The 81590-nt window shown below is 62.0% G+C and carries 80 protein-coding genes and 1 pseudogene; 52 read left to right on the top strand and 29 right to left on the bottom strand.

All coding sequences use genetic code 11. From position 1 onward, the window contains the following. Window positions 1-217 precede the first annotated feature (217 nt). The 15 genes and pseudogenes from QZ190_RS12055 to QZ190_RS11985 all read left to right on the top strand — a co-directional run bounded on the left by QZ190_RS12055 (window position 218) and on the right by QZ190_RS11985 (window position 18321). Window positions 218-1204, top strand: a complete 987-nt coding sequence (locus QZ190_RS12055; protein ID WP_291916610.1) for a malate dehydrogenase — start codon at window positions 218-220, stop codon at window positions 1202-1204. Window positions 1205-1314: 110 nt separating this feature from the next. After that, on the top strand, window positions 1315-2244 hold the full coding sequence (locus QZ190_RS12050) for an aldolase/citrate lyase family protein (protein WP_291921357.1): 930 nt from the start codon (window positions 1315-1317) through the stop codon (window positions 2242-2244). Between the two features lie 26 nt (window positions 2245-2270). Next, window positions 2271-3128, top strand: a complete 858-nt coding sequence (locus QZ190_RS12045) for a hypothetical protein (protein ID WP_291916606.1) — start codon at window positions 2271-2273, stop codon at window positions 3126-3128. 24 nt (window positions 3129-3152) lie between these two features. Further along, complete coding sequence (acnB, locus tag QZ190_RS12040; protein WP_291916603.1) at window positions 3153-5744, top strand: bifunctional aconitate hydratase 2/2-methylisocitrate dehydratase; 2592 nt, start codon at window positions 3153-3155, stop codon at window positions 5742-5744. 1066 nt (window positions 5745-6810) lie between these two features. Further along, window positions 6811-8334 (top strand): BRCT domain-containing protein, encoded by a 1524-nt coding sequence (locus tag QZ190_RS12035; RefSeq protein WP_291916602.1) that lies wholly within the window; start codon window positions 6811-6813, stop codon window positions 8332-8334. A gap of 14 nt (window positions 8335-8348) precedes the next feature. Continuing rightward, window positions 8349-8975, top strand: a complete 627-nt coding sequence (locus QZ190_RS12030; protein ID WP_291916601.1) for a BRCT domain-containing protein — start codon at window positions 8349-8351, stop codon at window positions 8973-8975. 101 nt (window positions 8976-9076) lie between these two features. Beyond that, complete coding sequence (locus tag QZ190_RS12025; RefSeq protein ID WP_291916598.1) at window positions 9077-10096, top strand: hypothetical protein; 1020 nt, start codon at window positions 9077-9079, stop codon at window positions 10094-10096. Window positions 10097-10205: 109 nt separating this feature from the next. Then, window positions 10206-11273, top strand: a pseudogene (locus QZ190_RS12020) (aconitase family protein); the annotation flags it as partial. 583 nt (window positions 11274-11856) lie between these two features. Then, a complete protein-coding gene (locus tag QZ190_RS12015; RefSeq protein ID WP_291916596.1) occupies window positions 11857-12531 on the top strand; it encodes a hypothetical protein in 675 nt (224 codons plus the stop codon). A gap of 243 nt (window positions 12532-12774) precedes the next feature. Continuing rightward, window positions 12775-13686, top strand: coding sequence for an MBL fold metallo-hydrolase (locus QZ190_RS12010; protein WP_367114242.1), 912 nt, complete (start codon window positions 12775-12777; stop codon window positions 13684-13686). 165 nt (window positions 13687-13851) lie between these two features. Continuing rightward, window positions 13852-14847: an aldo/keto reductase gene (locus tag QZ190_RS12005; RefSeq protein WP_291916592.1), complete on the top strand. Its 996-nt coding sequence runs from the start codon at window positions 13852-13854 to the stop codon at window positions 14845-14847. Between the two features lie 114 nt (window positions 14848-14961). After that, complete coding sequence (locus QZ190_RS12000) at window positions 14962-15225, top strand: type II toxin-antitoxin system prevent-host-death family antitoxin (RefSeq protein WP_291916590.1); 264 nt, start codon at window positions 14962-14964, stop codon at window positions 15223-15225. A gap of 45 nt (window positions 15226-15270) precedes the next feature. Beyond that, entirely contained in the window at window positions 15271-15678 is a 408-nt protein-coding gene (locus QZ190_RS11995; RefSeq protein ID WP_291916588.1) for a PIN domain-containing protein, read from the top strand. A gap of 61 nt (window positions 15679-15739) precedes the next feature. Then, entirely contained in the window at window positions 15740-16939 is a 1200-nt protein-coding gene (locus QZ190_RS11990; protein WP_291916585.1) for an FAD-dependent monooxygenase, read from the top strand. A 152-nt stretch (window positions 16940-17091) separates the two neighbouring features. Continuing rightward, on the top strand, window positions 17092-18321 hold the full coding sequence (locus QZ190_RS11985) for a lytic murein transglycosylase (protein ID WP_291916583.1): 1230 nt from the start codon (window positions 17092-17094) through the stop codon (window positions 18319-18321). Between the two features lie 18 nt (window positions 18322-18339). On the opposite strand, the gene QZ190_RS11980 is transcribed toward QZ190_RS11985, so the two are convergent. From QZ190_RS11980 to QZ190_RS11945, 8 genes are all read right to left on the bottom strand, one after another. Continuing rightward, window positions 18340-20613: a xanthine dehydrogenase family protein molybdopterin-binding subunit gene (locus tag QZ190_RS11980; RefSeq protein ID WP_291916581.1), complete on the bottom strand. Its 2274-nt coding sequence runs from the start codon at window positions 20611-20613 to the stop codon at window positions 18340-18342. Then, window positions 20610-21077: a (2Fe-2S)-binding protein gene (locus tag QZ190_RS11975; protein WP_291916579.1), complete on the bottom strand. Its 468-nt coding sequence runs from the start codon at window positions 21075-21077 to the stop codon at window positions 20610-20612. Before QZ190_RS11975 ends, QZ190_RS11980 begins: the two co-directional genes overlap by 4 nt. A gap of 87 nt (window positions 21078-21164) precedes the next feature. Further along, on the bottom strand, window positions 21165-22082 hold the full coding sequence (kynA, locus tag QZ190_RS11970) for a tryptophan 2,3-dioxygenase (protein WP_291916577.1): 918 nt from the start codon (window positions 22080-22082) through the stop codon (window positions 21165-21167). Between the two features lie 10 nt (window positions 22083-22092). Then, window positions 22093-23376 (bottom strand): kynureninase, encoded by a 1284-nt coding sequence (kynU, locus tag QZ190_RS11965; protein ID WP_291916575.1) that lies wholly within the window; start codon window positions 23374-23376, stop codon window positions 22093-22095. Between the two features lie 25 nt (window positions 23377-23401). Then, a complete protein-coding gene (gene kynB / locus QZ190_RS11960; RefSeq protein WP_291916572.1) occupies window positions 23402-24028 on the bottom strand; it encodes an arylformamidase in 627 nt (208 codons plus the stop codon). A 68-nt stretch (window positions 24029-24096) separates the two neighbouring features. After that, complete coding sequence (locus QZ190_RS11955; RefSeq protein ID WP_291916570.1) at window positions 24097-24405, bottom strand: YkgJ family cysteine cluster protein; 309 nt, start codon at window positions 24403-24405, stop codon at window positions 24097-24099. A gap of 2 nt (window positions 24406-24407) precedes the next feature. Then, the gene (gene argF / locus QZ190_RS11950) at window positions 24408-25376 is read right to left on the bottom strand and encodes an ornithine carbamoyltransferase (RefSeq protein WP_291916567.1); all 969 of its coding nucleotides are present in this window, start codon (window positions 25374-25376) and stop codon (window positions 24408-24410) included. Beyond that, window positions 25373-26575 carry an aspartate aminotransferase family protein gene (locus tag QZ190_RS11945; protein ID WP_291916565.1) on the bottom strand — a complete coding sequence of 401 codons (1203 nt, stop codon included), beginning with the start codon at window positions 26573-26575 and terminating at the stop codon, window positions 25373-25375. Before QZ190_RS11945 ends, argF begins: the two co-directional genes overlap by 4 nt. Window positions 26576-26786: 211 nt before the next feature. Between QZ190_RS11945 and QZ190_RS11940 the strand changes: the two genes are divergently transcribed. Further along, window positions 26787-27107 carry a DUF3579 domain-containing protein gene (locus tag QZ190_RS11940; protein WP_291916564.1) on the top strand — a complete coding sequence of 107 codons (321 nt, stop codon included), beginning with the start codon at window positions 26787-26789 and terminating at the stop codon, window positions 27105-27107. A gap of 372 nt (window positions 27108-27479) precedes the next feature. Here the strand turns inward: QZ190_RS11940 and rpsT are convergent, their stop codons facing one another. Further along, entirely contained in the window at window positions 27480-27782 is a 303-nt protein-coding gene (gene rpsT, locus QZ190_RS11935; RefSeq protein ID WP_019430397.1) for a 30S ribosomal protein S20, read from the bottom strand. A gap of 173 nt (window positions 27783-27955) precedes the next feature. On the opposite strand from rpsT, the gene murJ reads away from it, so the two are divergent. Together murJ and QZ190_RS11925 are read left to right on the top strand one after the other, a co-directional pair. Next, window positions 27956-29521 carry a murein biosynthesis integral membrane protein MurJ gene (murJ, locus tag QZ190_RS11930; RefSeq protein ID WP_291916561.1) on the top strand — a complete coding sequence of 522 codons (1566 nt, stop codon included), beginning with the start codon at window positions 27956-27958 and terminating at the stop codon, window positions 29519-29521. A 10-nt stretch (window positions 29522-29531) separates the two neighbouring features. Next, entirely contained in the window at window positions 29532-30392 is an 861-nt protein-coding gene (locus tag QZ190_RS11925) for a tetratricopeptide repeat protein (protein WP_291916559.1), read from the top strand. A gap of 85 nt (window positions 30393-30477) precedes the next feature. On the opposite strand, the gene purM is transcribed toward QZ190_RS11925, so the two are convergent. Beyond that, window positions 30478-31530: a phosphoribosylformylglycinamidine cyclo-ligase gene (gene purM / locus QZ190_RS11920; protein WP_291916557.1), complete on the bottom strand. Its 1053-nt coding sequence runs from the start codon at window positions 31528-31530 to the stop codon at window positions 30478-30480. A 130-nt stretch (window positions 31531-31660) separates the two neighbouring features. Between purM and QZ190_RS11915 the strand changes: the two genes are divergently transcribed. The 8 genes from QZ190_RS11915 to QZ190_RS11880 all read left to right on the top strand — a co-directional run bounded on the left by QZ190_RS11915 (window position 31661) and on the right by QZ190_RS11880 (window position 38321). Continuing rightward, window positions 31661-32776: an AI-2E family transporter gene (locus QZ190_RS11915; RefSeq protein ID WP_291916555.1), complete on the top strand. Its 1116-nt coding sequence runs from the start codon at window positions 31661-31663 to the stop codon at window positions 32774-32776. Further along, entirely contained in the window at window positions 32773-33459 is a 687-nt protein-coding gene (gene hda, locus QZ190_RS11910) for a DnaA regulatory inactivator Hda (protein WP_291916553.1), read from the top strand. The genes QZ190_RS11915 and hda overlap by 4 nt, the downstream gene beginning before the upstream one ends. Next, entirely contained in the window at window positions 33456-34124 is a 669-nt protein-coding gene (locus tag QZ190_RS11905; protein WP_291916551.1) for an HAD family phosphatase, read from the top strand. Before hda ends, QZ190_RS11905 begins: the two co-directional genes overlap by 4 nt. Continuing rightward, window positions 34121-35674: a polynucleotide adenylyltransferase PcnB gene (pcnB, locus tag QZ190_RS11900; RefSeq protein WP_291916548.1), complete on the top strand. Its 1554-nt coding sequence runs from the start codon at window positions 34121-34123 to the stop codon at window positions 35672-35674. The genes QZ190_RS11905 and pcnB overlap by 4 nt, the downstream gene beginning before the upstream one ends. 29 nt (window positions 35675-35703) lie before the next feature. Then, window positions 35704-36177, top strand: a complete 474-nt coding sequence (gene folK, locus QZ190_RS11895) for a 2-amino-4-hydroxy-6-hydroxymethyldihydropteridine diphosphokinase (RefSeq protein WP_291916618.1) — start codon at window positions 35704-35706, stop codon at window positions 36175-36177. Window positions 36178-36179: 2 nt separating this feature from the next. Then, complete coding sequence (locus QZ190_RS11890) at window positions 36180-36542, top strand: DMT family protein (protein WP_291916547.1); 363 nt, start codon at window positions 36180-36182, stop codon at window positions 36540-36542. Between the two features lie 96 nt (window positions 36543-36638). Further along, window positions 36639-37286, top strand: coding sequence for a DUF47 domain-containing protein (locus tag QZ190_RS11885; protein WP_291916545.1), 648 nt, complete (start codon window positions 36639-36641; stop codon window positions 37284-37286). A 21-nt stretch (window positions 37287-37307) separates the two neighbouring features. Continuing rightward, window positions 37308-38321, top strand: a complete 1014-nt coding sequence (locus QZ190_RS11880; RefSeq protein ID WP_291916542.1) for an inorganic phosphate transporter — start codon at window positions 37308-37310, stop codon at window positions 38319-38321. 81 nt (window positions 38322-38402) lie between these two features. On the opposite strand, the gene QZ190_RS11875 is transcribed toward QZ190_RS11880, so the two are convergent. Then, the gene (locus tag QZ190_RS11875; RefSeq protein ID WP_291916540.1) at window positions 38403-38849 is read right to left on the bottom strand and encodes a hypothetical protein; all 447 of its coding nucleotides are present in this window, start codon (window positions 38847-38849) and stop codon (window positions 38403-38405) included. 235 nt (window positions 38850-39084) lie between these two features. Between QZ190_RS11875 and rpsP the strand changes: the two genes are divergently transcribed. The 4 genes from rpsP to rplS all read left to right on the top strand — a co-directional run bounded on the left by rpsP (window position 39085) and on the right by rplS (window position 41290). After that, complete coding sequence (rpsP, locus tag QZ190_RS11870; protein ID WP_090045429.1) at window positions 39085-39336, top strand: 30S ribosomal protein S16; 252 nt, start codon at window positions 39085-39087, stop codon at window positions 39334-39336. A gap of 16 nt (window positions 39337-39352) precedes the next feature. Beyond that, window positions 39353-39964: a ribosome maturation factor RimM gene (rimM, locus tag QZ190_RS11865; protein ID WP_291916536.1), complete on the top strand. Its 612-nt coding sequence runs from the start codon at window positions 39353-39355 to the stop codon at window positions 39962-39964. 28 nt (window positions 39965-39992) lie between these two features. Beyond that, window positions 39993-40790 (top strand): tRNA (guanosine(37)-N1)-methyltransferase TrmD, encoded by a 798-nt coding sequence (trmD, locus tag QZ190_RS11860; protein ID WP_291916534.1) that lies wholly within the window; start codon window positions 39993-39995, stop codon window positions 40788-40790. 116 nt (window positions 40791-40906) lie between these two features. Then, window positions 40907-41290, top strand: a complete 384-nt coding sequence (rplS, locus tag QZ190_RS11855; RefSeq protein ID WP_291916532.1) for a 50S ribosomal protein L19 — start codon at window positions 40907-40909, stop codon at window positions 41288-41290. Window positions 41291-41471: 181 nt separating this feature from the next. Here the strand turns inward: rplS and QZ190_RS11850 are convergent, their stop codons facing one another. Both QZ190_RS11850 and orn read right to left on the bottom strand, forming a co-directional pair. Beyond that, window positions 41472-43562, bottom strand: a complete 2091-nt coding sequence (locus QZ190_RS11850; protein ID WP_291916530.1) for a DEAD/DEAH box helicase — start codon at window positions 43560-43562, stop codon at window positions 41472-41474. 259 nt (window positions 43563-43821) lie between these two features. Further along, window positions 43822-44412: an oligoribonuclease gene (gene orn / locus QZ190_RS11845; RefSeq protein WP_291916528.1), complete on the bottom strand. Its 591-nt coding sequence runs from the start codon at window positions 44410-44412 to the stop codon at window positions 43822-43824. Window positions 44413-44519: 107 nt separating this feature from the next. Here orn and QZ190_RS11840 point away from each other — a divergent pair, with 107 nt between their 5' ends. The 3 genes from QZ190_RS11840 to rsgA are packed head-to-tail and all read left to right on the top strand — an operon-like array spanning window position 44520 to window position 47098. Further along, complete coding sequence (locus QZ190_RS11840; RefSeq protein WP_291916526.1) at window positions 44520-45779, top strand: M48 family metallopeptidase; 1260 nt, start codon at window positions 44520-44522, stop codon at window positions 45777-45779. After that, a complete protein-coding gene (locus QZ190_RS11835; RefSeq protein WP_291916524.1) occupies window positions 45776-46087 on the top strand; it encodes a 4a-hydroxytetrahydrobiopterin dehydratase in 312 nt (103 codons plus the stop codon). The genes QZ190_RS11840 and QZ190_RS11835 overlap by 4 nt, the downstream gene beginning before the upstream one ends. 6 nt (window positions 46088-46093) lie before the next feature. Further along, the gene (rsgA, locus tag QZ190_RS11830) at window positions 46094-47098 is read left to right on the top strand and encodes a ribosome small subunit-dependent GTPase A (RefSeq protein ID WP_291916522.1); all 1005 of its coding nucleotides are present in this window, start codon (window positions 46094-46096) and stop codon (window positions 47096-47098) included. 14 nt (window positions 47099-47112) lie between these two features. On the opposite strand, the gene QZ190_RS11825 is transcribed toward rsgA, so the two are convergent. Both QZ190_RS11825 and QZ190_RS11820 read right to left on the bottom strand, forming a co-directional pair. Then, window positions 47113-48078 (bottom strand): CobD/CbiB family protein, encoded by a 966-nt coding sequence (locus QZ190_RS11825; protein WP_291916520.1) that lies wholly within the window; start codon window positions 48076-48078, stop codon window positions 47113-47115. Window positions 48079-48085: 7 nt separating this feature from the next. Further along, the gene (locus QZ190_RS11820) at window positions 48086-48751 is read right to left on the bottom strand and encodes a CoA pyrophosphatase (protein WP_291916518.1); all 666 of its coding nucleotides are present in this window, start codon (window positions 48749-48751) and stop codon (window positions 48086-48088) included. 206 nt (window positions 48752-48957) lie between these two features. On the opposite strand from QZ190_RS11820, the gene QZ190_RS11815 reads away from it, so the two are divergent. Next, complete coding sequence (locus QZ190_RS11815) at window positions 48958-49854, top strand: hypothetical protein (RefSeq protein WP_291916516.1); 897 nt, start codon at window positions 48958-48960, stop codon at window positions 49852-49854. Between the two features lie 349 nt (window positions 49855-50203). Continuing rightward, window positions 50204-50452, top strand: coding sequence for a hypothetical protein (locus QZ190_RS11810; protein WP_291916514.1), 249 nt, complete (start codon window positions 50204-50206; stop codon window positions 50450-50452). 164 nt (window positions 50453-50616) lie between these two features. Here the strand turns inward: QZ190_RS11810 and QZ190_RS11805 are convergent, their stop codons facing one another. The 5 genes from QZ190_RS11805 to QZ190_RS11785 all read right to left on the bottom strand — a co-directional run bounded on the left by QZ190_RS11805 (window position 50617) and on the right by QZ190_RS11785 (window position 57094). Further along, the gene (locus QZ190_RS11805; protein WP_291916512.1) at window positions 50617-51627 is read right to left on the bottom strand and encodes a class 1 fructose-bisphosphatase; all 1011 of its coding nucleotides are present in this window, start codon (window positions 51625-51627) and stop codon (window positions 50617-50619) included. Between the two features lie 18 nt (window positions 51628-51645). After that, complete coding sequence (pepN, locus tag QZ190_RS11800) at window positions 51646-54369, bottom strand: aminopeptidase N (RefSeq protein WP_291916510.1); 2724 nt, start codon at window positions 54367-54369, stop codon at window positions 51646-51648. 33 nt (window positions 54370-54402) lie between these two features. Beyond that, window positions 54403-55507 (bottom strand): peptide chain release factor 2 gene (gene prfB, locus QZ190_RS11795; RefSeq protein WP_291916509.1). Its coding sequence is split into 2 segments (ribosomal slippage): window positions 54403-55425 and window positions 55427-55507, totalling 1104 coding nucleotides; the frame shifts between segments, so codons are not numbered across the junction. An 82-nt stretch (window positions 55508-55589) separates the two neighbouring features. Beyond that, window positions 55590-56135, bottom strand: coding sequence for a hypothetical protein (locus QZ190_RS11790; protein WP_291916507.1), 546 nt, complete (start codon window positions 56133-56135; stop codon window positions 55590-55592). Between the two features lie 44 nt (window positions 56136-56179). Further along, entirely contained in the window at window positions 56180-57094 is a 915-nt protein-coding gene (locus QZ190_RS11785; RefSeq protein ID WP_291916505.1) for an alpha/beta hydrolase, read from the bottom strand. Between the two features lie 25 nt (window positions 57095-57119). Here QZ190_RS11785 and QZ190_RS11780 point away from each other — a divergent pair, with 25 nt between their 5' ends. From QZ190_RS11780 to QZ190_RS11760, 5 genes are all read left to right on the top strand, one after another. Further along, window positions 57120-58901, top strand: coding sequence for an acyl-CoA synthetase (locus QZ190_RS11780; protein WP_291916504.1), 1782 nt, complete (start codon window positions 57120-57122; stop codon window positions 58899-58901). A gap of 79 nt (window positions 58902-58980) precedes the next feature. Beyond that, on the top strand, window positions 58981-60042 hold the full coding sequence (locus QZ190_RS11775; protein ID WP_291916502.1) for an aldo/keto reductase: 1062 nt from the start codon (window positions 58981-58983) through the stop codon (window positions 60040-60042). A gap of 22 nt (window positions 60043-60064) precedes the next feature. Continuing rightward, the gene (locus QZ190_RS11770; protein ID WP_291916501.1) at window positions 60065-60556 is read left to right on the top strand and encodes an aminoacyl-tRNA deacylase; all 492 of its coding nucleotides are present in this window, start codon (window positions 60065-60067) and stop codon (window positions 60554-60556) included. 28 nt (window positions 60557-60584) lie between these two features. Continuing rightward, window positions 60585-61214 (top strand): glycerol-3-phosphate 1-O-acyltransferase PlsY, encoded by a 630-nt coding sequence (plsY, locus tag QZ190_RS11765; RefSeq protein WP_291916498.1) that lies wholly within the window; start codon window positions 60585-60587, stop codon window positions 61212-61214. Beyond that, complete coding sequence (locus QZ190_RS11760; RefSeq protein WP_291916496.1) at window positions 61211-61570, top strand: RidA family protein; 360 nt, start codon at window positions 61211-61213, stop codon at window positions 61568-61570. The genes plsY and QZ190_RS11760 overlap by 4 nt, the downstream gene beginning before the upstream one ends. Window positions 61571-61652: 82 nt before the next feature. Here the strand turns inward: QZ190_RS11760 and bktB are convergent, their stop codons facing one another. From bktB to QZ190_RS11740, 4 genes are all read right to left on the bottom strand, one after another. After that, window positions 61653-62837 (bottom strand): beta-ketothiolase BktB, encoded by a 1185-nt coding sequence (gene bktB, locus QZ190_RS11755; RefSeq protein ID WP_291916494.1) that lies wholly within the window; start codon window positions 62835-62837, stop codon window positions 61653-61655. Between the two features lie 123 nt (window positions 62838-62960). Next, window positions 62961-63716 carry an SDR family NAD(P)-dependent oxidoreductase gene (locus QZ190_RS11750; RefSeq protein WP_291916492.1) on the bottom strand — a complete coding sequence of 252 codons (756 nt, stop codon included), beginning with the start codon at window positions 63714-63716 and terminating at the stop codon, window positions 62961-62963. A 66-nt stretch (window positions 63717-63782) separates the two neighbouring features. Beyond that, a complete protein-coding gene (locus tag QZ190_RS11745; protein ID WP_291916491.1) occupies window positions 63783-65117 on the bottom strand; it encodes a cytochrome c in 1335 nt (444 codons plus the stop codon). Then, on the bottom strand, window positions 65114-65815 hold the full coding sequence (locus tag QZ190_RS11740; RefSeq protein ID WP_291916616.1) for a c-type cytochrome: 702 nt from the start codon (window positions 65813-65815) through the stop codon (window positions 65114-65116). The genes QZ190_RS11745 and QZ190_RS11740 overlap by 4 nt, the downstream gene beginning before the upstream one ends. A gap of 301 nt (window positions 65816-66116) precedes the next feature. Between QZ190_RS11740 and QZ190_RS11735 the strand changes: the two genes are divergently transcribed. Together QZ190_RS11735 and QZ190_RS11730 are read left to right on the top strand one after the other, a co-directional pair. Next, the gene (locus QZ190_RS11735; protein ID WP_291916489.1) at window positions 66117-66635 is read left to right on the top strand and encodes a GNAT family N-acetyltransferase; all 519 of its coding nucleotides are present in this window, start codon (window positions 66117-66119) and stop codon (window positions 66633-66635) included. Window positions 66636-66663: 28 nt separating this feature from the next. After that, entirely contained in the window at window positions 66664-67653 is a 990-nt protein-coding gene (locus tag QZ190_RS11730) for a tRNA-dihydrouridine synthase (protein ID WP_291916487.1), read from the top strand. On the opposite strand, the gene QZ190_RS11725 is transcribed toward QZ190_RS11730, so the two are convergent. Beyond that, window positions 67650-67943 carry a hypothetical protein gene (locus QZ190_RS11725; RefSeq protein ID WP_291916485.1) on the bottom strand — a complete coding sequence of 98 codons (294 nt, stop codon included), beginning with the start codon at window positions 67941-67943 and terminating at the stop codon, window positions 67650-67652. The genes QZ190_RS11730 and QZ190_RS11725 overlap by 4 nt on opposite strands. Before the next feature lie 79 nt (window positions 67944-68022). Here QZ190_RS11725 and QZ190_RS11720 point away from each other — a divergent pair, with 79 nt between their 5' ends. Then, window positions 68023-68742, top strand: a complete 720-nt coding sequence (locus tag QZ190_RS11720; RefSeq protein ID WP_291916614.1) for a 16S rRNA pseudouridine(516) synthase — start codon at window positions 68023-68025, stop codon at window positions 68740-68742. 23 nt (window positions 68743-68765) lie between these two features. Here QZ190_RS11720 and QZ190_RS11715 read toward each other — a convergent pair whose 3' ends face one another. After that, window positions 68766-69593, bottom strand: coding sequence for an alpha/beta hydrolase (locus QZ190_RS11715; RefSeq protein WP_291916483.1), 828 nt, complete (start codon window positions 69591-69593; stop codon window positions 68766-68768). A gap of 123 nt (window positions 69594-69716) precedes the next feature. Here QZ190_RS11715 and QZ190_RS11710 point away from each other — a divergent pair, with 123 nt between their 5' ends. From QZ190_RS11710 to ntrC, 9 genes are all read left to right on the top strand, one after another. Continuing rightward, the gene (locus QZ190_RS11710; protein WP_291916482.1) at window positions 69717-70637 is read left to right on the top strand and encodes a YncE family protein; all 921 of its coding nucleotides are present in this window, start codon (window positions 69717-69719) and stop codon (window positions 70635-70637) included. Beyond that, window positions 70621-71514 (top strand): polysaccharide deacetylase family protein, encoded by an 894-nt coding sequence (locus QZ190_RS11705; RefSeq protein WP_291916480.1) that lies wholly within the window; start codon window positions 70621-70623, stop codon window positions 71512-71514. The genes QZ190_RS11710 and QZ190_RS11705 overlap by 17 nt, the downstream gene beginning before the upstream one ends. 6 nt (window positions 71515-71520) lie before the next feature. Beyond that, the gene (locus QZ190_RS11700; RefSeq protein ID WP_291916478.1) at window positions 71521-72483 is read left to right on the top strand and encodes a sterol desaturase family protein; all 963 of its coding nucleotides are present in this window, start codon (window positions 71521-71523) and stop codon (window positions 72481-72483) included. Window positions 72484-72511: 28 nt separating this feature from the next. Beyond that, window positions 72512-73441 carry an EI24 domain-containing protein gene (locus QZ190_RS11695; RefSeq protein WP_291916476.1) on the top strand — a complete coding sequence of 310 codons (930 nt, stop codon included), beginning with the start codon at window positions 72512-72514 and terminating at the stop codon, window positions 73439-73441. A 52-nt stretch (window positions 73442-73493) separates the two neighbouring features. Next, window positions 73494-74309 carry a molybdopterin-binding protein gene (locus QZ190_RS11690; RefSeq protein ID WP_291916474.1) on the top strand — a complete coding sequence of 272 codons (816 nt, stop codon included), beginning with the start codon at window positions 73494-73496 and terminating at the stop codon, window positions 74307-74309. Between the two features lie 283 nt (window positions 74310-74592). Next, on the top strand, window positions 74593-76008 hold the full coding sequence (glnA, locus tag QZ190_RS11685; protein ID WP_291916472.1) for a type I glutamate--ammonia ligase: 1416 nt from the start codon (window positions 74593-74595) through the stop codon (window positions 76006-76008). A gap of 5 nt (window positions 76009-76013) precedes the next feature. Next, entirely contained in the window at window positions 76014-76631 is a 618-nt protein-coding gene (locus tag QZ190_RS11680; protein WP_291916470.1) for a hypothetical protein, read from the top strand. Beyond that, window positions 76628-77689 (top strand): nitrogen regulation protein NR(II), encoded by a 1062-nt coding sequence (gene glnL, locus QZ190_RS11675; RefSeq protein ID WP_291916468.1) that lies wholly within the window; start codon window positions 76628-76630, stop codon window positions 77687-77689. The genes QZ190_RS11680 and glnL overlap by 4 nt, the downstream gene beginning before the upstream one ends. Before the next feature lie 34 nt (window positions 77690-77723). Beyond that, window positions 77724-79301: a nitrogen regulation protein NR(I) gene (gene ntrC / locus QZ190_RS11670; RefSeq protein ID WP_291916612.1), complete on the top strand. Its 1578-nt coding sequence runs from the start codon at window positions 77724-77726 to the stop codon at window positions 79299-79301. A gap of 18 nt (window positions 79302-79319) precedes the next feature. Here ntrC and QZ190_RS11665 read toward each other — a convergent pair whose 3' ends face one another. The 3 genes from QZ190_RS11665 to QZ190_RS11655 form a co-directional block, all read right to left on the bottom strand. Next, window positions 79320-79610 (bottom strand): 2Fe-2S iron-sulfur cluster-binding protein, encoded by a 291-nt coding sequence (locus tag QZ190_RS11665; RefSeq protein ID WP_291916466.1) that lies wholly within the window; start codon window positions 79608-79610, stop codon window positions 79320-79322. A 48-nt stretch (window positions 79611-79658) separates the two neighbouring features. Then, a complete protein-coding gene (locus tag QZ190_RS11660; RefSeq protein ID WP_291916464.1) occupies window positions 79659-81017 on the bottom strand; it encodes a L,D-transpeptidase family protein in 1359 nt (452 codons plus the stop codon). 44 nt (window positions 81018-81061) lie between these two features. Next, window positions 81062-81590 (bottom strand): nuclear transport factor 2 family protein (locus tag QZ190_RS11655; RefSeq protein ID WP_291916462.1); only part of this gene is annotated, 529 nt, incomplete at its 5' end.

Genomic DNA, 81590 nt, shown 5'->3' with positions numbered 1-81590 from the left:
GGTGCATGGCAGGCGTGTCATCATATCTTATATAAGACATAAGACAAATTGACGAATCAGGGTTTTCGCGGGTACACTCGAAAGCTGTTTGCTTGCACTTGTGGCTTTGTCTGAACAAAGACCGCCAGCGCGGGTCCGGTGCGCCGGACGGCCTTGCCGACATGGATGTTGGCAGCGGACCGCAACGCTTGTTTTCAACACTTCGGAGTTTTCCACCATGAGCAAAAAGCCCGTCCGCGTTGCCGTCACCGGCGCAGCAGGTCAAATCGGTTACGCATTGTTGTTCCGCATCGCCTCCGGCGAAATGCTGGGCAAAGACCAGCCTGTCATCCTGCAATTGCTCGAAGTGCCTGTCGAAGGCCCACAAAAAGCCCTCAAGGGCGTGATGATGGAACTCGAAGACTGCGCATTCCCTCTGTTGGTGGGCATGGAAGCCCATGGCGACCCGATGACCGCCTTCAAGGATGTGGACTACGCTTTGCTGGTGGGTTCGCGCCCACGCGGCCCTGGCATGGAGCGTGCCGAGTTGCTGGCCATCAACGGCGCCATCTTCACCGCACAAGGCAAGGCCCTGAACGCCGTGGCTTCGCGTGACGTGAAAGTGCTGGTCGTGGGCAACCCCGCCAACACCAATGCCTACATCGCCATGAAGGCGGCTCCTGACTTGAAGCCCGGCAACTTCACCGCCATGCTGCGTCTGGACCACAACCGCGCCCTGTCGCAAATCGCTGCCAAGACTGGCAAGGCCGTGGCTGACATCGAAAAACTGTGCGTCTGGGGCAACCACTCGCCCACCATGTACGCCGACTACCGTTTCGCCACGATCAAGGGCGAATCTGTCAAGGCCATGATCAACGACCAGGAATGGAACGCCAACGTGTTCTTGCCCACCGTGGGCAAACGCGGCGCGGCCATCATCGAAGCCCGTGGCCTGTCCTCGGCAGCATCGGCCGCCAACGCCGCCATCGACCACATGCGCGACTGGGCCTTGGGCACCAACGGCAAGTGGGTCACCATGGGTATCCCATCACAAGGCTGGTACGGCATTCCTAAAGACGTCATGTTCGGCTTCCCTGTGACCTGCGAAAACGGCGAGTACAAAGTCGTGGAAGGTCTGGAAATTGACGCCTTCAGCCAAGGCTGCATCGACAAGACGCTCAAAGAGCTGACCGACGAGCAAGCTGGCGTCGCTCACCTGATCTGATTCAGGGCAGAGTTGTCAAAGTGAGTCATCCACGCCACATTTTGCTGGGGGCACAAGCCGGGAGCGTTCAGCTGCCGGTCTGTGACCATTACAGCGGGGTGGAGGCGCGGATGCGCAAGAGCCTGCAGCTGCAGGCCGAGATGACGCAAGAGTTTGGCACCTGCGTTTTTGATGTCACCCTGGACTGTGAAGACGGTGCGCCCGTCGGTGGCGAAGCCGAACACGCGGCGCTGGTGACCGAGCTGGCACTGTCGACCAAAGCCGCTCGCGCCGACGCGCGCATCGCGGTGCGGGTCCACCCGGTGGACCACACCAGTTTTGAAGCCGACATGAGCCACATCGCTGGCCGGGCTGGCCGCGTTTTGACGCACATCATGGTGCCCAAAGTCGAGAGCGTGGCCGATGTGGACCGCGTTCAAGCCGCCTTGATCACGGCAGGCGCCGGCCATTTGCCGGTGCATGTGCTGATCGAGTCGCCCGCTGCCGTGCACCAGGCCTTTGACATCGCCGCACACCCCCGCGTGCAGTCGATCAGCTTTGGCCTGATGGATTTTGTGTCGGCCCATGCGGGTGCCATTCCCGCCGAGGGCATGGGCATTCAGGGGCAATTTACACACCCCTTGGTGATGCGCGCCAAGCTCGAGATTGCCAGCGCCTGCCACGCCCATGGCAAAGTACCCTCGCATTGCGTGGTCACCGAATTCAAGAACACCGACGCCATTCGCTCGGCGGCCCAAAAGGCCGCCCGTGAGCTGGGTTACACCCGCATGTGGAGCATCCACCCCGATCAGATTCGCCCCATCCTGGAGGCCATGGCCCCCAGCGAGCAGCAAATTGACCAGGCCAGCCAAATCATCCTGGCCGCCCAAGCCGCCGACTGGGCACCCATCAGCCACGCTGGTCAATTGCATGACCGGGCCAGTTACCGTTTTTTCTGGCAACTGATCGAGCGCGCGCACCAGACAGGTCGCCATTTACCTTCCCCGATGCAGGCTTTGTTGGATGTGGCCCCCATGAGCGCGCAGCGCAGCCTGTCATGATGCCCGCAGTCTTCAAAGGATTGTCCATGCTCAAGCGCCTTGTTGTTCTGGTCTGCGCCATGCTGCTGCTGCCTGCCTGGGCGCAAAGCCAGGGCCATTCCGGCGCCAAAGCAAAGCCCCCTCAAACGTCTGCGCAGGCCAAGGCCCGTGCGGCCGCCGACCTCACGGCACGCCTGCAGGCCCGCGCCATTGCCGAGGCGCAGGCCCAGTCAGCCGCCTTGGCCCAGCACTCCAGGCCGCCGACCGCACAGCTGCCAGCTGCTGCGGCCTCAGCCAATGTCGTGCCCAGCTTCGTGTCGGCCGCTCAGCCCAGCCATGTACAGGCTCCTGCGCCGATGCAGCCTTTGCCTGCTTGGACTGAGTTGCCGTCCCAGCGCAGCGATGCACCTGCTGCACCGATCTTGGTTGCAGTGCCCGCCATGGCCGACTCCCCCACGGTGTCTGCGGCGCAGCCGCTGACACCTTCAACGACCGGTTTGGCTACGCCTGCATCTGAGGCCCTGAGCGCCTCAGATCCGATGTCGCAAGACCTGGCCATCGCCCAGCAAATTCACCAAGGCCTCATGCCTTGTGAGCTCGGGGCCAGCGTGCGTGTCCAAGCCGATGCAGCGGCACCGGGCTACTTCCATGTGCAGGGCAAAGGCTTCCGTTACCGCATGTACCCCGTGCGCACCAGCACCGGTGCCCTGCGCCTTGAGGACCCCAAAGCCGGTGCCGTGTGGCTGCAGCTGGCCAACAAGTCCATGCTGATGGACCAGAAAAAAGGCCGCCGCGTGGCCGACGACTGTGCACATCCCGAACAAGTGGCTTATGGCCAACAGATGAAAACCAACCCTCCGCCCAGCCTGTTTGACAAAACCGGCATGGGCAGATCCAACGATTGACTTTGACTGACCGGAGAAAAAACCATGTTGAACGCGTACCGTGAACACGCAGCCGAACGCGCTGCCTTGGGCATCCCGCCCTTGCCTCTTGATGCCAAGCAAGTGGCCGATCTGATCGAGCTGATCAAGAACCCGCCCGCTGGCGAAGACGCCTTTTTGATGGACCTGCTCACGCACCGCGTGCCACCCGGCGTGGATGACGCCGCCAAGGTCAAAGCTTCCTTCCTGGCCGCAGTGGCGCACGGCGAACTGAGCGTCGCCCTGGTCTCCAAAGCCAAGGCCACAGAGCTGCTCGGCACCATGGTGGGTGGCTACAACGTGCACCCCCTGATCGAGTTGCTCGACAGCGCCGAAGTGGCTGGTGTGGCCGCCGAGGCCCTGAAGAAAACTTTGTTGATGTTCGACTTCTTCAACGACGTCGCTGAAAAAGCCAAGGCTGGCAACGCCAAGGCCAAAGAAGTCATGCAAAGCTGGGCCGAGGCCGAGTGGTTCACCAGCCGCCCCGAAGTCGAGAAAAAAATCACGGTCACTGTGTTCAAGGTGCCTGGCGAGACCAACACCGACGACCTGTCGCCCGCGCCCGACGCCTGGAGCCGCCCCGACATCCCGTTGCACTACCTGGCCATGCTCAAGAACACCCGCCCTGGCGCGGCGTTCAAGCCCGAAGAAGACGGCAAGCGCGGCCCCATGCAGTTCATCGACGACCTGAAGAAAAAAGGCCATTTGGTGGCCTACGTGGGCGACGTGGTCGGCACCGGCTCCAGCCGCAAGTCGGCCACCAACAGCGTGATCTGGGCCACCGGCCAAGACATCCCGTTTGTGCCCAACAAGCGTTTTGGTGGCGTGACCTTGGGCGGCAAGATCGCCCCCATCTTCTTCAACACCCAAGAAGATTCCGGCGCATTGCCGATCGAAGTGGACGTGTCCCAGCTGGAGATGGGCGACGTCATCGACATCCTGCCCTATGACGGCAAGATCGTGAAAAACGGCGCCACCGTCACCGAGTTCAAACTCAAGAGCGATGTGCTCTTTGACGAAGTGCGCGCCGGCGGCCGCATCAACCTGATCATCGGCCGCAGCCTGACCGCCAAGGCCCGCGAATTCCTGGGCCTGCCTGCGTCCACCGTGTTCCGTTTGCCCTCCGTGCCCGCTTCGACCAAAGCTGGTTTCACGCTGGCGCAGAAGATGGTCGGCCGTGCGGTCGGTTTGCCAGAAGGCCAGGGCGTACGTCCCGGCACTTATTGCGAACCCAAGATGACCACCGTGGGCTCGCAAGACACCACCGGCCCGATGACCCGCGACGAGTTGAAAGACTTGGCCTGCTTGGGCTTCAGCGCCGACATGGTGATGCAGTCCTTCTGCCACACCGCTGCTTACCCCAAGGCCGTGGACGTCAAGACCCACCGCGAACTGCCGGCCTTCATCAGCAACCGCGGCGGCGTGTCCCTGCGCCCCGGTGACGGCGTGATCCACAGCTGGCTCAACCGCCTGTTGTTGCCCGACACCGTCGGTACCGGTGGCGACTCGCACACCCGTTTCCCCATCGGCATTTCCTTCCCCGCAGGCTCTGGCTTGGTGGCCTTTGGTGCCGCCACCGGCGTGATGCCGCTGGACATGCCCGAGTCGGTGTTGGTGCGTTTCAAAGGCGAAATGCAGCCCGGCGTGACCCTGCGCGACTTGGTGCACGCGATCCCGCTGTACGCGATCAAGAAGGGCCTTTTGACTGTGGCCAAGTCCGGCAAGATCAACGAGTTCTCCGGCCGCATCCTGGAAATCGAAGGCCTGCCCAACCTGAAGGTCGAGCAAGCGTTTGAATTGTCTGACGCCTCAGCCGAGCGCTCGGCCGCCGGTTGCACGATCAAGCTCAACAAAGAGCCGGTCGAGGAATACCTGAAGTCCAACATCGTGCTCATGCAAAACATGATCGCCAACGGCTACGAAGACAAGCGCACGCTGCAGCGCCGCATTGAAAAGGTCCAGGCCTGGCTCGACGCGCCCAACCTGCTCGAAGCCGACAAGGACGCTGAGTACGCGCACGTCATCGAGATCGACATGAACGAGATCAAAGAGCCGATCCTGTGCTGCCCCAACGATCCGGACGACGCCAAGTTCTTGTCCGACGTGGCCGGCACCAAGATCGACGAAGCCTTTATCGGTTCGTGCATGACCAACATCGGTCACTTCCGCGCCGCGGCCAAGCTGCTCGGCGGCAGCCGCGACATCCCCGTCAAGCTGTGGGTCGCCCCACCGACCAAGATGGACGAGAGCGAGCTGATCAAAGAAGGCCACTACGCCAACTTCGGCGCCGCCGGTGCCCGCACCGAAATGCCCGGCTGCTCGCTGTGCATGGGCAACCAAGCCCAAGTGCGCGAAGGTGCCACGGTGGTGTCCACCAGCACCCGCAACTTCCCCAACCGCTTGGGCAAGAACACCAACGTGTTCTTGGCCTCGGCCGAGTTGGCAGCGATCGCGTCCAAGCTGGGTCACATCCCGACAGTTGCCGAGTACCACGAAGCCATGGGCATCGTGAACAAGGACGGCGCAGCGATCTACAAGTACCTGAACTTCAACCAGATTGAAGAGTACGTGGAGAACGCCAAGGGTGTGACCGCCTGAGTGGTCACGGCTCCTTGAATGAAAAACGGCCCTTCGGGGCCGTTTTTTTGCGTGGTCCGGCTGGGGAGAGGTTTGCACAAGACCGCGCATTTGTGCTGTATTCATGCTGCGGCTGTCTGTCTGTCTGTCTGTCTGTCTGTCTGGCTGGCTGGCTCGCTCGCACGCACCGTCACCACTTCAACGGTCTGTTGGCACTAAATTCGCCCTTCAGTCCCGCCGTAGCGGCGCAGGCATAGGTCGCAGCGGTGCAATCGGCGCCTGTTAGAACCGAGCCAGCCAACACAGTGTCGGGAAAAGACAACCTCCAACCCATACCAAGCTTGCCCAGCCGGTTTCGCCCAAACACCCGGCGCATTAACTGTGGGCGAAGTTCATCGCCCGCATCTACGAGGTATTCCCGCTACTGTGCTCCCTTTATAGGGGGTAAATACTCATCATCGCCTTCTTCACGCCCGGCGTTGATATCCGGCAAATACTGGAGCACATTGGGGAGGAGGTGGAGCTGCCGCTCATTACCCATGCACGCGGGCCACCGCTGTGGTTCGGCGCTGATGCTCAAGCGGTGAGCGCATGGAGCCATCCCAAGACTGGGGTGAAGTGGCTCAATTGGCACCGGACTTTGAGGTTGATCAGCGCGTTAGTTTTTTTGGGGGGACAACAGCGGTTTGACAACCAGTACGAGGCAGGCTGCTCAGGTTACTGCCCAAAATGGGTCATACCGAAAAATATCTGGCAACTGTCTCGGAGATAGCACCCAAGCAGACCCAATGTTCATGCTTGTGATGCCCGAACCCTGTGCCATCCATGTGCTTATGTTGTTGGATCTCGCATCCGTAAATCGTAATAAAGAAAATATGAAAAAATTTATCAATACCAAGTGGTAAAAAAATTTGTATTATGAGCTATTTGTAAATGAAAATAAGCGTCTTGAATTTGGCCCGAGCACAACGAAAGTCGCTGTGAAAGCCGAAGAGTCAGCACTGCTGCACAACTACAACAACGGAACCGAACTAGGCAAAGCAGCCGCACGAGCTGACTTGTTTTCGGTCGAGAAACAGAAGGCGGCTTGAGCCGTAGCGACGATTTAAAGGTGGGCAGGGAGATGAAAGAAGAAAAACCACAGTGGTCAAACGAGCTGCTGCAGTTTGAGTACTGCAACGCGCGCGGGGAGGTGTCGTTCCGGCACTTGATCGCCTGGTCCGAAGTCGGCCACTACATCAAAGGCAAAGGGTTGGGTGACACCTACCCATTGACCTACCGCAAAGACAGGGTGGTGAGGTACATCGACGCATCTGAGGGCCTGCTTGCCGTGCCTCACGTAAAGCCGCCACCAAGGCCATCGGCCACATCAATCAAAGAAGATCGCCCTCAGATCTTGTTCACCGGCTTTGCGGCCAAGCGAAGGGTAGCACTGGAAGCCATGGCCACTGGCGCGGGCTTGCGGGTTGTGTCCACGGTCACACAGGGCTTGAACTACATCTGCGGTGGACCCAATGCGGGGCCGAAAAAAGTGGAGCAGGCACGGGCGCAAAACTGCTGGGTGTTGGATGAAGGTCAGTATTTGGTTTTTGTGGAAACGGGTGAATTGCTGGATGGGTCTGTGGATTTACCCGTAGACACGCGCCAGCCGCTGGAGTTTGAGTACCGGTTTAAGGAAGGGCAATGCCGCTCTGTGAAATTGGTGGACTGGATTGAGGTTGGCCGCTACGTTGAAGGCAGCGACACGTCCGATGGTTTGTGGAAGTTTTTCAGGATCGATCTCATCGATTTTTATCACCACAATGGTGCCCGTTTGTTGAAGAACCCGATCCAGCCCTCGCCCCCGTCGCCGATGTCACAGCCTTTGTCCACGCTGCAGCTGCGCGTCATTGGCTACAAGACGCTGACCCCTGATCAAAAGGACCCCAAGCAAATTGAATTGGAGGCACTGGCCCAAGCGCACCAGTTTCAGGTGGTTCAGTCGCAGACAAAGAATTTGACGTATCTGGTTTGTGGCCCGGGGCACAGCCCCATGGTTGCCAAGCGTGCGCGTGAGGCGGGGTGTTATTTGCTAACGCCTGACCAGCTGCCAAGCCTTGCTGCAACAGGCGTGTTGCAGGATTCGCAAACGCCACCACGCAGCGAGGGGCTTCATATCGAAAGGTTGGGACTCGAATACGACAGACATTTCGAACCTTGGGCATTTGACATCCAGATACAGCATTGGCCTGCGTTGGGTGTTTCATTGGGCAATTTCATCGAGGCAGGTGGCGCACAAGCCGATGAGGTGGCAAATGGTTCTGAAAGTCAGGCGCAAACCTACCAGGCATGGAGCCGGATTCACCATTGGTATGACTTCCATGTGGGTGATGTTTTCTATTTGAAATCTGACAAGTCCGTGTATCTGCATGTTGCCGATATGAGTGATTCGGAAATTCTGGAAATACATCAGGGCGTGGTGGGTGAAGCTGGATCTCGCCGCGCTTATGCCGCAAAAGATGAACAGTTTGCGTATTGGCTTCGGACAGGCCACAGGCCCGATGCCTTGCAGCCTGTTTATCAGGGCAACAGCAAAGCCGGTTTGTTGGCTTGGCAGTTGGCCAGTTCATAAAAAAGGGGAGATTCATGGAAAGCGAAAATCACGCGCATGTGCAAAGCGCAATGGCCAAGCGTCAACTGGTCAAGTCCACCGAAATGCTGCTGGGCATGGTCACGGCTATGGTGGCCGATGACCACCTGCATGACAAAGAAATCAAGTTGCTTTCCACCTGGTTGAGCGAAAACCAAGAGGTGGCACAGCATTGGCCAAGCAGCGTGATTGCCATGCTGATCCAAGAGGTCTTGTCCGATGGTGTCATCACCGAAGTGGAGCGGACCCATTTGCTGACGGTGCTGAGTGACTTTTCTGTCAATGGCTTCGCGGAGACCGGCTCGGCCAGCGCTGAGGTGTTGAAGTTGCCGATCGATGACGATGCGCCTGTGGCGATCGCAGGCCGCAACGTGTGCCACACTGGCACCTTTGTTTTTGGTACTCGCTCAGCCTGCGAACGACTGACTGAAAAGGCTGGTGGTTTCGCGCAAGACGGGATCACCCGCAAAACCCATGTCCTGGTGGTGGGGTCGTTGGTGACGCGTGATTGGGTGCACACCTCTTTTGGTCGAAAGATTCAAAAGGCTGCTGAGCTCCAACTGGATGGCGTGCCGATTTCGATCATTTCTGAAAACCGTTGGACACAGCTGCTTTCGGCTTGATAAATGACAAGCCCTGCAACCACAACTCAAGGTACGCCCCAGTGTGTTTTGGGGTGATGCAATGAATCGTAAAAATATCTAAAAATCACGTAGATAAACGCATGACCAAACGATCTGAAAATTCGATACCTGCGCAACTCATTTACATCAGGTCTGATGAAGATGCTTGGCGCTATCTGAAGGCTGCAATCAACAATGAAAAATTGCCAGAGCGTGTGCAGCTTATTTTTGATGGGTGGCCCAGTTTTAAGGTAAAAGTCAAAGGTAAAGATTGGAATGGAACAGTGCCCACACGGGTGATGTCACCATTGCTGGATTTGCAGAAAGATTTGCATCGGTTGTTCGCGCAAATCAACTACGGGACCGAAGATTTAAGGAAGATCAACGATCAAGACAAGGACATCTTGGAATTGATCGTCAGCGTCAAAAAGGGCTCATCAGACTATGATGCGCCGATTGACGCTCAATTGACCGAGCTAGGAAAAAGAGCAATCGACAAAATGGACTCAAAACACCTCATGATCACTCTTCTTGGCGCAGCCCTTGTATGGGGTGGTGTCGAGGTAAGTAAGTCATTGATCGCCTCAAAGCAGGCCGAAAAAAATGTTGAGCAAACAATTGAGCTTTCCAAGCAAGAAACCGAAAGGTTGAAAATATTTGCAAAGGCTGTTGAGCAGAGGCCCGTTGTTGGAAGTGTCAGATCAGACTTTGAAGTTACTCAAAATAAGATACTGAAAACCCTCAAGCCTGGTGATGAGATCGGTACTCAAGGTGTTACTCTAAACAGCACACAGGCAGCTGCAATCACACACAACGAGCGATCTGGGTCAAAAGATTTGAATCTTGATGAGGACTTTTATGTGTTGGCCAATGATGCATCTCGTGCGACTGGATTTCGCATCAAGTTACATAGGCTTGCGGATGGGAAGCAATTTCTTGCGGATGTGCCGATTGAATTGAGTCAAGATGAGCAATCCCTGATCCAAGCTGCTGAGTGGAGCAGGAGCAGCAGGCGAGTGAGGCTGCAGATTCAAGCTGTGGAACGTCATGGGCGCATCTCTCAAGCTACTGTTTATGGGGCGCAGCAATCAGATAATAAATTAGCTCAGAAAAAATCATAAAGCTTGAAACATCCTCCCTGCATGGACCGCCCAGGCCATGCCCTCCAGCCCGCACCGGCCGCGCCCGTGCGAGTTCTTTTATTCTTCATCTTCCATCCCGTCGTCGTCCACCGGCTCGGTGTCAAACTCTTCGCCGGTCTCGCTCGGGTTTCCCACCAAGGCGTTCAGCTCGAAGTCTATTTTGTGGTGAACCCTTGGTTTTAAAGGCGAAATGCAGCCCGGCGTGACCCTGCGCGATTTGGTGCACGCTATTCCCTTGTATGCCATCAAGAAGGGCCTGCTCACCGTGGCCAAGTCCGGCAAGATCAACGAGTTCTCCGGCCGCATCCTGGAAATCGAAGGCCTGCCCAACCTGAAGGTCGAGCAAGCGTTTGAATTGTCCGACGCCTCTGCCGAGCGCTCGGCCGCCGGTTGCACGATCAAGCTGAACAAAGAGCCGGTCGAGGAGTACCTGAAGTCCAACATCGTGCTCATGCAAAACATGATCGCCAACGGCTACGAAGACAAGCGCACGCTGCAGCGCCGCATCGAGAAGGTCCAGGCCTGGCTCGACGCGCCCAACCTGCTCGAGGCCGACAAGGACGCCGAGTACGCGCACGTCATCGAGATCGACATGAACGAGATCAAAGAGCCGATCCTGTGCTGCCCCAACGACCCTGACGACGCCAAGTTCTTGTCCGACGTGGCCGGCACCAAGATCGACGAAGCCTTTATCGGTTCGTGCATGACCAACATCGGTCACTTCCGCGCCGCGGCCAAGCTGCTCGGCGGCAGCCGCGACATCCCCGTCAAGCTGTGGGTCGCCCCACCGACCAAGATGGACGAGAGCGAGCTGATCAAAGAAGGCCACTACGCCAACTTCGGCGCCGCCGGTGCCCGCACCGAAATGCCCGGCTGCTCGCTGTGCATGGGCAACCAAGCCCAAGTGCGCGAAGGTGCCACGGTGGTGTCCACCAGCACCCGCAACTTCCCCAACCGCTTGGGCAAGAACACCAACGTGTTCTTGGCCTCGGCCGAGTTGGCAGCGATCGCGTCCAAGCTGGGTCACATCCCGACAGTTGCCGAGTACCACGAAGCCATGGGCATCGTGAACAAGGACGGCGCAGCGATCTACAAGTACCTGAACTTCAACCAGATTGAAGAGTACGTGGAGAACGCCAAGGGTGTGACCGCTTAAGCGATCGTCCCTCCCTGAAAGCACAAACGGCCCTTTGGGGCCGTTTGTGTTGGTGATCACAGAGGATGTGATCGCTGCATCAGTCCCTTATCCACTTGATTTCTCTACCCTCTTGCTGAACCCTTGCAGGGTTTCGACAATCACTGACATCTGTTTGGCCCACTTAGGCTCGCTGTATTTTCTGACCGATTGCCTCACCCTTGAGGGGGCATAAGCACCTCTTGGAGACTTTTCAATGGCTTTTGCTTTTCGCGGCCTCAGGGTTTGCACTTTACTCACCGCCATGGTCTTGATGACCGCGGCGCAAGCTCAATCCGATTGTCGGCCAGCGCCTGCGGGCGTGGCCCAGTTGCTTGAAATTCGACCCGGCTTTCATCGGGTCCGAGGGCCATTGGCCGAATTCGATCCCTGCCACCGTTCTGTTCAATTGTCGATGCCAGGTCTTTTTGCGGACAAGCTGGCCGACAAGCCACCTTTGATGATCATTGCCCACGGGGGTAATGGACCTGGCTCAGCCGAGCTGGAAATGGTTCGCCGGATGAATGCGCGAGGCGTAGCCACCTTGTTATTTGATGCCTATGAGATGAACGGTTTTCAGTACCGTGGCACCTCGTTGTTTTTGACCGGCACCACCAATGAATCGCGCCAGCGCATGATCTTCAAAGCCACCTTGGGTGCTTATGACTGGATTCGACAAAACGCCCGCATTGACACCACACGCCTTTACATTCACGGTTTGTCCAACGGTGGCAGTGTGGCGTTGAACATGGCTGCTGTGGTGGATCCCGCGCATGTCCGCATGGTGTTTTCTGAGGGGGCGCCTTCGGCCGGCATCGGCATGCCTGATCAGATCCGGGTGCCTCTGAAAATGGTGTTCGGCAAGATCGACAACTATGGCGGCAGAACGGCAGACGACTGGATGCACCTGCGCACCGACCCCTGTGTGGTGAACCTGCCCGCCGAGGGCGCGGCGCCAGGCACGGCCCAGCGCTGCAGCCTTCAGGTCAATCCAACGGCGCAGGGACTTTCGCCTTACCAATGGGGAGAACAACTCAAGGCCGAGGGGCAGCCGGTGGAATTTTGGTTTTACGATGAAGCGGCGCACGGGTTGTTGGCGGGACCGATCGATCGAGGGATGCGCACTTACGGTTCCGGGCCCACGGCTTCCCAACGCTTTGGCTGGATTGGTGCGAGTTCCAACGCAGCCAACCGTTTTGTCGCTGACCTGACAAAGGCCATCAAAGCAAGCTACCTGTAAATCTGACGCTGATGGGTGCCGAAAATGCCGTGGTTTGGGGTCGTCTCGACAGTGCTTTCGAAGGGCAGGGCAGACGCAGGAGCTCTTCGTTGATTCATCGGACATGTCCCAGCAGCAACCATGGTCAATGGTCGTCGCTCTGAAGAATGCTCGCACAGAGCGTAAGGTGAAGGTCATTTTTTTGGAGAACCTATGCTCAATCGTCGCCATTTCTTAGGCACAGGCCTTGCCGGTGCAAGCGCCTTGACCTTTTCCTCCGTTTGGTCGCAAAACACCCCCCAGTTCGGCGCGCCCGAATTGCCCTCGGTGGGTTTCAAGCGCATGAAGCTTGGCACGATGGAGGTGATTGCCTTGAACGACGGTGCTGTGCGGCGTCCGCTGGGCCAGGAGTTTGTGCCTGCCGTGCCGCTGGACCAGGTCAAGGCCTTGCTGGCATCACAAAACCTGCCCACCGATTACATCGACGTGCCCTACACCCCGTTTTTGTTGATCAACGGTAACCAGCGCTATTTGTTTGACACCGGATTTGCCGACAACGGCCCACCCACCACGGGTAAGTTGCTGGGTAACCTGGCCGCTGCGGGTTTCAAGCCTGAAGACATCAACAACGTGGTGCTGAGCCACTTTCATGGCGACCACATCAACGGCTTGCGCTTCAAAAACGGCAGCCTGGTCTACCCCAATGCCCGCGTGCATGTGCCGGCCCCCGAGCACGCATTCTGGACAGACGAAGCCCGCATCGCGGCAGCACCAGCAGGCATGCAAGGCGCTTTTGGGGCTGTCAAACGTGCCTTGACGGGTTTGACGGCAGACCAACTGGTCAAGTTCGAACCTGGCAGCAACGTGGCCCCTGGCATCCAGTCGGTCGCCGCCTTTGGTCATACCCCGGGCCACACCTTGTTCACGGTGCGCTCCGAGGGCCAGTCCTTTGCCTACGTGGCCGACATCACCAACGTGCCGTCCCTGTTCGCCCGCAACCCCGACTGGGCGGTGCTCTTTGACATGAACCCCGAAATGGCCCGCCAAAGCCGCCGCAAGATCTTTGACATGCTGGTCAAGGAAAAAATGATGGCCGGTGGTTTCCACTTCCCCTTCCCGGCCTTTGGCACCATCACGCCCTCGGGCAACGGTTACCAGTTTGTGCCCGTGGCCTGATTCACCACATCAGCCGCACGCAACCAAAGCCCGGGTCTGACAGCCCGGGTTTTTTTGTGTCCGTTTTGGACAGTGGTAGGCCGACTGCTTGGCTACCATGTTCGCTGTGCTCAGCGACAGGACCCCAAGGGGGCTTCGCATTCCCAGTTTTTCGGAGACCTCACCATGAAAACCACCACCCTGGGCAAAAGCCCCCTGAAAGTGTCCCGCCTGTGCCTGGGCACCATGATGTTTGGGGACCAAACACCGTTGGAAGATGCGCGAGCCATCGTGGCCGATGCGCAAGAAAAAGGCTGCAACTTCATCGACACTGCTGACGTTTACACGCTCGGGAAATCCGAAGAGATCGTGGGCCAGGTGCTGAAAGGTCAGCGCCACCAATGGGTGTTGGCCAGCAAGGTGGGCAATGCGATGTCAGAAGAGCCCAACCACAAGGGCTATTCGCGCAGCTGGATGCTGCGCGCCTGCGAGGGCAGCTTGCGCCGTCTGGACACCGACCACCTGGACATTTACTACCTGCACCGCGACTACAACGGCATGAACCTCGAAGAGCCCTTGCGTGCCATCGAGGCTTTGCTGCGCGACGGCAAGATCCGCTACTGGGGCATGTCCAATTTCCGGGGCTGGCGCATCGCCGAGATGGTCAACATGGCCCGCCAGATGAACATGCCCGGCCCGGTGGTGTGCCAGCCTTATTACAACCTGCTCAACCGCTTGCCCGAGGTGGAAATTCTGGAGGCCTGCGGGCATTACGGCTTGGGTGTGGTGCCCTACAGCCCCGTTGCACGCGGCGTGCTCACGGGCAAATACGCGCCCGGCCAAACGCCCGCAGAGGGCAGCCGCGCCGCCCGGGGCGACAAGCGCATTCTGGAGACCGAATTCCGTGAAGAGTCGCTGCAGATTGCGCAAACGCTGCGCCAGCATTGCGAGGCCAAAGGCGTGTCGCTGGCGCACTTTGCCACCGCCTGGGTGCTGGCCAATCGCCATGTGAGCGCCGTCATTGCCGGGCCCCGCACGCTGGTGCAGTGGCAAGACTACGCAGGCGCTTTGGAGGTGAGCATCACTGCCGAAGACGAAGCCCTGGTCAACAGCTTGGTGGCCCCCGGGCACCCGTCCACGCCGGGGTACAACGACCCGTCTTACCCCTTGAACGGGCGCTGAAATCCGCGTGTCTGATGTTCACTGTCTATCGAAGTGAGCATCGATCAACAGCGGCGGTGTTGACAAACTCCGTCAAATTTCTGTACAGTCTGTACGGAAATCAAGGAGTTGGCCATGTCAGACACCCCGCAATATGGACTCGAACAAGCCCGGGCGCAGCTGCCGCTCATCGCCTCTGAGGCGGTGGCGGGCTACAGCAGTGTGATCACGCGCCACGGCAAACCGGTGGCGGTGGTGGTGCCGGTGGCGCAGTGGCGTGAGGAACAAGCTCGCTCTTTGCAGCAAGGCGGTGTGCTGGCCTTGCGGGGTTCGGGCCGAGGCCTGTGGCCGGAGGGTGCGGCCTCCGCGGTCGCGCAGCTGCGCGATGAGTGGGCCTGAGCGGTGGTGGCCCGTGGCCGTGTTTCGGCGTCTATCTGGGGCGGTTTGAGCGAAGGCGCCACGGTGCTCGTGGACACCGCCCCCTGGATTTACCTGCTCGAAGACCATGCCGAATTCGCACCCCGTTTTGTGGGCCTGTTCGAAGCCGCAGAGCGCGGCCAGATCCAACTGGCCTTGAGCACTGTGACTTTGGCCGAAGTGTTGACCGGCCCTTTCAAGGCGGGCCAAACGGCCTTGGCCAAACGCTACGAGACGGCGCTGGGCGCTTACCAGGTGGTGCCCTTGTCGGCGGCGGTGGCCAGTTTGGCGGCGCAGTTGCGGGTGCAATACCGCCTCAAATTGCCCGATGCGGTGCAGCTGGCCTCGGCGCTGCAGATCGGCGCGTCGGCCTTGGTCACGCATGACCGGGACTTTTCTGCGGTGCAGGGTTTGCCGGTGCTGATGGGCACTTGAACCCCCTTCATGCCTCGCAGTGGCCAAGATTTGAAATGAGGTCTTCGCGCACAATCCCAGCATGACAAACATGGCGCACAAACAGTTGTTGATCGCAGGCGGCGGCATTGGCGGCCTGGCCGCTGCTGTGGCGTGTGCACAGCGTGGCGTACCGGTGCAGTTGCTCGAGCGCGCAGCGCAGCTCAGCGAGGTGGGGGCTGGCATCCAGATTGGGCCGAATGTGACGCGCATCTTGCAGACCTGGGGTCTGGGTGTGGCGCTGGCGCAGGTGGCGGCTTTCCCCAAGCAGTTGCAAGCGCGCGATGCGCAAACTGGGCAGGTGCTGGGCAACTTGCCTTTGGGCGAGCGGGCGCAGACACGTTACGGCGCGCCTTACGCCACCATCCACCGCGCCGATTTGCAGGGCTTGCTGCAGCGGGCAGCCCAAAGTGCTGGGGTGAACCTGCGGCTGGGGCAGACCGTGCAAGGCTGGCAGGGTAGCGAAGCGGCTTTGCAAGTGAACACGTTGGAAGGCCTGAGCCTTCAGGCCAGCGCCCTGATCGGGGCCGACGGCGTGTGGAGCGCGGTGCGCCAGCAACTGCTGGGCGATGTCCCGGCGCGCTTTACCGGGCACCTGGCTTACCGGGCGCTGGTGGCCCAGGCCGACTTACCCGCGCATTTGCGCAGCGACCAAGTCACCGTGTGGATGGGGCCGCGACTGCATGTGGTGCATTACCCAGTGCGCAGTGGGCAATGGCTCAACCTCGTGGCCATCGTGCACGGTGCCAAACCCGAGCAAGATCAAGACTGGGACCAGGCCGGGCACACCCAGGCGCTGATTCAGGCCATGGGCGCGGTGGGCCGCGATTTGCACGAGCGTTTGGCATCGGTGCCCGCCTGGCGGCAATGGGCGCTGCATGACCGAGCGCCTGTGAGCAGGGCCAGCGACATGGCGCAAGGCCGCGTGGCTTTGCTGGGTGATGCGGCGCACCCCATGCGGCCGTATTTGGCGCAGGGCGCGGGCATGGCCATCGAAGACGCACAAGCCTTGGCGCAGTGCCTGAGTGTGGGCAACGCGACGGTGCCGGAGCAGCTAAAGGCCTATGCCCAAGCACGCTGGGCGCGCAACGCCCGCGTGCAAGCGCGCGCCATCCGCAACGGCCACATCTTCCACGCCATCGGCCCCGTGGCTTGGGGACGAAACCTGTCGATGCGACTGATGGGCGAGCGGGTGATGGATGTGCCTTGGTTGTATGGGAGCGGAGCATCACTCGACCGGTGAATACCGAGCTTTCTGGCCAGCATGTTTGGGGCTGAATTAACGTCATAACCTGCCAGCGCCAAGACTTTGCCGTTTGCCAGATTTCCCCTGTACATTCGCTGGCGCGCATTGAGATGCACTCAGACACATTCAAATTTTCAGGGACTTTTTTCATGACACCACGTCCATCCACCGCATGCACCTCAGCTTGGGTGCGCACCGCCTGCATGAGTACGGTTTTCGCCTCTTTGGGGCTTGCCCAAGCAGCCTGGGCGCAGAACACCGATTTGTCGGCCTGCATGGCCGAGTTGCGCCCGGCTGCGCGCAGCGGCAAAGTGAGCGACGCCACCTGGGCGCGCCACACAGTGGGGCTGCAGGCCGACTTCAGTGTCATTGAAAAACTGAACTTCCAACCCGAATTTCGCACGGCCATTTGGGACTACATGTCGGCCTTGGTGGACGAGGAGCGTGTGTCCGATGGCAAGGCCCGTCTGACTGAACACCGCCAGGCGCTCGAACGGGCCGAGCAACGCTTTGGTGTGGACCCGGCCACGGTGGTCGCGGTTTGGGGCGTAGAAAGCAATTTTGGCCAGACCTTTGGCAAATACCCGCTGGTGCAGGCGCTGGGCACGCTGGCGTGTCACGGGCGGCGGCAAAGTTATTTCCGGGGCGAGTTTTTTGCTGCGCTGCGCATTTTGCAGGCCGGCCACATCGCGCCCGAGCGTTTTGTGGGTTCGTGGGCGGGGGCCTTTGGCCACACCCAGTTCATGCCCAGCACTTTCGAGCGCCTGGCGGTGGACTTTGATGGCGACGGCCGCGCAGACTTGATGGACAGCACCGTGGACGCGCTGGGTTCGACCGCCAACTTTTTGGCCCGTGCGGGTTGGCAAAGTGGCTTGCCTTGGGGCATTGAAGTCAAGCTGCCCGCTGGCATCTCTTTGGCAGGCGAGGGCCGCCGCAGCAAACGCCCGGTGGCCGATTGGGCCGCGCGGGGCGTGCGCCGGGTGGACGGTTCGGCCTTGCCCGCCAATTTGGGCTCGGTCGGTTTGCTGACGCTGGCCGGTGTCAATGGCCCTGCCTTTTTGGTCACGCGCAACTTTGACGCGCTCTACAGTTACAACGCGGCCGAGAGCTATGGCCTGGCCATTGCCCACCTGAGCGATCGCCTGCGCGGCGCTGGCCCCTTCGCCACGCCTTGGCCCACCGATGACGCGGGCCTGTCCCGCGCCGAGCGGCGCGAGTTGCAAGGCCTGCTGGTGATGCGCGGCCACGACATCGGCCCGGTGGATGGCATGTTGGGCGACAAAACGCGCGAAGCGATCCGCGCCGAACAAAAGCGCTTGGGGCTAGAGGTCAATGGCCGAGGCGGCCAGAAAATCCTCAAGGCTTTGCGCGGGGGGTGATTCACTCTGGGGCTGAGTTCACACCTTCAGCGGCAAAGCCCTCTGCCGTTTGCCGGTCAAAGCAAACAGCGCATTGCCCACGGCCGGGGCCAGCGGCGGTACGGCCGGTTCGCCCACGCCCGCCGGGTGGCGGGTGCTGGGCACGATGTGGGTTTCCACAACCGGGGCCTGGCTGAGTGTGACCATGGGGTAGCTCGGAAAATTGCTTTGCTGCACCACGCCGCCCACGATGTCGATTTGGCCGAACAGCGCGGCACTCAACGCGTAGACCACGCTGCTTTGCATTTGCTGGGCCACGGTGTCGGGGTTGACCACGGTGCCGCAGTCGATGGCGCAGACCACCCGGTGCACACGGATCTGGCCTTGCTCGACCGAAACTTCGGCCACTTGCGCCACGATGGAGCCAAAGGATTTGTGCAGCGCGATACCTTGCGCACGACCTGCGGGCAAAGCCTTGCCCCAGCCTGCTTGTTTTGCAGCCAGCTGCAGCACGGCCGCATAACGCGGCGCGTCTTTCAACAGCTTCAGGCGAAAAGCCAGCGGGTCTTGTTTTGTGGCCAAGGCCAGTTCGTCAATGAAGCTTTCCGAGAAAAAAGCGTTGTGCGAATGGCCTACCGAGCGCCAGAAGCCCACGGGCACGCCAGACTTGGTGGCCACATGGCTCATGTGCTGGTTCAAAAAGCCGTAGGGCAGATCGAACAGGCCCTCGGAAGTGGTTTTGTCGGGCATGTCGATGGGACCCGACAAGTGCGGCGCGGCCCGTGCCATCCAGCGCGGGGTGATGGCGTCGCCCGCCGACTTGATGCGCAAGCTGCTGACTTCGCCTTGCGCGTCGATGGACGCCTGGAATTTGGCCAGGTGCATCGGGCGGTAAAAGTCGTGGGTCATGTCTTCTTCGCGCGACCAGACCAGCTGCACGGGCGCGCCCTTGCTGGCCATGGCCACTTGCACGGCCTGCCCGACAAAGTCGACCTCCAGCCTGCGACCAAAGCCGCCGCCGAGCAGCGTCACATGCACGGTGACTTGCTCCTCTTTGACCCCCGCCACTTTGGCGGCCATGGCACGCGCCATTTGTGGCACCTGCGTGGGCACCCAAACTTCGACTTTGCCGTCTTTCACCTGTGCCGTGCAGTTCATCGGCTCCATGGTGGCGTGGGCCAAGTAGGGCGCTTGGAATAGCGCATCGATGCGGCTGGCCGCCGTTTGTTCGGCTTTGAGTGGCAGGCCTTGCTCGTGGAATGTGAAGCCGCTTTCGGTGTTCAGGGCCTTGAGCAGATCGGCCTGGATACGGGTGGTGTCGGCTGCACCTGGTGCACCTGCAGCAGCTGTGGGCCACTGCACCTTCACGGCTTGTGCGCCTTGGCGGGCCTGCCAGGTGTTGCTGGCCACGACGGCCAAACCGCCTGTGCCGCCGCCCCAAGCGTCCAGCGCCACCACCTGGCTCACGCCCGGCAAGGCCAGTGCGGCCTGGGTGTCCATGGTGGCGGATGCGCCACCCAGCACCGGGTTCATGCGCACGGCCGCAAACAGCAGGCCGGGCAAGCGCACGTCCATACCGAATTGCGCTTGGCCCGTGACTTTGGCTGGGATGTCGCTGCGCGCGGCGTTTTGGCCGATCAGCTTCCAGTCCTGACGGGCTTTGGGGGTGATGTTGGCCGGGGTGCTGCCTGCAGCGGCTGCGCCCATTTGGCCGTAGTGCGCCTTTTGGCCCGAGGCGTGTTGCATCACGCCATCGCGCACGGTGATCTCGCTGGCGGGCACTTTCCAGGCGGCGGCAGCGGCTTGCACCAGGCTGGTGCGTGCGGTGGCGGCGGCCATGCGCAGCGGCTCCCACAGGTCGGCCACCGAAGACGATCCGCCTGTGGCGTTGATGCCCAGCTCGCGGGCGATCTTGCCCACCATCCACTCGGCCAGTTTGATCTTGGCGGGTTTTTCGCCTTCGCTGTCCAGCGGGTGAAAGGGGAGGCTGGCCACCAGCATGGCCACGTTGCCGTAAATGCTGTCGGCCCCGGCTTGTTCCAGGCGCACGCGGGCGAGGGGCACGTCCAGCTCTTCGGCCACCAGCATGGCCAGCGCGGTGTGCACGCCTTGGCCCATTTCGCTGCGCGGCATGGCCAGCATCACCGCGCCATCGGCGGCGATCTTGATCCAGCCATTCAGCGCCACATCGCCTTGCGTGGGCAGCATCAATTCGGGTGAACCCAGGCGTGAGCGGGCAGGCATCGCACCCCAGCCCACCACGAGTGCGCCAGTTGCGCCCAAGGCGCTCAAAATCCAGGTGCGGCGTTTCATGCGGCACCGCCTTTCTTCATGGCAGCAGCCGCCCGGTGAATGGCGGCGCGCACGCGCTGGTAAGTGCCGCAGCGGCAAAGGTTGGTCATGGCGGCGTCGATGTCGGCGTCGCTGGGGTTGTGGTTTTTGTCCAGCAGTGCGGCCGCGGCCATCAGCATGCCGCTTTGGCAGTAACCGCATTGCGGCACCTGCTCGGCGATCCACGCGCTTTGCAGGGGGTGGGGCTTTTCTGCCGTGCCCAAGGATTCGATGGTTTTGATTGGTTGGTTCGCCACCGCAGACGCGGGCGTCACGCAAGAGCGCACGGGCTGCCCGTCCACATGCACGGTGCAGGCCCCGCAAGCGGCGATGCCGCAGCCGAATTTGGTGCCCGTGAGATTCAGTTCATCGCGCAGCACCCACAGCAGGGGTGTGCTGGGGTCAGCGGTGGCGGTGCGGCTTTGGCCGTTGATGTTCAGTTGCAAGTCGTATCCTCTGTGATGGAAGCAGGCATGTTAGTGCAATTGAATGCACTTCTTTGTCGCTGGTAGATCTGCGCTGGGTGAGTCACTTCACAGCTGCGTGCGCAGCGTCCAGATTTCCGGAAAGAGCACGGTGTCCAGCATCTTGCGCAAATAGCTCACGCCGCCCGTGCCGCCGGTGCCGCGCTTGAAGCCGATCACGCGCTCCACCGTGGTCACATGCCGAAAGCGCCAGAGGCGAAAAGCGTCTTCCAGATCGGTGAGTTCTTCGCCCAGCTGGTACAGGTCCCAGTGCTGCTGCGGGTTGCGGTAGACCACGAGCCAGGCGTTTTCGACCGCAACGCTTGCCGGGTAGGGCTCTCGCCAGTCGCGTTGGGTGTGGCTGCTCGGCACATCGAGGCCTCGGCGTTGCAGCAGTCGCAGGCATTCGTCGTAGAGCGAGGGCGCTTCGTAAGCGGCCTGCACGGTGGCCGACAGGTCGGGGCGGTGCGCGTGGGGTTGCAGCATGGCCGCGTTTTTGTTGCCCATCGCAAACTCGATGCAGCGGTATTGCCAGCTTTGAAAACCGCTCGACTGCGCCAAGTAGGGGCGGATGGCGCTGTATTCGGGCGGCGTCATGGTGGCCAGCACGTCCCAGGCGTGCACCAGCTGCTCCATGATGCGGCTGACGCGGGCGAGTTTTTTGAAGGCGTCGGGCAACTGGTCTTGCGCAATGCCCGCCATGGCTGCCTGCAGCTCGTGCAGCATCAGCTTCATCCACAGTTCGCTGGTTTGGTGCTGCACGATGAACAGCATCTCGTTGTGGTCGGGCGAGAGCGGTTGTTGCGCGTTGAGGATGGCGTCGAGTTGCAGGTAGTCGCCGTAACTCATGCGGCCGTCAAAGTCGAGCTGCGCTTTTTCATCGTGCACGATGCGCTCGCCTGTGGCATCGCCTGCTGCGGCGCTGGCGCTGGCTGTGGTGGAGGCGGAGGCGGATGCGGAGGCAGAGGAGAAAGGGCAGGAACTCATGGCAGGCCTTTCATGTCACAGCGTTCTTTTGTGCAAAGCGGGCGTCTTGCCACTCGCCACTTTGCATGACCTGGTACAGGTGTTCTGCGGCCTGCCACACGTCGGCATAGCCCACATACAGCGGCGTGAAACCAAAGCGCAAGATGTCAGCATTTACGCCGCCATCGCCCGCCCTGAAGTCACCGATCACACCGCGTGCGATCAGGGCTTGCACGATGGCGTAGGCGCCTTCGGCGCGGGTCAGGCTCACTTGCGAGCCGCGCAGGGCTTCTTCGGCCGGGGTGGCGATGCCAAAACCGTGGCCGTGCAATCGCGTGCGCACCAGTTGCATGAACAGGCCCGTGAGGGCCAGCGATTTTTGGCGCAGCGCGGACATGCCGCCCAGCGCCTCGGCGGCCAAAAAGGCGTCCAGGCCGCAGTCGAGGGCCGTGAGGCTCAAGATGGGTTGGGTGCCGCATTGGTAGCGGGTGATGCCTTGGGCGGGTTGGTAATCCGGTGTGAAAGCAAAGGGCGCAGCATGGCCCCACCAGCCGGCCAGGGGCTGCCAAAAGCGGTCGGTGTGTTCAGGGCGTACCCACACAAAAGCCGGAGCGCCGGGGCCGCCATTGAGGTATTTGTAGCCACAGCCCACCGCAAAGTCGGCCCCTGCGCCGTTCAGGTCAACGGGCACGGCACCTGCGCTGTGCGCCAAGTCCCACACGGTGAGGATGCCCTGCGCATGAGCCTGGGCGGTGACGGCCTGCATGTTGTGCATGGCCCCGGTGCGGTAGTTCACATGGGTGAGCATGAGCACCGCCACATCGGCTTGCAATGCAGCTGCAATTTCGTCGGCTTCGACCAGTTGCAGGGTGTAGCCGCGTTCTTTGCACAAGGCTTCTGCGATGTACAGGTCAGTCGGAAAGTTGCTGCGCTCGCTGACGATTTTGGTTTTGTGCGGGTGGTCGGCTTTGGCGATGTGCAGCGCTGCGGCCAACACTTTGAACAGGTTGATCGAGGTGCTGTCCGCCGCGATCACTTCGCCAGGCTGGGCACCGATGACGCGGGCAATTTTGTCGCCCACGCGTTGGGGCAGGGTGAACCAGCCTGCGGTGTTCCAGCTTTTGATCAGGTCGGTGCCCCATTCGTGCGTCACGGCATGGGCCACGCGGGCTGGGGCGGTTTTGGGCAGCACGCCCAGCGAGTTGCCGTCCAGATAAATCACGCCAGCGGGCAGGTCAAATTGTTCGCGCAACGCGCGCAGCGGGTCTTGCGCGTCCAGCAGTTCGCAGTCTTGCAAGGTGGGGGTGAGGTTCATCATGTTTGGGTCTTTCAAGCAGTGTTCAAAGTTCGCGCAAGACCGCCCGCACGGGGCTGGCGTCGGCGCTCATGAGTTTGAGGGGCAGGGCGATCAGTTCGTAATCGCCTTCGGGAACCTCATCGAGCAGCAGGTTTTCCAGCACGCGCAAGCCGCGTTGGCGGATCACTTGGTGGCTGGGCAACGCTTTGCTGTCTGCTGGGTCGATGCTGGCGCTGTCGGTGCCGATCAACAGCACGCCCAGGTCGGCCAGGTGCTGCACGCAGGCGGGGTCAAAACCGGTGAGCTGGGTGTCGAACTGCGCAAGAGGAAATGCGCGGTAAGTGCGCACCAACACGCGCGCAGGCAGATCGGTCAGGGCATGCTTCAAGTGTGCGAGGGTGATCAAAGGACCTGCATCCAGCGCATGGATGACGCGGCAGCGGCCCAGAAAGGGCAGCAGGTCCAAAGCGCCCACCGCCTCGCCTTGCGGGTCGTAATGCAGCGGGGCATCGGCATGCGCGCCCACATGTGGCGACAGGGTGATGGCGCTCACGTTCACCGGGCAGGTGTCCGACAGCGTGGCAGCCCATTGCTGGCTGTAGGGCGTGTCGCCCGTAAAGACCGGGCTTTGCGCATCAACAGGCGGGGAAATATCCCAAAGTTTTTTCATGGTGAGCGAAGGTAGCACCGCCCCAAAAACCGTGGTGTCGGTTATTTCCAACACCCGGGAAAAAGACTTCAGACGTTCAGCGCAGGCAGGCCGTGGCGTCGCCGCGCTTGCTCGCAGGCGGGGCTGCCTTCTTCAAACTCACGGCAGGGCGATGGCCTCCATTCGTAGATGCCGCAAATCGCTTTTTCGCCGGTTTTGCCATAGAGCGCGGCGCAGCGTGGCGGGCTGTGGTCAGTGCCGCGCATGCGGCAGGTGTGCTCGGTGATCGGCGAAGCCAAGCCCGCAGGCACATCGCCGCCGCCTTCTTCGTATTCATACACGGAAAAATCCACCCGGAAGCTCACGCAGCAAGCGCCGCAGGTGGTGCAGGTGGACATGCTCAGGCTTGGACGCGGCCCAGCAGCAAAAACTCCATGAGCGCCTTTTGCACATGCATGCGGTTTTCGGCTTCGTCCCAGACCACCGATTGTGGGCCGTCGATGACTTCGGCACTGACTTCTTCGCCTCGGTGGGCAGGCAGGCAGTGCATGAACAGGGCGTCGGGCTTGGCCACTCGCATCATGGCTTCGTCCACGCACCAGTCGGCAAAGGCTTTCTTGCGGGCTTCGTTTTCGGCCTCAAAGCCCATGCTGGTCCACACGTCGGTGGTGACCAGGTCAGCGCCTCGGCAGGCGTCTTCGGGGTCTTTGAAGATTTTGTAGCTGTCGGCGCTGCGCAAACCGGCCACGGCCTGGTCCACCTCGTAGCCGCTGGGCGTGCTCAGGTGCACCGTGAAACCCAGCAATTCGGCCGCCTGCAGCCAGGTGTTGGCCATGTTGTTGCCGTCGCCCACCCAAGCCACCACTTTGCCCTTCAGGTAAGACGGGTCCGGTTGGCCTTGGGCGTCCAGGCCCCGGTGCTCCAGCAGGGTGAAGAGGTCGGCCAGAATTTGGCAGGGGTGGAACTCGTTGGTCAGGCCGTTGATGACGGGCACGCGCGAGTGCGAAGCAAAGCGCTCGATCTTGTCTTGGCCGTAGGTGCGGATCATGACGATGTCGGTCATGCGGCTGATCACGCGGGCGCTGTCTTCGATGGGCTCGGAGCGGCCCAGCTGGCTGTCGCCGGTGGTCAGGTGCACCACCGAGCCGCCCAGTTGGTACATGCCCGCCTCAAAGCTCACGCGGGTGCGGGTGCTGGCTTTTTCGAAAATCATGGCCAGCGTGCGGTCGGCCAGCGGGTGGTATTTTTCGTAAGCCTTGAACTTGCGCTTGATCTCGGCCGCGCGTGCAAACACATGTGCGTACTCGTCGGCCGTGAGGTCGGTGAACTGCAGGTAGTGCCGCACGGGCACGTGTGGGGACTGGCTCATGGCGTTTCTGCCAAAAAGGTGGTGATCAGGGGCACCAAAATGGCGACCACTTCGTCGGCTTCGGCCTCGGTCATGATGAGCGGTGGCACCAGGCGGATCACGCTGTCGGCGGTCACGCTCAGCAGCAGACCGGCTTCGGCAGCCCGTGTCCAAATGGCGCCGCAAGGGCGGTCCAGCTCGATGCCCAGCATCAGGCCCTGGCCACGCACTTCTTTCACGCCTTGCACGCCCGCCAAAGCCTTGTCCAGTGCACCGCGCAGATGTGCACCGACTTTGGCCGCGTTGGCCATCAGGCCGTCATTTTCCATGATGCGGATGGTCTCAACCCCGGCGCGCATGGCCAGCGGGTTGCCACCGAAAGTGGTGCCGTGGTTGCCGGGCTGGAAGATGTGGGCGGCCTTGGGGCCAGCCACCACCGCGCCAATCGGCACGCCCGAGCCCAGGCCTTTGGCCAGCGGCATCACGTCGGGCACGATGCCCGCCCACTGGTGGGCAAACCATTTGCCGGTGCGGCCCATGCCGCACTGCACCTCGTCGATCATCATCAGCCAGTCTTTTTGGTTGCACAGGGCGCGCACTTGCTGCAGGTATTCGATGCGCATCGGGTTGATGCCGCCTTCGCCCTGAATGGTTTCCATGAACACCGCCACCACATTGGGGTTGCCTTCGGTGGCTTTTTTCAGGGCTTCGATGTCGTTGACTGGCACACGCACAAAGCCTTCGAGCATGGGGCCAAAGCCTTTTTTCAGCTTCTCGTTGGCGGTGGCGCTCAGGGTGGCGATGCTGCGACCGTGAAAGGCTTTTTCGTAAACCACGATTTCGGGTTTGTCGATGCCCTTATCGTGGCCGTATTTGCGCGCCAGCTTGATGGCCGCCTCGTTGGCTTCCAGGCCCGTGCAGCAGAAAAACACGTTCGTCATGCCCGACAGCTCGACCAGCTTGGCCGCCAGCACTTCCGCGTTGGGCACATGGAAGTAGTTGCAGCTGTGGATCATCTTGGCCAGCTGGTCCTGCAGCGCGGGCACCAGATCGGGGTGGTTGTGGCCCAGGGTGTTCACCGCAATACCGGCCAGCGCGTCCAGGTAGGGCTTGCCATTGACGTCCCAGACTCGGCAACCCTGACCATGGCTGAGTGCGATCGGCAGTCGGCCATAGGTGTTCATGGTGTGCGGTGAGGCGGCTTCAATGAAAGCGGACATGCGAGAACTCCTGAAATAAAAATCGGCCCAACGATGAGGGCCGCTGAAACCAGATTTTAGAGGCAGAAAGGGCAGGGCCTGGCCAGTTCATTCCAGCCTTGTGCCAAGGGGTTTTGAGGAGGCCTCAAGTCTTATATAAGATACAATACTTGGGTAAACCCGTGGGTGGCGATCCCGCCCTGCGGGGCCAACCGATTCACACCTCTATCCGATGGTTTCCAACAACGCCAAAGAAGTTTTCATCCAGGGCATCACCCAGGACGGCAAGCCTTTCAGACCGAGCGACTGGGCCGAACGCCTGGCGGGCGTCATGAGCCCCTTTCGCCCCGGCGGCGCCACCCCTGGCAGCCACCTGAGTTACTCCCCTTGGTGCATTCCCACCACACTGGCTGGGGTCAAGTGCGTGATCGTGAACCACGAACTGCGCGATCACAATGTCATGGCCTGGGATTTCGTGATGAACTTTGCGCGTGACAATGGCTTGCAGGTGGCTGAAGCTTGTTTGTTGCCTGACCCTCCACCCCCAAAGTAAGAAGTAAGAACCAACCGCCCACGGGCGGTTTTTTTTTGATGTCAGCGAGGTTTGATTCGACAGGTGGCAATGAACCCCGCTGAGTTGGGGCCATCGCCGGGTGACGATTTTTAAGAGCGAAGCGAGTCATGAGGAGCCCGGCGATGGCATCAACTCAGCCTGCGCAAAGCTCCAAACAGTTCCATACCCAGTCTCTGCAAGTCCCAATGCAGCCTCGGCAAAGCGCCAACTCGGCCTTCGGCCATCCGACAAAAGGGCATGAAAAAACCGCCAAGGTTTGCACCAGGGCGGTTCAGTGTTCGCGGACAGCGCACCCGTTTCAAACGGCAGCGAGGACAAAACCTCGCCGGGCTGTTGATCTGGTGGAGCGGATCAGGCTGCGGCAAGAGCCAAAGTCTTCACTTTGGCGCTCAGGCGGCTCTTGTCACGAGCAGCCTTGTTCTTGTGGAAGATGCCCTTGTCGGCAATGATGTCCACCACGGTTTGCATCTTGGCAAACAACTCGGTGGCTTTGGTCTTGTCGCCAGCTGCAACGGCTTTTTCGACGTTCTTCACAGCTGTGCGGTATTTGGAGCGCAGCGAAGAGTTCGCGGCGTTGATTTTGACGTCTTGGCGGACGCGTTTACGGCCGGAAGCAAGACGGGGGTTTTTCTTTTTGGGTTTAGCGGATGCCATATATAAGTTCTTTCAGTGTCTGAGGATGATGTCCAGCGAACCCGTCATTCTAGCAGACACTGAAACGGCATCCGGCTCCCTTGGCAGATCGCCAAGGCAGGCCTGCGTCTGAATCCGTCCCGCGGCCATGGCATGGCCAGCCTTCGCGGAAGTGGCCGCTACACTCGCCCACTGTGAGCCTCCTCCGATCTGCTTCTGTTGTGTCCATTTTTACCCTGGCCTCCCGGGTCACGGGTTTGGTGCGCGAGCTGCTCATGGCTTCCATGTTCGGGGCCAGCGCCTTGACCGACGCCTTCAATGTGGCCTTTCGAATTCCCAACCTGTTTCGGCGGCTGTTTGCCGAAGGGGCCTTCAGCCAGGCTTTTGTGCCGGTGCTGGCGGCCACCCGTGCCCAGCATGGCGACGAGGCCACCAAGGAAGTGATTGACAGCGTGGCCACGGCTCTGGCCTGGTCGGTGCTGGCCTTGTCTGTTTTGGGTGTGCTGGCCTCGCCTTGGTTGGTGTGGGCGCTGGCCAGTGGCTTGCAGCAAGACGCCCGGGGTTACGGCGCGGCAGTGAACATGACGCGCTGGATGTTCCCCTACATCGCCTTCATGTCCTTGGTCGCCTTGTCGGCCGGTATTTTGAACACCTGGAAGCGTTTTGCCGTGCCCGCGGCGACGCCCGTGCTGCTGAATGTGAGCGTGATCGCAGCCACTTGGTTTTTATCGCCTTGGCTGGCCAAGCAAGGCGTGGAGGCCATCTATGCCTTGCCGGTGGGTGTGATGGTGGGCGGTGTCTTGCAGTTGGCGGTGCAGATTCCGGCCTTGGCCCGGCTGGGTTTGCTGCCCCGTTTGGGCCTGCGGCCCCGCGCCGTCAAAAAGGCCTGGACCAACCCTGCCACCTTGAACATCCTGCGCCTGATGGGCCCGGCTTTGCTGGGCGTGGGTGTGGCCCAAATTTCCCTGCTCATCAACACCCAGATCGCCTCTCACCTGGCGCCGGGCAGCGTCAGCTGGTTGACCTATGCCGACCGTTTGATGGAGTTCCCGACGGCCATTTTGGGTGTGGCGCTGGGCGTGGTGCTGATGCCGCAGCTGGCGGCGGCCAAAGCCACGGGCGACAGCGAGCGTTATGCCGCCATGCTCGACTGGGGCTTGCGTCTGGTGCTGCTGCTGGCCTTGCCTTGTGCGGCAGCTTTGCTGGTGTTTTCTCAGCCGCTGGTGTCGGTGCTTTACCACTATGGGGCCTTCACCGACCGCGATGTGCAGCAAACCACCTTGGCCCTGACTGGCTACGGCGTGGGCTTGCTGGGCCTGGTCGCCATCAAGGTGCTGGCCCCTGGCTACTACGCCAGCCAAGACATCCGAACCCCGGTGCGCATCGCGGTGGTGGTGCTGGTGCTGACCCAAATTTTCAACGTGCTGTTGGTGCCTTATCTGGCCCACGCCGGGCTGGCGTTGTCCATTGGTTTGGGGGCTTTGGTCAATGCTGTGTGGCTGCTGGTGGGTCTGTTGCGCAGGGGCAGTTACAAGCCACAACCCGGCTGGTGGCGTTTTGGTTTGCAGGTACTGTTGGCCACAAGCTTGTTGACAGGCTTGCTGTGGTTCGCGGCGAACCATTTGCCTTGGGTGGCCATGCGCCAAGAGGCTTGGCTGCGCATCGGCTGGATGGTGGCGGTTTTGGCGGGCTCGGCCTTGCTTTATTTTGGTGTGTTGTGGGCCACGGGTTTGCGGCTCAAGGCCTTCCTCAAGCGTTGAAGGATTTCTCATGGCGCTGACTTTTTCTGCCCCGACCCCTTTGGGCTACTTCGCCAGCCTGGTGCAAAGCGACGAGCACTTCCCTTTGCTGGAGGCGGCCGCCAGTTTGGCGCAGGACGAAGAGCCCAGCATCGACGTGCAGCAGGTGCTGGACGATGTGGAACGCTTGCTCAAACGGGTCACGGCGCGCATGCCCGACGAGGCCGATGACCTGACCCGCCTGGCCATCCTGACGCAGGTCTTCTACAAAGACCTGGGCTTTGGGGTGAACGCCAACGACTATTACGCGCCGGAAAACAGCTACCTCTTCGAGGTGCTGCGCACGCGCCGGGGCATCCCGATTTCGCTGGCGGTGATCTGGCTGGAGCTGGCCCGGGCGCTGGAGTTGAAGGCGCACGGCATTTCTTTCCCTGGCCATTTTTTGGTCAAAGTGGCACTCGAAGGGGGGCTGGTGGTGCTGGACCCGCTCACGGGCGAGTCTTTGGGCCTGGACAGTTTGTCCGAGCGCCTGAGTCCTTACCGTGACCCCGCAGACCAGAGCGCTGCGCCCGATCTCGACGATGGGGAGACCCCGTTGGGCTTGTACTTGCAAGCCTGCCCGCCCCGCGACATGCTGGCCCGCATGCTGCGCAACCTGAAAGAGATTTTCCGTTCCCAGGAAGACTGGCCGCGCATGCTGCAGGTGCTGGACAGGTTGGTGATTTTGCTGCCCGAGGTGTGGTCCGAGCGGCGCGACCGGGGCCTGGTGCATGCCGAGTTGGGGCATGTGCACGAAGCCTTGCAGGACCTGAGGCTGTACCTGGAGGCCGTGCCCGCAGGGCCCGACACCGTGGCCCTGCGCAACCGGGTGAGCGAGCTATCGGCGCTGTGATGGGGTGCTCAGGCAGGCTGCTTGAGGCGTTCTGCCTCAGGCTTGCTGCTTGAGGTCAGCTGATGGAGACTGAGGGCCTGAAAGATCAGGCCACCACCACCTGAGCCCCATCGCCTTGAGGTGCGATGCGGCCGATGGTGTAGACCGACTCGCCCAGCGCGCGCAAGCTTGCAGCGCAGCTTTCGGCCTCGCCCGCGTCCACCACCACCACCATGCCGATGCCGTTGTTGAAGGTGCGGTTCATCTCGATGTCGTCGATGCCCGCGGTGGCTTGCAACCAGGCAAACAGCTCGGTTTGCGGCCAGCTGCCTTTTTCCAGGTGAGCGGCCAAGCCGTCGGGCAGCACGCGGGGAATGTTTTCGAGCAAGCCGCCGCCCGTGATGTGGGCCAGTGCTTTGATGCCGGAGGCTTCTTGCGTGTTCGGGTGTTTGGCCAGTGCGGCCAGCACATTGAGGACATACAAGCGGGTGGGCTCCATCAGCGCTTGCTTGAAGGGTTTGCCGTCGAGCGTGGCGGGGGCGTTGCTACCCGCGCGCTCGATGCACTTGCGCACCAGACTGAAACCGTTGGAGTGCACGCCGCTCGAAGCCAGGCCCAGCACCACGTCCCCGGCTTTCACGTTCTGGCCGGTGAGGATTTTTGATTTTTCGACCGCACCGACCGCAAAACCGGCCAGGTCGTATTCGCCAGCGGGGTACATGCCGGGCATCTCGGCGGTTTCGCCGCCGATCAGGGCGCAGCCCGACAGCTCGCAGCCTTTGGCAATGCCGCCGACCACGGCTGCAGCCGTGTCCACATCGAGCTTGCCGCAAGCAAAGTAGTCGAGGAAAAACAGGGGTTCGGCGCCTTGGACCAACACGTCGTTCACGCTCATGGCCACCAGGTCGATGCCCACAGTGTCGTGCATGTTCCATTCAAAAGCGAGTTTGAGTTTGGTGCCCACGCCGTCGGTGCCGCTGACCAGCACGGGTTCCTTGTAGCGCTTGGGCACTTCAAACAGCGCGCCAAAACCGCCGATGCCGGCCAGCACGCCTTCGCGCATGGTTTTCTTGGCCAGGGGTTTGATGCGCTCGACCAGCGCGTCGCCCGCAACGATGTCGACGCCGGCGTCTTTGTAGGAAAGAGGGGTTTGAGTCATGGTTTTGGCCCGAATGGGGCGTGTGAACAGAAAGGAGGGCCAATAAACGGGCTGGCAGACTAAAATCAGGGCTTATTTTAAGGGTTAGCCCTGAGCGCTCGGGCCAGGCCCTGGCAAAACAAGACACCGCATGCAAGCCCCTCTTCCTTTTTTCATGACCCGACTGGCCGCCTGGCTGGGCGTGGCCTTGGCGGCCGTGCTGGTTTTCTGGCTGCTGGCCCCGGTGCTGGCGCCTTTTGTGATCGCGGCCGTGATGGCCTATGTGTTGCACCCCTTGGTGCTCAAGCTCGAGGGCGTGGCCGGGGGACGTTTGCCGCGCGCTTTGGCCGTGGTGTTGGTGGAGGCGCTGGCCTTGCTGGCCCTGCTGGGTTTGTTTTTGTTGCTGGTGCCGATTTTGGTGCGCGAATGGCCCTTGTTGCAGCAGCAATTGCCTTTGCTGCTTGATCGCCTGGGCGATGCCATCAACCCCTTGTTGGCCCAGTTGGGACTGAATGTCTCGCTGGATCTGGCCGACCTGAAACAACAACTGGTGACTTACCTGAGCGCCAACCGCGAGGATTGGTGGGCCCCACTCATGTCCTCGCTCAAGCTGGGCGGTAGCTTGGCGCTGGCCGTGGCAGGCTATGCGGTGCTGGTGCCCGTGGCCTTGTTTTACATGCTGTACGACTGGACGCGGCTGGTCAACAGCATGCTCGAGTTGGTGCCACCGGCCTGGCGCGGACGATTTGATGACTTCATGCGCGACTGCGACGAGGTGTTGGGTGAGTACCTGCGCGGACAAATGCTGGTGATGCTGGCGCTGGCTGTGTTTTATTCGCTGGGACTGAGTTTGTTCGGTCTGGACCTGGCGCTTCCCATTGGCGTGTTCACCGGGCTGGCAGTCTTTGTGCCTTATCTGGGCTTTGGCCTGGGTTTGGTGCTGGCGCTCTTGGCCGGTTTGTTGCAGTTGGCACCGTCGCAGGCCTTGCTCATGGTGGCCTTGGTCTACGGTCTGGGGCAGTTGATTGAGAGCTTTGTGCTCACGCCTCGCCTGGTGGGCGAGCGCATTGGCTTGCACCCGTTGGCCGTCATTTTGGCCTTGATGGCTTTTGGCCAAGTGCTGGGTTTCGTGGGCGTGTTGATCGCCTTGCCCGCCAGTGCGGTCTTGCTGGTGGGCTTGCGCCGCTTGCGGGCGCAATACCTGCAAAGCGATCTGTACCGCAAAAGCGGCTCGGGTGCGGTGGAACAAGGGCCCGATCAGGCATGAAGCAACTGGCTTTGGACATCGGCCTGGCCTCGACGCCCACGCTGGACAATTTTTTTGCAGGTCCCAACGCGGCCGCCTTGAGCCACCTGCGTTTGTGGACCGCCTCGGCCAGCCGCTCGCCCGTGCCCAGCTATCTGTGGGGCGAGAGCGGCTCGGGCAAAACCCATTTGTTGCATGCGGTGCACCATGCGCTGCAAGAGCAGGGCGCGCAGGTGGGCTGGCTGGACGCCCACAGCATGGACCCGCCTGAGTTTAACGACGATTGGGCCGCCGTGCTGATGGACGATGTGCACCTGTACAACGCCGAGCAGCAGCACACCGCCTTCAACTGGTTTGTCAACGCCTTGACCCCCCGCAGCGGCACACCGCGCTGGGTCCTGGCCGCAGGGGCTTTGCCCCCGGCCGATCTGAAGCTGCGCGACGATTTGCGCAGCCGCCTGGGCTGGGGCCACATCGACGCCCTGCAGGTGCTGGACGAGCCCGAGCGCCGCGCCGTGCTGCGCCAGGAGGCCGATGCCCGGGGCCTGTTTTTGAGCGACGAAGTCATGTCTTACATGCTCAAGCGCTTTTCGCGTGATTTGGGCAGCCTGATGCAGCTGCTCGACCACTTGGACCACTACGCCTTGCAAACGCAGCGCGCCCTGACCATTCCGCTGGTGCGCGCGATGCTGGAGAACGAATGAAACTCGCCCTGTTCGATTTGGACCACACCTTGCTGCCGCTGGACTCTGACCACACCTGGGGTGTGTTCACGACCGAAATGGGCTGGACCGATCCGGCGGTGTTCAGCCAGCGCAACGACGAGTTTTATGCCCATTACCAAGCGGGCACGCTGGACATTCATGACTATGTGCGCTTTGCCACCCGCGCCGCGCGCGAACGCGGCGCGGCCGAGGCGGCCCAGGCGCATGCCCGTTACATGGACGAAGTGATCCGTCCGCGCATCACGCCCGAGGCGCTGGCACTGGTACGATCGCACCAGCACGCGGGGGACACGGTCATGATCGTGACCGCCACCAACGAGTTTGTGACCCGCCCGATTGCCCAGGCCTTTGGTGTCAGCGAGTTGATCGCGGTCGACCTCGAACGCGATGCCAGCGGCTGGATCACCGGCGAGATTCGGGGCACCCCGTCGTTTCGCGAGGGTAAAGTCACGCGGGTCGCGCATTGGTTGGGCCAAAAAGGCCTGGACTGGAGCGATGTGGAGATGACGTTCTATTCGGACTCCATGAACGACTTGCCGCTTTTGGAAAAAGCCCACCATCCGGTGGCAACGAACCCTGACGCTCGGTTGCGTCAACTGGCCACAGAACGTGGCTGGCGCATCCTCGACCTCTTTCAAGAATGATCAAACAATTCATCGACAAGCTGATGGGCAAAACGCCCAAAAGCAGCAAGCCCCACTTTGGCCGCCGCACCGAGGTGCCCGCATCGGTGCACGGCATCGACCCGAGCCTGGTGGACGAGCGCGCCATCAACGTCACGCGCACCCTGCAGCAGGCCGGATTCGAGGCGTATGTGGTGGGTGGTGCGGTGCGCGACCTGTTGCTGGGCCTGCGCCCCAAGGATTTTGATGTGGCCACCAACGCCACGCCTGAGCAGGTCAAGGGCCTGTTTCGCCGCGCTTTCATCATCGGGCGGCGCTTTCGCATCGTGCACGTGGTGTACGGCCGGGGGCGCGACAACGAGGTGATTGAGGTCTCCACCTTCCGGGCGCACCTGGACAACGTGGCCGCAGAGCAGGTCAAAGGCAACGAGCGCACCAGCAAACGCCAGCTTGAAGGCATGCAGCACGCGGTCGACTCATCGGGCCGAGTGCTGCGTGACAACGTCTGGGGCCCTCAAGACGAAGACGCCACGCGCCGCGACTTCACCGTGAACGCCATGTATTACGACCCCGAGTCGCAAATCGTGGTGGACTACCACGGCGGCATTCAGGATGCGAAAAAGCGCGTGCTGCGCATGATTGGTGATCCGGTGGCGCGCTACCGTGAAGACCCGGTGCGCATCATCCGCGCCGTGCGCTTTGCGGCCAAGCTTAGCCCGCTGGGCTTCAAGCTCGAAGCCAAAACCGCCAAACCCCTGACGCAGTCGGCCACTCTGCTGGCCGATGTGCCGCAAAGCCGCTTGTTTGACGAGATGCTCAAGCTGCTGCAGACCGGGCACGCCTTGGCTTCGATTGCGCAGCTGAAAAATCTGGGCTTGGCCACCGGCATTTACCCCTTGCTGGATGTGGTGGTGGAGCGGGCCGACAGCGCTTTTGTGCAAGTGGCCTTGTCCGACACCGACCGCCGCGTGGGTGAGGGCAAGCCCGTGGCCCCCAGTTTCTTGTTGGCCTGTGTGTTGTGGGCCGATGTGCGCGAAGGCTGGGCCAAACGCCTGGCGCGCAAGGAGCACCCGCACCCGGCTTTGCAAGACGCGATCGACGAGGTGTTTGACGCCCGCATTGGCGATGTGTCCGGGCGCGGCAAGCTCGCTGCCGACATGCGCGAGATCTGGATGATGCAGCCGCGCTTTGAAAAGCGGGTGGGCAGCACGCCGTTTGGCCTGGTTGAGCAGCCGCGCTTTCGCGCAGGCTTTGACTTTTTGCGCCTGCGCGCCGACATCGCCGAAGTCGATGAACGCCTGGCCGATTGGTGGCAAGAGTTCAGCATGGCCAGCGATTCAGAGCGCGAAGACCTGGTGCAGGCCGCCAAGGCCGAGCAGCAGGCCTCGCAAGCGGCCAAGCCGCGCGTGCGCCGCGCACCCCGCCCCGAAGGCGCGCCCGCGCCAGCCGAGAGCCGCCCTGCAGCGGAGGCTGAAGGCAGCGACGAGGGTGCGGCCAAAAAACGCCGCCGCCGTCGCCGCAAGCCCGGTGCTGCAGGCGATCAAGCGGGCGACGGCGGCAGCGCCGCTTGAATCTGTGAGCTGAACAGCAAGGGGTGATTTTGCGAGACCCTGTCACCGCTTATGTGGCCTTGGGTGCCAATTTGGGCGATGCCCGTGCGGCTGTGATGCAGGCCTTTGAGGCACTGGCCAGTTGGCCCGGGATTGAAGTCACAGGCCGCTCCGCGCTTTACCGCACTGCGCCCCACGAAGCCCAGGGGCCCGACTTCATCAACGCAGTGGCCCGCATCGACACGCGGTTGACCGCCCCCGATGTGCTGGATGCTTTGCAAGCCATCGAACACCAGGCGGGCCGTTTGCGCCCCTACGTGAATGCACCCCGCAGCCTGGACCTGGACCTGCTGTTTTTTGGGGATGCCTGCATGCACAGCCCCCGCCTGACGCTGCCCCACCCGCGCTGGCGCGAAAGGGCTTTTGTGCTGGTCCCCTTGGCCGATGTGTGGCCGCAGCGTGTGGCCATGGAAGACATGGCCCGTGTGGCCGGCCAGGCCATTGAGCGTGTGTCGGAGGCTTGAACATGACTTCTCTCATCAACTTGCCCATATCCCTGCAGACCATCTTGCTCTTGCTGGCCAGCAACGTGTTCATGACCTTTGCTTGGTATGGCCACCTGCGCAACATGGCCACAGCCCCTTGGTACGCCGCGGCCTTGGTGAGCTGGGGCATTGCCTTGTTCGAATACATGTTCCAGGTGCCGGCCAACCGCATTGGTTACACGCAATTCAGCGTGGCGCAGCTCAAGATCATGCAAGAGGTCATCACCTTGAGTGTTTTTGTACCTTTTGCTTGTTTTTACCTCAAAGAGCCTTTCAAACTGGACTACCTTTGGGCCGCTTTGTGCATGGTGGGTGCGGTTTATTTCATTTTCAGAAGTCCCTGAGTCGCTGGTGCTCAATTCCTGTATTTGGTAGGGTTAAACTCGTCGTTGTCACGCCCTTGTCACATTTGACCTCGTACCGTTATCAGGAGCTTTTCTATGCTGTTTGGCAAATTGCTGCCCAAAGAAGGCAACTTTTTTGAACTCTTCAACCAACACGCGGACCGCATTGTCGAAGCGGCTCGGGCCTTCTCCAATCTGGTGGCCAATTACAACGATGTGCACCTGCGCGAAAAGTACAACCGCGATGTGGACAACGCCGAGCACGCCGCCGACCGCGTGACCCATGAAGTCAACCGTCTCATCCACACCACCTTCATCACCCCCATCGACCGAGAGCAAATCCACGCCCTCATCAACCTGATGGACGACGTGGCCGACCTGATCCAGGACTCGGCCGAAACCATGGCGCTGTACGACGTGCGGCACATGACCGATGAAATCACCCGCCTGACCGATTTGTCGGTCAAGTGCTGCGAGCGCGTGCAGGATGCGGTCAAATTGCTCGCCAAAATTGGCGAGCCCTCTGTGGCCGAAGCCGCGCTGAAGACCTGCGAAGAGATCGATCGCCTGGAGTCCGATGCGGACCGCGTGATGCGCAGCGCCATGAGCAAGTTGTTCCGTGATGAACCCGATGTGCGCGAGATCATCAAGCTCAAGGCCATTTACGAACTGCTGGAGACCATCACCGACAAGTGTGAAGACGTGGCCAACCAGATCGAGGGCATCGTCCTCGAAAACTCCTGATCCGAAGCGGGGATCCTGAACATGGAAACCGTACAAGCCGCCTTGTGGGTGGTGATCTTGCTGGTCGCCCTGGCGCTCATTTTTGACTTCATGAACGGCTTTCACGATGCCGCCAACTCGATCGCGACCGTGGTGTCCACGGGCGTGCTCAAGCCGGGGCAGGCCGTGGTGTTTGCCGCCTTCTTCAACTTCATCGCCATTTTTGTCTTCCACCTGAGCGTGGCTGCCACGGTGGGCAAAGGCATCGTGCAGCCCGGCGTGGTGGATACCCATGTGGTGTTTGGCGCGCTGGTGGGGGCCATCACCTGGAACGTCATCACTTGGTACTACGGCATTCCCAGCAGTTCTTCGCATGCCTTGATTGGTGGCATTGTGGGTGCTGTGATCGCCAAAGCCGGAGCCGGGGCGCTGATTTCATCCGGTGTGCTCAAGACCGTGGCCTTCATCTTCGTGTCACCTTTGCTGGGGTTTTTGCTGGGTTCACTGATGATGGTAGCCGTGGCCCACATTTTTCGTCGGGCTCGACCATCGCGGGTGGACAAGTGGTTCCGCCGACTGCAGCTGGTGTCGGCTGGTGCCTACAGCCTGGGGCACGGCGGCAACGATGCACAAAAAACCATTGGCATCATCTGGTTGCTGCTGATCGCCACAGGTTATGTCAGCACGGCAGAGGCTTCCCCACCGGGATGGGTCATTGTCAGCTGCTATGTGGCCATTGCCTTGGGCACCATGTTTGGCGGCTGGCGCATCGTCAAGACCATGGGTCAGAAAATCACCAAGCTCAAGCCCGTGGGCGGCTTTTGCGCCGAAACGGGAGGGGCCATGACCTTGTTCCTGGCCACCACACTGGGTATTCCGGTGTCGACCACGCACACCATCACCGGGGCCATTGTGGGCGTGGGCTCCACCCAGCGGGCCAGCGCCGTGCGCTGGGGTGTGGCGGGCAACATCGTTTGGGCTTGGGTGCTGACCATTCCCGCCAGCGCCTTTGTGGCGGCCATTGCTTACTGGGTCAGTTTTCAAATTTTCGATTGATGGCCTGACCCGCCGGTTCGCTCCGGTGTCCTTGCTTGACCCAAGGAATGCCGCCCGGCTGCACCAGTCGGGCGGCATTTTTCATTGGCTGATCAGCCGTGCTGCTTCAATCTGGTACTCGAAGTAGCGTTGAAAGCTGAAGACCAGGCTGGACATCATCACCGTGGTGCCGAACAACAAGGCGATGACGATGCCGATGATCGTGCCCCATTGCGTGCGGCCTGCCGGGCTCAAGCTGTCCGCTTGGGGGTTGAAGCGGGCATTCCATTTGTCGATGGGCGTCAAACCGTAGACGATGGCGTTCACAGCGCAGCCCGCGATGGTGAAGCCCAGCAAAGGAATCAACAACCAGCTGAGCGTATCGTCCTGGCCGAATTGCTGCACACGTTCCAGGCCGTAAAAGCCCAGTGCCGTGGGAATGGGCAAAAGCCAGGCCCCCATGTCCGTGAAGCCGTGCAGGTAAAAGCGGTGCAAGCCCATGGGACCACCCCAAAATGCCAACCAGGTGGCGAGTGTTTTGTTTTTCATGGTGCCGATTATTGCGGAGCGCAGTTCGTGTCACAGCCCCAAGGCTTTTGACGCCAACGCTTGACTTCAAACCCAGTGGCCCGTGTGGGGTGTCTATGAGGGGCTGGCCCGTTGTATAATGGTGGGCTTTTCAGTGTGTCACTGGCCGGGTGGCCAGTTGCGTGTCTCAAACGCTGAAAGAAAACGGGCTTCCCAGCATTTGTTCTGGAGAAACCCAACCACCCAAGGATTAATCATGGTTGTTATTCGTCTGAACCGCGGCGGCTCTAAAGCACGTCCTTTCTTCAACATCGTCGTCGCCGACAAGCGCGTGCGTCGCGATGGCCGCTTCCTCGAGCGCATCGGTTTCTACAACCCCACAGCCAAAGGCGGCGAAGAAGGTCTGCGCATTGCGCAAGACCGCCTGACCTACTGGAAGGGCGTTGGCGCACAGGCTTCCCCCACCGTGGAACGCCTGATCCGTCAAGCCGGCAAAGCCGCCGCCTGATCGGTTCGCACAGGTCATGCGCCCGCCTTTGGAAACAGCCGCAATGCCGGCTGACGCCATCGAAATCGGGCGCATCACCGATGCCTGGGGCATCAAAGGCTGGTTCAAGGTCTTGCCCCACAGCGCCTCGCCCGAGGCGCTTTTTTCTGCCAAAAGCTGGTTTTTGTTGCCGCCCGATAGGCCCATGAAACCCCAGCGTGGCCAGGAGGCAGCAGCCTCTGCACACCAGGCCTGGCGAGAGCCCTTGCTGCTCAACGTCCTCGAAGTCAAAGACCATTCCGACACCGTGGTGGCGCGTGCCCAAGGCATTGACGACCGCAACGCGTCCGAGTCCTTGCGCGGTGGCCGAATTTTTGTGTCACGCGCCAGCTTTCCTGCTGCGGCTGACGGCGAGTACTACTGGGTCGACCTGATCGGGCTGCAAGTGGTCAACCGCGAAGGTGTGGACTTGGGTCAGGTGCGTGACCTCATGTCCACCGGCCCGCAAACCGTGTTGGTCATTGAAGCCGCTGCCGAGACGGAAGGCGGCAAACCTGTCGAGCGCATGATCCCGTTTGTGGCGGCCTTCGTCGACGGCGTTGACTTGTCCGCCAAGCGCATCACGGTCGACTGGCAGCCCGACTACTGAGCGGCCTCGGCCGTGGAGGGCCATCGCCATGCGCTTTGACATCATCACCCTGTTTCCCGAGCTGTTTGCGCCGCTGTTGACCAGCGGCATCACGCGCCGTGCCTACGAAAGTGGTTTGGTCGACGTGCGCTTGTGGAATCCACGCGACCACGCCGAAGGCAATTACCGCCGGGTGGACGACCGCTCTTTTGGCGGTGGCCCCGGCATGGTCATGCTGGCCGAGCCCTTGTTCAAGTGCCTGACGGCCATTCGCGCCGATCGGCAAGAAGAAACACCTGCACCCTTGGTGTTGTTTTCCCCGATAGGCCGGGCCCTGAACCACAGCGCGGTGGCCCAATGGTCTGCCAGCGCGGGGGCGGTGCTGCTGTGTGGTCGCTATGAAGGCGTGGACCAGCGTTTCATTGACCAGTATGTGGACCAGCAAATCAGTCTGGGCGACTTTGTGCTGTCGGGCGGTGAAATCGCGGCCATGGCCTTGCTGGATGCGGTGGCCCGCTTGCAGCCGGGTGTGTTGAACGACGAGGGCAGCCACCAGCTCGACAGCTTCAACCCGGCGCTCGATGGTTTGCTGGACAGCCCGCACTACACCCGCCCCGAAGTCTGGCAGGGTCAGGCGGTGCCGCCTGAATTGATGTCGGGTCACCATGCGCACATCGCGCGTTGGCGGCGCGAGCAAAGCCTGCGATTGACGGCATTGCACCGCCCCGAGTTGCTGGAACAAGCCCGCGAGGTCAAGGGGCTCAGCCGCGAGGATGAGGCCTTTCTCAAGCAGGCCAGCGGCAGCGGGTCAACTGCGGGCAAGCCCCAATCTGCAAAAAAGCTATAATCAAAGGCTTTTCGATCCTCTACCCGCCGCGATCTGGTTCAGTCATGTGAATGCATGGCCCTTACAACACAGAACGCCCCTTGTGTAGCGAGGCATGATCGGACGGAGTTCAAAAAATGAATTTGATTCAAACTCTTGAGCAGGAAGAAATTGCCCGTTTGGGTAAAGTGATTCCTGAATTTGCCCCCGGCGACACCGTGATCGTCAGCGTCAACGTGGTGGAAGGTGCGCGCAAGCGTGTCCAAGCCTACGAAGGTGTTGTGATCGCCAAGCGTAACCGTGGTCTGAACAGCGGCTTCACTGTGCGCAAGATCTCCAGTGGCGAAGGTGTGGAGCGTACGTTCCAGACTTACAGCCCCGTGATCGCCAGCATTGAAGTCAAGCGCCGTGGTGATGTTCGCCGCGCCAAGCTGTACTACCTGCGTGACCGCAGCGGCAAGTCGGCACGTATCAAGGAAAAGTTGCCTCAGCGCAAAGCAGCACCTGCTGCCAAAGCGTAAAGCCTTTTCGTTCGTACGAAAAAACCGCCCGGGTTTGCGCCCAGGGCGGTTTTTTTATGGGCGCTTCAAAGCCCTTGTTCATGGGCAAATGCAAGCCACCCGGCCATGAAAAAAGGCCTTGCCGGTGAGGGCAAGACCTTGAAGGGGGTCTTGAAGTCCTGGGCCGAGCCCAGAACAAGGATCAAGCGCGTGTGATTTTCAGCACGCGTGTGCCGCCACGCTTGCCTGCAGGGCCTTCGCCAGCGGCATGGGGCTTGAAGTTGCCAGCACCAAACTGTTTGGGGCCACGGGCAAACTTGTCACCGGCACCGGCTGCGCCGCGTGGGGCAGGGCGGGCAGCGTTGCGGTTGTCACCACCACGGTCTTCCCAGCGGCCGCCTTGACGTGGACCGTCTTGGCGTGCGTCTTGGCGCGGGGCAGGGCGGCTGTCGCCTTTGTCCCAAGGGTGCGCAGGTGCGCCGCGCTGCTCAAAGCGGTCACCGCCGCCACGGTGCTCACCACGGGGGGCGTCAAAACGGCCGCCATCTTTGCGGGCATCGAAGCGGGGTTCGCTGCGCTGCTCAAAGCGGGGCTGCTCGTCGCGGAAGTTGCCACGCGGGGCGCGGTTGTCAAAGCCACCACCGTTGTCGCGGTCACGGTTGCCACCGAAGTCACGGCCACCAGGGGCGGGACGGCCACCACGGAAACCACCGCCAGCGTTGGCGTAATTGCGCTCGCCGCCAAAACGGTCACCGCCACGTCCCATGGGCTTGCGGGCTTCGGGCATGCGCACTTTGGGCTCCAGGCCTGGAATCACTTCGGCCTTGAAAGGCTGGCGAGTGTAGGACTCGATGTCACCAATCTTGCGGCGGTCGCGGATCTCGGCAAAGGTCACGGCCAGGCCATCGCGGCCAGCGCGGCCTGTGCGGCCAATGCGGTGGGTGTAGTCCTCGGCCTTCATCGGCAAGCCGAAGTTGAAGACGTGGGTGATGGTGGGCACGTCGATGCCGCGAGCGGCCACGTCGGTCGCAACCAAAATCTGGACTTGGCCATTGCGCAGCGCCATCAGGCGGCGGTTGCGCATGCCCTGGCTCAGGGCGCCGTGCAGGGCCACAGCCGAGAAGCCGTCTTGCTGCAGGTCAGCGGCCAAGCCGTCGCACTCGATTTGGGTGCTGGAGAACACGATGGCCTGGTCGATCGTGGCGTCACGCAACCAGTGGTCGAGCATCTGGCGCTTGTGTTGGGCGTTGTCGGCCCAGAACAGCACCTGCTTGATGTTGTTGTGCTTTTCCTGGGGGTTGTCGATCTGGATTTTCTGGACCGAAGAACCACCGTCGTGCATCACACGCATGGCCAGTTGCTGAATGCGCGGCGCAAAGGTGGCGCTGAACATCATGGTCTGGCGGCGCTGGCTGGTCATGTCGTTGATGTCGGCCAGGTCGTCCGAGAAGCCCAGGTCGAGCATGCGGTCGGCTTCGTCCACCACCAAAAACTGGACTTGGTCCAGCTTGATTTGCATGGAGCGTTGCAGGTCGAGCAAACGGCCGGGGGTGGCCACAACCAGGTTGGCGTTTTGCAGCTTGGCAATTTGCAGCTGGTAAGGCATGCCGCCGACCACGTTGGCCACGCGCAGGCCGCGTGTGTGCTTGACCAGCTCGATGGCGTCTTGCGCCACCTGTTGGGCCAGTTCACGTGTGGGGCACAGGATCAGGGCACCAGGGGTTGGGGCCTTGAAGTTGCGTGGGTTGGTGGGGTCTTTGCGCTTGGCACGCTTGGGGGCTGGCTCGCCCTTGGCGGCAGCGTCGGCGCAGGCTTGTTCAAACTCGGCGCGTTCAGCGGCTTCTTGTTCGGCCATTTGCTGGATCAGCGTGTGCAACACGGGCAGCAAGAAGGCGGCGGTTTTGCCGCTGCCGGTTTGGCTCGAGACCATCAGGTCGGTGTAGCCATTGGACTTGCCGTCCTTGGAGCCACCGGTTGTGGGCAATGCCAAAGGAATGGCGCGCAATTGCACGGCGGTGGGCTGGGTGTAACCCAGATCGGCCACGGCCTGCACCAGCTCGGGGGCCAGGCCCAGTTCGATGAAGCCATTGGGCACGTCGGCGACGGCTTCCACTTCTTCGGCCGCTTCAGTCGTGACTTCGGCTGCTGGCTCGGGGGTAATTTCGGCCGTTGCGGCGGCCATGATTTCAAGGGCCAAGTTGCTGGCTGCAGGCTGTGCAGTCGACTCGGTGGCCATGGATGTGATTTCGGCAGGCGACAAGTCGCTCTGCACTGCGTTCAAAGTGTCAGTCATGTGTATGTATAAAACTCGCACGGAACAACGACCGTCAACATCAAGAATGTTGCGTAAGGTCTTAGCACCGCAAGGTTGAAAAAACATCAACCATCAAACGGTGCTCGCGAGGGGCGCTGGGCGTGGAGCCTGGCCGCTGTGAGTGACCCTATCGTTGGGTCAAGGCATGAAGGGAGATGTATGAAACGCTGCACCTGTGTGCAGCGAGCCCACGATTATGGCACGGATCAGAAAAAACCGCTAGGGTTTTCCCTGAAAATCACAAACGGATGAAATGTTCGCGGTAATGCGCCAATTCGTCGATGGATTCGTGCACATCGGCCAGAGCCGTGTGCTTTTGCTGCTTCTTGAAGTTGGCGTAGACCTCGGGCTTCCAGCGGCGCGACAGTTCCTTGAGGGTGCTCACGTCCAGGTTGCGGTAGTGGAAAAACGCTTCCAGCTTGGGCATGAACTTGACCAGAAAGCGACGGTCCTGGCTGATGGTGTTGCCGCACAGCGGTGAGCTGTTTTTGGGCAGGTACTTTTTCAGAAAGGCCAGGATTTGTTCTTCGGCATCGGCCTCGCTGGTCGTGGAGGCTTTGACCTTGTCGATCAAGCCGCTTTTGCCATGCGTGCCCTTGTTCCACTTGTCCATTTGGTTGAGCAACTCGTCGCTTTGGTGAATCACCAGCACCGGCCCTTCGATGCGCGGTGTGAGGTGGGGCCCGGTCACGATGACGGCGATCTCCAGCAAGCGTTCTTTTTCCGGGTCCAGGCCCGTCATTTCACAATCGATCCAGACCAGGTTTTGGTCGGATTTGGGCAGCTCTGCGGCTTCAGGGGCGGGGGTGTGTGTGTTCGCATCAGACATACATGGATTGTCGCCGATGCCATGAGCCCCTTGGCCGTGGGCTTGAAGAGTGGCTTGAATCGCGGCGCGCACCACGGCACCCCGGGTGCGGCTTCTACAATGGCGGCATGAATGCATCCTTGACCTTGACCCTGACTCTGGTGGTGGCCTTGCTGGCCCATGTGGCGCTGAAGTTTTGGCTGAACGCCCGCCAGGTGCGGCATGTGGCCCGCCACCGCGGTGCGGTTCCGCAAGCCTATGCCGACACCATGAACTTGGCGGACCACCAAAAAGCGGCCGATTACACCCTGGCCAAAGCGCGACTGTCGCAAATCGACATCGCTCTGGATGCCGCCGTGCTGCTGGGCTGGACCCTGCTGGGCGGGCTCGATGCGCTCAACCAGGTGCTGCTGGGCTGGATGGGACCGGGCATGTCGCAGCAAATTGCGCTGGTGCTGGGCTTCACGCTGGTCGGCGGTCTGATTGGATTGCCCTTGTCGCTCATGCAAACCTTTGGCGTGGAGCAGCGATTTGGTTTCAACAAAATCACGCCGGCCTTGTGGCTCGCTGACACGGCCAAGGGGCTTGTGCTGGGTTTGGTGCTGGGCCTGCCGCTTTTGTGGGTGGTGCTGTGGCTCATGCAAGCCGGGGGCGCGTGGTGGTGGCTTTGGGCCTGGGGGGTGTTGGTGGGCTGGCAGTTGTTCTTGATGGCCATTGCGCCGAACGTGATCATGCCGCTGTTCAACAAATTCACGCCCTTGGAAGACGAGTCGCTCAAGGCCCGCGTGCAGGGCCTGATGCAACGCGCAGGCTTCACCGCCAAAGGTTTTTTTGTGATGGATGGCAGCCGCCGTTCGGCGCATTCCAATGCGTTTTTCACAGGTTTTGGGGCCAGCAAGCGCGTGGTGTTTTTCGACACCTTGCTCAAGCAACTGAGCCCGGCCGAAATGGAAGCGGTGCTGGCCCATGAGCTGGGCCATTTCAAGCACAAACACATCGTCAAGATGATGGTCACCAGCTTTGCCATGACGCTGGCGGGTCTGGCGCTGCTGGGCTGGTTGGCGCAGCAGGTTTGGTTTTACACGGGACTGGGTGTCATGCCCAACTTGTCAGGCAGCAACGATGCGCTGGCGCTGGTTTTGTTCATGCTGGTCACCCCCGTGTTCACTTTGTTCTTTGCGCCCGTGTCGTCCTGGCGCTCGCGCCAGCAAGAGTTCGAGGCCGATGCCTATGCGGTGTCCCAAACCCCGGGCAAGGACTTGTCTTCGGCCCTGCTCAAGCTTTACCAAGACAACGCCTCCACACTCACACCCGACCCTTGGTATGTGAAGTTCTATTACTCGCACCCACCGGCCAGTGAGCGGTTGCTCAGGATGAAAACCGCATGAGCACCCCGGAAGTTCGCGCCCTCAAACCGACTGAGGTGATCATGGCCCTGAGCCAACTTGTCGGCTGGGGTCTGACGGGCGATGGTGAAAATGTCGCGATTGAAAAAACCTTCACTTTCGAGCAGCACGCCCACGCGCTGCTCTTCGTCAACAGCGTGGGCTGGTTGTCTGAAAAGCTCAACCACCACCCCGAGCTGGTGTTGACCTACAAACGTTGTGTGGTGCGCTGGAACACGCACGATGTGCGCGGTTTGAGCCGACTCGATTTTGAGGCAGCCACCCAGACCGACGCTTTGTGTCCGGCATGATGCGGCATGAATAAACCCAAAGCGCGCCCGGCCTTGCCTCAGGCCCACGATCTGGAGCCGGGCTTGGTGGTCGCCACCTATGGCCGACACTGCCTGGTGGAGACGCCCGAAGGCCGACGCCTGATTTGCCACCCCCGGGGTAAGAAAAACCAGGTGGTGGTGGGCGACCAGGTGCTGTGGCAAATCGCGGGCGACGAGGGCAGCATCGAAAAACTGCAAGAGCGCCGCAACCTGTTTTACCGGCAAGACGAAATCCGCACCAAATCCTTTGCCGCCAATCTGGACCGCGTGCTGATCCTGATCGCGGCCGACCCTGAGTATTCAGAAAGCCAACTCTCACGCGCCTTGGTGGCGGCCGAGGCCGAGCGCATCACGCCCATCATTGCGCTCAACAAAAGCGACCTGGCCCAGCCCTTTGCCCAAGCCTGGGAGCGCCTGGCCCCGTACCGCGCCATGGGCTACAGCGTCATGCCCATCAGCCTGAGCCCACGCAGCCCGGTGGCCGACGATGGTGTGGCCGCCTTGTGCAAGCATTTGCAGGGCCTGACCACTTTGGTGCTGGGGCCGTCGGGCAGTGGCAAAAGCACGCTGATCAACCGTTTGGTGCCCGATGCGCAGGTGGAAACCGGTGAAATTTCGCTGGCCCTGAACTCTGGCAAACACACCACAACCAGTACGCGTTGGTACTGGGTGCCCGCGCTCGATGCGTCAACTGAAGTGGGCGCTGAAACGGGCGCAGAAACTGGCGCTGCACGCACCGCCTTGATCGATTCACCCGGCTTTCAGGAGTTTGGCCTGCACCACATCGAGCCCACCCGCCTGGCCGATTGCATGCCTGATTTGCGCAAGCATCTGGGCGGCTGCAAGTTCTACAACTGCACGCATTTGCACGAGCCCGGTTGCGCCGTCTTGGCGCAGGTCGAAACCGAGCAGCACCCCGGCACCATCAGCGTGCGGCGGCACCGCATTTACGCGCAGCTGTTTGAGGAGTTGGGCCAGCAGCGCTGGTGAGCGGCGGGGCGACTTCAGCCCACCAAATTGGCCATGGTCAGCAAGGCCACCAGCACCAGCCACATGATGACGGTGCGCCAGACCAGGCCCACCACTTGGGCGAAGTGCGCCACGCTGGCCACGCGACCGGGTGTGCTGCTGCTGTCAGGCGTCTCCAGTGTGGGCAATCCCTCTGCAGCGGGTTGCAAGGCAGCGCCACCCAAGCGGATGTTGATGGCCCCTGCCGTGGCGGCCAGGATCACGCCATCGTTGTCTTGTGGAAAGTTTTGCGCATGGTGTCGCCAGCCGTCCATGGCATCTTCAAAGCTGCCCACAATGGCAAAGCCCAAGGCCGTCATGCGCGAGGGCAGCCAGTCCAGGGCCTGCCAGGCCCGTGCCGAGACCGAACGCAGCACCTCGCTGGGGAAAGAGCCATCGGCTGACGGCTCCTGCCAGCGCCGTTGCGCCAATTCGGTCAGGCGGTAAATCACCGCGCCCACCGGCCCCAGGCCGATGATGGACAAGGCGGCGTACCAAAAAAACACACCGAACACATGGCGGTGCGCGGCGATCACCGAGTACTCGATCACATGCCGCACAATTTCGCTGCGCGGGATTTGCCCCACCTGCACCTGCTGCCATTGCGCCAGCAACTCGCGGGCTTTGTCTTCGTCGCCGTTTTCCAGGGCTTCGCGGATGCCGGTGAAGTGGTGGCTGAATTGCCGAAAACCCAGCGTCACATACAGCAAGGCCACATTCCACAGCACCGCCACCCACCAGCCCAGCGTCCAATCGAGCAGCCAATGCAAGAGCACGGCCAGCAAGGCGGGGGACAGGACGGTGATGCCCCAAGTCACCCAGGCCTGAGGGCGGGTGCCTGCGTCAAAGGTGCGCACCACCCAGGCGGTCCAGTGCTCGACAGCGGCAAAGACCTGGTTGTCGGTCTTGAGGGGGCGGGCTTGCTCCAGCACCAGGGCCAGCAAGATGGCAAAAAAACTCATGGCATTCTCATGTTGACGGGTTGGCAGCTAGGAAGCGGTAGAAATTGCGCAGCATCCCGGCCGTGGCACCCCAGATGAAATGTTCCACCGCCTGGACTTCGCCATTGGAGGCCCTTCTGCGCTCCTCATACGGCATGGAAAACCATTGTCGCTGAGACCCTTGCCACTCGAAGGCATGCCGCCGGTGGTTGGCCGGGTTCATCAAAAACGACAGGGGCACCTCAAACACATCGGCCACTTCATCGGCATTCAGTCGCAGCTCAAATTCGGGGGTGACCAAGCCAATGACCGGCGTCACCCAAAACGAGGTGCCTGTGATGTAGACCGGCAACTCGCCAATGACCTGCACGTGCCGGGCTGACAAACCCACTTCCTCTTCGGCCTCGCGCAAGGCCGTGGCCTGCATGTTGGCGTCCTCGGGGTCCACCTTGCCGCCGGGGAAGGCGATTTGACCCGAATGGGTCTTCATGTGCGCGGCGCGGCGCGTCAGCAGCACTGTGGGCAATGAGGCTTGTGGCCCGCGCATCACAATGGGCACCAGCACCGCCGCCTGCGCAGGGGGGCGGTCTGAGGTGAAGCTCTCGCGCACCACCTCCGGCTGCCACGCAGGCGGCTGCGCAAACCGGGCTTTCAGGGCGTCGGGCTGTAAACAGGCAGTCGGCACAGCAGGCATGTCGTGGTCGATTTGCCAAACCGGAACTTGCCGCGGATCAAAGAGTGGATTTTTGGACACAGGCGGTATTTATAACCGACAAGGGCTTGTGCGCTGGCGCTGCCCAGTCGGCGGGTGCCCGGGCCCGCAGGGCGTGGCCGTAAAATGGGTGTGTTGCCCTATTTAGCAACGTTACTGGTTTTACACATATGGATACAGGTCATTTCATGAAACGCGAATATTTTTCTCACGACACACGTCCCGAGCGCCGCTTTGGTGAACACCGTGGCGGCACCTGCATGGCCTTGATCGACGGCCGCTTCCTGATCTGGTTGGCCCAGCAAGGCGCGATGGGTGCCACGGGTGAATCGGTCAACCGCCAGGGCTTGCTCAGCTTGCTCTCCCAGGCCTTGTCACACGCCGCGCTGGATGTGGATCTGCGCCGCATCTATTGGTACAGCGACCGCTCCGATGGTCTGGTCATCGACGACCAAATCGTGCGCCTGGTGCAGGCCCACGATGCCGATGGGGGCGCCTCGCTGCTGCGCTCACTGGGCCACGACCTCAAGCAACTGGCCGAGCACCATGCGTGTGACCATGTGCTGGTGGCCAGCGACGACGAGCGCTTTTTGGCCACCATCGACGAGGCCCAACTCAGCGGCCTGAGCGTGCACCTGTTGGCCGACGAGTCGGCGCGCAACATGCCGCAAATGGTGCGCACCGACCCGGGCTGGGCCCGTTTGCTGGCCCAGGCCGACCGCCGTGTGGTGGTCAACTCTCAAGCCCTGGCCGACATGCTGCAAGGCAAGCTGCCCACCGGCATGGGCTTGGCCGTAGAAGATGTGGAAGAGCTGCGCAAGTCGATGCACGAGGTCATCACCGCCTGGTGGGCCGACGAGCCGGAAGATCTGCGCGAAGACCTGCGCGACGCGCTGCAGATCAGCCGTGGCATTCCACAAGAAGTCGACCGCCAGCTCTTGCTGCGCATGCGCCAGCGCCTGGCGCGCGCCCTGAGCCTGCCCGAGAAAAAAATGCTGCGCGAAACCCTGCGCCAGGTGGTGACAGAGCCTGCGGCCCCAGCACTGGCGGTGGGCGATGGTTTGCCCCCCGATCTGGACGATTGATCTGAGTGACGGATGTGGCGGCTTGAGCACGCGGGCTTCAGAGCATGCGGGCCTGTGAGCTTGCGGGCCTTTGAGCATGCAGGCCTGTGCAAGGCCTGCACCCGTTGGTCTCGGGCCCTCTTGGCCGCCTGGTTCATGCTGCAGCCACTCCTTGGAGTGGCTTTTTTTGGGCATTCTCCTGGCCGTCACGCTGTGGGTTGGCGCAGCGTGGGCGCTCTTGATATCCCAATTGCATCTTGCTGATTTTGCAATTTGTTGCAATTAAAGATGATCAAAGTATTAAATGTGACTTCAATGCTGATAAATTTCATTCATGCGATCCAGCATCCATCCACAGGAGCATGAAACCATGACCACCGTAGCCCGTTTGACACCTCTGAACACACGCCACATCAGCGCCCCCGTGCACCAGGACCACTTCACCTTGGCCATGCACCAGGAAGCAGAAAATGCCTTGGCGATGGCGCTGCATTATTTGCGCTCAGGTGGCAGCAACGTGCCCGGTGCCACGCGCAAAGCCGTGCAGGCCCTGGGGGCCTTGAACCGGCTCGAAATGTTGTCTGTGGGCTCGGGTGCTCGCACCACAGGGCGCGCGTAAAAAAGCCCAGAAGCCTGGGCCTCTGGGCTTGAGCCAGCGCGAACAGTCCGGCGCGGTCGAGCGCTGACGCACTTGGATTCGCTGAGCTGGCGGGCCTGACGAGCCTGGCGCGCCTGACGAGCCTGGTGGGCCAAACGGCACCACCCTGCCGCCGGCAGCAGCAATCAGGCTTTGGCTTTGGCGTGGTATTGGGTTACGCGCTCCACTTCGTTTTTGGAGCCCAGCACCACACTCACGCGCTCATGCAGCTGGCTGGGCTGCAGGTCCAAAATACGTTGTTTGCCGTTGGTGGCCGCGCCGCCCGCTTGCTCGATCAGCCAGCTCATGGGGTTGGCCTCGTAGAGCAGGCGCAGTTTGCCGGCCTTGTGGGGCTCGCGCTTGTCCCAGGGGTACATGAACACGCCGCCACGCGTCAGGATGCGGTGCACATCGGCCACCATGGAGGCGATCCAGCGCATGTTGAAGTCCTTGCCGCGCGGGCCTTCCTTGCCCTGCAGGCACTCGTCGATGTAGCGGCGCACGGGCTCGTCCCAGTGGCGCATGTTGCTCATGTTGATGGCGAATTCCTTGGTGTCGGCGGGCACCTGCACGTTTTCTTGTGTCAGCACAAAGGAGCCTTGTTCGCGATCGAGGGTGAACATGGCCACGCCATCGCCCACCGTCAGCACCAAGGTGGTTTGCGGGCCGTACACGCAATAACCGGCGGCCACTTGCTGTTTGCCCGGTTGCAAAAAGTCCTGCTCGGTCACGCCCTGGCTGTCTTCTGATTTTTTCAGCACGCTGAAAATGGTGCCAATGCTGACGTTGACGTCGATGTTGGACGAGCCGTCGAGCGGGTCAAACATGAGCAGGTATTCGCCTTGCGGGTAGCGGTTGGGCACCAGGTAAATGCTGTCCATCTCTTCGGAGGCCATGGCCGCCAGGTGACCGCCCCATTCGTTGGCTTCAAGCAGCACTTCGTTGGCGATGATGTCCAGCTTCTTTTGCACTTCGCCTTGTACGTTCTCGCTGTCGGCACTGCCCAGCACACCGCCCAAAGCGCCTTTGTTCACAGCGTGGCTGATGCTTTTGCAAGCGCGGGCCACGACTTCGAGTAACAAGCGCAAGTCAGCCGGAATGTGGCCTTTGTCGCGTTGCTGCTCCACCAGGTAGCGGGAAAGGGAAATTTTGCTCATGGGATTTCCTTGATCGGTTCAAGCGGCGTTCAGCGCACGGCTGATGACTTCGCGCACATCGTTGCTGAGGTCTGCTTTGGCGGCCACGCGCTCAATGGCGACTTTGGCTGCGCTGCGGTAGGGCTCGGCCAGGCGGCTCCAGCGGTCCATGGCACGGGCCAAGCGTGCGGCCACTTGCGGGTTGATGGCGTCCAGCGCCAGCACCTGCTCGCTCCAGTACACATAACCGGCCGCGTCGGCGCGGTGAAAACCTGCCGGGTTGGCGCTGCAGTAGCTGAAGATCAGGCTGCGGGCGCGGTTGGGGTTGCGCAGGCTGAAGTCGGCGTGTTGCATGAGTTGGCGCACACGCGGCAACACGTCGCCTGCACGGTCGGGTGCACCGGCTTGCAGGGCAAACCATTTGTCGATGACCAAAGCTTCGTGCTGGAACATTTTGTGGAACAAGGCCAAGGCGTCTTGCGCCAGCGCGTGGCCGCTCACCACCAGGGCCGACAAGGCGTTGAAGCGGTCGGTCATGTTGCCCGCGTTTTTGAACTGCTGGACCACGCGGCCTGGCGTGACCGCCTCACCGCTGTGCACGGCAGCCACGCACAGCATGGTCATGGCCAGACCGGCCAGAGCCCGGCGGCCGCTCGATCTGGCGTCGGGCGTGTAGGCACCATTGAGTTTGTGCGCGTCCCAGGCCCATTGCCAGTCGGCTTGCAGGGCGGTGGCCAGTTGCAGGCGCATGGTTTCGCGCAGGGCGTGCACGCGCTGTGGGTCCACCACATCCAGCTGGTCGGCGATGTAGTTTTCAGACGGCAGTGTGAGGGCCAAGTCTTTGAAGGCTGCGTCCAGCGTGGGGTGGCGAAGCACATTGCGCAAAGCGGCCACCAGGGCCTCGGACAGCACGGGCTGGCCCGTCAGGTCCTTGTTTTGCTGGATGGCCTGCAAGGCGCTTTGCAGCATCAGGCGCTGGCCGGCTTCCCATTGGTTGAAGGGGTCGCTGTCGTGGGCCAACAAAATCAGCAAGTCGTCGGCCGACAAACCATCTTCCAGCACCACGGGGGCACTGAAGCCGCGCAGCAGTGAGGGCACGGGTTCGCTGTCGATGTTGACAAAGGTATAGCTGGCGCTGTCTTCGGTCAGTACCAGGGTTTGCTGCATTACCGTGTCGCTGGAACCTGCCAATTGCAAGGGCAGGGCAGTGCCGTCGCGGCTGACCAAGCCTAAAGCGACCGGGATCACAAAAGGCTTTTTGTCGGTCTGGTCCGGTGTCGCGGGGCAGCTTTGGCTGAGGGTCAGGGTGTAGCTGCGTTCGGCAGCGTTGAAGGCACTGCTGGCCTGCAGGCGTGGCGTGCCCGCCTGGCTGTACCAGTGTTTGAAAGCGCTCAGGTTCTGGGCCAATGCCGAGCCAGGGTTGGCATCGGCAATCGCTTGCGCAAAGTCGTCGCAGGTCACGGCCTGGCCGTCATGCCGCTCAAAGTAAAGCTTCATGCCCCGGGCGAAACCATCGCGACCCAGCAAGTCAGCGGGCGTGGCCACCAGGGTCTGCATCATGCGAACAACTTCGGAGCCTTTTTCATAGATGGTGACGGTGTAGAAGTTGTTGATCTCGACGTAGCTGTCGGGGCGCACCGGGTGGGCCATGGGGCCGGCGTCTTCGGCAAACTGCACCGTGCGCAGCACGCGTACGTCTTCGATGCGCTTGACGGCGCGGGCACTGGTCTCGCCCGCCATGTCCTGGCTGAACTCCTGGTCGCGGAAGACCGTGAGGCCTTCTTTGAGCGAGAGCTGGAACCAGTCGCGGCAGGTGATGCGGTTGCCAGTCCAGTTGTGGAAGTACTCGTGACCGACCACGCTTTCGATGCCGCCGAAATCCATGTCGGTGGCGGTGTTCGGGTTGGCCAGCACGTACTTGGTGTTGAAGATGTTCAGGCCCTTGTTTTCCATCGCGCCCATGTTGAAGTCGCTGGTGGCGACGATCATGAAGCGTTCCAGATCGAGCGGAAGGCCAAAGCGTGCTTCGTCCCAGGCCACGCTGGCCATCAGCGAATTCATCGCGTGCTCGGTTTTGTCCAGGTCACCTGGGCGCACGAACACCTGCAGCAAATGGTCGGTGCCGCTGCGGCTGGTGATGCGCTGCTCACGCGCGACCAGCTGACCGGCGACCAGGGCAAACAGGTAGCAGGGCTTTTTATGCGGATCGACCCACTTGGCGAAATGTCTTGGGCCGTTGGGGCCGTCTTCCAGCGTGCCTTGCTCGACCAGGTTGCCGTTGCTCAGCAGCACCGGGTACTTGGCCTTGTCGGCGCGCAGCGTGACGGTGTAGCTGGCCATCACATCGGGGCGGTCCAGGAAGTAGGTGATGCGGCGAAAACCCTCGGCCTCGCATTGCGTAAAAAACGTGCCTTGGCTGACGTACAAGCCCATCAGCTGGGTGTTCTTCTCGGGGTTGCAGGTGGTGAAGATTTCCAGATCGAAGGCGTCTGTGCCTTCGGGCAGATTCTCCAGCACCAACTGGCCACCGTCCATCTTGAACGAGGTGCCACCGCCATTGACCAACACGCGGGCCAAATTCAGGTCTTCGCCGTCCAGACGCAGTGCTTGTGCCGCTACATCCGGATTGCGGCGCAGTCGCATTTTGTTCAGCACGCGGGTTTTGGCTGGGTCCAGGTCAAAGGTCAGATCGACCGTGTCGATCCAGAAAGCCGGGGCGGCATAAGCGGCCCGGTGAATCGCGGTGGGTTGTCCTTCACGCATCACTAACTCCGTTTTGGTTGAGGTCTGAGCAGCTCAGAGGCCTTGTTTCAGTGAGGCTTCGATGAACGCATCGAGGTCGCCATCGAGCACTTTTTGGGTGGCCGAAATTTCGACGTTGGTGCGCAAATCCTTGATGCGGCTGTTGTCCAGCACATAGCTGCGGATCTGGTGACCCCAGCCCACATCGGTCTTGGTGTCTTCCAGCTTTTGCTGCTCTTCCATGCGTTTGCGCATCTCGAAGTCATACAGGCGCGAGCGCAGGCGTTGCCAAGCCACGTCACGGTTGCTGTGTTGGCTGCGGCCGTCCTGGCACTGCACCACGATGCCGGTGGGGATGTGCGTCAGGCGCACGGCCGAGTCGGTTTTGTTGATGTGCTGGCCGCCCGCGCCGCTGGCACGGAAGGTGTCGGTGCGCACGTCCGACGGGTTGATGTTGATCTCGATCGAGTCGTCGATTTCGGGGTACACAAACAACGAAGCGAACGAGGTGTGGCGGCCGCCTGAAGAATCGAAAGGGCTCTTGCGTACCAAACGGTGCACGCCGGTTTCGGTGCGCAGCAAGCCAAAAGCGTACTCGCCCTCGATCTTGATGGTCGCGCCCTTGATGCCCGCGGTGTCGCCCGGGGTTTCGTCCTCCACCGTGGCCTTGAAGCCTTTGCGTTCCGCGTACTTGATGTACTGGCGCAGCAGCATGCTGGCCCAGTCACAGGCCTCGGTGCCGCCTGCGCCTGCCTGGATGTCGACAAAGCAGTTGAGCGGATCGGCCTCGTGGCGGAACATCCGGCGAAACTCCAGGTCTTCGACGAGTTGGGTCAGCTTGGCGGTTTCTGCCTCGATGGTCAGCAAGCCCTCGTCGTCGCCTTCTTCCTTGCTCATCTCGAAGAGCTCGAGGTTGTCGGCCAACTCGCTGGTCAGGTTGGTGATGGTGACCACCACGCCGTCCAGGGCTTTTTTCTCTTTGCCCAGTTCCTGGGCTTTTTTGGGGTCGTTCCAGACCGTGGGATCTTCGAGCGATGCGTTGACGGTTCTCAGCCGTTCAGATTTGGCATCGTAGTCAAAGATACCCCCGTAACTCTTGGGTCCGGGCGCTCAGGTCGGTGAGGGTGGTGCCAATCTGGTTGATGCGTTCTGCGTCCATGGGAAATGCTCCGGTTCGGTAAACCGGACATTTTCTCATGACTTGTCTGTGCTGGAGCCCGAGGGACCCCGGTAGCGGGTACTTAAAAGCGGCGTCCGTACGAGAACATCAGCCCGGCATTGCCCAGGACTTTGAGTTGCACCGAGTCGTGAGGGGTGAGCTGGTAGCCGATGACGGGGATGATGGCGGGCGAAAAACCGTTGTAGTTCAAGGGGACTTTGTCCTCATAAGGCTGAACGTAGCCGTACAAAATGCCAGCCGTGAGCTTGACGAACAGCTGGGGGACGCCCAGCACGCCGTTGAACTGCTGGCCGGCATACACGTAAACCGAAGGCTGCCCGAAGGAGTTGCTGAACAGGCTCACGCCGCACAAGCGGTTACCCGGCAGCTGCTCGTCCACGGACACGAGCACCACATGTTTGTGCTCCGGGCTGCGGCTCCAGTGGTAGGTGTAGGGGGAGAAGCTGATTTCACCCCGGTGTGTCGGCTCGGGTGCGCCTTCGACGGCCAAAAATGAGGGACAGTAGCTTGTGGGCTTTTGCGCCAAGGCGGGCGCACAGGCCAAGCCCAGAAACAAGGCCAGGGCCAGCGCAGGCCCTCGGTGGAGGTGGCGAACAAAAAGCTGCATGGGGAAGGTGTTGATCCAAAAGACCGCAGATTGTAGAGCCCGACTCAGCGCAGGAAGTTTTCCAGCAGGGCAGCCAGCGCTTGCGGCTGGTCGTGCTGCAGCATGTGTCCGGCGTCCTGAATCGTGGCCTTTTCAAGGGTGGGCACGGACTTCAGGCGCTCGTGAAACTCTGCCAATGTGTATTTGCCTTTCCACCACTGGCTGAGCGAGTCGTCCGAAGCTTCCACCACCAGCACCGGAGCACTGATGCGGCGGTACATGGCCAGCGCTTCTTCGACGTGGAACAGATACGGGTTGATGACCTTGTGTGCCGAGTCGCCCAGGATGCGCCACTGCCCATCTGTGCCCGCTTGTGCCCAGTGCTGGGCCAGCCAGTCGGCTTTGTCCTGGCCCAGGCGGGTGTTGGTCTTCATCAGGCGGGCCGCCACGCCTGCGGCGTCGGGGTAGGGCTTGAGCGTGTTGTCGCCCGCGCGTTGCGCTTTGAGCTCGTCGAGCCACTGGGCCATGCGGGTGGGCGCTTGGGCAGGCTGCGTGGCGGCCATGCCAAAGCCTTCGAGGTTGACCAGGCGGCGGATGCGCTCGGGGCGGCTGCCTGCATACATCATGACCACGTTGCCGCCCATGCTGTGGCCGACCAGGTCAATGGCTTGGCCGGGGTAGAGCGCGTCGAGCAGCGCGTCCAGATCGGCCAGGTAATCGGGGAACCAATAGCTGTCGGTAGGTGGGGTCTCGGTCAGGCCGTAGCCGCGCCAGTCCATGGCGATGATGGGGCGTTGGCTGACAAACGCCTCGCTGAAGGCATCCACCATGAACTGGTACGAGGCGGCCACGTCCATCCAGCCGTGGGCCAAAACAAGGGGGGTGACGCCTGGCTGGGCCTGGCCCCATTGGCGGACGTGGTAACGGCAGCCGCGCAGCGGCACCCAGTGGCTTTGTGATTCGCGTTGAACTTGGTACATACTTTCGATCATAAGGAGACACACGATGAGCGTCAGTCGCAACCAGGACCGCCGAACCCCCCAACCTACCCAAGGCACGGCAGACCGCTACCCCGCCATCCACCACGGCTTTGGCTGGAAGGTGCCCAAGCGCTTCAACATGGCGCAGGCTTGCTGCGGCCAGTGGGCTGCGCAGCCCGCCACGGCCCGGCGCGTCGCCATTCGGGAGCATGTGGCGGCTCAGGGCCTAGGCCAGAGCTGGACCTTTGGCCAACTGCAAACTGCGGCCAACCGCTTGAGCCGGGTGCTGCAGGCGCAGGGCGTGCAGCGCGGCGACCGTGTGGCGATTGTGCTGCCCCAGCGTTTTGAAACCGCCGTGGCCTACATGGCGGTGCTGCAAATGGGGGCGGTGGCCATGCCGCTGTCCATGCTGTTTGGGCCGGAGGCGCTGTCCTTTCGCATCAACGACAGCCAGGCCCGTGTGGCGGTGTGCGACGAATCCACCGTGCAGGCCCTGCAACAGGCCCGGCCCGACTGCCCCGGTTTGCAAACTCTGATTGGGGTGGGGCCCGCAGGGGCATCGGCCGACCTGGATTACGCGCAAGCCATGGCCAGCCAGGTCGCATCCTTCAAAGCCGTGAGCACCCTGGCCGAAGACCCGGCGGTGTTGATCTACACCAGCGGCACCACCGGCAACCCCAAGGGCGCGCTCATCCCGCACCGGGCACTGATCGGCAACCTGACGGGCTTTGTGTGCAGCCAGAACTGGTTTGGTTTTGACCCGTTTGACGCCAGCCGCCCGTCCAAAGCCGTGTTCTGGTCGCCCGCCGACTGGGCCTGGACAGGTGGGCTGATGGACGCGTTGCTGCCCAGCCTGTACTTTGGACGGCCCATCGTGGCCTTCAATGGGCGCTTTTCACCCGAAGCGGCGTTTGAGATTTTGCAAAGCCACGGCGTGACGCATACCTTTTTGTTCCCCACCGCGCTCAAAGCCATGATGAAGGCCGTGCCCGATGTGAAGGCCCGTTACAAGCTCAAGCTGCAAGCCATGATGAGCGCGGGCGAGGCGGTGGGTGACGCGGTGTTTGCGTATGTCCAGCAGCAGATGGGCGTGACGGTGAACGAGATGTTCGGCCAGACCGAGATCAACTACGTGGTGGGCAACTGCACCCGCCTGTGGCCCGCCAAGCCCGGCAGCATGGGCAAGGGCTACCCCGGCCATCAGGTCGCGGTCATCGACGAGGCCGGCCAGCTGTGCCCGGCCGGTACACCCGGCGAAGTGGCGGTGAACCGATTCGATGTGCACGGCCAGCCCGATCCGGTGTTCTTTTTGGGCTACTGGAACAACGACAAGGCCACGAAGGCCAAATACACGGGCGACTGGTGCCGCACGGGCGACATGGCGGTGGCGGACGAGGACGGCTACCTTTGGTACCAAGGCCGCACCGACGACATGTTCAAAGCCGCCGGTTACCGCATCGGGCCGGGCGAGATCGAGAACTGCCTGGTCAAGCACCCGGCGGTGCAGAACGCCGCCGTGGTGCCCAAGCCCGACGCAGACCGGGGCGCTGTGGTCAAGGCCTATGTGGTGCTGTCGCCCGACTGGCAGGCCCGCAGGCCCACCGGGCCTGGCCAGGCCAGCTTTGACGACGAGGCACGCCGCGAACTGCAGGCCCATGTGAAGGGTCTGCTGGCCCCCTACGAATACCCCAAAGAGATCGAGTTCATCGACCAGCTGCCCATGACCACCACGGGCAAGGTGCAGAGGCGGGTGCTGCGGCTACAGGAAGAAGCACGCGCGACAGCGCTGCATGCCCAAGCGCGTTGACGCGTGACAAAATCAATCGATGGCCTTGTTTCCCCACCCGGGGCACACCCGCTGGCTTGAATTCAACACAGGACACACCATGAAACTCGTTCAACTCGGTCAATCCGACCTGCAAGTGACCCCGATTTGCCTGGGCACCATGACCTTCGGCCAACAGGTCAACGAAGCCGATTCGCACGCGATTTTGGACCGCTCCCTGGCGTCCGGCATCAACTTCCTCGACACGGCCGAGATGTACGCTGTGCCCGCCACGGCGGACACTTGCGGCCTGACGGAGACCTACATTGGCAACTGGTTCGCCAAGAACCCCGGTGCCCGCGAAAAGCTGGTGCTGGCCACCAAAGTGGCGGGTCCTTCGCGGGGCATGCCCTGGATCCGTGAAGGCTCGGGCATGACCGGCCAAGACATCTTGAACGCCTGCGACGGCAGCCTGCGCCGCCTGCAAACCGATGTGATCGACCTGTACCAGATCCACTGGCCCGAGCGCCATGTGCCGGTGTTTGGCATGAGCTACTTTGACCCCGCCAAAGACAAGTCGGTCACCCCGATCCACGAGCAGCTCGAAGCCCTGGCCAAATTGGTGAAAGCAGGCAAAGTGCGTTACATCGGCCTGTCCAACGAAACGCCTTATGGTGTGCACGAGTTTGTGCGTCTGGCCGAGCAGCATGGCCTGCCGCGTGTGGCCACGATCCAAAACCCTTATTGCCTGGTGAACCGCACCTATGACAACGCGTTGGATGAAACCTGCCACCGCCTGAACGTGTCCTTGCTCGCTTATTCGCCTTTGGCCTTTGGTTTGCTCACGGGCAAGTACGACAACGCCGATTTCACTGGCCCACTGGTGCCCGACGGTGGTCGCATTGCCCGCTACGATTCCATGCGCAAACAGCGTTGGGCCCGCCCTGAGGCCTTGGCCGCTGCCCGCCGCTACAACCAGTTGGCACGCGACAACGGCATGACGCCCACCCAGATGGCGCTGGCGTTTTGCTACCACCGCTGGAGCGTGGCCAGCACCATCATCGGTGTGACCTCGGTGGCGCAGCTCAACGAAGACCTGACCGCCTGGGACACCCAGCTCTCGCCCGAGGTGCTCAAGGCCATTGACGCCATCCGCTGGGACATCCGCGACCCGGCGCTGTGATTTGGCTTGGTGATATCGGGCCATGGCCAAGAAAGACAAAGTCAGTGAAACCCCGGCCACGGCGCTCTTGCGCCAGCAGGGGGTGAGTTTCACCGAGCACCCCTACGAGTACCTGGAGCATGGCGGCGCTCAGCACAGCGCGCAGGTGCTGGGCATGGACCCGTTTGCGGTGGTCAAAACCTTGATCATGCAGGACCAGGACGCCAAGCCGCTGGTGGTGCTGATGCACGGCAACCGCAAGGTGTCGACCAAAAACCTGGCGCGGCAGATCGGCTTGAAGTCGGTCGAGCCCTGCGCCCCCGAGGTGGCCAACCGGCACAGCGGTTACCTGGTGGGGGGCACCTCGCCCTTTGCCACGCGCCGTGTGATGCCGGTCTTCATCGAGGAAACCATCCTGGCTTTGCCGCGCATCTGCATCAACGGCGGCAGGCGCGGTTATCTGGTCGGCATCGACCCGCAGGTGTGTGTGCAACTGCTGCACGCCCAGCCGGTGAACTGCGCGCTGGCAGAATGACGCCCGTACAAGAACAAGGGAGCTTTCGATGGATGTGTTGATTCCGGTGGCCGTGGTGCTGGCCAGTTATGTGTTGGGTTCGCTCAGTTTTGCAGTGATCGTGAGCCGTTTGATGGGCCTGAACGACCCGCGCAGCTACGGCAGCAAAAACCCGGGGGCCACCAATGTGCTGCGCTCGGGCAGCAAAAAGGCGGCGATCCTGACCTTGGTCTTGGACGCCTTCAAAGGCTGGTTGCCGGTGGCCATGGTGCTGTCTTGGGGGCCTCAATACGGTCTGGGTCCGGACATCGCCGCCCTGGCCGGTCTGGCGGCCTTTCTCGGCCACCTGTACCCGGTGTTTTTCGGTTTTGTGGGGGGCAAAGGTGTGGCCACGGCGGTGGGTGTGGTCATTGGCGTGCACGGCACGCTGGCGCTGGCCACGGTGTTGAGCTTTGCCATCGTCTTGTATTTCAGCCGCTACGTGTCCTTGGCCTCCATGGTGGCGGCCGTGTTCGCGCCGGTCTTTTACCTGTTTGGCAACGGTGTGGCTTGGCAGGCCACGGCGCCCGAGGTCTTGAGCCTGTCGGCCATGGCCTTGCTGTTGGTTTGGCGTCACCGTGAAAACATCCACCGTCTCTTGGACGGCACCGAGTCAAAATTTGGAGGGAAAAAACCATGAGCACAGACATCCAGCGGCTGCATGTGGCCGCACGTTTGAGTGAAGCGGCGGTTTTCAATGGCGTGGTCTACCTGGCGGGCATGGTCCCCGAGTGCGAGGCCACCGACATCCGCAGCCAAACGGCCGATGTGTTGCAGCAGATCGAGCTGCGCCTGGCCGAGGCGGGCAGCGACAAAACCCGCATCCTGCGCACCCAGATTTACCTCAAAGACATTGCCGACATCACCGCCATGAACGAGGTGTGGGACGCCTGGGTGGTGGCAGGCAGCGCGCCACCTCGGGCCACTGTGCAGGCGGCGCTGGCCAATCCCGTCTATTTGATCGAGGTGGTGGTCACGGCGGCAGTCAAACCCTGACTGGCCCTGACACAGGAGGCGGGTAGGGACGAAAAAAATGGGCATCTTGTGATGCCCATTTTTCGTTCGGGTCAGCCCCGCATCACATGCGCTCAAAAATCGCCGCGATGCCCTGGCCGCCGCCGATGCACATGGTCACCAGCGCGTAGCGGCCGTTCACACGCTGCAGCTCGTACAGGGCTTTGACCGTGATCAGCGCGCCCGTCGCGCCAATGGGGTGGCCCAGCGAGATGCCCGAGCCGTTGGGGTTGACCTTAGCCGGGTCCAGGCCCAGCTCGCGCGTCACGGCGCAGGCTTGGGCGGCAAAGGCTTCGTTGGCCTCGATCACGTCCAGGTCGTTCACACTCAGGCCGGTTTTCTTGAGCACGGCTTGTGTGGCGCTGATGGGGCCCACGCCCATGATCTTAGGGTCCAGGCCTGTGTGGGCATAACCGACCAAGCGGGCCATGGGCTTGGCACCACGGGCCTTGGCGGCGCCGGCTTCCATCAGCACCACGGCGGCAGCGGCGTCGTTGATGCCCGAGGCGTTGCCCGCGGTCACGGTGCCGTTTTCCTTCACGAACACGGGCTTGAGCTTGGCCATGTCTTCGAGCTTGCAGCCGGGGCGGAAATGCTCGTCGGTGGCGTAGGCCACGTCGCCTTTTTTGCTCTTGAGCATGACCGGCATGATCTGGTCTTTGAAGTAACCGGCGGCGGTGGCGCGCTCGGCGCGGTTGTGGCTTTCCAGCGCCAGGGCGTCCTGCATCTCGCGGGTGATGCCGTATTTGGCGGCCACGTTTTCGGCGGTCACGCCCATGTGGATGTTGTGGAAGGGGTCGTGCAGGGCACCGATCATCATGTCGATCATTTTGGTGTCGCCCATGCGTGCGCCAAAGCGGGTGGCCAGGCTGGCGTAAGGCGCGCGGCTCATGTTTTCTGCACCACCGCCAATGGCGATGTCGCAGTCGCCCAGCAAGATGGACTGGCTGGCGTTCACGATGGCCTGCAGGCCTGAGCCGCACAGGCGGTTCACGTTGTAAGCGGGGGTGGTTTCGCCGCAGCCGCCGTTGATGGCCGCCACACGGGACAAATACATGTCTTTGGGTTCGGTGTTGACCACATGGCCAAACACCACATGGCCGACGTCTTGGCCGTCGGTGCCCGCGCGGGACAGGGCTTCGCGCACGACTTGCGCGGCCAGCTCGGTGGGCGGGATGTCTTTGAGGCTGCCACCAAAGGTACCAATGGCGGTGCGCACACCGCTGACAACAACAACTTCACGGCTCATGGGAGGTCTCCAGATTTAAAAAATTGACAAATGGGCAAGGGGTACAACACCAATCAGTGTCAGGCACCATGGCTACAGCGGCCTGACAAGTTGGCTGGGCGGGTTGGGACGCGCCCGTGGCTTTCAGCCCCGCACGTCGGCCACGGGTTCGCGGCCGAAGTCGGGCCGGGCCAAAAAGCGCAGCACCTGCTCGGCCGCCTGTGCTGGCGAGCTGAGCTGGCCTTGGGCTTTGAGTTGCAAAAACTTCGACTGGTCCGGGAAAGCCTCGCCCGCCGCACCGCGCAGCTGCACCTGCATGTCGGTGTCGATCACGCCGGGCGCGAGCGAGCAGACGCGTGCGCCGTTGGGGTGCAGGGCTTCGTCCAGCGCCAGGCAGCGGGTGAAGTGGTCCATGCCAGCTTTGGCGGCGCAGTAGCCTGCTTGGGAGGCCATGGGGTAGCGCCCCAGGCCCGAAGAAATGTTGAGCACTTTGCGCGGCAAGGGCCAGTGGTCTGTGGCTCCCAAAAACGCCGCACTCAGCGCCATGGGCGCTTCCAGGCCCACACGCAGGGCCAGGGCCAGATCGGCGGGCTGGGACTGGCGCAGCGGCGCGATGGGCGGGATGACGCCCGCGTTGTTGATCAGGCTGGCGCTGGCAAAATCCGCCGGGTTCTGGCTTTGCAGCCACGCGCGCAGGCGCTCGCTGGCGCCTTGGCCATCGGCCAGGTCGTGGGTCCATTGCGTGAGCGGCACGTTGGCTTTTTGGGCGGCCAGGGCCAGGTCGGGGTTGGCGTGGCGCGAGATGCACAGCAGGGCGTTGCCCTTTTGCAGCAGTTGCTCGGCCATGGCCAAGCCCATGCCGCGTGAAGCGCCAGTGAGGATGTACAGGTGTGAGGTCATGAACGCGATGTTAGAGGCTTTGGGCCGATCAGGCGGTGCCGAAGTTGACAAGCCGAGGGCCTGGGTTCAACCGCCTTGCGCTGCCCGGATCCGGTTGACTTGTAGGGGCGTGACCTCGCTGGCTTGATTTCCCCAGCGGGTGCGCAGGTGGGTGAGCACGGCCGCGATGTCGCGGTCTTGCAGGTCCAGCACCGCAGGGGGCATGCCAAAGGGGCGGGGGTGGCCTTGGGTGGCGGGACCGTAGCCGCCGTACAGCACCAGTTGCACCAAGTTGGTGGGGTCGTTCAGCAGCACGGCGCGGTTGCCCGCCAGGGCGGGGTAGGCCACCTCGCCCGAGGCGGTTTTCATGCCTTCGCCTTGCTCCCCATGGCACTGCAGGCATTGGTTTTCATAGACTTTGCCCCCCAAAGTGGCCACTTGCAGGCTGATGCGGGCGGGTTGGGCCTTGGTTCGTGCTGGCTGGGGCGTGCTTTGGGCGCGTGACTGCAGGTAAACGGCCATGGCCTGCAAGTCGGTATCTTTGAGGTGCTGCAGGCTGTGCTGCACCACTTCGCCCATGGGGCCGCTGGTTTGGGCGGTGTTGGACGCGCCCGTGCGCAGCAGGCGCACGATCTCGGGCAGGGACGTGCTGGCCATGCCACTTTCGTTGTCGCGCGTCAGGTCCGGCGCATACCAGTTCACCACGGGCATGAGGCCTCCCGACAAGTCGGACACCGCCCCGCTGGCCCCCAGGGCGTTGCGCGGGCTGTGGCAGGCGGCGCAGTGGCCCAGGCCTTGCACCAGGTAAGCGCCCCGGTTCCATTCGGCGGTTTGAGTTTTGTCGGCCTGAAAAGGACTGGGCTCAAAAAACAGGCTGCGCCACACGGCCAGCGCGGGCTGCGTGCCCACGGGCCAGACCAAGGTGTGGGCCGGCTGGGCCTGCACCACCGGGGGCAGGGTCTTGAGCCAGGCCAGGATGGCGTCGCTGTCCTGGCGCGTGATGACGCTGGTGTGGTTGTACGGGAAAGCCGGGGCCAGCAAGCGCCCGTTGGGGGATCGGCCACGGTGCATGGCTTGCCAGAAGTCTTGCGCCGTCCATCGGCCCAGGCCCGTCTCGGGGTCGGGCGTGAGGTTGCTGCTGTACACGCCGCCAAAGGGGGTGTCGATGCGCCGCCCACCCGCAAAAGGTGTGCCGCCTCGGGTGGTGTGGCAGGCCATACAGTTGCCCGCCAGGGCCAGGTAGCGGCCTTGTTCGATTTGGGCCTCGGTGGCTGGGGCTGTGAGGGCTGTGTTTTGGGGTTGTGGCCCCAGCAGGTCGCCCCAGTTGTCCCACACCACGCCCAGAGCCAGCACCAGCAGGCTGGTCAGCGTGACCCAGCCCAGGCGTTGGACGGGGTGCATCTTGCGCAAAGCGTTGTTCATGGTTGGCCCCCGGACTTGGCTTGGGGCGCAGCCGAAGATGCGGCCGAGGGTTTGGTCGAGAGTTCCGCCGAGAGTTCGGGTGCGCTGCCGCAGCGCAGGGCCTGCGGCAAGGCCGGGCCCGCTGGAGGGCGTTCTGCGGGCCGGGTGTCGGCAGGCAGCGGCTGGCGCGCCAACCAACTGGACACGGCGATCAGGTCTTGCGCGGGCATGCGTTTGACAATTTCGGCCATGCAGTCGGGGGCGTGGGCGCGGCGCTGGGCGGTTTGCCAGGCGCCCAGCTGCGCGTTCAGGTAGTCCAGTGGCAAGCCCAAGAGCCCCGGCACGTTGGGTTGCACGCCCGTCAGGCGCACGCCGTGGCACTGGGTGCAGGCGGGCAGGCCGCGTGTGGCGTCGCCTTGCGTGACCAGTTGCTGGCCTTTGGCCAGGCGCTCGGGCGTGATGGCGTTGTTGGCCGCAGGGGCGGGGTAGGGCAGCTGCAAGTTGGCAAAGTACTGCGCCATCTCGCCCAGGTATTCATCGGTCAAGGGGTCGACCAGGCGGGCCATCAGGTCGTAGTGGCGGCGGCCTTGCGCGAAATTGCGCAGCTGGTTGTGCAGGTAACCCGCCGGTTTGCCCGCCAGACGGGGGTAATAACCATCGGGCCCGGCGCGGCCTTGCTCGCCATGGCAGGCGGTGCAGGCGCGGGTGCGCTCGGCCATGTCGTCGGCAAAACGGGCAGGGGTTTGGGCGCTGAGTGGACCTGCGCCCAAAGCGACTGTGGCCCAAAAAACGCCTTTGAAGAAGCCTTTGAACAGGCCTTTGACAAACCAGGCGCTGGGCTGGCGCAAGCGGGTTGGGGTGGGGTGATCCAGGGCGGCGGCGGGCCTGGGTGCGGAGAAATTCTGACTGCTTTTAAACATCCTCATGCTTTGAAGATAACCGATGCGGCGACAATGTCGGGTTTTGCGCCGAAAGCCCTTTGGCCCCAAGTGCGTTGTTTTCCTCTCATCTGTTCAAGCCATGTCCGATATCCAAGTCCGATTTGCCACCCTCGCTGACGCGCCTGCCGTAGCCTCATTGCATGTGAGCGCCTGCCGCGCCGCCTACGCAGGCCAAGTGCCCGATGCCCATTGGGACGCCACGCCCATGCCCAAACGCGTGTCGTTCTGGAAAGAGGCCATCGAGTACGGCGAGCCGCAAGTCATGGTGGCGGTGGCTGGCCGCGAGATCGTGGGCTTTGTGGGCTTTGACCGCTCGCGCGACCCCAAGAGCAAAAACACCACTGGCGAGATCTGGGCCATCTACGCCGCGCCCGACCGCATTGGCCAGGGCATTGGCCTGGCCTTGTGGGACGCCGCCCGCGAAGGCCTTCAAGACGAGGACTGCACCGACGTGACCGTGTGGCTGCCGCTGCTGCACGAGCGCACCTTGCGTTTTCATGACCTGGCCGGCTTCAAGCGCGAGATGAACACCGCCCGCACCGTGCCCCTGGGCGGTGTGAAGGTCGAAGAAGTGCGCCTCAAGCGCAAGCTCGGCTGAACGGTCAGCCCTACTTATCAGGCCCACCATGCACATCATGCTGGCCCCCATGGAGGGGCTGCTCGACCACACGCTGCGCGATGTGCTCACGCGCGTCGGTGGGGTGCACGAGTGCGTGTCCGAATTCATCCGCGTGACCAACACGGTCTTGCCGCGTCGCGCTTTCATTCGGGTGGCCCCCGAGCTGCTCAACCAAAGCCGCACGAAGGCGGGTGTGCCGGTCAAGGTGCAGCTGCTGGGTTCGGACCCGGTGTGCCTGGCCGACAACGCGGCGGCTTTGGCCGAGCTCCAGCCGCATGGCATTGACCTGAACTTTGGGTGCCCGGCCAAAACCGTGAACCAGCACCGGGGCGGCGCGGTGCTGCTGGACGAGCCCGAACTGGTGGGGCAGATTGTGGCGGCGGTGCGCCGGGCGGTGCCGGCGCACATCCCGGTCTCGGCCAAGATGCGCCTGGGCTACAACGATGACAGCCGCGCCGAGGACTGCGCCCAAGCCATCGAGGCGGCCGGGGCCAGCGAGCTGGTGGTGCACGCGCGCACCAAGGCGCACGGCTACCGCCCGCCCGCTTATTGGGACCGCATTGCCGACTTGCGCCAGCATGTGCGTTTGCCCATCGTGGCCAATGGCGAAATCTGGACGGTGGCCGACGCGCTGCGTTGCCGCGAAGTGACGGGCTGTGACCGCCTGATGATCGGGCGCGGCATGGTCACCGACCCCGGGCTGGCGCTGGCCATTGCGCACCAGCTGGCCACTGGGCAAGGCCGTGCGCCGGGGCAGGGCGTGCCCTGGTCCACCTTGGTGGCTTTGATGCAGGTGTTCTGGTTGGGCGTGAGCGCGCGCGTGGCCACGCGGCACCGGGCCGGGCGGCTCAAGCAGTGGCTCAACTACATGCGCCGGGTCTACCCCGAGGCGCAGCAGGCCTTTGACGATCTGCGTCTGGTGCACGACGCGGCGCACATCGAGCGTTGGCTGGCGCTGCACACTTCTCCAGCGCGGGACCTCGCCCCCGCGCTTTAGGTCTGGGCAGCGCTTGGGCTGGACAGCCGCAGGCGCGCCTTGTCGGCCCACATCTGCAGGCTGGCGAGCAAATCTTTTTGGCTGAACGAGCAGCTTTCTTCGCTGAACAAGACGCTGGCCTCGATGCGGTCGAGCAAAGGGTGCAGCACCTCGTCAAAGCGTGCGGGCAGCGCCAAGGAGGGGGCCAGGGTGCGCCACAGGCGGATCATCTCGCTTTGCGTCAGCTGGCCGTTTTGGCTTTGGGCCAGGGCGGTGTTCATGCGGTCGAGCGTTTCAAGGGCAGCACTCATGGGCCGGGTCTCCTGCAAGCGATTGGGGTCTGTTTCGAGGCGACAATCATGCCCCATGAAAGCCAAACCTCTCAAACCCATGCGCCTGGAAGACATCTTGTTCAGCCAGGGCTTTGGCACCCGCCGCGTGTGCGCAGGCCTGGTCCAGCAAGGCCATGTGCAAGTGCAGGGCCAAACCGTCACCGACGCGGGTGAATTTTTCGACCTGGAGGGCCTGCACTTCACGGTGCAAGGCACCGAGTGGCCCTACTTGGACAAAGCCTACGTGCTGCTGCACAAGCCCGCAGGCACCGAGTGTTCGCAAAAACCCTCGACCTGGCCGAGCATCTACACCTTGCTGCCCGCGCCTTTGCGCCAGCGCCCGAAAAAAGCGGCGGTGCAGGGCGTGCAGGCCGTGGGCCGACTCGACCAGGACACCACCGGCCTTCTGCTGCTGACCGATGACGGCCAGTTCATCCACAAAATGAGCTCGCCCAAACACCATGTTCCCAAAGTCTATGAGGTCACCACCAAGCACCCGATCACGCCCGAGATGGTGCAAAAGCTGCTGAGCGGGGTGGTGCTGGACGACGACCCCCAGCCGGTCAAGGCGGCGGCCTGTGAGGCGGTGAGCGAGCTGCACCTTCGACTCACACTGACCGAGGGCAAATACCACCAGGTCAAGCGCATGGTGGCTGCCGTGGGCAACCGGGTCGAGGCCTTGCACCGCTCACAAATCGGTGGTCTGGTGTTGGGCGATCTGGCCCCCGGTCAGTGGCGCTTTTTGACGCCATCGGATTTGGCGGCGCTCAAGCCCTGAGTTGACGTCTTTCTGTGCGGCCTTCAGGGCCGATGGCTGGCCAGGCTGGCCATGAAGTCGGACACGGCCTGTGCCACGGCTTCAGGCTGGTCGCGGTGCGGAGAATGGCCGCAGGCGGGCAGCGTAACCAAACGGGTGTGGGGCACGGCTTGGGCGATGTCCTCGATCTGGACCAGGCTGCCGTAAGGGTCGTCCACGCCCTGGATGGCCAGCAGCGGTGCCTGGATGTCGGCCAAGTCGGCGCGGATGTCAAAACTGGCAAAAGCCGGACTCAGCCACACCTCGTTCCATTGCCAAAAAGCGCAGTCCACATCGGCGTGGTAGGCGGCCAGTCGCTCGCGCAAGGCCCCTTGCTCAAAGGCCTGGCGGGCTTGTGCAATGGCCTGCAGCGACATGGGCTCCACCATGACGTGCGGGGCCATGACGATGCAGCCGCGCACCTTGAAACGGCTGGCATGGAGCAAGGCGATGGTGCCCCCGTCCGAATGCCCAAGCAGCACGGGCCGCTCGATGCCCAAGGCCTGCAGCAAGGCGGGCAAGACCTCGAAGGCTTCGCGGTGCATGTAGTCGGGCAGCAAACGCCCATGCCGCTGCCCATCCACCTGGCCAGAGGGACCGCGCACATCGGGCACGGGGTCGGACTGGCCATAACCCTGGCGCGAATACACCAGGCCCGCACACCCCAGTTGGGCGCACAAGCGCTCTGGCCAGTCGCGCCACATGCGCACGCTGCCCAGGCCTTCGTGCAAAAAAACAAGGGTCGGGCCATTGGCACCCACGGGCGCGGCGATGCGCAGGGTTTCCAGCCCGATGCCCTGGATGTTTATTTTTTGAACGCGGGGAGTTTGCATCTGAAATCCTGAGGGTGGGCCGATTACACTTAGGCGCGATTTTGAAAGTCCTAAGTGATTCGTTTTTTTCCATTTTCCAAATTTTTAGTTCTGATTTATTTGGTGTTTTTGGCTAATTCAGTGATGGCCAATTCACCAGCGCCCGTTTTTGTGCTCAATTCGCTCGACGGCAACGTGAGTGTGATCGATCCGGTGACCTGGACCGAAAAAAAACGCATCCCGACGGGCAAAGAGCCGCACCATCTTTATTTGACGCCGGATGAAAAATCGCTCATTGTGGCCAACGCCATGAGCGACTCCCTGACCTTCATCGACCCGCGCACCGCGCAAGTGCAGCGCACGGTGACCGGTATTCTGGACCCTTACCACCTGCGTTTTTCGCCGGACATGAAGTGGTTCGTCACGGCCGCCAACCGTTTGAACCATGTGGACATTTACCGCTGGGACGGCCAAAACGTGCATTTGTCCAAACGCATCGCCACCGGCAAAACGCCCAGCCACCTGTGGATCGACAGCCGCAGCCAGACCGTCTGGGTGAGCATGCAAGACAGCAACGAGATCGTCTCGATTGACCTGAGCACCCAAACCCTGACCTCGCGCACATCGGTCGGCTCTGTGCCCGCCGATGTGTACGGCACGCCCGACGACAAGCACCTGTTGGTGGGCTTGACCGGGGGCGATGGGGTCGAGGTGTACGACATCAGCGGCCCCAAGCCCCGTTTGTTCAAGAAGATTCCCACGGGCAAAGGGGCGCATGCCTTTCGGGCTTTGGGTGACAAACGCCATGTGTTTGTGAGCAACCGTGTGGCCAACACCATCAGCCAAATTGACTTCATCGACTGGAAAGTGGTGGCGCAATTGCCGGGTCCTTCAGGCCCGGACTGCCTGGACATCACCGCAGACGGCAAGCTGATCTTGGTGGCCTCGCGTTGGTCGCGCAAACTGAGCGTGGTCGACATCGCCTCGCGCAAGCTGGTCAAGCAAGTGCCGGTGGGCAAGTCGCCCCACGGGGTTTGGACCTTGGACCATGCGCCGCGCAACTGAGGCCTGCCCAAGCCTGCGGCTGGCCGCTGGCTGGTTGGCGCTGTGCGCCTTAGGCCTTGGCACGGCACAGGCGCAAACCCCAGCTCAAACCCCGTTAGAACCTGCCACCTGCACCCGCCCGGTCTACCTGACGTTTGACACCGGCCACATGGGCACGGCCCCGCTGATTGCCGACGTGCTGCAGCGCCACAAGGTGCAGGTGACTTTTTTTGCCGCGCATGAAAAAACCCAGCAAGGCGACGGCTCCTTGGGCGAGCACTGGGCCGCCTGGTGGCGGGCACGGGGGACCGAAGGCCATGCCTTTGCCTCGCACACCTGGGACCACGCTTATTGGCGCGCCGACCTCGATGGCCCGGGTGATGTGCGCTTTCGCATCCGCCCCAGCGCGGGCCAGCAGGCCGGTCAAAACCTGCTGTGGAGTGCCCCACAGTATTGCGACAACCTGCGCCGGGCCGCCAGCCGTTTGCAGGCCCTGACCGGTCAAGCGCCTTTGCCTTTGTTTCGCGCACCCGGCGGCAAAACCTCGGCCCGTTTGCTGGAAACGGCCCGGCAATGCGGCTTTGCGCATGTGGGCTGGGCGGATGCGGGTTTCTTGGGTGACGAGCTGCCCAGCGAGCGCTACAGCAACGCCCATTTGCTGCAAAAAGCCCTGAAAAACATTCGGCCTGGCGACATCCTGATGGCCCACCTGGGCATCTGGTCGCGCCAGGACCCGTGGGCCCCGGCTGTGCTGGAGCCTTTGATCGTGGGCCTCAAGGCCCGGGGTCTGTGCTTTGCCACCTTGCGCGAGCACCCTCAATACCGCGATTGGGTGCGCCAGCAGCCCCTGCAGCTGGCGCCTTCCCCCGCACAATCCATGCCCCAGCCCCGATCCTGACACGCCATGGACAGCCTGATTGACGCTTTTTCTTTTTTGCAGCAAAGCCTGTTCGAGGCGGTGGTCCAGCCCTTGGTGTTTGCCTCGGGGCAGGCCCATTTGCTGGACAAAGCCTACGAAGGCACGGGCTGGCTGGTGGTGGGTTTGCTGCAAATCGCGGTCTTGCTCACGGTGCTCGGCCCGATGCAGCGGCGCTGGCCGGCCGAGCCGCTGCACGACCCCCGCGCCGTGCGGGTGGACGTGGCCTACACCCTGATCCATCGCCTGGGCCTGTTCAAGCTGGCCATGTTTTTCTCCTTTGACTGGCTTTTTGAACAAGCCTGGGGCAGCTTGCGTGGCTTGGGCGCCCCCACCTGGCACCTCGACCAGATCTGGCCCGGTGTCAGCGATGTGGCCTGGGTCAGCTTTTTGATTTACCTGCTGGTGTTTGATTTTGTGAACTACTGGCTGCACCGGGGCCAGCACCAGCTGCCGCGTTGGTGGGCCCTGCACAGCCTGCACCATTCGCAGCGCCAGATGACCATGTGGTCGGACAACCGCAACCACCTGCTCGACGACGTGCTGACCAGCCTGGCCCTGTCGGTGGTGGCGGTGTTGGTCGGGGTGGGGCCGGGGCAGTTTGTGGCCTTGGTGGCGCTGGGCCAGTTGAGCGAGAACTTCCAGCACGCCAACGTGCGCCTCTGGTTTGGCCGCATCGGCGAGCGGCTGTGGGTCAGCCCGCGTTTTCACCGCCTGCACCACAGCATCGGCATCGGCCACGAGACCGAGCGCCAAGGTCAGCGGCGCTTGGGTGGCTGCAACTACGGCGTGCTCTTGCCCTGGTGGGACATGTTGTTTGGCACCGCCGATTTCACGCTGCGTTACGACCCCACGGGCATCCGCGATCAGGTGGAAAAAGGCCGCGATTACGGACAGGGCTTTTGGGCGCAGCAGTGGCTGGGTGTGCTGCGGCTGTTCGGGCGGGCTTGAAGGGTTGGCTTGGGTTAAGCTTTCCCCCATGAAACTCCTGATCGATTCCTTTTGGCGCGCGGCCGTGTATTGCCTGTACCCCCGGGTGATCGGGTTGTCGGTCTTGCCCTTGGTGCTGATCGTGGCGCTGTCCTGGTTGTTGGGCTATCTGTACTGGGACACGGCTGTGACTTTTGTGCGGGGCTGGCTCGATGCCAGCGCCTGGCTGGACACCATTTGGCGCTGGTTTGAGGGCGTGGGCTTGGCCAACCTCAAAACCGTGGTGGCCCCCTTGCTTGTGATTTTTGCGTTCACGCCCTTGGTGGTGGTGGCGTCCTTGCTGGCGGTGTCGTTCATGATGACCCCGTCTCTGACCCGCATGGTGGCCGAGCGGCGTTTTGCCGGTTTGCAGCGCAAGCACGGCGGCAGTTTGCTGTTGAGCCTGTGGTGGACTTTTTTCTCGCTGGTGCTGGCGCTGGGGGCGCTGGTGCTGACTTTGCCCATGTGGCTGGTGCCGCCCCTGGCCCTGGTGCTGCCCGCTTTCATCTGGGGCTGGCTCACTTACCGCGTCATGGCGTTTGACGTGCTGGCCGAATTTGCCAGTGCCGACGAACGCCACACCCTCATGGCCCGCCACCGCATGAGCTTTTTGGCCATGGGCTTGGTCACGGGCCTCATGGGCGCAGCGCCCAGCCTGGTGTGGGCCTCGGGGGCCTTGTTTGCCGCAGCCTTTGTGATTTTGGTGCCCGTGGCCATCTGGATTTACACCCTGGTGTTCGCCTTTTCTTCGTTGTGGTTTGCGCATTTCGGCCTGGCCGCTCTGCAGGCCCTGCGAGGTGAGCCCCGGCAAGCGGCCGTGGACGAGGTCCTGGCCGCAGCGCCTGTTGCCGCTTCGCCGCATGCCGCTGCCCGCCTCGAAGGCGGGCAGCCCGGCACAGACAACGGCATCACCGATGTCGTGCCGCGCCCTAAACTCTGACGCTTGACCCGATACCCGACTGCCCCTTCAACCTGACCCCAAGAGTTCCCCCATGACCCCCACCTTTGGCCTGATCATCATTGGCGACGAAATCATGTCCGGCAAACGCCAGGACAAACACATGCCCAAAGTCATCGAGTTCATGAACACGCGGGGCCTGAGCCTGGGCTGGGCCGAGTACGTGGGCGACTCGCCCGAGCGCATCACCGCCGCCTTGCAGCGGGCCTTTGCTTCGGGCGAGGTGGTGTTCAGCTGCGGCGGCATTGGGGCCACGCCGGACGACCACACCCGCCAATGCGCCGCCAAGGCCCTTGGCGTTCCGCTGGCCTTGCACCCCGAGGCCAAGCGCCTGATTCAGGAGCGCATGCAGGACACGGCCAAAGAGCAAGGCCTGCCCTACGAACCCGAGCGGGCCGACAACCTGCACCGCCTGAACATGGGCACCTTTCCCCAAGGCGCAGCCATCATCCCCAACCCCTACAACAAGATCCCCGGGTTCAGCTGCACCGGCCCTGGCGGTGGCACGGTGCACTTTGTGCCCGGCTTTCCGGTCATGGCCTGGCCCATGATCGAGTCGGTGCTGGACACGCACTACAGCGCCCACTTCCGGCAAGACGCTTATGTCGAAAAGTCGGTGATTGTGTTGGGCGCGATGGAAGCCACCCTGACCCCGTTGATGGAGTCCATCGAAGCCGCGCACCCGGCCGTCAAAGTCTTCAGCCTGCCCAGCGTGGACCACCCGCAGTGGGGGCGCCACATCGAGTTGGGTGTCAAAGGCGAGCCGGCCCACGCCGACCTAGCCTACCAGGCCTTGCGCCAAGGTCTGCAGGCCTTCAGTCTGGAATATGGCCCCGAATTGGTGCGTTGATCCATAATTCACCAAAATAGTGCAAAATTGCACCAAAAAAGTGCATTTTTAGGAGGCTGAACGCGGCACTTGAGGACCAATTTTTGGGCATAGTGCAGGTTTTGGCTGCTGCCGATCGCCTGCTGGAACCCAGACAGGTGCTTTTTTCTTTCAGAAAGCGCCCAAAGCAGCGGGCTCAAGGCACAATTTAGGGCTGTTCAGCTTGGGTGGACTGGGCCAGTTGGCACAGAAACTGCAAGAGTTGTGCGTCAGCTTTTTAACCCATTCCCTTCAGGAGAATTTGATGGCCAAGACCGTCGCAGATGTGATGAACATGGTGAAAGACAACGAAGTCAAGTTTGTTGACTTCCGTTTCACCGATACCCGTGGCAAGTGGCAGCACATCACCGTGCCCGTGTCCCAGTTTGACGAAAGCAAGTTCGAAGACGGTCAAGCCTTCGACGGCTCTTCGATTGCCGGCTGGAAGGGCATCGAAGCCTCCGACATGCTGCTGATCCCCGACGCCAACAGCGCCATCATCGACCCCTTCTTCGAAGAAGTCACCCTGGTCTTGATCTGCGACGTGATCGAGCCCACCGACGGCAAGGCCTACGAGCGTGACCCACGTTCGATCGCCAAGCGCGCCGAGACCTACCTCAAGCAATCGGGCCTGGGCGACACCGCCTACTTCGGCCCCGAGCCAGAATTCTTCTTGTTTGACGAAGTGCGCTGGAGCACCGAGCCGAACAACACCTTCTACGCCATTGACGAAGCCGAAGCCCCCTGGAACAGCGGCACCAAGATCGACGGCGGCAACAAAGGCCACCGCAACCGCGTCAAGGGCGGCTACTTCCCCGTGCCCCCGGTCGACAGCACCCACGACATGCGCAGCGAAATGTCGCTGATCCTCGAAGCCGTGGGCATCCCAGTCGAAGTGCACCACCACGAAGTGGCAGGCGCTGGCCAATGCGAAATCGGCACCAAGTTCTCCACTTTGGTTGAGCGCGCTGACTGGACACTGCTGCAAAAGTACGTGATCCACAACGTGGCCAACGCTTACGGCAAAACCGCCACCTTCATGCCCAAGCCTTACGCGGGCGACAACGGCTCGGGCATGCACGTGCACCAGTCCATCTGGAAAGACGGCAAGAACCTGTTCGCAGGCAACGGCTACGCAGGCTTGTCTGAACTCGCGCTGTACTACATCGGCGGCATCATCAAGCACGCCCGTGCCCTGAACGCGATCACCAACCCCGGCACCAACAGCTACAAGCGTTTGGTCCCGCATTACGAAGCCCCGGTCAAGTTGGCTTACTCGGCCAAGAACCGCTCCGCCTCGATCCGCATCCCCAACGTCGCCAGCGACAAGGCCCGCCGTGTGGAAGCCCGTTTCCCCGATCCATTGATGAACCCCTACCTGGGCTTTGCCGCCCTGTTGATGGCGGGTCTGGACGGTATCGAGAACAAGATCCACCCCGGCGAAGCCGCGACCAAGGACCTGTACCACCTGCCGCCAGAAGAAGACAAGTTGGTCCCCACTGTTTGCTCCAGCCTCGACCAGGCCTTGGACGCACTCAATGCAGACCGCGCCTTCTTGACCAAAGGTGGCGTGTTCACCGACTCGTGGATCGACGCCTACATCGAATTGAAGATGCAGGAAGTCAACCGCAGCCGCGTGGAAGTCTCGCCGGTCGAGTACGACATGTACTACTCGCTCTAAGCACCATGACCACCATTGCACACCCACCTGTGCAATGCCTCAAAAGGACGGCCTCGGCCGTCCTTTTTTTGCTTTTATTCAGTGCAGCCCTGAGTGCGCAGGCGCAGCAAGCCGTTTACCGCTGCGGCCAGGAATACACCAATGCCCCGCGCGATCCCGCTCTGTGCGAGCCACTGGCCCCTCAGGCCATCACCGTGATCAGCGGCACCCGCCCCACGCCTTCGCCTGCTGCCGCTGCCGTGCCCGCCCCCGTGCCCACAGCCGTGCCCAGACGCAGCACCCCAACCGAGCCTGGTGCCGCAGCCCTGGAACTGGCGGGCCAGCCCCGCACCCCGTCAGTGCCTGTCCGCACCCCCGATGTGCAGCAAAGCGAGCGCGATGCGCAAGCGCGCACCATCCTGATGCAAGAGCTGGACAAGGCCCGTGCGCAACTGGCGCAGTTGGTGCAAAGCTACAACCAAGGTGAGCCCGAGAAGTGGGCCGCAGAAACCCGCAACCACCAGAAATACCTGGACCGCGTGGCCGGCATGTTGGCGGCCATCGAGCGCACCGAACGCGACATCGACAGCCTGCAGCGCGAGCTGGCCCGTCGCCCGGTGCAGACCAGCCGCAGCTCGCCATGAACACCCCCCACCGATTCCAGGCCTTTGACCTGCTGGCCACGCCCGTGGCCGTGATGCAGGGCCAAGGCCGTGTGCGCTTTGTCAATGCCGCGCTCGAAGATGCGCTGGGCCTGTCCCGCCGCACGCTCTACGACACGCACTTGCCCGACTATTTTGTGGACCCGCAGCCCCTGATCATGGCCTTGTCCGGTGCGCAGTCCAACGAGTTTGCCGCGCTGCGCTACGAGGCCCAGCTGCGCCGCCTGCACCACGAAGAGCCTTTGCCCGTGCACGTCATCGTGGCGCTGACCGATTTGCCCGACGAGGTGATCGTGGAGCTGCTGCCGGTGGAGCAACAAACCCGGCAAGAGCGCGAGGAGCGCCTGCTCGACCAGGCCCAGGCCAACAAGGAGCTGATCCGCAACCTGGCGCACGAGATCAAGAACCCGCTGGGCGGCATTCGCGGCTCGGCGCAGTTGCTGGAGATGGAACTCGATGACAAGGAGCTGACCGAGTACACACAGGTCATCATCCACGAGGCCGACCGGCTGCAGACCCTGGTGGACCGTTTGCTGGCCCCCCACCGCAGGCCGCATGTGGTGGGCGATGTGAACATCCACGAGGTGTGCGAACGCGTGCGCGCCCTGATCCTGGCCGAGTTTCCACGCGGCTTGAAGGTGGTGCGCGATTACGACATCTCGATCCCCGAGTTTCGTGGCGACCGAGAGCAGCTGATTCAGGCGGTGCTCAACATCGCGCACAACGCGGCGCAAGCCCTGCAAGAGCGCGTGGCGCAAGGCGACGCGCAGATCACGCTCAAGACCCGGATCTTGAGGCAAGTCACCTTTGGCAAGCAGCGTTATCGCCTGGCATTGGAATTGCATGTGATGGACAACGGGCCTGGTGTTCCAGACTCGATCAAGGACCGCATTTTCTTCCCGTTGATCTCGGGGCGCGAAGGCGGCTCTGGCCTGGGGCTCACATTGGCGCAAACCTTTGTGCAGCAACACCATGGCCTGATCGAGTGCGAGAGCGAGCCGGGCCGTACGGACTTCAAGATCCTGATTCCCCTGCCTTGAAGCCTTCCCCTTGACCACAGAAAGTGCCACTTTGATGAAGCCGATCTGGATCGTAGACGATGACCAATCCATCCGCTTTGTGCTCGAAAAAGCACTGCTGCGCGAAGGATTGCCCACGCGCAGCTTCACCAACCCACGCGAGGTGATGAAGGCGCTGGAGGCCGAAGGCGACAGCGACGGCCCGCAAGTGCTGGTCAGCGACATCCGCATGCCCGGCGGCTCGGGTCTGGATTTGCTCACGGCCATCAAGCAGCGCATGCCCGGTTTGCCGGTCATCATCATGACGGCGTTTTCTGACCTGGACAGCGCCGTATCGGCTTTCCAAAGCGGGGCGTTTGAGTACCTGCCCAAGCCCTTTGATTTGCCCAAGGCGGTGGAGCTGATCCGCCGTGCCGTGGGCGAGAGCCAGCGCGAAGACGTGGCCGAAGAAAAAATGGCCGACGCCCCCGAAATGCTGGGCCAGGCTCCGGCCATGCAGGATGTGTTTCGCGGCATCGGTCGTTTGGCGCAAAGCCATGTCACGGTGCTGATCACGGGCGAGTCGGGCTCGGGCAAAGAGCTGGTGGCGCACGCGCTGCACAAACACTCGCCCCGCGCCAACCAGCCCTTTGTGGCCATCAACACGGCGGCCATTCCCAAAGACCTGCTCGAGAGCGAATTGTTTGGCCACGAGCGCGGCGCTTTCACAGGCGCACAAGCTTCGCGCCGGGGCCGCTTTGAGCAAGCCGATGGCGGCACGCTGTTTCTGGACGAGATCGGCGACATGCCGTTCGATTTGCAAACGCGTTTGCTGCGTGTGCTGTCCGACGGCCACTTCTACCGCGTGGGCGGGCACAGCGCCGTCAAGGCCAATGTGCGCGTGATCGCGGCCACCCACCAGGATTTGGAGCAGCGCGTCAAGGAAGGCATCTTCCGCGAAGACCTGTACCACCGCCTGAACGTGATTCGCCTGCGCCTGCCCGCGCTGCGCGAGCGGCGCGAAGACGTGCCCGTGCTGGCGCGCTACTTCCTGCAGCGCAGCGCGCAGCAGCTGGGTGTGGAGCCCAAACGCATGGCCGACGCCGCGCTCGAGCGCCTGGGCCAGTTCCAGTTTCCGGGCAATGTGCGCCAGCTCGAAAACATCTGCCACTGGCTCACCGTCATGGCGCCCACACAAACGATTGAAGTCAAGGATTTGCCACCCGAAGTGCTGGGGCTGTCAGGCGCTGCATCGGCCGCGCCTGCCGCATTCACGGCCTTGTCTTCGGGTGTGGGGGGCGGCTTGGCCGAGACCGCGCTGGGCCAGTCCGAGCCAAGCCAGTTCGCGCCAGGTTCATTGGCTGGCCATGACCGCCCCGTGCATGCGCAGAACTTGGCTTCGCCTTTTGACGCTGCCATGGTCAACCCCGGTGCCATGGGCTGGGAGCCCGGTCTGGAGCAAGAGGCCCTGGCCTTGCTCAAAGCCGGTCGCACCGATGTGTGGGACGCGCTTACCCGGCGTTTTGAAACCAGCCTGATTCAGGCGGCGCTGGCCACCACGCGCGGTCGCCGCATCGAGGCGGCGCAAAAACTGGGCATTGGCCGCAACACCATCACCCGCAAAATCCAGGAGTTGGGCCTGGACGAGGCCTGACGCGCGCTGACCCTTCGGTCAAGCGAAGGGGTCTTGCAGCACCACATCGCCGAGGGGCCGCGCCACGCAAGGCAGCACGCAGCCCTCGGCTTTTTCTTCGGCCGTGAGACCCGGCCATGCCATCTCGTAGTGCACCTGGCCCGAGACCAGTTGCCCAATGCAGGTGCGGCAAGTGCCTGAGCGGCAGGAGCTGGGCCACTGCAGGCCACCTTGCTCCAGCGAGTCGAGCAAGCTTTGTGATTTCCAAGCGTCAAAACTCCCGCCATCCGGGTCGATGCGGCCATTGAAAAACGGGATGTCGGTGTTCATGCGGGCCGGGCGTGAGCCATTGGGTTGGGTGCGTTGGATCGGGAGCGATCAGGTGGGGCCCTGAAACACCAGCCGCCATTGGCCATTTTCCTTTTGCCAATACGTGCGCAAATAGGCCGCGCCTTGGGGGTGGCTCTGGTTGGGGTCTTTCATGGTCACCACCATGGTGTGGTCCTGGTCTTTCCAGTTCAACACGGACACCAACTCCAGCGGCTTGGTTTGGCTGTAACCCAGCGTGGTTTGTGCCAGTCGTGGCCAGACTTGCGCCAGCCCCACGCCGTCTTGTTCATAGCGTGGGCTGTAATGGATTTTCAAGGCCTCGGGGTCGCGGCCGTTGCGCGCCTGCAGCCATTGGTTCAGCGCGGGTTTGAAGCCGGCCCATGTCTGAGCGGCCTGGTCTGCGTTCACCCATTCGAGTTGTTCGGCAATGATCACCGGCGTCATGCGCAGATCGGGCATGTGCAGCAAGCGTCTCATCTCGGGGTTGGCGAGCACCACGCACCCATCGGTGGACTCCGGGGCTCTGGCGTATTGGGCGCTGGGCGTGCCGTGCAGCCAGATGCCCGAGCCTGTTTTTTTGCGCATCACGTCCACCGCATTGGGGTAGTTCAGCGTCAAGGCCCCCTCGCCAAACAAATCGGGCAGACCTTCGCCGGGCAAATTGCGCTGGATGAAGTAAACGCCCAGGGGCGTTTTGCCATCGCCCTCTTGGTTCTTGCCCACCCCGTTGATGCCCACCGAGATGTAGCTTTCCTTGACCAGGTGCAACTGCAAACGGCCATCCGGGCCGCTGCGGTTTTCGAACCAGTACAGACGCGATTTGGAGGCGTCCACGGCCGCCACATAGGCTTGCTGCGGGCTCAGAAACGCGAGGGCGGCCGGAATTTTGCCCTGCAGGCTTTGTGCACTGTCGCGCTGAAGTCGGCGTTTGGACTCCAGGATCAGCTCGTCCAGGCGTTTGCGCAAGGACGGTGCATTCTCCTCGTCTTCAAAGGGCAAAGGCACAGGGTTGGCAGAGCTGATGTTGAGCAAATCGGCGTACAGCAGCTGGCCCAATTGAAAGGTGGGAAAACGCTCGGCCAGCACGCTGGCTGTGGCCAGGGCCTGCGCCCGTTCGCCCTCGCCCAGTTGGGCGTAAATTTGCCGCACCAGCGGCTCCGGGTCCAGCTCGGGCGTCGCTGTGGCCTGGGGTGTTTGCGGCTCGAACGCCAGTTGCCAGGACATCGTGGTCGAGGAGGACAGACCCATGCTGGCGCTCAGTTCGCTCCAGGCCTTTTGGGCCTTGGGCCCGGCGTGGTCCAGCGCCCACCAAAGGACGGCGGTCAGCATCATCAGCACGCCCAACCAACCCAGCTTTTGGAGCCGCCAGGGGTGCCGATGGCGCTCAGGCTTGGAGGCTTTGCTCACCTGTCGATCACGTTGAGCGGATGGCGGCGAGGCGCGTCTGGATCTCAATTCACCGACTCGCGCGCAATCAACCAGCGGTTACCTTGCCGCACCAACTCCAGGGTCTTGCGGCTTGTGTTCTTCAAATTGTCCGAGGTGTACAGCTGCTGAAAGCGCGCCGAAGCTGTGTCGCCATTGAAGCTGATTTGTATCTCGCGCACTTGCACCGAGATCGATTTCTTGGACACGATGCGGATGCGGCGGTCGCTCTCCCATTGGGCGCGGCTGGCCCGGTTGGCGGGGGTGAAGTTGTTCGCGTAGGCAGCGAAATAACGCGCCATGTCCTGGTCGCCCCAGGCTTTGGCCCAGTCCTGCACCGCTTGGTTGATGGCTGCGCGGTCTGCAGTTCGGGCATCGGCCGCTGGGCGTGCGGCGGGCGGGGGTGTTGTGGTTGCGGCAGGTGCAGCGGCAGATGCAGCGGCCAGTGCAGCGGGAGGTGTCGCGACAGGCGGGGCCGCTGCAACGGATGGGCTGGGCTTGGCGGGTGGCACGGGGGCCGCACGCGCAGCCGAGGCGCTGGCGCTGGGCGAGGCC

It is taken from the genome of Limnohabitans sp., from assembly GCF_017848645.1.
Taxonomy (GTDB): Bacteria; Pseudomonadota; Gammaproteobacteria; order Burkholderiales; family Burkholderiaceae_C; genus Limnohabitans_A.
Note: the sequence above shows the minus strand (reverse complement) of the source record. Positions and strands in the feature narration are given on the sequence as shown.

What these genes read in the sequence shown, in the direction of transcription:
- QZ190_RS11905 (WP_291916551.1), top strand. Translation starts at nt 33,456, where the DNA reads ATGAAACTCGCCCTGTTCGATTTGGACCACACCTTGCTGCCGCTGGAC.
- QZ190_RS11750 (WP_291916492.1), bottom strand. Translation starts at nt 63,716, where the DNA reads ATGACCTCACACCTGTACATCCTCACTGGCGCTTCACGCGGCATGGGC.
- QZ190_RS11760 (WP_291916496.1), top strand. Translation starts at nt 61,211, where the DNA reads ATGAGCACAGACATCCAGCGGCTGCATGTGGCCGCACGTTTGAGTGAA.
- QZ190_RS11980 (WP_291916581.1), bottom strand. Translation starts at nt 20,613, where the DNA reads ATGAAACGCCGCACCTGGATTTTGAGCGCCTTGGGCGCAACTGGCGCA.
- QZ190_RS11835 (WP_291916524.1), top strand. Translation starts at nt 45,776, where the DNA reads ATGAGCACCCCGGAAGTTCGCGCCCTCAAACCGACTGAGGTGATCATG.
- kynB (WP_291916572.1), bottom strand. Translation starts at nt 24,028, where the DNA reads ATGAAAAAACTTTGGGATATTTCCCCGCCTGTTGATGCGCAAAGCCCG.
- kynU (WP_291916575.1), bottom strand. Translation starts at nt 23,376, where the DNA reads ATGAACCTCACCCCCACCTTGCAAGACTGCGAACTGCTGGACGCGCAA.
- QZ190_RS11875 (WP_291916540.1), bottom strand. Translation starts at nt 38,849, where the DNA reads ATGAAAAACAAAACACTCGCCACCTGGTTGGCATTTTGGGGTGGTCCC.
- glnL (WP_291916468.1), top strand. Translation starts at nt 76,628, where the DNA reads ATGAACACCCCCCACCGATTCCAGGCCTTTGACCTGCTGGCCACGCCC.
- kynA (WP_291916577.1), bottom strand. Translation starts at nt 22,082, where the DNA reads ATGAGTTCCTGCCCTTTCTCCTCTGCCTCCGCATCCGCCTCCGCCTCC.
- QZ190_RS11780 (WP_291916504.1), top strand. Translation starts at nt 57,120, where the DNA reads ATGAGCGTCAGTCGCAACCAGGACCGCCGAACCCCCCAACCTACCCAA.
- QZ190_RS11850 (WP_291916530.1), bottom strand. Translation starts at nt 43,562, where the DNA reads ATGACTGACACTTTGAACGCAGTGCAGAGCGACTTGTCGCCTGCCGAA.
- QZ190_RS12025 (WP_291916598.1), top strand. Translation starts at nt 9,077, where the DNA reads ATGACCAAACGATCTGAAAATTCGATACCTGCGCAACTCATTTACATC.
- QZ190_RS12015 (WP_291916596.1), top strand. Translation starts at nt 11,857, where the DNA reads ATGAACGGTTTTCAGTACCGTGGCACCTCGTTGTTTTTGACCGGCACC.
- rimM (WP_291916536.1), top strand. Translation starts at nt 39,353, where the DNA reads ATGCGCCCGCCTTTGGAAACAGCCGCAATGCCGGCTGACGCCATCGAA.
- QZ190_RS11725 (WP_291916485.1), bottom strand. Translation starts at nt 67,943, where the DNA reads ATGAGTGCTGCCCTTGAAACGCTCGACCGCATGAACACCGCCCTGGCC.
- QZ190_RS11680 (WP_291916470.1), top strand. Translation starts at nt 76,014, where the DNA reads ATGACCACCATTGCACACCCACCTGTGCAATGCCTCAAAAGGACGGCC.
- QZ190_RS12030 (WP_291916601.1), top strand. Translation starts at nt 8,349, where the DNA reads ATGGAAAGCGAAAATCACGCGCATGTGCAAAGCGCAATGGCCAAGCGT.
- pcnB (WP_291916548.1), top strand. Translation starts at nt 34,121, where the DNA reads ATGATCAAACAATTCATCGACAAGCTGATGGGCAAAACGCCCAAAAGC.
- QZ190_RS11735 (WP_291916489.1), top strand. Translation starts at nt 66,117, where the DNA reads ATGTCCGATATCCAAGTCCGATTTGCCACCCTCGCTGACGCGCCTGCC.
- QZ190_RS11925 (WP_291916559.1), top strand. Translation starts at nt 29,532, where the DNA reads ATGGCGCTGACTTTTTCTGCCCCGACCCCTTTGGGCTACTTCGCCAGC.
- QZ190_RS11805 (WP_291916512.1), bottom strand. Translation starts at nt 51,627, where the DNA reads ATGAGCAAAATTTCCCTTTCCCGCTACCTGGTGGAGCAGCAACGCGAC.
- hda (WP_291916553.1), top strand. Translation starts at nt 32,773, where the DNA reads ATGAAGCAACTGGCTTTGGACATCGGCCTGGCCTCGACGCCCACGCTG.
- QZ190_RS11880 (WP_291916542.1), top strand. Translation starts at nt 37,308, where the DNA reads ATGGAAACCGTACAAGCCGCCTTGTGGGTGGTGATCTTGCTGGTCGCC.
- glnA (WP_291916472.1), top strand. Translation starts at nt 74,593, where the DNA reads ATGGCCAAGACCGTCGCAGATGTGATGAACATGGTGAAAGACAACGAA.
- QZ190_RS11745 (WP_291916491.1), bottom strand. Translation starts at nt 65,117, where the DNA reads ATGAACAACGCTTTGCGCAAGATGCACCCCGTCCAACGCCTGGGCTGG.
- QZ190_RS11945 (WP_291916565.1), bottom strand. Translation starts at nt 26,575, where the DNA reads ATGTCCGCTTTCATTGAAGCCGCCTCACCGCACACCATGAACACCTAT.
- QZ190_RS11940 (WP_291916564.1), top strand. Translation starts at nt 26,787, where the DNA reads ATGGTTTCCAACAACGCCAAAGAAGTTTTCATCCAGGGCATCACCCAG.
- QZ190_RS11955 (WP_291916570.1), bottom strand. Translation starts at nt 24,405, where the DNA reads ATGTCCACCTGCACCACCTGCGGCGCTTGCTGCGTGAGCTTCCGGGTG.
- QZ190_RS11740 (WP_291916616.1), bottom strand. Translation starts at nt 65,815, where the DNA reads ATGGCCGAGCGCACCCGCGCCTGCACCGCCTGCCATGGCGAGCAAGGC.
- rpsP (WP_090045429.1), top strand. Translation starts at nt 39,085, where the DNA reads ATGGTTGTTATTCGTCTGAACCGCGGCGGCTCTAAAGCACGTCCTTTC.
- QZ190_RS12050 (WP_291921357.1), top strand. Translation starts at nt 1,315, where the DNA reads ATGCGCAAGAGCCTGCAGCTGCAGGCCGAGATGACGCAAGAGTTTGGC.
- acnB (WP_291916603.1), top strand. Translation starts at nt 3,153, where the DNA reads ATGTTGAACGCGTACCGTGAACACGCAGCCGAACGCGCTGCCTTGGGC.
- QZ190_RS11730 (WP_291916487.1), top strand. Translation starts at nt 66,664, where the DNA reads ATGCACATCATGCTGGCCCCCATGGAGGGGCTGCTCGACCACACGCTG.
- QZ190_RS11710 (WP_291916482.1), top strand. Translation starts at nt 69,717, where the DNA reads ATGGCCAATTCACCAGCGCCCGTTTTTGTGCTCAATTCGCTCGACGGC.
- QZ190_RS11990 (WP_291916585.1), top strand. Translation starts at nt 15,740, where the DNA reads ATGACAAACATGGCGCACAAACAGTTGTTGATCGCAGGCGGCGGCATT.
- QZ190_RS11840 (WP_291916526.1), top strand. Translation starts at nt 44,520, where the DNA reads ATGAATGCATCCTTGACCTTGACCCTGACTCTGGTGGTGGCCTTGCTG.
- orn (WP_291916528.1), bottom strand. Translation starts at nt 44,412, where the DNA reads ATGTCTGATGCGAACACACACACCCCCGCCCCTGAAGCCGCAGAGCTG.
- QZ190_RS11715 (WP_291916483.1), bottom strand. Translation starts at nt 69,593, where the DNA reads ATGCAAACTCCCCGCGTTCAAAAAATAAACATCCAGGGCATCGGGCTG.
- QZ190_RS11985 (WP_291916583.1), top strand. Translation starts at nt 17,092, where the DNA reads ATGACACCACGTCCATCCACCGCATGCACCTCAGCTTGGGTGCGCACC.
- pepN (WP_291916510.1), bottom strand. Translation starts at nt 54,369, where the DNA reads ATGCGTGAAGGACAACCCACCGCGATTCACCGGGCCGCTTATGCCGCC.
- QZ190_RS12045 (WP_291916606.1), top strand. Translation starts at nt 2,271, where the DNA reads ATGCTCAAGCGCCTTGTTGTTCTGGTCTGCGCCATGCTGCTGCTGCCT.
- QZ190_RS11705 (WP_291916480.1), top strand. Translation starts at nt 70,621, where the DNA reads ATGCGCCGCGCAACTGAGGCCTGCCCAAGCCTGCGGCTGGCCGCTGGC.
- rpsT (WP_019430397.1), bottom strand. Translation starts at nt 27,782, where the DNA reads ATGGCATCCGCTAAACCCAAAAAGAAAAACCCCCGTCTTGCTTCCGGC.
- QZ190_RS11790 (WP_291916507.1), bottom strand. Translation starts at nt 56,135, where the DNA reads ATGCAGCTTTTTGTTCGCCACCTCCACCGAGGGCCTGCGCTGGCCCTG.
- QZ190_RS11915 (WP_291916555.1), top strand. Translation starts at nt 31,661, where the DNA reads ATGCAAGCCCCTCTTCCTTTTTTCATGACCCGACTGGCCGCCTGGCTG.
- trmD (WP_291916534.1), top strand. Translation starts at nt 39,993, where the DNA reads ATGCGCTTTGACATCATCACCCTGTTTCCCGAGCTGTTTGCGCCGCTG.
- rplS (WP_291916532.1), top strand. Translation starts at nt 40,907, where the DNA reads ATGAATTTGATTCAAACTCTTGAGCAGGAAGAAATTGCCCGTTTGGGT.
- QZ190_RS11720 (WP_291916614.1), top strand. Translation starts at nt 68,023, where the DNA reads ATGCGCCTGGAAGACATCTTGTTCAGCCAGGGCTTTGGCACCCGCCGC.
- QZ190_RS12055 (WP_291916610.1), top strand. Translation starts at nt 218, where the DNA reads ATGAGCAAAAAGCCCGTCCGCGTTGCCGTCACCGGCGCAGCAGGTCAA.
- QZ190_RS11820 (WP_291916518.1), bottom strand. Translation starts at nt 48,751, where the DNA reads ATGCCTGCTGTGCCGACTGCCTGTTTACAGCCCGACGCCCTGAAAGCC.
- QZ190_RS11885 (WP_291916545.1), top strand. Translation starts at nt 36,639, where the DNA reads ATGCTGTTTGGCAAATTGCTGCCCAAAGAAGGCAACTTTTTTGAACTC.
- argF (WP_291916567.1), bottom strand. Translation starts at nt 25,376, where the DNA reads ATGAGCCAGTCCCCACACGTGCCCGTGCGGCACTACCTGCAGTTCACC.
- QZ190_RS11690 (WP_291916474.1), top strand. Translation starts at nt 73,494, where the DNA reads ATGACCCCCACCTTTGGCCTGATCATCATTGGCGACGAAATCATGTCC.
- QZ190_RS11665 (WP_291916466.1), bottom strand. Translation starts at nt 79,610, where the DNA reads ATGAACACCGACATCCCGTTTTTCAATGGCCGCATCGACCCGGATGGC.
- QZ190_RS12005 (WP_291916592.1), top strand. Translation starts at nt 13,852, where the DNA reads ATGAAAACCACCACCCTGGGCAAAAGCCCCCTGAAAGTGTCCCGCCTG.
- QZ190_RS11890 (WP_291916547.1), top strand. Translation starts at nt 36,180, where the DNA reads ATGACTTCTCTCATCAACTTGCCCATATCCCTGCAGACCATCTTGCTC.
- purM (WP_291916557.1), bottom strand. Translation starts at nt 31,530, where the DNA reads ATGACTCAAACCCCTCTTTCCTACAAAGACGCCGGCGTCGACATCGTT.
- QZ190_RS11770 (WP_291916501.1), top strand. Translation starts at nt 60,065, where the DNA reads ATGGCCAAGAAAGACAAAGTCAGTGAAACCCCGGCCACGGCGCTCTTG.
- plsY (WP_291916498.1), top strand. Translation starts at nt 60,585, where the DNA reads ATGGATGTGTTGATTCCGGTGGCCGTGGTGCTGGCCAGTTATGTGTTG.
- QZ190_RS11785 (WP_291916505.1), bottom strand. Translation starts at nt 57,094, where the DNA reads ATGTACCAAGTTCAACGCGAATCACAAAGCCACTGGGTGCCGCTGCGC.
- rsgA (WP_291916522.1), top strand. Translation starts at nt 46,094, where the DNA reads ATGAATAAACCCAAAGCGCGCCCGGCCTTGCCTCAGGCCCACGATCTG.
- QZ190_RS11775 (WP_291916502.1), top strand. Translation starts at nt 58,981, where the DNA reads ATGAAACTCGTTCAACTCGGTCAATCCGACCTGCAAGTGACCCCGATT.
- bktB (WP_291916494.1), bottom strand. Translation starts at nt 62,837, where the DNA reads ATGAGCCGTGAAGTTGTTGTTGTCAGCGGTGTGCGCACCGCCATTGGT.
- QZ190_RS11810 (WP_291916514.1), top strand. Translation starts at nt 50,204, where the DNA reads ATGACCACCGTAGCCCGTTTGACACCTCTGAACACACGCCACATCAGC.
- ntrC (WP_291916612.1), top strand. Translation starts at nt 77,724, where the DNA reads ATGAAGCCGATCTGGATCGTAGACGATGACCAATCCATCCGCTTTGTG.
- QZ190_RS11695 (WP_291916476.1), top strand. Translation starts at nt 72,512, where the DNA reads ATGAAACTCCTGATCGATTCCTTTTGGCGCGCGGCCGTGTATTGCCTG.
- QZ190_RS11825 (WP_291916520.1), bottom strand. Translation starts at nt 48,078, where the DNA reads ATGAGTTTTTTTGCCATCTTGCTGGCCCTGGTGCTGGAGCAAGCCCGC.
- QZ190_RS12000 (WP_291916590.1), top strand. Translation starts at nt 14,962, where the DNA reads ATGTCAGACACCCCGCAATATGGACTCGAACAAGCCCGGGCGCAGCTG.
- QZ190_RS11815 (WP_291916516.1), top strand. Translation starts at nt 48,958, where the DNA reads ATGAAACGCGAATATTTTTCTCACGACACACGTCCCGAGCGCCGCTTT.
- QZ190_RS11700 (WP_291916478.1), top strand. Translation starts at nt 71,521, where the DNA reads ATGGACAGCCTGATTGACGCTTTTTCTTTTTTGCAGCAAAGCCTGTTC.